Below are 109,144 nucleotides of genomic sequence, written 5' to 3'. Positions count from 1 at the left end.
TGGTGAAGATAGTTGGGGCCTTTGGAGCGAGGGTAACGAGCATCGAGAAGATGAACGGAAAGATTCTTGTAGCGACGAACACAACCCCAAACACCGGAGCGACCGAGGCCACACCCTTTGACACGGGAAATAGGGACATCGTGGTTCTCGACGAGAAGATACTACAGGAGAGGGCGCCGGCGGTGAGCTTTTCACTTCCGCTGGGTCTCCTCAGAAAGACCGGTAAAGAGATCTTCGGAGGCATCCCCCTTGACGGCTACAGGAGTGCCAGGGCAGTATTCTACGTGAAGGACGACGTGAAGCTGAAGGTTTACGAGTACGACCTCTCACTTCTCCCGGATAAGGCGGAGGAAGAAACCTTCGATCTGAAGGCTGGAAGAAACGTGGTTGATCTGAGGACTTTCTCAGGAATCGTCAGCTTTGAGCTGGAAAAAAGGGTAGACGGAAAAGTAAGGATAGAGCTCAGCTGATTTATGTTTTTCCTTTTCCAAATATCCTGTTCCAGCTCATGCTGTCCTCAATGAGCTCCTGGACGGTCAGGGTCTTTTCCGCCACTATCTCCGGCTTGAGTTCCTTGAGGGGCTTCAGGAGTTCTTCCCTCGGAAGGAGCTCTTCATCAAAGACGACGAAGCCGTTCTTGGCGTAGCCGTTGAGGAATACCCTCCACACCCTTTCGTCTTTCCCAAGCTCGTACTGCTTGATCGTGGCCTTCTCCCAGTTGATGTCGCCAAACTTGAGATCGAGCCTCGTGAGCCTCTTGTTAAAGACCCTCTCGGTCGTCATCGTCACCACCTCACTCCTTGTTCAGCCCGAAGTAGTCCTCAATGTCGATGTAGGTCTTCCTATAGAGCTCGCTGTTCTTCATCTTCTCAACGAACTCCTTGTTCCTAAAGTACTTGTCCTTCTTGTAGTCCCAGTCCGGATGGAGGGCCTTCCATTCCTCCCAGGTGTAGCTGAACTGAGCCTGAACCTTGTCCCTGTAGAGCTCCGGAATGACATTGAAGGTACAGAACGGGACGATCCTTCCGTCGGGCATCGCGTAGTGGATGACACAGCGCTCCACGCGCTCAACGTCGTAGTTGTACTCGTCCATGAAGTGCATCATGCCGAGGAAGAGGGCGTTCTCGTGGAACTTGCCGAGGGCGTCGTAGTTGCCGTGCATGAAGGCGTTCTTTATGAGGTCGAGAACCTTGAGGCCCTTTGGAGCGTACTTGTCGTCGTAGAAGCTCTTGAATTTGAGGAATATCTCCGCACCGAGCTTGAGCTTCTTGAGCTTGCCCATGGTCTTCCACTGTTCGATTTCTTCGGCTTTCTCCTCCAGGAAATTTACAAAGCCTTCAACGTCAAGGAATCTGCTTATTGGAACAACACGCTTGTTCTCCCTGTCAAGGAAGACGTAAGTTGCCGCACCGCAGGCAAAGTGGCTGGTCATGTAGTAGCGTGAGCCTGTGAAGGCCTCAAAGAATCTCGCTATGTGACCGGCTATCGGTATTGGATACCAGTCGTACCTGCCTATTGCACCGTTGGTCTGCTCCTCGATTCTCTTGATTGTTCCGGGGATTGTTATCCTGAACCTCTGGCGCTCCTTCTTTGGAACCCTTCCGACCTGGGAAATCGGCTGGAAGTTAACTCCTCTGACGATGTCGAGGTGGTTGAGGCCGAAGTTGATGATAGCGCCAAGCTCGTGGTCGTTGACGTTCCTTATCGTCGTCGGAACGAGAACTATCCCCGGTCCGCCGGCCTTTCTGACGTTCTCAAAGACAAGTGGAACCTCCCAGTGGTTCTTCCAGTTGGTCTGGGGGGTCATTCCGTCGTAGCTCATGTATAGGGTGTTGGTGCCTACCTCACGGATCTTTTTGACGAGTTCTGGGTCAAAGGCGAGCTTTATTCCGTCAGTGTTGAGCTGGACGTGGTCGTAGCCTTCTTCCTTCGCCATTTTGAGGATCTCGATGAGGTCTTCTCTGAGCGTTGGTTCCCCCCCTGTGAACTGGACTGCGTTGGCTCCAATTGGGTTCTCCTTCTTGGCGTTCCTGAGCATCATCCGTATCTGTTCGAGCGTCGGCTCGTAAATCGGCTGACCCTCCTTGGCATAGAAGAAGCAGTACCAGCACGCTAGGTTGCAGCGGTTGGTTAGAACTATGTTAAGGAGATTAGTGTGTGAGCGGTGCCTTGAGCACATGCCGCAGTCGAACGGGCAGTTGACACCTGTATTTTCAACGTTAGCACTGTAAATCTCTTTCTCCGTCCATATCCACTTGCGGTGGATATTGTAAATCTCAACATCTTCAGAGTAGAGGTCGGTTATCATGCCCTCGGGGCACTTCTTGGTTATCCAAACCTTACCACCCTTCTCCCAGACGAGGGCCGGGACGACCCTTCTCGTCTCGGGACAGAGGGAGTATGTCCTGTGGGGAAGGGGTTCCCCGTATCCTCTGCTTGCACTCTTAAGAAGCGCGTGAAATTCTTCCTCGCTTATTTCTGGGAATTCTACAATGTCTCTAATCCGCTTAGTGGACTCTGAAAATTCTTTTTCACCACTGGGGATTTCACCGATGCTCTCGGCCATCGGGCCTCACCTCTCCAACTTGAACTCTGGTGGGGGTTTAATCTTTGGGTATAAAAGCTTTTGCGTAAATATGAAGATTTCCTTTCATAGGTATGGGACAGATATGGGAAGTGGCGGAAATCATTAAAAGATGCCCGTCCAAAAGCGGGTAGGTGGTTGAAGTGTCGGCTAGAGACATGAGGATGGAGATGTTCCTGCGGGCCCTTCTGAGGAGGGACTTCAGTAAAGCAAAGGGGCACCTTGAGAAGCTTCAGAAGATGGCGGGCTCCGACGAATGGGGAAGGGGCTACACCAGGGCAATAAACGGGTTCCTGAGCACCCTGCAGGATAACGACCCGGATTCGTTTCTCTTTCAGGTTGTGTCAAATAACGACAGAGAGAGGGCGGAAGAGTTTTTGAAACGCTTTGAGGAGATAATCTCCCAGGAGTTTAGGGATGAGTATGAGAAGGGCTACTACACTGCCTGGGTGGAGCTCCTGCGGGCTTACTTAAACCAGAAATCCCTTGCGTGAGGGTCTCCTATGGCGGATTCCAGGAAAGAGAAGCTGATGCACGAGCTTGAGGAGAAAATCAGGAGCTGCCAGAAGTGCCCTCTTGGAAAGCTTAGGACGAACGCCGTCCCCGGTGCCGGAAGCTACGACGCGAGGGCTATGCTCGTGGGTGAGGCGCCGGGATACTGGGAAGACCAGAAGGGCTTCCCCTTCGTCGGTAGGGCTGGGAAGCTTCTCGATGGACTTTTGGCAGAAATCGGCCTGAGCAGGAAAGATGTTTACATCACCAACATCGTCAAGTGCCGCCCGCCTGAAAACCGCGACCCAACGGAGGAGGAAATCAAGGCGTGCTCTCCCTACCTTGACAGGCAGATAGACATAATCCAGCCGAAGGTCATCGTACCCCTAGGGAGACACTCGATGGGATACATCCTCCGGAAGTTCGGCTTTGAGCCCGAGCCAATAAGCAAAATCCACGGAAAGACCTTCGAGGCACATACGCTCTTCGGAAAAATCACGATAATGCCAATGTACCATCCGGCAGCCGCCCTCTACAAGCCGCCACTTAGGGAAGAGCTGAGAAAAGATTTCGTAAAGCTGAAAACAATCCTGGATGGGCTTAGATGACCAAAGCTGGCCTCTAGAAGGCAGAAACACTTTCAGTCCGTTGCGGGGCCATCTCAATCTCTTCTGGATTAACGGGTCGAGGGGACGCGTTCTACCCTTGACCTTTGGCTTTCTTTGATTTTTCTGCCCACTCTGTCGTCATTTTATTTTCAATACAGTACCTGGACGTCTCTGTAAGGCTCACCGGGTATATAAATGGGCATGACAATTGGCGAAGATTCTTGGAAAATTCGTCAATATATCTAAAATTTTCTGGGAAATTTTTTAAATACTAGAACAACCTTGGGAGAGAGCGCTTTGGAGGTGAAAATATGACGGACTTTAGCGTGCTATCCCTGCTACCGCCCCTGGTGGCGATTGTACTAGCGATATGGACGAAGAGGGTCATACTGGCCCTCTTTGCAGGGGTATGGACCGGTGGGGTAATGGTCGCAGGGGGAAACCCAATAACGGGTACAACCCAGACGATAGACTGGATCGTTAAAAACGCCATAGACGATTGGAACGTGAAGATCCTGCTCTTTGACTTCCTGATTGGGGCAGGAGTGGGGCTGATCTACAAGTCTGGAAGCGCTCACGCCATCGGGCGGGCGCTGGCAAGCAGGGTGAGGACGAGCAGGGGCGCGGCGGTTATGGGCTGGCTGCTGGGCGTTCTCATCTTTTTTGACGACTACACCAACACGATCATCGTAGGCAACACCATGAGGCCGATAACGGACAGGGCACGTGTCTCAAGGGAGATGCTGGCTTACATCGACGACTCCACCGCGGCACCGGTAGCCGGCCTCGCCGTTGTCTCAACGTGGATAGGTTACGAGGTCGGTCTTATTGGGGACGCCTTCAAGGACCTCAAAGTTGACTACGGCGCCTACGTCGCCTGGATGCACAGCGTTCCCTACAGGTTCTACTCGATTCTTGCGATAATCCTGGTGTTCATCGTGGCCTATACCCACAGGCACTACGGCCCGATGCTCCACGCCGAGTACCGCGCGAGGACAACGGGAAAAGTTCTCCGCGACGGGGCGAAGCCGCTGATGACGACTGAAGTCGACCTCGGAATGCCGAAGGAAGAGGGGAGCGTCCACATCTTCATCTGGCCCATACTGACGCTGATCTTCGTGACCCTCTACGGCATGTGGTACACCGGCGGGGGAAGCGAGGCCTACGCCAAAGGGGGTCTCATGGAGGTTCTTGGAAACTCCGACTCAGCGCTGTCCCTCCTGTGGGGAAGCTTCGCCATGGTCGTGGTTGCCTTCACGCTTGTACTTGCGATGAAGAAGATGACGATTGAAGAGGCAGAAGACGCACTAGTAAGGGGAATGAAGCAGATGATCATAGCGAACACGATACTCCTCCTCGCGTGGAGCATCAAGAGCGCCACCGACGCGGTTGGAACTGCTCCGTACGTGGTGAACCTGGCTAAGAGCGCAGGTGTCAGCGGAAACTGGATACCCCTGATAGTCTTTCTGATAGCAATGTTCATATCCTTTACCACTGGAACCAGCTGGGGAACCTTCAGCATCATGCTCCCGATAGCCATCCCCCTCGCCTACGGGGTCACCGGAAGGGTGGGGCCTGATGTCTTCGCCAGCATCGGTGCCGTCTTCGCTGGAGGTATCTTCGGAGACCACTGCTCTCCGATAAGCGATACAACGATAATGAGCTCCATGTTCAGCGGTTCAGACCACATAGACCACGTGACGACCCAGGTGCCTTACGCCGTGACTGCGGCTTCCGTTGGGGTAATCCTGTACCTCCTGTTCGCTGTGGGAGTCCGGAGCTGGCTAATCCTGCTGCTTATAGGCATAGTCCTCCTCGTGGCAGCATGGTACATCCTCAGCGAGTGGTACGGCAAGAAGTATGGCATACCGCGCGGAAAGGTGCCGATATACGTTGTTGAAGACTAGAGAAAAATGGAGGTCAATTTTTTCTTTTGAAGGCCCCCTTCTGGTGGAAGGGGCCCCCAATCTATTTTTCACTTTGAAGCCAAGGCTGAGATGAGGCCTATTGAGAACCCCACCCATGCCAGTACGTAACCCACCCCTACGGTGAGGCTGCCCCGTATTCCAGCCCCTGGGGAGTACACCATGGGCAGCGTGAGGAGCACCATCCCAAGCAGTCCTACTCCGTGACCAATTCTACCCTTGAACAGTCCTACAACTGCCCCCAGGATTACCAGGGGAATACCTATTATTGGAAGTATGGATTCAACGGATGAGACTGACTCTACCTGAAGGGTCTTTACAGCACTCTCCTTAATGGCCAGCGGGTTGGAGTAAACCTTTTCCGCGATGCTCCAGAGGCTGAGTTCTCCGTTATCCTGTTTCGATGCTGAAAGGACGCCCATCCCCTGGGTGTTATCTGCTGTGAACCACGGCATCGTCATTGCCACGAGCACCAGCAACGCTGCCAGGAACGGTATCGGTTTCATTCTATCCCCTATTAATCCCACCACAGACCTCTTTATGAGCCTTTCGGCCGAAATTAATCTCCTATAGTTTTTAGAAAACTACCATACCTCTTAGTCCTCGGAAACCCTTTTAACTTAGCCACCTATGAGCGGTTGGGTGAGAATCATCGAGGGCATTAGAACTGCCGTACTTGAGTTGCTCTCAAAGTTCAGCACAGAGGAAGGAGAAGATGGTCGCTTTCCTCTTCAGTTAACGGGAGTCATGGTGGCCCATGGGAACAGGGCAGGCTACAACTTCTCCCTCTTCGACGTTACTGAGGATGAGATACTCTTGTCCGTTCAAATGGGCTCGGTGATTGTTTACCTTGGTTTTGAGGGCGAAGAAGAGCTCGACGAGGAAGAATACCCCGAGCTCGTGGAGGCCCTCCTGAGAGCAGTTATGCCGGAGGTCCGGGCGCTGGCATCAGCCGTTGAGAAGAGCAGCCTTAAAGGGCCCGAGATACTCTACGATCGCATGAGCACGGAGATGAGGGAGTTCGTCTACGATATCATCATGCGCCATCTTGAGGGGAAATCAGTCTACGATCAGGTTGAGGCCGCTTGAATTGCCTTTGCCTTATTCCTTTGGAGCTACTAACAATCCAAATCCAATTAATGAATAAAGGATTAAGAGTTAGGAAGTGTACTTTCCAATGATTTTCCTTGGGTAAAAGTCCAGGCTCGCCTTCGCCTGGGGGGTATCCATCCCGATGTTTATCCCGAGACTCATCAAATCTCTTGGACTCCTGACGTCCCACTTTTTCTCCGCGGAGCTGGTCAGGAACCTCGGCGTTGAGTACTTTCTAACGAGCTCCCACGTTTTGCTCATAAAGCGTAGAATCTGGGCCCCATCGTAAGGCGTCGCATGTAAGAGTGGGGACAGGGAAAAACCTATCGCCACGTCCTTTCTGGCGGCCATCCTGGCCAGCACGTGGTCGATGCCTGGGTCTTTCCTCCCAAGCCAGGGGCTGATAACTGCGTCGGCCCCGTTCTCGATAGCCACCCTGTTCACCCGCAGGTCTCCTCCCTGGACGTAGAGAGGGAAGCTTGGGAACCTCTTCCTAACATCGCGAACAAGGCTGGGCTTTTTAGTAACGAGGAGGATTGCCACGCGCTTGTACTCCCTCCGCAGTTCCCGCAGTTCTTCCTTGAGTGGCCCCCACTCAGGTTCCTCGCGGAGGACCAGCTTCTTTGAGAAGACGACCTCGTCGAACCACTCCATTGCAGTTTCGTATGCCTCAGGGCTCCTAACATCCATCTCCACGTACTTAGCCCGTGAGAAGTGGAGTTCCTCCGTTTCCTCGACCGTCATTCCTCCAGCCACTCCCTAACGTCCTCCACAACGGCCTCCTTTTTCATCGGAAAAGCCTTGACCTTTATCCTTATCTGTACAACGTCTGCCCCCTCATCGAGCTTCACTTCGCTGAGATATGCTTTCTGCTTGTTGAATCGGAGGTAGAGCGTCCCCTCCTCATCAACCTTCTCGTCGAGGTGCTCTAGGATGTAGTTCCTGTCCTCATCGCTCAGGAGTTCCTTGAGGTTCTCCAAAAACACTCTAACGGCCCGGCTCCTCTTTATCTCAGCGTTGACGACCTTTATGGGGTTCCCGAAGTATCCCTTTGTCTCGTTGACATCGAGGTATATGTCATCTTCATCGATCTCATCCGGTATGAACGTGGCTATGGCGTCGAGAACCTTATCCTCGTCCTCGGTCGCCTGGATGAAGGTGGTTATCCTCACGTGGTGAGCCCTCATTTTTATCCCCACACTCGTTCAACCGAGCCTTTTAAAAACCATCGCCCGGAGGGGAGTTCATGCTGGCGGTTGTGCTCGCGTTTCCCGGCAGGTTCATACACCCCCTCACTCCTGTCAATGACGTTCCAATGGTCAAGATCGTCGAGGAGAGGCTCCTCCGAGCCAAGAGGATAGATGATGCCCTGACGGTGGTTCCGGTAGGGCAGGTGAAGAAGTACTCCCTCCACGTCCGCTCTCCTGTTGGTGTAAGGTCAAAGAACGACGTGGAGGTCCTTTTACGTGTCCTCCCCCCCGCGGGGGGTATCTTTCTGGCCAACGGCAGGATGCCACTGATAATGCCCTTCTTGGTGGACTACCTCTCCACCCTCTACCCGGAGAACGGCCCCGATGCGTTGATACCGCGCTGGGCGGACGGCAGTCTCGAAGTCACCCATGCCTTCTATGACGTGGATGCACTCTCCGATACCCTGGAAACGTGTATGGCAGAGGGGGAGAAGAGGCTTTCCTGCATCGGTGATTACATGGACTACGAGCCCGTGGATATAGAGCCCCTCTCCGCCAGGAACCCGAAGGTTGCGCTCAGCTTCCTGCGGGTTAGGAACTCCCTCGACCTGAGGTTCGCTGAGGAGAACCTTAGAAGGGGATTGTAGTCTTCCTCATCCTCATCGCTATTAACGCCGCCACGATAACTTTGATGGTGTCAATAGGGAGGAAAGGTATCACCCCCACCTCCAGCGCCTTTTCCGGGCTGTTGAGGAGGAGAACGAGCCTCCCCCACCCCAGGAGATACACTGCACCAATCGCGAGAAAGCCCGTTATTAAGTAGGCAGAGAGTCGTTTTTTACCCACTGAAAGTCCAGCAACGGCAGCAGCTATCGGAAAAGCTATGAGGTAACCTCCAGTTGGCCCGTAGAATGCGGATATTCCGCCGGTGAATTTGGCGAAGACCGGGAGACCGAGGGCTCCCGCGGAGAGGTAGACGACCTGGCTCAAGAACCCCCTCTTAACACCGAGGAGGAATCCGCTGAGAACTATGAAAAGGATCTGTAGTGTAATCGGCACCTGTCCTATCGGGACGCTTATCCATGCTCCTATCGCCGTTAACGCCCCAAAAACCGAGGCGTAGCTTATGTCATCCACGTCTATATTCAATCCCAAACCTCCCACCTGAAATCGGATGACGTTAACTTTTAAAATGTTTTAGGTTAACGAGTTTCATGAGGCCCCTGAAGGACAGTCCAGCAAAGAGGAGGATACTCAGTCTTCTCCGTGAAAGGGAAATTGTCAGTGGGGAGACCCTTGGGGAAGAGCTCGGAGTATCGAGAACCGCCGTGTGGAAGCACATCGAGGAGCTCAAAAGGCTCGAATACGGGATATCTTCTACACCCTCAGGCTACAAGCTCGTTCACGACCCCCGCATTCCTTATCCGTGGGAACTTGAGGTTGAGGCGCTCTATTACCGCGTTACTAAATCCACAATGGACGAGGCAAGAAAACTGGCGGAGAAAGGGGTCCCTTCTGGTCTCTTCGTGATAGCAGGCGAGCAGAGGAGCGGAAAGGGGCGGAGGGGAAGGAGCTGGCACTCCCCTCCAGGTGGTCTCTACTTCTCGCTGATACTTCGACCTGAGATACCAATGGATGAACTGTGGAAGGTTGAGGAGTCTTCCACGAGGGCTATAGTTGGGTTCCTTGGAACACTTGGAATCGAAGCAAAGGCCTCCGGGAGCGGTGTCTTTGTGAATAATAAAAAGATTGGAGGAATCCTCACCGAAGCCTACGGGGAGCTTGAGGCCGTTAACTTTGCAATCCTTGGGGTGGGTCTCAACGTTAACAATCCTGCTCCCCCGGGTGGGATATCTCTCTCCGCCGAACTCGGCCGGGAACTTGGACTTCTTGATGTAACTGAGGGACTCTTTGGAACACTCCTATCAGAGCTTTCCTGGGCGGTGAGAGGGTGATTGAGTTTATTGATGTCTGTTACCGTTATCCCAACGGAACTGTTGCTCTCCGCGATGTGTCCCTCAAGATTGGAAAGGGTGTAATGGCGATTGTGGGGCCCAACGGGAGTGGAAAAACCACCCTTGCTCTCCATATGAATGGAATTCTTAAACCGAGTAGCGGAAAGGTCCTCGTCGATGGAGTTGATACCAGGAATACGCCCGTGTCTAAGCTGAGCCAAATCGTCGGGTACGTCTTTCAAAACCCTGAGAGGATGTTCTTTGAGGATACCGTGTTCCGGGAGGTTGTCTTTGGGCCATCAAACCTCGGACTGCCTAAAGAGGAAGTTCAGAGAAGGGGAAAACGGGCCCTTGCCTCCGTTGGGCTTGAAGGCTATGAGGAGAGGAACCCACTCTCCTTAAGTGGTGGGGAGCAGAAAAGGCTGGCGATAGCCTCAATCCTTGCCATGGAGCCCGAATACATCGTGATGGACGAACCCATGGCGGGCCTTGATTGGTGGGGCAAACTCGATGTGGTCAAAACCCTCCAAGAGGTTGCGAGGGAGGGTAAGGGAGTTGTCATCTTAACCCATGATATGGAGCTTGTCATGAGGCTCGCGGAAAAGGTTGTTCTCATGGATGTGGGGAGGGTGGCCTTTGATGGAAACGTGGAGGATTTTCTAAACTTGAAGCTTGAAAAGTACGGTCTCCGGACCCCTGAAATCGTAAGGCTCTCCAGATGGTTTGGAGTTAGTCCTGTGAGAACCGTGGAGGAGCTGATAAATCTCATTGGTGATGGGGAGGATGAACGGGTTCCCAAGTAATCTCCATCCCGCCACGAAGCTGGTCTGTGCCTTAGCTGTATCCGCTGCCACCCCTCTTCTAGGGGTTAGGGGACTGCTCCTCATGCCCGGTGTCCTTATTTTCGCTTCTCTACTTGGCGATGTTGGCTTGGCTGGCTATCGGAGGGCTCTTCGGTCAATAATTTTTCTTCTAATGATGGCGGGAGCGGTGGGGCTCTTCGCGGAGGGTCTAAGCTACGAAGGTCTTTTGAATGCGCTGGTTTATTTTTTGAGGTTCTTTCTCCTTTTTCTGCCTTTCTGGATGTTAATGGAGACCACCGACACCGGTGAACTCAGGGACGCCCTCATGGGCCTGAATCTTCCCCACTGGCTGGTGGTTTCAATTTTCCTGTTGCTGAAGAACGTCCAGGAGGGCAGTAGGGTTCTTCGCGAGGTTAAAACCTCCCAGATATCGAGGGGGGCAAGCCTTGATAGAGGCAACTTCGTAACCCGACTCTGGAACTCACGGACACTGGTAGTGCCCTTGTTCGTTTGGGGGCTGGTGCGTTCGCAGAGGCTATCAATAGCCCTTCAGAGCAGGGGATTCTCCTTAGATACGAGACCTACCCAAATATCTAAAATGAAGCTCGGGAGAAACGATATTCTGGTAATAATACTGATGCTGCTCCTCCTTGTGATGGCTGTTAATCTTGGATAGAAAAGCGGAGAATTGAAAAGGAAGGGAATTCACTTGGTTTTCCCATTGTTGGCCCTTATGCTGGGCCTGACCTTCTCGGCACCCTTACCCTTGTTGAGCAGTCCCCTGCTCCTCTTTCCAGCGCTGGTCAGTCCACGGAAGACCCTACCCTTGTGGGCCTTTCCGGCTATCCAGGCTATCTTCGGGTCGTTCTTTATGGCCGGGTGGTGCGGGTCAACGAGAATGACCTCAAACCACTTGTACATACCGTCCTCGCCGACCCAGTAGGAGTTGAGAACCTCGAGGTTCGGGTACTTCCTGGCCGCCTTCTCCTCGGCTATCCACTGGAGGCTCTTCTTCGGGGAGTACTTGACCTGACCCATCTTGCTCGGCTTTCTTCCGCCTTTCCACCTGGGCCTCTTTCTTCCGCCCTTCCTAACGCGGACGCGGGCTATGACGTAGCCCTGCTTGGCCTGGTAGCCGAGTGAGCGGGCGCGATCGAGCCTCGTCGGCCTCTCAGCGCGCACTACAACCGGGTCCCTTCTCCACTGGACCAGTCTCCTCTTTATAAGTTCGCCAACGTAGCTCTTCTTTGGGCTTTTCCAGGCTTCTCTAATGTACTTGTACATGCTCATCCTGCTCACCTTCCTCGTTTGTGGTTCTCCCTTCCGGGAACATCCCGCGGGTCTGCCCCGCCACTCGCATCGGGTTCGGGGGTCAGTTTTTAAGGGTTATGGTCTGTGAATCCGAAAGATTCCTGTGTGGTTTGCCATTTTTTCTAGCTCTGTGAGGGAAATCAGCTTGTAGTCCTTCTCGGGGGAGGGCTGGATGAATACCATGGAGGCGTTGTTTGTGAACTGCCATGTCCCCAGGAGCTTGAAGTAGACGTCCCCCTTGTCCTCCGAGGTTGTTCCAATCCATATCGACACGGAGAGCATCTCCATTTTCTGGTTGAATTGGAGCTTCAGGGTTCCGGTTTCCATGCCCCCACTGCAGTTTGGTGGGACGTTTTTTCTGGTGAGGTACTGGTACGCCTTTGAGTCCAGTTCGTAGACATCCACCTGGCCGAGTTCGTTGGTCTGATACGTGAAAGCAACTGCACAGTCACTCAGTATGGGGCCCTCCACATAGTACGTCCCGTTTACCTCCGGCTCCTTTGAGAGGCCGCTGACGAACGTGATGTTCTCAAGCCGGGGAGGGGCGGGACTAGCCCTCTCAAGGATGTTCCCCATAAACACCCCCACGAAGGCCACGGCGATGAAAAACGCGAGCGCAATGGTAGCTACTTTTCTCTCCATCTCACCACCAGTTAAAATAATCCGCGTTTGGATTAAATATACTTTACGTTCTTTTCCTTGAGATCATCGCCCTTAAGGTGGGGAGGCCAAAGCCCCCAAAGGATTAAAAAGAACGCCGAATAACATTCCTAGGTGGTACCATGGACGTGCTAACATCGCTTATCTTCTTCGCTTACACGCCCGCGCTCATCCTGCTCTGGTACTTCTATCATGAGGATCGCCTTGAGCCCGAGCCCAAGCGCTACGTCATAGCGACGTTCCTTCTCGGGGCCACACTATCCGTGGGCGTCGCTTTCATCCTTGAGTGGCTTCTGACCCCGCGCTGGGGCTCGGTTCACTACTTCCTCCCGGGAACAATTTTCTACATGGCCCTCGTTGCTGGAGTGGTGGAGGAACCCTCAAAGGCCCTCGCGATTCTCTTCCCCTACCACGCCGGGCAGATGGATGGCATAATGGATGGCGTCGTCTACGGCGTCGCAGCCGGCCTCGGCTTTGCCGCCACCGAGAACTTCCTCTACGGGCTGGGCTACGGTGTGAACGTTACCATAATGAGGGCTTTTCTGACCCCGTTCGCCCACGGCACGTGGAGCGCCATAGTCGGCGTTGGTTACGGTCTAACCTCCGAGGGCAAGGCGGACTCCGCTGGCAGCTTCCTTGTCACAGCCATGTTCCTCCACTTCCTCTGGGATTACTTCGCCTTCCTCAGCAGTACAATTCCGGCATACAACATCATCCTCATCCTCCTGCTCTTCGTCAACGTGGCCATACTCCGCTACCTCCTCATTCTTGGGAAGGCCGAGGACGAGAGCAAGAGGTGGTACTATGCCCTTAAGAACACGTGGAGGTGGTGATGATGGAGGACATAAAGAGACTCATTGAGGACGCTCTTTTCGATGTTAGGCCCTACGTGGAGTACTACGATGAACTCCGGAAACTCGTCGAGTCTCTCCTCGGAGAATGCCCCGACGTTGAATCTCTCATGGAGAAGCTTGAGGAGAAGGCGGCGACGGAGGGTGAGCCCTTCAAGACCGACATCAAGATACTCCTCCAACGTCTTGAGGCCTCTTTCTGACTTCTCCGTTTTCATTGTCTGTTTTCTTGTCCCCAAATTACTTTTTCTTAGAAGCCCCTGAAAAGGAACATGAAAGCAATCGCGAGAATTGGAAAATGAGGAGAAGCTGGGACGTTACTCTATCTTTGCCCCGCAGACCGGGCAGAACTTCGCCCCTTCAGGAACTATGTGGCCGTTCGGACAGCGCTTTATCTCGTGACCGCAGTAGGGGCAGAACTTCGCTCCCGGTGGAATGGGCTTGCCGCAGTAGGGGCATATCTCCTGTTGCTGGGCTTGGGGTTGGGCTTGCTGCTGTGTCTGAGCAGGCTGGGTCCCCTGCGCCGCTGGTGACCCACCGTAACCTGCCGGAGGAACACCACCACCCGCGTATGGCTGAGCGGGCTGGGCAGGAGGCTGCATCAACTGTGGGATGAGAACCATTCCAGTACCGACAGAGGCGCTTCCGCTCTTTCCGAGCTCAGCCGCCACCTGTTTGGCAGTATCCATCTGCATGACGGTTTGAGCATTGCCCGTCTGCATTATCCAGAAGAGCCTCTGGCGCCACTCGTCAGTCGTGTTCACTCCCTCTATCTTTACATCGACGAGCTCGAGGCCCAGCCTCCTGAAGTCCTCCATGAGCTTGACCTTGACCTGCGTGCTTACCATGTCGAGGTTCTGGAAGAGGTCGACGATAGAGTAGGAGCTGAGGTGCTTCATCATTCCCTCATTGAAGTAGGCGCGGATGAACTTGGTGACGTCGCTCGTGTCGTAGAGGCTCTGGCCGCCTACGACCTCGGTCATGAACTGAACGGGGTCAGCCGCTTTGAACCAGTAGACGCCATAGTATTTTATGGGAGCGAGCTCCCTCGTCTGTGTCTCGCCTCCGTACCTTCCCTGGAACTCCTTCATGCTGACGAAGATCACCGTCGCTTTAAACGGACTGTTGCTCCCGCCAACGAGCTTGTAGAGAAGTGGGAGGTTCTGGGTTGTCAGCGTGTGCCTGCCCGGCCCAAAGACGTCGTAGACTTTGCCGTCGCGCATGAAGACCGCTACCTCGTACTCGTGAACTATGAGCTGGGCGCCCCACTTTATGACCTCGTTCGGGTACCTCCAGATTATCTCGTCCTCCCCTGGATTGACCCACTCAATAACCTGCACCATATCACTCACCTCTCAGTATTGCGCTCCTTCCTTCGAGGACTTCCTCAAGGTTCCTCAGCACCTCGTCGAGGGCGAAGACCTCCCCTCCGAGCCTCGAAGGATCGGCGACGGCTCCGGAGATTGCCCCTGCCTTCTCCCTGATCCCCTCGGCCAGCTCTATCATCTTCGCGTCGTACTCGATGAGCTTCTCAAGCTCCTTCTCCTTTATCTTCACCCGGTCAAAGTAGCCAGCGTAGCCAGCTTCAGCGTGCTTGATCTTCCCCTCGAGCATAACGAGCCTCTTCCTCATGTCCTCTATCCCCATGAGCATGTTGCAGTTTACCATTGCGCACCTCTGGAGTGCCCTTTCAAGCTCCCTCCTCGCCCCTGCGAGTATCTCAGCGGCCTTCGCCCTCACGAGCCTGTCGTCCTCCCTCATCAGCTCCTTCTTTTTGTAGCCGTGGAAGCCGGGAACGACGAGCTCAAGCTTTTCCCATATCGAAGTTTCCTTCCCCATAATATCACCTCAAACGGGCATGAAGTAAGTGTTGCCCTTCTTTATCCCCATAACCTCACTAACAACCCTCTTGCCGACCGAACCTTTTGAGAAGACCCCTGCGGCTCCGGCCCCTCCACCGACGAGGCCGCCGATGAGTCCCCAAACTGTTCCGGCGTAGGCGGAGGCTATCAGTCCAAGCACAGCTCCTACACCTATCAGCCCGATGCCGAGGAGCGTCGCCCTCTTCCTCGCCTCGCTCATTAGAGGATACTCAGCCCTTATCACCCTTCCATCGGTTCCATCGACGAAGTTGATGAAGTTCCCCCCGTTGTATTCGTAGTGGACCTCCCAGACGGGGTAGTGTACAAGACCCTGAAAGACAACTTCGAGCTCAAATTCACCTGTTCTGGCACTTTCCTCCCTTGCCTCCTGCTGTAAAGCCGTAGTTATGTGGGAGCGCGCTATCTCCTCCGCCCCCTCCCTCGGCATCTCCGGCTCGTAGTACTTCCCCTTCTTCACTATGGCCTCGTCAAAGAACCTCTTGCCCCTGACTGGGAACGGGTAGTTCATCAGGAGGGTCTTAAAGGGCGAACCGGCTGGAATTCCGAGGAAGCGGACTTCTTCAACGGTCTCCTTGTACTTGTCCTTCCCGTGGAGGTAGAAGAAGTAAACCGGAACCCAGTGGAGCTCTTTCTTCGTTACTCTCACGTCCACTATGTCGGCTGGGGCACCGTACTGCCTTGAGAGGAACTTGAGGAGCTTCCCAGCGGGGTCTTCCCTCATCGGCGGGAAGAAGAAGTGCTCCCCAACTTTCTCGCCACTCCCGACCTTGAAAGTAGCGCCGCAGTAGGGGCAGGTCGCGACCGTGACAGTGTTGGGAACCTTGAAAGTAGCTGAGCAGACAGGGCATGTTACCTCCATCAGATCACCCCCAGGGAGCCTTCCCTCTCGACCCTCTGCCCTTTGAGGGCCTTACCTCCTGCGACCCAGCCGAGGGCAGCTCCGCCCACCATCGCAAGTATCCCAAAGATGGGCGACACTGAAATAAAAGCCCCGCCGAAGGCAGCTATCAATGCCCCAACTCCTGTCCCGGCCAGGTACTCCGCCCTCCTGAAGAGGTTCATTGGTTCTGTCGAAGCGACTGCCTTGCCGTCCCAGCCCGCGAAGACCGTCTGGAATATTGAGTTCCCGTACTTGTAGTAGACCACCCACATCGGAAGGAGGAGGAGCCTGACATCCTCCGGTTCCGAGGCGTGTATGTCAAAGCGCTCTATCCTGTCGGATTTCGCCAGAAAGCGGTTCCTTATCACGTCCACAGCGTCTTCCCTCATCATGAGCTTCGCGTGCAGTTCGTCCATCTCCGTGTTGAGGATTTCGAGCTTGATTTTGCCCCATCTCTCCTCATCGAGGTTGAGGAGTTTGGTCTCCTCCGGCCTGCTCTTCGAGAAGTGCTTTATCGTATCCTCAACGCCGAGGCTCTTGATCTGCCTTCTCGCCGAGCCGAGGAGCGATAGGTTCTCGTTCACCCCCTCCGTGTAGTGCCTCTCAACGGTGTGGCAGTGGGTGTTGCCCTTTGAATCGGTGTGGCACTCCTCCTCGCGCTTCATGTACTTCACCGTCCCCTCGACGTGCACTTTTCCCGCCCAGTAGGGAGCGTAGTGTCCCTCGATATCGACTATCTCGATATCGTCCTTTATCCTCCTCAGATCGAAGTCCTTCTCGACCCTCTTCCAGAATGATTGAGCTATCGCGTTCTTGTCTAGGGAGGGGATTATATGGATGTTCTCCGTCTTTATGTTGCCGCTTATGTGGTTCGGAAAGCCGCAGTAGGGACAGACCGCTATTATCGTCTCGGGAGAAACCTCAAGCGGTGCCCCACAGCGCTCACACCTAAATGTAGACTCCTCCATGTTAACCACTCCTATGGTTAGTAAAGAACTTTGAAGTTTTTAAGGGTTATTTGAGAGAAAAACTGAGACGTTAAGGTGGACATTAAAATATCAGATAAGGCTCTTGACAAGTTCCACAAGCTCCCGCAGGGTCTTCACGTAGTAGTCCGCTCCATCCGCCTTTCCAAACCTGAGCACGTTTACGGCCTTTACCCCCGCCCCGTGGGCAGCTATGATATCGTTTGAGCTGTCTCCCACAACGAGAGCCTCATCCGGTCGAAGATTGAGCCTTTCAAGGGCCTTCTGGATTAAATAGGGGCTGGGCTTCACGCCGTCCAGATTCGAGTAGTCCTTCCCGAGGATAATATCGAAGTACTTATCGAGCTCAAAAGCCCTCAGAACGAGAAGGGTGTTCTCAAGGGAAGCGTTGCTCACTGCCGCGAGCTTCAGGTTCAGCTTTTTGAGCTCTCCGAGCGCTGAAACGTCTGGAAAGGCCTTTATCTTCCCTTCGGCGAGCATCTTCTTTCTGTACCTATTGTTCACCGCGTCAATGATTTTCCACAGCTCCACCGGGTTTATTCCGACTTTTCTCACGTAAGTCCTTGGAAGCTCCAGGCGGGCGGTTTTGGAGTAGAGCCCGTAGTCCAGGCTTATGCCGTGTCTCTCAAGCTCCGGTCTTACCCACTCCTCGAACCACCTCTTCGGGTCGTAGCCCTCGTAATAAACGAGGGTCTCATCAACGTCGAAGATAACTCCCCTCAACATTCCAGCTCACCGAGCTTGTCCCTGATCTCAACAGGGAGGCTCTCATAGACCTCTTCAGGGCCCTTATTAAATCTTTCAGCTCTTTGGCAGTCAGCGTCGTGGTCTTTGGGCCAATTTCAAGGATGAGGGCGTCGTACTCCTCGGGGGAGATCTCCTTAAGCTCGTCCAAGTGCTCACCTTTCCTTGGTATGACGTTGACTTCGCCTATCATCCTGCCCCTCCTTATGTGGGCCTCTTTCTCCTCTATTGGAACTTCCTTGGGACAGTCGTAGCGCTCAACGAATATCTTGATGTCTATCACTGGGGTTCCATCAATGGCATCAATCCAGTCTATGTAGAGCCTGTTGCCTTTTATCCCATGTATCCGAACGGTGTAGAGGGCTATCGGGTTTGGTCTGTAGGGGGAACGCGTCGCGAAGACCCCGGTTAACGGGTTCTCTGGGTTGCCGTAGGGGTGGACCTTGAGAACCTTTCTCCTAGCTGGGGTGTCACTCTCGTGGAACCAGAGGACGAGCTTTACCCAATCCCCCTCATGTAGGCCGTCCATGGCCTCCCTGAACTCCGGGAAGATTTCAATGAACGTTTCGTGGAGTTCTTCGTCCTTTCTCACGTAGCCGACTGGAACCAGTTTAAGGGCTTCAAACTCCATGTTCAATCCCCCGATAAATGTGTACCGCAAAACTTTAAAACTTCTTCTGGGACTACACTCGGACAATTTCAAATCGTAACTGGTGATGGGGATGGATGTTGAAGACATAGCAACTCTATCCAATCGTGTGGCTGATGCCATCTCCAAAGTTTATATCGGGAACCGTGATGTGGTCAAAAAGACACTCGCCGCGGCCCTTGTTAATGGCAACGTTCTCTTTGAGGATCACCCTGGCCTTGGGAAGACGCTCTTGGCCAAAGCCTTTTCGAGGGTTTTAGGTCTTAGCTATGGTCGTGTTCAGTTTACTCCGGATCTTCTTCCGGCGGATATAACTGGGACGAAGGTCTAGCGCCAGAACCTCGGAAAGTTCGAGCTCGTTAAGGGGCCGATCTTCACGAACGTCCTCTTGGCGGACGAGATAAACCGCGCTCCGCCGAAGACTCAGGCGGCCCTTCTTGAGGCCATGGAAGAGAGACAGGTGACTATTGAGGGTGAGACCCTCGTCCTTGAGAGGCCCTTCTTTGTAATGGCCACGCAGAACCCGATAGAGTACGAGGGTACTTATCCCCTCCCAGAGGCTCAGCTCGACCGCTTTGCCCTCAGAATGAGCGTCGGCTATCCCAAGTCCGTTGAGGATGAAGTTTTAATCTTAAAGGCACGCATTGGTTGGGGAAAAGACGATCCGACTGGGGACATTAAACCTGTCGTCGATAGGGAGACGTTCCTGAAAATGCAGGCCACTGTGGAGGGAACCATTTATGTTGATGATTCAATCCTCCTGTATATATCTGAGCTGGTCAGGAACGCCAGAGCTGACAAGAGGGTTGAGGCCGGACCGAGCCCCAGGGGAGCACTTGCCCTTATGAAGGTCGCCAAAGCAAACGCCGCCATGGAGGGAAGGGACTTTGTTATCCCGGATGACGTAAAGAGATTTGCACTCGATGCCCTCTCGCACAGGATTGTGGTGAAAGCTGAACACTCGTTTGAGGGTGTAACCGGGGAGATGATTGCCAAAAGGGCCCTTGAGATAACGAAGGTTCCTAAAGGGAGTGAGGGCTGATGGATCGGAGAAGGGTATCTCTCCTTGTGTTTCTGCTTTCTGCCCTTATGGTGCTGTCCCTGAGCTACGCGATGATACCTAGCGGAGGGCTCGTCCATCTAAAGTCCCCTCCCAAAAGCGAAGCGCACAAAGCACCCAGTCGCCTCAGGCATAGTGAGAGTCCCCCTTTGACGAAAGGAGATATTCCCATCAGCTCAAGATTTGTTTTCAAGGAGGTCAACTTCAGTATCTCCTGTCCGGTGGCAATACTTCCGAATAATCCAATGCTTGTTTGCACAGATGCCCCGGCGAAAGGGGTTCCACTCCCCAATGATCTCTCCTGGAAGATGTATGTGAGGTATCGGGGTACTTACTACATCCCCATCAGGGGGGAGGGCATCCCAAGTGGGGTCAACGGAGAAGGATACCTCAAAGTCGACAGGCCCCTAATAACTGTCCCCGTGGGAGGGAACTTTTCACTGTCATTGACCCCCCTCTACAGTGGGAACGTGACCCTTAGGAGCTCTAAGTATTTCCACATCATCAATGTATCCAAGCTTCCATTCAATGTAACCCTGGCGTTCCATGTCTCCGAGAACGCTCCCCCAGGTTATTACCCGCTGTTTTTTTCATTGAGATGGGACAATAGAGTCAACGTCCTTTTGATGTGGGTGCACGTCCTTCCTCGGGCGGTTGTTAGAATAACCTCAATGCCCTCTCTCCTGAAGGGAAACGGAGAGCTTGAGATGAAGGTCTCCGGAACTGTGGAATACTCCAACGGAACCCCCATACGCAATGGGACGGTAACGGTTACCGTAAATCGAACAAAGAGAGAGAAGGGAGTCATTGTTGGAACTGGAAAAGTTGAAAACGGAAAGTTCAATGTAAAATGTCAAATTCCATCAGGTGTGCCCGCTGGGTCCTATGAGGTGGTAGCTCACTACACAGGGAAGGACATTTATCCAGGCAATAGTGACCCAGAACTCATCATAAAGAGGCTTCCCGAGATCGATGCTAACCTCACATCCTCCCCCACTGGGACTGTAATCCGAGGGTTTGTCCACTACAGGGAACTCCCCATCAATGGTAGTGTGACGCTCAGATTGGACACTGAAAATGGAACATTAACTATTCCGCTGAATCTCTCAGATGGAAGGTTCACTCTAAAGATAAACCAAACGCTTAGATCCGCTGACATCTCCTACCCCGGCGACAAATTCTACCTTCCTTCAGACAAGAAGATTCGAGTTGGAGATGGCTTTAACAACCTTCTCTCGTTTGGCCTTGAAGTGAGAGGCGAAAAGCTCGCTCTGATTTCTTCTTCGGTCATTATCCTGGGCCTTGTATTCATGTTGTTGAGAAAACAACCTGTTCTCAATCAAGATTTGTCTCCAAAATCTCCTACGGGGAATGATAAGCCCAGCAACGGTTTTTTCCTTTCAAGATGCGTTTTCATTCCATCGGAGGAGATTCACCTGGATATCCCTGAGGATTGCGAGACTTACCTGGACGGAAAACCGCTAAACTCCCCCAACCTCTCAGGGTTGGGACTTGGGAGGCACACAATAGAGGCATGTGGAAACTCTGTGGATTTCTGGGTCCTGCCTGCGAAAGAAGCCGTTGTGAAGCTTTACGAGCTGCATTTTCTTCCCTTTGCCGGCTCCAGGGTTTCAATCCATAACAAGACCCCTTATGAGATAGCCAACTCCCTTCTTAGTGGTGGGCTTTCCAGTTCCGTATCTGCTGTGGCCGACGTGTTCACAGTATCCCGCTACTCCCTAAGGCCGGTAGGTGAAGCCGATTTCCATAAAATCGTTGCATCAATGGAGTCACTGGGGGTGTTTGAATGAGGGAGGCTCTGGAGAGGTACTTACGTGCGTTTATGGTGTGGGGATTCGCGGCCCTTGTATTCAGGGATAACCTCGGCAACGTTGCCTTCATTGCTTCGCTCTTTTTAGCCCTGGGAGGAATTGCGGGCTTTTATGGCGAACCTCGTGGTTACCTCGTAAAGGCGCTTGCGTTTTTGCCGTCTTCCCTGCTCTTCCTTCTCTGGCCTGAGAACAGGTGGGGGGATGCCGCTTTGGGCACTCTGCTCCTCTTCGTGGGTTCTGCGTATCTCGTTTCGTATCCCCTTTATGCGGGGGGAAATAACTTCTTACCGAGGAATATGCTGGGTGTGGCCCTCGTGGGAGGGATCGTTGGACTTCTCGCCTTTTATCCTTTCTCTTCACGAGATTTTACTTATGTAGCGGACGCTCTCGTTCTTCTCGCGCTTTTGTGGGTCTCATCTTCCGTTGGTAAATACGCCTCTATGCGCTTTCACTCCGGGGAAATAACGGCAATTGAATATCCCCTAAAGAACATTGGTGAAAGAGATTTTTTCCTGCGTGATGCAGAGCGTGCTGTCTCTATGTTCGTGGACAAGGGCGTTAAATCCCCGCTTGCGGTCTTTGTGGCTAGGAACGCTCCGGAGGAAATCTCAGACGGCATGGTTGAAACAGCACTTAGATCCATAATCGAGTATCAGCCTGAGGATGAGGGAGGTTTCTTGACACCACCCTGGTTGATGGAGCTCTACAGGGAGCGTGAAAAAGAACGCCGTTCTAAGCTCGTCAGGGAGCTTCTTGAGACAGTATCAAGGTGGTGATTTCAAATGAACTGGATGCGCTGGTTTTTAATCTTCACTTTTCTTCCCGTTGCCCTTGCCATTTTGACGGGGATAATTGGCATAGCTTATTTATCCCTACTACCAGCGTCCGTTTTGGCTTTTTCTCTCATCTTTGAGGCACCCTCAGACTTTTCAGTGGAGAGGAGCGTTGAAAAAACCTCCATGCGGGTCGGTGATATAAGCACGGTAAACGTAAAACTCTTTGTTGGGAGGGGAGCCGGTCTTATCCTGATAGGGGATGTTCTTCCACCCTCTTTTGAGCTGTTGGAAGGTAATAACAGGCATGTTTTCTTCAAGAGGCCCGGACGGGGGCTTCTGGTGAATTACTCCTACAAAGTCCGTGCCCTGAAGCGGGGAGAACACGTCATCTCTCCGATTGAGGTGGAGGGGCGGCACTTCTTTGAGCTGGAGGAGCCTCATTATGTTGTCCTTGGCAATGATATCCCAGTCACAGTTTCCCCAAGGATTGTATCACCGCGCAGGGTAGTCACGAGAAAGAAGGCTGGTATTCCCGGTCTCCCCCCCGTTAGGAGGGCCAAAGCTGATATTTCTTCCACGGACTTTAAGGAGCTCAGGGAGTACCACCCAGGAGATCCGCTGAGAGCCGTCAATTGGAAGGCCACGGCCAGGCTGAGCAAGCCCTTTGTCAACGAGTACGAGAGGGAGGGACAGCTAACAATTATGTTCTACATTGATGCCTCAGAGTCTATGCGGCTTGGAGGATTTCAAGAAAACGCCCTTGAAACCGCCATCGGCCTTTTGATTCCGGTTGTTTCGTACCTTCTCAGGCAGAATTATCGGGTGGGTCTTTACGTACTTGGCAGGAGGGAGCTCGTGTCCCCCATTTCGGGCTCTTCCGCGTTGTCAATGTTTACCCGCATCCTTCAGAACCTTGGAATAAGCCCCCATGATGAATCCTTATCCCTGGCCGCTGAGAGGACGAGAAGGGTTCTATCGGGCTCTACTTTCCCGGTTGTCCTAACGAATTTAACGGACCACAATTACAACTCCGTTGAATCTGGCCTTAAGCATCTTGTAAAAATCACCGGAAGGCGCCCCCTGCTGGTCGATGTAGACCTTTACGAACGCTTCGAAGCTGGAACTTTAATCTCTCTCCGCAAGAAATCCCTCAGAAACAAGTTGGGTTTTCCAGCTTTGAGACTATCCGACTCAACTTTGAAAGATGCTTTAAAACTCCTGGAGGCGATTGAATGAAGACTCATGAAGCGCTCTCCCTGCTTATAATAAGCACTGCATCCCTCTCACCGGCCCTTTCAATGGCCCGTTATTTCGGCGACCTATCCCGCTCCATACTGAACGAGGCTGGACTCTACGTTCCCCCGGCGCTTCTGGCATTCCTGGTGTTTTTTGCTCTCTCCATCTACCTTCACTGGGTTAGAAAGCTCTCACTCCCTGTTACGGCGGTGGCGCTGGCTGTATTTTATGTTCTACCATACCTTGGCGGTATTCCTCTGAGCGAGGTGAAGCTTGCAACCCTCACAGCCATCCCGTTAAGCGTTGTCATACCCCTTGTTCCCTATGCTCATCATCTTAAAATCAGAAACCGCTCTCTTAACGTGGGATATCCACAAGGAGAGCTGGAATCCATTCCATGGACTGAGCTGGAGTTCATAGGGGTGGGGATGTTGCCCGGTGCGCTGGTTCTGGCGGCGTTTCTGTATCTAACGGATGCTGGAGAGAGCCCGCTTGGATTGTTTCCTATCTATGGGGTTCTTGTGTTCTCTCTTCTAATCGGTCTGGCCCTCTCTCTGATTGATGAATATGAAGACCATTACGAAAGGACTGTACTTGTGCTGAGGGCTCATATGAAAGTTGGGGACACTTTCACCGTCTCAAAGGGAACAGTCTGGGAGAATGGCTTTGAACTCAAACTTGATGGGGGAAACCCCGTTGAGAGAACGGTCCTCATCAAGGTTCCTGTGAATAACATCCCTGGCTATGTGGTTCTAAGCTCTCCGTGGGAGAAGAAGTTCCTTGTAAAAAAGAGGGAAACTGTTGATGGGAGCACTCGCTACGTCCTTTTCCTCCAATCTAAGTCCCATGCTCCCAGCTGGAGAGATAACGCCTCTGCCCCTCGGTGAGCTCCCCAATCTCAATTCCCATCGAGGCCAGCTTTATCCTCGTAACCATCTCGTCTATCTCCCTCGGGAGGACGTAGACCTTCGACTCAAGCTTTCCATGGTTCTCCATGATGTATTCAGCCGCCTTCGCCTGGAGAGCGAAGCTCATGTCCATTATCTCCGCAGGGTGACCGTCTGCCGCTGCCAGGTTCACAAGTCTGCCCTCGGCGAGGAGATAGAGTCTTCTGCCGTCTGCCATCTTGTACTCGGTGATGTTCGGCCTCGGCTCGCTTATCTCAACCGAGAGGGCCTCAAGGTCGGGCTTAGAAATCTCCACGTCGAAGTGGCCGGCGTTGGCCAGTATAACCCCGTCCTTCATGACCTCGAAGTGCTCTCTCCTTATGCAGTTGATGTCGCCGGTTGAGGTCACAAAGATGTCACCTATTTTGGCAGCCTCCATCATGTTCGTGACGATGAACCCGTCCATCCTTGCCTCCAGAGCCCTTATCGGGTCGACCTCGACGACGATAACAGTTGCTCCGAGCCCCCTCGCGCGCATGGCTATACCCCTCCCGCACCAGCCGTAACCGACGACTACGACGTTTTTACCAGCCACCAGGAGGTTTGTGGTCCTTATTATGCCGTCCCACGTGGACTGGCCGGTTCCGTAGCGGTTGTCGAAGAGGTATTTTGTGTATGAATCGTTCACCGCTATGATGGGAAACTTCAGAACGCCGTCCTTCTCCATGGCGCGGAGCCTTATGACGCCGGTTGTGGTCTCTTCGCTCGCGCCCCAGAGATCTGGGATGAGCTCCCCCCTCTCCTTTAAAACTGTGCTCACCATGTCGGCACCGTCGTCTATGATGATGTTGGGTTTGATGTCGAGGGCTTTGTGCATGAACTCGTAGTACTGCTCCCTCTCCTCTCCCCTTATCGCGTAGACCTTGACACCCGCCTTTGCCAACGCGGCAACAACGTCGTCCTGGGTAGAGAGGGGGTTGCTGGCTGCCGCCGAAACCTCCGCTCCGGCCGCTTTGAGTGTCAGAAGGAGGAAGGCGGTCTTCATCTCAAGGTGGAGGGTAGTGGCTATCCTAACTCCCTTGAAAGGCTTCCTCTTCTCAAAATCGGCCCTGATGCTCTGGAGAACGGGCATGAAGCGGGACACCCAGTCTATCTTCTTCTCCCCGCTCGGTGCTAACGATATGTCCTTAACGCAGTAATCCTCTGTGCAGTTCATACCATCACCGTTTACCCATCGGGCTTTTCTCTTAAAAGGTCTCCGAAAGGCTTTTGCGTTAGGAGGGCCTAACATTCTCTGTGGCAAAGGTCGACTATCTCTGCGTGAAGAAGGGTTCTTTTTGTTCGGGTTGAAACTGGGGACATTGACCTTACGATAGAAAGGGTCATCCAGCGCTTTCCAAACAGAAAGTACCTCACCGGTTTGCTCCGCGATGAGGACAACCTTTATATGGATGAATGACACCATTAGAGCGGTGAGCCCATGCTAGTGGACCTTTCGGTTCCCCTCTCCGAGGAGACCCCCATTTATCCGGACGACCCCCCGGTCAGCATCAAACCCTGGGCCTTTATAGGCAGGGACGGCTACTACATGAACGTTCTCAAAATGGGTGAGCACACTGGAACTCACGTGGACGCACCGGCGCACTTCATTCCCGGCGGGAAAACCATCGACGAGATGCCCCTTGAGAGCTTCATTGGGGAGGGAATCGTCCTGGACCTCCGAGGCGGCGAGGGCCTGATTTCCCTTGGGGAACTTCCGGAAGGAGGGTTTATGCACAGAATCGTTCTCCTCCTCACGGAGGGGAGGGAGCTGTCTCCGGAGGCGGCGCTTTTCCTTGTGGCGGAAGGAGCTAAGGCCGTTGGAACGGACGGGATGAGCATAGGTGACGATGCGGTTCACAGAATCCTTTTGAGCGAGGAGATCCCTATCTTCGAGAACCTTGCAAACCTGGAGGAACTGCTGGGTAGGGAGTTCACATTCATAGCGTTCCCGCTCAAAATAGAGGGGGGTTCTGGAAGCCCGGTTAGGGCGGTTGCCATTGTAAAAGAGTGATCACTCCTCTTCGCTCTCCTCGCTGCGCCCTATTAGCATCTTCAGAGCCTTTGACAGTTTCTCGTTCTTCTCGCGAAGGGACTTATTCTCCTCTTCAAGCTCCTGAACCCTCTCGTTCAGGCGCTTCATCTCCGAGAGAAGCTGTGAGACCTTGGACTTGGGCACGTACTCGCTCTTCATCCTTTTGATGACTTCGAGTGCCTCCTCGGCGCTCCTGGTCCCCATGAGCTTCATGAGATCCTTCTCCACTGGGGACGGTGCACCTGCGCGCTTCTCGTACTCCTGGACGCGCTTCTGGAGCTCCTCTATCCTGCGGTTCATCTCCCTGCATCCGGTCAGCTCCGCCCTAAGTTTCTCCAGCTCCTTCTCCTTGGAGAGGAGGCTACTGCGCAGGGACTTTACTTCGTTCCTTAGGGTGTAGTTCTCCACCACGAGTTTTTCGTGCTTCTCCTGTATATCCTTAAGAGACTTGGCGAGGTCGACGCTTACGCCTAGGACGGAGGCTTTAAGCTCGTCTTCAACCTCTTTGAGCTTTCTCTCGATGAGTTCGTTTACCCTCTCCTCGATTAGTTTTGAGTACCGCTTTTCCATGCGGGTTATCATCTCTGCCTGTCCCGTCTCCAGCTTCTCCTCAAGTTCGTTGATCCTGGGTATAAGGTTTCCAATGCCCTCAACGAAGAGGAGCTTCCTCTGGGTATCCTCAACCGAGCCTTCTAAGGTCTTTACCCTCTTTTCCAGGGCTTCGTCCCGCTCCCTCATCTCGGTACGGGTGTCGTCGAGTTTTTCACTCAGTGCATTTATCCTCTCGTTGATATTTGTCTTCTCAGTGTGAAACTCCCTGGTTAGGGAAGCGAGGGCCTGGAGGGCGAGAATGGAATAGTCGTTGAGGTTCTCCGCCTCCGGGACGATAGACTTCACTTTATCCCACTCATGGAGTGTTTTAAGCTCCGAAATTATCTCGACGTGCCTCTCCCGGAGGTAGTCCCAGTTGAGTCCCTGCTTCCCCTTGTCGAACATAGCCATCGATGAAGAAATGTTCGTCAAAATTTATATAGGTTTTGTGTAGGTCCCTACAAGCTTTCGAAGTAACTCATGAGAACGAGGTAGAAACTAGTGGCCGGCGGCGTTCCCGGTTTCCCGCCCCCTCTCGGAGGGCAGTACTGCCGGGATCGCTGGCGGGCTTAACTTCCGGGGTCGAAACGAGACCGGGTGTGGCCCCGCCGCCCTGACCGCCGTACCGATACATACCTGCCGTTGAGGGTTTATAAATCTTTCGGTCAGGTTAAGCTTTTTATCCTCCGTTTCAGAGGGAGGAACATGAACGACCCCTACGTGGAGCTGATGGAGCTGGTTCGGTGGGAGCGAAAACCCTCCCTAACCCCAGAACTCAGGGTTAAGGAGTTCCAGGAATCCCTTCAGAGAGCCAAAAACGGGGACGAGGTTTCTCTGCGGGGGTTCGTCATCCTAAGGAAGCCCCCATGGGCCCCAAAGGATGCGGCGTACTATCTTTTTTCCCCGCTCTCCCCTGGAGAACTCCGCGAGCTGAAGGAGAATGTGCCCAGACCGTACGTTGTCCTCCGGATTGACGAGGGAACGGTTATCAACGGAAGGCTCTCATCTGGCTCCTACGTTGAGGTTAAGGGGGTTCTTGACTCTTTTCCCTGGGGCACACTCAGGATGATCCGGGTTCTCGGGATGTCGGCCGTCGATTACTCCGACTACTGGAAGGACTACTCGTGGATGGCCCTGAGCAGGCGTGAGGTGGAGGAGCTCATAGAGAGCACGATTTACGCCGGGAGGAACTTTCAGCTCGGCCTCACCTACGCCCTCTACGGCAGTCCAAGGCTCCTTGAATCTCCCCGTTCATGGGGCGAGGGCTCAGAGTTCTCAGTTCTTGGGTACGAAGGCAGGGAAGCCGGTATTTTATCCCTGTGGCATATACTCCGCTTTATCCACTCCCTCCTTCCGTGGGAGCTCCAATTCCGTAAAGAACGGAGAACCTCCTACGTTGACCCGTTCCTGGACATCGATTTCACCCTCTTCAACCCCAATGGTTCGGGTGTTTCCTATTACACTCCCCGTTCCCCCGGTAAGGTCTCTAACTACGCCAGAAAGTTCCTCCTGTCCAAGTCCATAACCGCCCTCCTCCCACTCCCCAGGAAGGCACGCCCAAGAGATGAACTGGCTGGAAAAGCTGAAATTCCCTTCGTTTTCATACCCTCCGAAGATGAGAGACCCTACCTTGAGAAAAACAGCGAGTTCATGAGGCTCTTCCCCAACCTCCTTGCAACGATTTTCATGGAGAGGGAGAGAGTTGGCGTTGTTTCCGCCTCGGATTCTCTCGGCCAGCGTTTCAGGAGGAAGTTCGAGGACTGGATTATCGACAAAAGGAACGAATACGGGTGGAGGTTTGACGTTCTGACTGTTCCCGGCGGCGTCCTCGACGTTGGTACGCGCTACGAGCTCAGCTTCCGCCTTCTGGGCTCCATGGGGCGGCTTGAGGGGGCCATACGAAAGTCCCTCATCAGGAACGTTGAGAATATCAACGACGAGATAGTGAACGACTGGATGACTATAGTTAGCTCGATGCCCCAGAGCGAGCTGGATAAATTAATAAAGGAGTATCATGAGTACATCCCCTCCGACAGGAGGGCCGCGAGGGCCCTTGAGGTCTTCAGGGACATTGCATCCACAAGCTTGACGGGAGATGTGGGCAGGGACGAGTTCAGGGATGCCCTCGTCAGGGCGGGCTTTGGAGGGGGAAGCACAGAAAAGATAATCGAGTCCCTCATAAGGGAAGGCTACATCTACGAGCCTCTAGCAGGGAAGCTCAGATTGGTCAGGTGAGATTAATGGGGGCAAAGAGGAGAATAAGGGAGAAGGAACAGCGCGAGAAGCGACAGATTGCCGTTGAGAGGGTAGACACACTCTTCACCCTTGCGGGGAGGGTTTTCCCCTACGATAAAGAGCTCGCCAACCGCTACGTTTCCATAGCCCTCTCCGTCCAGCAGAAAGCTAGGATAAGGATGCCGAGGCGGTGGAAAAGGCGGTACTGCAAGAAGTGCCACTCCTTCCTTGTCCCTGGAGTGAACGCCAGGGTAAGGCTCCGGAACGGCCACGTGGTGGTCAAGTGCCTTGAATGCGGCCACATAACGAGGTATCCGTATTTGAAGGAGAAAAAAGAACGAAGGAAGAGTTCCTCAGAATAATCAGCTTTCTTCCCCCTCTCCTTCGGATTCTCCCTTCTCCGCGGCCTCCGCCAGGGAGATTTTCATGAGGCCTTCCTGGACGTTCTTCATGACGAGTTCGCTCCTATCATCCAGCTCGCTCAGCTTTGCCTTTATTATCTTCCTGAACCTTTTGTTGTTCGCAGCTATCTCCGCCAGGCTCTCAACGACGCTGGCCCTTACGAGCTCGTTCTTGTCGTAGAGAAGCGTCAGAAGCCGGGGGAGGAACGGAGTAACGTACTTGCCGCTGTTCTCGCCAAGGGCCGCGATGAAGTTTAAGGCCGCGAGCCTGTCCATCTCGTTTGGTGAACTGAGCATGCTGGCTATCTCTCTGACTATATTTCCAAGGAGCGCAGGATTCTCCCTCATTATCTCTTCGATTACGTAGGCCATGTTTATCTTTATCTTTGGGTCCCCTATACGGTAGTTCGCGAATATAATCGGAGCGGCCCCCTCGAGCCCATAGCAAGAGACCCATACATCGAAGATATCCATATTATAGGTGCGAACTACGTGGCCCTCGTTCACAAGATATTTGAATCGATGCCGACCAACATAACCTTCGGCGACAACGTTAAGCTGGCCGACTACTTCAAGAACATCGCCGAGCGCATAGGAAGGCCCCTCAGTGACAGGAACCCGATAGTCGACGGTGCCCTCCCAGATGGCTCGCGTATCAACATAATCTACTCCCCAGATATCTCGCTCAAGGGGCCGAGCGCGACCATCCGTAAATTCTCAGCGACGCCGATAAGCATTGTTCAGCTAATTGGTTGGGGAACTCTCAGCGCAGAGGTCGCGGCATACCTCTGGATCGCCCTCGAGTACGGGATGAGCGTTTTCGTCTGTGGAGAGACTGCATCGGGTAAGACAACACTCCTCAACTCACTCATTCCCTTTATCAAGCCCGGTTCAAAGATCTACACCGCCGAGGACACTCCTGAGGTCCAGGTGCCCCACCCAACGTGGCAGAGGCTCATAACGAGGGAGCGCGGCCCGGAGGAGAGCAGGGTTACGCTGTTTGACCTCCTTAAGGCTGCCCTGCGTTCGAGGCCGAACTACATCATCGTCGGTGAGATCCGTGGTGCCGAGGGTGCCATAGCCTTCCAGGCAATGCAGACCGGCCACCCGGTTATGAGCACGTTCCACGCCGGTGATATAAAGAAGATGATACAGCGTTTCACCGGTTCTCCGATAAACGTCCCGATAACCTTCATCGACAACCTTAACATAGCCGTCTTCCAGCAGGCGGTCTACGTCACGGGCAAGTTCCTCAGGAGGACTATTAGCGTCGTTGAGATAGAGGGCTACTACGAGGAGCTCGGCGGTGTCGCTACTAGGAACGTCTTTGAGTGGGACCCTGTGGCTGACAAGCACATATTCCGCGGTTTCAACAACTCCTACATCCTTGAGAACAAGATTGCGGAGGTAGCCGGCTACGAGGATCCCAAGGAGATTTACAACGAGCTCTTCCTCAGGGCCAGAATCCTTCAGAGGATGGTGGAGCTGGGCATAACCAACTACTGGGATGTCTACCGCGAGATCAAGGCCTTCTACCAGCGCGGAATTGAGGGTCTGAGCTTCAGAATCTGAGGTGAGACCATGAGCGACGGGAAGATCAGCGTGTTCACCAAGGCAGACCTCGATATGAAAACCTACATAAACAAGGTTCTTCTGCCGTACTTAGCCCTTTCCATAGTTCTCTTCATATTCACCGCCCTTTTCACACGTCTGCTCGGCCTCTCAATGGCGCTGGCAGGTTTGATGTATGCGATACCCCTCATCTTGCTTATCTATGCAGCGGTTTATCCTTATATAAAGGCCGACTCCAAGAAAATCTCGATAACCTCCCGCATCCCGTACTTTATCACATACTTTGCCGTTTTATCAACCAGTGAGATGGGCAGGGCAGACCTCGTGAAGGTCCTTGCCAAAGATCCAAAGCTAGGAGCCATTGCGACGGAACTCCGGAAAGTGTACGTCATAGTTCACAAGCTCCACCGCTCCCTTCCAGAGGCGTTCCGTTTCCTGGCCAGGAGAACCCCGAGTAAAGTCTTTTCAGATTTCCTCGACAGGCTGGCCTACTCCCTCGACAGCGGCGTTGACCTGAAGGAGTACCTCTTCCAGGAACAGCAGACCGTTATGGACGACTACCAGACGTTTTATGAGGGTGCCCTCTATGACCTTGATGTCTTCAAGGAGATATACGAATCCATAATCATCTCCGTCGTTTTCATGGCGAGCTTCATTATCATCGGGCCGATCATAACAGGTCAGGACATAGGCAAACTCGCCCTCTACACCCTTGCAATGGTGCTTGCGGCTGAGATAGGCGTTTTTCTCGTCATTAAGTTTAGGATGCCTGACGACCCGATATGGGCAGAAAACCGCGGTATAGTTACGGAGCGTGATAAGAGGCTTAGGAGGACCCTCCAGATTTCGCTGCTGGGCATCGTGATCGTAGCCCTCCTCTACTACACTCTCCTGAGGAAGTGGTTTGATATCCCCGAACCATTTGTGGTTGCCATGATCCTGAGCCCCCTTTACTACGTGGGAAGAATGGCGGGGAAGGAAGAAGAGTCGATATTCAGAAAGGATGAAAACTTCGGTGCGTTCATCAGGAGCATGAGCTCATCACTGGCCGCAAGCGGAAGCTCCCTCGTTCTCGTCCTCAAGTACCTCAGCGCCCACGACTTCGGTTCTCTGACAGAGGATATCCGGGCTCTCTACCGCCGCCTGGCGATGAGGGTTGACCGGGAGAGGGCCTGGGACTTCTTCATAGCAGGTACTGGGAGCTGGCTGATAGGAATATTCTCCGAGATATTCAGGGAAGCCATTAGGATGGGTGCTGAACCGGATTACGTTGGTCTCGTCATAAGCAGGAACTTCGAGAGACTTGTCAGGCTCAGGAGGAAGAGACAGCAGAGCATGGGCAGCTTCGTTGGTATAATCTACGGTCTCACCGCCGCTTTTGCGTTCTCCCTGGCGGCTTCGTTTCAGGTGGCGGACTCCATAAACACGCTCTTCGGCCAGCTCAACATCCCAACCGAGTACATAGGTGACATAATCCACGTTATCCCCCCCGCGGGAATGTCTTTCGTCATGTACATCATGCTGACGATAATGATCATCCACTCCCTTCTCTCGGCCCTCTCCATAAAGACCGCCGACGGAGGAAGCCTCTACGTTTCCCTCCGCTACTTCGTCATTCTGCTGTGGATATTCGCGGTGGGTATGTATGCTGGAATAATTCTCATGAAGAAGATGATGGGAATGGGAGGTGGTGGTCAGGCGGCCACCCAGCTCCTAACCATCCTCCTTGGAAGTCTGTGAGCGAAACCGTTAAGCAAACATACCCTCCACTTTTTTGTGGGGAATAAAATGTCTGAGGTCTCTGAAGTGGAGCTCTGGGGGAGGCTCATTAAACCCCTTGAAAGGGAAGGTATCTTATATGATGGGCGGGTCAGGGAGGCCATGCTCCGCGTCCCCAGGTACCTCTTCGTTCCGAAGGAATACAAGAAGTACGCCCACGTTGATGAGCCCCTCCCCATCCCCGCGGGCCAGACTGTGAGCGCTCCCCACATGGTGGCCATAATGCTTCAGCTGGCCGATTTAAGGCCCGGAATGAACGTTCTGGAGATTGGAACCGGGAGTGGCTGGAACGCGGCTTTGATAGCGGAGCTCGTGAAGACCGACGTCTACACTATCGAGCGAATCTCCGAGCTGGTCGAGTTCGCGAGGAGGAACCTTGAAAGGGCCGGATATTCTGACAGGGTCCACGTTATTCCCGGTGACGGCACAAAGGGCTTTCCACCAAAGGCCCCATATGACAGAATCCTGGTCACTGCGGGAGCCCCTGACATTCCAAAGCCTCTCGTTGAGCAGCTGAAACCCGGCGGAAAGCTGTTGATCCCCGTTGGGAGCTACCACCTCTGGCAGGACCTTTTGGAGGTCTTCAAGCTTCCCGATGGTTTGGTGAAGGTCAAAAACCACGGTGGCGTTGCCTTTGTCCCCCTCATAGGGGAGTACGGGTGGAAGGGATAAGACTGTTTGGGGGAACCCTTAAATTCCCGTACCCCAACTACCCAAGGCGATGATGAGATTGGCCTTTGGGGTGAATGATGCCCGGGATCGACGGCCTGAGCCAAAAACCTTAAAACTCTCAATTCTACTTCTTCCTGGTGGTAATAATCGAAGTCCTCAAGTGCGAACACTGCGGTGCCTCTCTTGAAGTAACACCTGAGGATATAATCGTCGTTTGTCCATACTGCGGTTACCCCAACGCCTATGATAAAATCTTTGCCGAAGAGAACGTCTTTTTTGTCGATGGTTTGCCCAAGAAAGAGATTCTCCACTCCTTTAATGAGAGGGTGAGACGGGATAAGGACTTTAGAGGTATTCGGGGAAAGATCCACGTGGTCAAAGTAGAAGGTGTCTACGTTCCCCTCTGGTTTGGCAGGGTTTCTGGTAGGGGCTACATTAGGTTTGTGGTTTACGAGAAAAAAGGAGATAAGAAAAGACTGGTGACAAAACATCAGGAGTTCAAAGATGAGAGCATCGTGTGCATCTCTGGAAGAAGGGGTGTTTACGACATCGCCGTGGAAACCCTCGCGGAGAAGTTCGTCAGGACCTACTTTGGCTTCAAGAACCTGAAGGACAACCTGCGCTACATGATCAACCCGCTGTCCATACGAAGCCTCACCCCCGAAAAGTGGGAGGAGCTCGAGCTGGAGTTCCTCAACACGGATTTTAAGGCTGAGGAGGCGAAGCTTGCCCTCCTCGACATGGCATCAGACCTCGCGAAGAAGAAGCACGTTCCTAGCGACGGTGAGGTAAAGGGCTTTCGCTTTGAAGGGGAGGTTGAGGAGACCGCAATCGTCTTCTATCCCCTGTGGAAGGTTTACTACGAATTCGATGGTGGGACGTATTTCGTGGCCTACGACGGCCGTACTGGAAAAGAGATACTGGCCGTTGAACCCGTCAGAATCTGGAGAAAAATGGCTTATCTTCTGTGGGTTCTAGCCGGAATATTAATCTCTACCCTCTCGCTTACGGCCTATGGAAACTTTTCATACTGGAGGTTTGTTGGGGAGCTGAAACGGAGCGGTGCGTTCTTTCTCGTGCTTCCCGCATTGGGTGCATACCTTGGTTTTGAGCTTGCAAAGGGTTACGGGAAAAAGATGGCGCGGGACGTGAGGGTTGAGAGATGAGGATAAAATGTCCTAACTGCGGTGCGGAATTCGAGACTGAGGTTAAGGGTGTGGTTACCTGTCCCTACTGTGGCTTTCAGATAGTTGTTGGGGAGTCCGAGGTTTTTACCTACCCTCTGAAGGTGGAAGACCCCTGGAAGCCGCTCGTCTCGTTTATACAACTCCAGAGGCTTTCGCCTAACAACATTGGTTGGAAGGCCAGGCTCGTTGAGAGGAAGCTCCTCTGGGTGCCGTTTTATGTGTTCTTTGTCAAGGCCCGCGGCTCGGCGCATAAGAAGGGAGTGTTCTCAGAAGATGGTGCTGGGCTTGTGGAGTTCTTCAACTACGTCAGCGTTCCCGCGGCGGAGGGCTTTAGTGAGCTTGTGAACTACCCATTGCCGACAAAGGGAAGACAGTACTTCGACGGAAGAGTCACAGGTGAGCTTGTTGAGAAAACCCTCGACGTTGAAGAGGCAGAGGGCATTCTCAGGAGGGAGATAAGGTCCCTTCTAGAGAACGAAGCCAAGAAGTACTATCGCTGGAGCAGGGTTGCAGTGGGCATGCCTACCTTTGAGATCAAACCTGAGGGTCTGGTATATTACCCCGTATGGGGAATCTCCTATAAATACGGCCTATTCACGTATCGAGCCTATGTTGACGGTGTTGATGGAAGGGTACCCTACGTAGAGTTCCCAATTTCGGAAGGGAAACGCATGATTGGCTTGGTTTTAAGCTTCCTCATCCTTGCATCTGGTCTCTTCCTTGGGAAGCTTCTGTATCCTTACGGAATAACGGCGCCGTTTGCAGCTTTAACCACTTCCACAGTTGCCGCTTACCCGTCCCTGAGGCGGGCCCTGGTCATTAGGGGACGGGCCAGTGAGCACCGGCTCATTGGAGAAGCTGCTGAGGACTACAAGCCAGAAGAGAAAGCCTTTGGGGTAATAGAACACTTCTTTCGGGAGTATATGTAGCGTCAAATTTTTAAATCCCCTTTTTTAGTAACCCATGGAAAGATTAAGGGGGTGAGGACATGCCAGTTATCGAGGAGGTAACCGCCCCAAGAAGCTTCGAGAGGATTGGAATGCACTCCCACATAAAGGGACTCGGCCTCAAGGACGGGAAGGCTGAGTTCATCGCCGATGGGATGGTCGGACAGACTGAAGCCAGAGAAGCCGCTGGAATAGCCGTTGAGCTCATAAAGCGCGGCAAGCTCGCGGGCAAGGGGATTCTCCTCGTCGGGCCGACGGGGAGCGGTAAGACCGCCATAGCAATGGGCATAGCGAGGGAGCTCGGCGAGGATGTACCCTTCGTCCAGATAGCGGGGAGCGAGATATACTCCAGCGAGGTCAACAAGACGGAGTTCCTCAAGCAGGCCATGCGGAGGGCCATCGGCGTCAGGATAAGCGAGGAGAAGAAGGTCTACGAGGGGGAACTCAAGAAGATAGAGGTGAACAAGACGAGGCACCCTTTCAATCCCTACGTCGAGGTTCCCGAGAGCGTCATGATAACCCTCCGCACCAAGGACGACGAGAAGACGGTAAGGGCCGGAAGGGAGATAGCGTACCAGCTCATGGACATGAACGTTGAGGAAGGCGACGTCATCCAGATCGACGCTGAAACAGGCAGGATATCAAAGATTGGAACCGTTAGGGAGGAGGAAGGCCTCTTCCTCAAGAGGAAGGTCAACCTTCCGAGCGGCCCGGTGCTCAAGATCAAGGAGTTCACCTACACGGTCACCCTGCACGACCTCGACGTTGCCAACGCCCGCGGCAACATCTTCGGCCTCCTATTCAGCTCCGGGGCTGAGATAAGCGATGAGATCAGGAGCAGGGTTGACGAGACCGTCAAGAAGTGGATAGAAGAGGGAAGGGCCACCCTGGTTCCGGGGGTTCTCTTCATCGACGAGTGCCACATGCTGGACATAGAGGCCTTCTCCTTCCTCGCCAGGGCAATGGAAGGCGAGCTCGCGCCGATACTGATCCTGGCGACGAACAGGGGCATGACGACGATAAGGGGAACCGACATAAAAGCCCCGCACGGGATTCCGATAGACATGCTCGACAGGCTCCTCATAATCAACACCCGTCCCTACAAGAAGGAGGAAGTCAGGGAGATAGTCAAAATCCGCGCCAAGGAGGAAAAGGTTGAGATAAGCGAGGAGGCCATTGAATACCTTGCGGAGCTCGGAGAGAAGACCAGCCTGCGCTATGCCGTCCAGCTGCTTTCCCCAGCCAGCGTACTGGCCGGCGGCGGACGGGTCGAGAAAGAACACGTCGAGAGAGCCAAGAACTACTTCGCGGACATAAAGAGGAGCATCCAGTTCGTTGAGAAGCTTGAGGGCATGCTGCAGTGAGTTTTCATTTTCTTTGCTTCTCCCTTTCCTTTCTCCGCTGTGTTTGTAGCTCCTCTGTGGAGAAAAGGGGATTAAATCCACGGCAGGTGACCAGTTTTCGCAAGCAAGCACAGGAGGTCGAAGAACGCAGATCCAATCCAGTGCACGAGAAAGCTGGGAACGAAGCTCTCCCCCTCTATGTCGGCCCAGCCGAAGACTATCCCCGCCAGAAGAGAGTATGGGATCTCAATTCCTGGCTTTCCTATGTGAACCAGCGCGTAGGGAACGTCCTGGGCAATTATCGCCCCCCACCTGTTTTTTCTGGCGAGCGGAAAGAGCAGAAAGCCCCTGAAGAAAGCCTCGTGGGCGAGCATTATTGTCCCCATTATCAGTTCCCCCCTCAGAAAACCCCACCAGCCATCGAAAGCGAACCTGGGGTAGTAGGCCACCATTGAGGGAACAAGAGTTCCTTCCACGCTTAGAAATGCAGCGAAAATCAGTAGAATAAGAGTAATCCTGAGCCCCTTCTTATTAGGTGACTTTATCCCGACTTCTCTCAAACTGAACCCAAGGGCCTTTGAAGCAACGAGGGGAACCGCGAGATAAACCACCAGCAACCATGCCGCCCATGCCCCCAATCCTTCCCCAAAAGGAGAGTACCTTGCGAGAATGACCAGCGGGAGCAAGGTGAAAAAGAGAATGGAGGCTCTTTCCATGGGCTCACACCATGAAGCTGAGGGTTACCGTGTTGGGGTATCTCCTTATGAGAATTCCCCTGTTTGTGAACGCTATGCCTATTTCCAGCGGCCTGTTTGGGTTTGAGCGCCTCACGACCCTGATGCCGACTTCGTCGCCGAGCCTGTCCCTGTTTATTCTTGAAACCTGGGTGTATAAGAGCTGGATGAAGTTGCGGTAGTCGTGCATGTCCTCAAGGAAGCTCCGCTGCTCCGGATTCAAGCGGGGCATAACGTAGCGGTGGAAGAACCAGTCAAAGGTTCCTGCTGTTTCAGAGGCGTATATGAAAAGGAGCTTGTAGAAGTCGGCGTTCTTGTTCCCGAAGGTCGAGTCCATATATGGAATGGCCTTTCCGAGCAGCCTGCTTGCCTCGCTGGGCTTCAGGTTCACGAACCGTATCGTCAGGTCGCTCCCTCTAAGCTCGAGGTTGATGAAGCGGTTGTTTCCGAAGTCCATGTAGATGTGGTTGTAGAAGAGGACGAAGCTCCTCGGCCTGAAGCTCATCTGCTCCAGTATTCTGCGGAGCGCGTCCCTCAGGCGCGATAGGGTTCCGGGCTCCCCTATGAAGAGGGTTTCGACGCCCCCAACGTGCTCGATGAAAACCACGTCCCTGTCGAGGCGGAACTCCACGCTCCTCCTCCATCCGGGCATGTTGTACCTGTTCAGCACCTTGAGTTCCAGGAGGGATACCATGGCTTCCTTTTCAACGTTGCCAAAGCGCCTTTTGAACACGACAACCGGATGGTAACGTGAGGATGGTGCTATGTATGCTATCGGAATCTCCATGACTCTCCTCATGGCGAGGAGGGCGTCTTTTATCTTCTTCTCGTCCTCCCGTGAGAACCTGTGGGTGAGGTCCATCACGAGCCTGTTAAGCCTCTCCCTCTGAAGCGAGTCCATCATCCCACCTTAAACAACTGGAAAAGAAAAGACTATAAAAGTTTGGGCTCACTCGCCCGCGCTTTCCTCATGGTTCTCGGAGGTTTCTTCAGCCGGGCCCTCTTCAGCCTTTTCTTCCTCGGGGGATGGGGCTTCCTCTCCGGTCTCTTCCTCTCCAGAAGTCTTCTCCTGGCCCTTAGAGGCCTCGGCGGATTCTCCTTCCCCTTCGCCTTCTCTGGATGTTTCCTGGGTTCCCTCAGCGGTTTTCCCCGATTCGGAGGCTTTCTCTTCTACTTCCGCTGTCTCTTCTGCGGCTTCCTCTTCGGCCTCTTCCTCCGGCGGCTTGAGGAGCTCCTCAACGTTCGGCTTGAACTTGGCCTCTTCGTAGCCTATGAACTTCAGGTCGCTCTCAAGAACTATCTCGCTGAGAACTAGGGTGTTCTTGTCGATCTGGTCGAGGACCCTGTGGAAGTCGATGGTGACGTCCTTCTCGCCGACCTCGATCATGACCTTGTCGCGGTCAACCTTGGGCATGCGGAGCTCTATGAGGGCTTTGACCTTCTCTATCGGGTCATCTATCTTCTCGATTATCTCAACCTCGTAGACGAGGTGCTTGCCGGCGTAGGGGTGGTTGAAGTCTATCCTGACCCTTCCACCGCTGACTGTCATTACCCTCCCCTTGATTTTCTTGCCCTCGCTCGTCTCAAGCTCTATCGGCATCCCGGGGATGGGGTAAATACCGGCCCTCCTGAGCTGGCCGAGGGTGAACACCTTTATCAGCTTGGGGTCGCGCTTCCCAAAGCCCTTCTCGGGCGGAACGATTATCTTGTACTTCTTTCCAACCTCAAGGCCGTCGAGCTGCTCATCCAGGCCCTGGAGAACGTGGCCCGCTCCAACCGCTATCGGGACCGGGCCGTAGATGCCCTTCTCGCTGTAAATCCCAGCTTCTTTTGCGACTTCCTCATAAGTCGTGTCGAATATCTCGCCGGTTTCCTTGACTTTTCCCGTGTATTGGAGCCTTACAACGTCTCCCTTCTGAACCTTCGTCATAAGCATAACCTCCTCCTTTCTTCTACCCCCACTTGGGTGGGTGGTTTTTAAGCTTTCCCGCAACGATAAGCTAATAAAAAGCCACTCCCAAAAGCGCCCGGTGGTGAAAATGGGGATCAAAATCTACAACACCCTGACGAGGCAGAAGGAGGAGTTCAAACCCCTGCGAGATGGCGAGGTCAGGATGTACGTCTGCGGGCCAACGGTTTACGATTACACCCACATCGGCCACGCGAGGACTTACATCGCCTTCGACGTGATAAGGCGCTACCTTGAGCACAAAGGCTACACAGTCCTCATGGTCATGAACTTCACGGACATAGACGATAAAATCATCAAGCGCGCAAATGAAACTGGGGGAGACCCCAAGGAGCTCGCGGAGAACTTCCTCAAATATTTCCTAGAAGATATGAACGCCCTAAAGGTTAAGCCTGCTGACATTTATCCCCGTGTCACTGAGCACATCCAGGACATCATTAACTTTGTAAGGAAGCTCCAGGAGAAGGGCTACGCCTACGAAGGCAGCGATGGAGTCTACTTTGAAGTCAGGAAGTTCAAGGACTATGGAAAGCTGAGTAAGATAAAGGTCGAGGAGCTCGTTAAGGGGGCCCGCGTTGAGCCCGGTGAGGGCAAGAAGAATCCAGAAGACTTCGCCCTCTGGAAGAAGGCCAAGCCCGGAGAGCCCAAGTGGGAGAGCCCGTGGGGAGAGGGAAGGCCCGGATGGCACATCGAGTGCTCCACGATGAGCACGAAGTATTTGGGAGAGAGCTTTGACATCCACGGCGGAGGAAACGACCTTATCTTCCCGCACCACGAGAACGAGATAGCCCAGACGGAAGCGTGCACCGGCCACGAGTGGGTCCGCTACTGGATGCACACGGGCTTCCTCATGGTGAACGGCGAGAAGATGAGCAAGAGCCTCGGCAACTTCGTGACGATAAGGGAAGCCCTCCAGCGCTACGACCCGGAGGTGATAAGGCTCTTCGTCCTGCAGAGGCACTACAGGTCACCCCTCGACTACACTGAGGAGGGTCTTGAGCACGCCAAGAACAACCTTGAGCGCCTTTATAACACCCTCGAGAACATCCGCGTGGCGATGGAAAGGGCCGAGATATCCTTCAAGTGGGGGGAGGAAGAGTTCAAAGCTTATGAGGCCATCAGAAACGCGAGGGAGAAGTTCTACGAGGCTATGGATGACGACTTCAACACAGCTGAGGCCCTCAAACCGGTCTTCGAGGTGAGCAACGCCGTCAACCGCTACCTGACACAGGTCGAGAAGCCGAAGGAGAGCATTCTGAGGAAGGCCTGGGAGTTCTTCAAGATGGTGAGCGAGGTTTTCGGAATCTTCGAGGACTACTTCAAGGAACAGAAGGCCGGAGAAGAAGAGGCCCTGATAAAGCTCCTCATAGAGGTTCGCTCTCAGCTTAGGAAGGAGAGGAACTTCGCGCTGGCGGACAAGATAAGGGCGGAGCTGAGGGAGCTCGGAATCCAGCTCGAGGACACGCCACAGGGCACTGTGTGGAAGAGGATTAGGGGTTAAAACCGCTGTTTGCTTTTCTGTTTTTATTCGTTTTTATCCCCGGAATCTTTATAATTTTCTAGGTTCACCCCCAAGGTGGTGGCGATCATGGATGAAGTGGCGGTCCTTCGCTCTGACCTTGAAGAACTTGTTCTTATGGAGAAGATCCCCCTATCTGAGCTCGAATCGGTCAAGACGAACCCGGGAACTGGGCCCACTTTTACAGTGCCCTCGCCTCGGTTCTCGGCTTTACCCCCTGGCAGGAAACCGGACTTAAAATAGGGGTAACCCAGTACGATTACAGCCAGATAGACGAGGACATCCTTGGGAAGGCCTACGAAACCTACCTCGCCGAGAAGAGAAAGGAGAAAGGAATCTATTACACCCCCAAGTACGTCACACAGTTCATAGTTGAGGAAGATAAGGGAAATCCTATCCAAAGAAAAGGCCGTGAGGCTCATCATAGACTTCGGCGGCAGGCAGGTCTTCAAGGGTGCAACGACATACACGGTGATACTCGTCCTGAGGAAGGAGGAAAACGAAGACCCTCGAGATATCCTAAGCAAAACGGAAGTTCCGACCGTTGAAGGGGATCCTGAAGAGACGAGAAGGATAGCGATAACCGTCAAAGAAAGGGGCCAACGTGCGCCATCTCACCTCTTTCCTCAACCTTGTCAGGGACAACGAAGCTAACCTTGATGCCCTCGTCTTCAAATTGTACGGGCTCACAAAAGACGAGGCAAGAACTGTCCTCAGAAGCCTCGAAAAGAGCCAAGATTATATAGATAAGGTGGTGGGGTACATCCCCACCCCTTAATCCCCGAGCCATACTAAGGGACCTGGAAAATCCTGATGGTGTTTGTTCCCACGGTCTTTCCGACCGGGGCGCCCTTTGTCAGAAGGACCGTATCCTCCTCCTTTGCCAGCCCCAGCCCTTTGATCATCCGGACTATCTCGCACTCATTGTCGCTCTCCACCACGAAGGGATAGACTCCGTAGCTGAACATCAGCCCGTTCGCCACCCTCTCGTCCTTGGTGAAGGCCAGTATCCACTGCCTGGGCTTGAAGCGCGATATGAGCCTGGCCGTGTAGCCGCTGTTGGTGGGGGTTAGTATGTAGCGGGCGTCCACTATCTGAAGGACCTCTATTATGCCCCTCGTAACCGCGTCTTTTATTGTTCCCTTCCTCGGTATCTTCTCCTTCCACTCAAGCATCCTCACGTTTCCAAAGCTCTCCCTATAGGCCTCCGTTGCCCTTGCTATCCTCGCCATCATCCTCACGGTATCCACAGGGTATTTGCCCACCGCGGTCTCCTCGGAGAGCATAACGGCGTCGGCACCGTCGAGGATGGCGTTGGCGACGTCTGTAACCTCGGCCCTCGTGGGCAGCTTTTCCACGGTCATGCTCTCCAGCATCTGCGTTGCAACGATGGCGGGTTTCCCTGCAGTAACGGCCTTCTCTATGAGCTTCTTCTGGAGTATCGGGAGTTTTTCGATCGGCATCTCCACACCGAGGTCACCCCTGGCTATCATCACTCCGTCCGCAGCAGAGAGTATCTCGTCAAAGTTTCTAATCGCATCCGGCCTTTCTATCTTGGCTATGATAAAGAGGTTGCCCTCCTTTTCACTCACGAAGTGCCTAACTTTTAGGATATCGTAGGCAGAGCCCACGAAGCTTATTCCTGCCGCGTCAACGCCGTTCTCTATCATGAATTCCAGTATATCAAGGTCCCTCTTTGTTATTGCCTCCAGGGGTATCCTAGCGTTCGGGACGTTTATCCCCTTGTGTGAGTACAGTACCCCTCCGACGAGAACCTTACACACTACGTCAGTTTCGGTTACCCTGACCACTTTGAGAACTATGAAGCCGTCGCTGAGGTATATGGTGTCTCCAGGGGATACGAGCCGGGAAAACTCCTTGAACTCTACTGGAATTATCCCCTCCATACCCTCAACGTCCTTTGTGGTAAGGGTTACTGTCTGGTTTCTTCTCAGTTCGACTTTTCCTCCCACAATATTTCCTACCCGGATCTTGACTCCGGGGAGGTCTCCTAGTATGGCAACACGCCTGCCAAGCTTGGCTGAGACTTCCCTTATCCTCTTGATTGTCTCCCTGTGCTCTTCAAAGGTCCCGTGGGAGAAGTTTATCCTCGCAACGCTCATTCCGGCTTTTATCAGCGACTCCAGAGTCTTTCTATCCCTTGATGCTGGACCTATCGTGGCCACTATCTTCGTCTTGTGAGATGGCAACCTCATCACCTTCACCTTCCATGAGGGTACTCCCTCATTGTTTTAATACTAATCGGTCACCGGATGGCCTCGCTGTGGGATATTCTTGTAAATTTTTTAAAATTTTGTGTTTTTACTCTCACCCGTCCCGTTCGCTCATGTCATGAATTTTTCGGTGATTTGTTACGTTTTAATAACATTCTATTAATAATATTTTAAATTGTTTTTTAAACATTTATGAAATCATCTAAATTTATACTTTTTATAATTTTAAATTTTGAAAGTTTTAATAATAGTTATTTAAGTTAGATTGAGAAATATTAAAAAATAGCAGTTTTATACGTATATCAAACTTAAAGTCTTACCTGCATAAAAATAAAGAAGTTTTAACTCGATGTCCCCTGGTACCGTAGTTTGACACCATAGATAGACCCACTGAGAATAATGGGATTTCTCGATTAAGGCCCTCTTACATCACCCGTTTTTGATTACGAGCGAAGATAGTTATTGGATTGATCAGGCGTGCTGCGTTAGCAACTGGATTTAGAATAACGCGCACGGAGCCGCTCTGAGAGCTTACCTCCCACTCGTTCGAGCTCGGGCTGGCTTATGACGATGGCTATAACCATACCATTCCTCGTACGGACGGGCTTTTTTGGAAACCCCATAGATTCCAGCACGCACTTTTCAAGTTTAGAGAGGGATGTAACGGGCATCACCAGTTCCAGCTTCCTTGTCTTTTGGTTCACTCTGATAAACGGCCGGGAGTCAGTACGGGTTGTGCAGGCTTCCTCAACTTTGCCTTTCAGTATTTCTGCTGCAAGTGAGATAAGTGAAGGGTACCCAGCGGCAATTTCAGGCGGGTTAATACCTGTTTCTGGCTTCATTGTAGTCCTCCCCTACGTTTGAGAATACCTCATCAAGATCGGTACGGTACAGTATGTATTTTGTCTCGTTCTCTGCGCTGAGGAGGGAGAGCTTTTTCCAAGAAACGTTCTCCCCGACTATCATGTAGATGTCCTTGTCGTTCTCGATGTACTCTCGATAGTTCACTGAATAACCCCAGACGTACTTCACTTCGATCTTTAGATCATTTAAAGGCAGGTAAATGTCGTATCGCTTGTTTTTCGAGCTCCATTCTGTTAAAGCTGTGGTGTGCTTTGAGAGCATTTTTGAAATGTGAGTCTTAATCAGCCAGTGAGGGAGCTTTGACCTTGTGTTCTCTATCTGAAGCCCATCAAGTTTAGGCAGTGCTTTTTTCAGTCCTTCAAAGATAGCTTTGTATATTGTTTCAGGATGCCCAGAGGCGGGCGTAAACTGAAGGTTTCTGATCAGCGTTTCAGCATCGATGCCCTTTTTCCATGAAGAAACGGCCTGCAAACTGGTTATCTTAGACCTTAAGGTCTGACTGAGGTACAAGGCTGTTGTATATGTATCCGCGCCAGTTTCGGCCCTTGTTAATAATATCGCGGCTCTTCTCGGATTTAGACCTTTAATACTTAGACGTCTCGAGTAATACCTCCTGAAAGGCCTTAGGATTTCGCTCTTTTCCCAGGGAGTCAGTTTTAGAAAGAGTTCCGGGTTTTTGATTAAATTGCATGCCCTCACCTAGCGCACCCATGCACTTTATCGTGGCCTTCTTTTAAAGTTTGTTATTGATACCACTATATAAAATTATCATATAAGGTACATTATATGACAAATCTTAGTATAGAAATGTTCATTCTCTGCTTAATCATTCTAAGCAACTTGGGTCTCGGATCTTAACGGACGATTTGAGCTAAAGCGTATTAGACAACTCAATCAATAGAAGACCAGGTCCACTGGCTTTGTTTAAAGTGACTGCAATGCCTTGCCCACAGCCTTCGGACGGAGGGTTCTTCATTGGGATTTCCATAATGAGCTTTGCAGGAGAACCTTCTCCGATGAGACGACGTTTATCGCGGGCCTCCTCTTTTATGACGGCACTCTATCGCGTGGGGACACTCTATAACTCGCTTTCTCTCTGTATTCCTATGGAAGCCCCATATATCGACTAGCATCTTCGGGGTTATAACTATCTTTAATTGTAACTAGAAACTGGTTGTGTAATAGCCGGCTCCCAACATAAATAATCGGCTTTTTTGTATTCCATTGTTTTTGTGAATCAAAACGCTCGCTTTTGTTCATTTAACGTTGTTGGGTAGTGTAAACTTATTATTTTTTACTATTGATAAAAGGTCTTAACAAACGTTAATATTATTTAGAATATTGGATAATTATTAAACTTAATAAATATTAAATTTTTTAAAGTAATATTCGGGTATTATTATTAAATAAATGAAAATAAACTAAGCTAAATAATTAAATATAAAAATACAAAAAGTAACAATTCACCGAAAAATCCGAGAGATAAATTGCAGTGAATGTGCTGGGGAGGTGCCTAAAGAAAAAGGCAGTAGAAAGACGTAAAAGAAAATTACTGGTATTTAAAGGCTTTTTACCGCTCTTTCTCCTCTATAAAAGCTGTTACGTTGTCCACTATCTGCGGGGCAAGCCCGATGTAGTTCTCAGGCTTCAGGGACTCTAGGTCATCTTCGCTAAGATACTTCATGGCCTCTTCGCTTTTTCTAACAACCTCAAGCAGGTCTCCCTTTTCGTAGAACGCCTTCATGGCAAGCTGTCTAACGAGTTCGTGCGCTTCCTGCCTTCCCATGCCCTTCTCCGTCAGCTTCAGCATCAACGGCTCGGCTATTATGAGGTTGTTTGTCAAATAGAGGTTCCTCTTAATGTTCTCGGGGAAGAACTCAAGGCCCGAGAGCACCTTTATCGTGGTCTTCAACATCTCGTCGAGAAGGACAAAGCTCTCGGGGAGGATTACGCGCTCGACCGAGGAGTTTGTGAGGTCCCTCTCATGCCAGAGGGGGTTGTTCAGCAGAGCCGGAACCACGTTGGAGTAGAGAACCCTCGCTAAGCCACTTACCTTCTCACTCCCTATGGGGTTCCTCTTATGAGGCATCGTTGACGAGCCCACCTGCTTCTTACCAAAGGGCTCGCTGACCTCAAGGATTTCCGTCCTCTGGAGGTTTCTAATCTCCAGGGCGACCTTGTCGAGGGTCGAGGCTATTAAGGCAAGAACCATCATGAGCTCTGCATAAACGTCCCTCTGTATTATCTGGTTGCTTATTCTCACCGGTTTGAGGCCAAGGTCTTCCATGACTAACTTCTGTATTTCAAGTCCCTTCTCCCCGAAGCTCGCCATTGTTCCAACCGCTCCGCTCATCTGGCCAACGAGAACCCTTTCCTTGAGCTGGTTGAGCCTGTCTATGTGCCTCTGCACCTCGTCCAGCCATATCGCAAACTTCATGCCGTAGGTTGTTGGTACCGCGTGCTGACCGTGCGTCCTCCCGATGCAGACGGTGTACTTGTGCTCCTTCGCGAGCTTCTTGAGGACTGAGCGGAGCTCCTTAAGGTCTCTCTCGACTATCGCAAGACTCTCCCTTATGAGGAGCGCGTTAGCGGTGTCTATAATGTCGTTTGATGTTGCACCGAGGTGAACGTACTTCCCGTGCTCGCCGCAGACCTCGCTTAACGCCTTGACTACGGCCATTATGTCGTGGTGTATCTCCGCCTCGATCTCCTTGACCCTCTCAAGCTTCACCCACTTCGTGTTCGCTTTCTCTGAGATTACGCGCGCACTCTGCTTGGGGATGTTGCCGACCTTCGCGTGCGCCCTAGCCAGGGCCGCCTCAACGTCGAGGAGTTTCTGAAGTTTGTTCTCTTCGTCCCATATCCGACGCATCTCCTCGCTCCCGTAGCGGTAGTCGATCGGATGAACGGCCATTTTATCACCATGTATATGGCAATTTAACGACATTAAAAGCTTTTGCTTAACATTAATATGTAGGTACATGTTTGGATATTAGATTCTGGCGTTGGAGCCACAGGAGTGTCCAATAACGCTACCGAACTACCGAAAAGTATTTAACCCCCTCCCGGCGATAGCCTAACGACAAAACTTCGGAGGTGCCAGAAATGGCTGAGGAGCACGTTGTCTACATTGGAAAGAAGCCGGTTATGAACTACGTCCTGGCCGTTATCACCCAGTTCAACGAGGGTGCCAAGGAGGTCACCGTGAAGGCTCGCGGTAGGGCTATCAGCAGGGCCGTTGACGTCGCTGAGATCGTCAGGAACAGGTTCCTCCCAGAGGTCAGGGTTAAGGAGATCAAGATCGGCACCGAGGAGCTTCCGACTGCCGACGGAAGAACCGCCAACACCTCGACCATTGAGATACTCCTTGAGAAGCCGTGAATAAGAGGGGTTTAATCCCTTTCCTTTTACTCTCATTTGAGCCCCCGTTTTCCGTTCACTGCAATTCTCTTTGAAGCTTTGGAAACTTTTAATAGGATGCTCTCTTACTTCCCTTAGGTGGGATTCTTGGGGGAGAAGCGGGTCATTGACATAAACGACGAAACTGCCAGGGTGCTTGCTCAGATTATAACCAACGATAAAGCCCTGGCTATCCTCCATGCCCTTGAGGATGGGCCCAAGTCAATAAGCGAGCTTTCCATGGAGCTGGGATTCCCTCTCTCAACGGTTAGCTATCACATCGAGAGGATGCTCCGGGTGGGGCTCGTTGAGGTCGCCGGTGTCAAGTACGGCAAGAGGCTCCAGGAGGTAAAACTCTACCGGGCGTCTAACAGGCCGATCCTCCTCGTCCCCAGGCGGCAGGCGGTAAAGGTTACTAAAAAACTCCCCGCCATCGAGAAGCTCCACGTGATAAGCCTGAGCGTTGCCGCGTTCATCTCGGCGCTTGTATACGAGGCATCCAAAAAGCTTCTCTTTCCGGGTCCCTTTGTGCGCAACATCGGTGGAGTCTCCAATGTTTCGAACGTTGGGCATTCTCCCACTCCTGACATGAATTCCACCCTATACGTGACTACAGGTTCGGAATCCGCCACCTCCCGGATTATCGCGGGGAATTCAACAGCGATTAAAACTATCAACACTTCGGTAGTTTCAACTGGTGGTGCTCCCCACACATCGAGCAGTACCCCAATCCCCGTCACCAGCAGCCCGGGCAACTACACTGGTAGTTCTGTTTCTCCATCGGGGGAAGGTCATGGGTGGGTTCCGCTTCTTCTGGCGTTTGTGGCGTTTGTAGCAGTGTTCCTGGTCTCTTACTACCTTTTGAAGAGGAGAATTCCAAAACGTTTTTAAGTTTCCTCCCCAACTCCCGCTGAAGGGGTGGTAGCATGGCAGAGATCACCGTGGGCCAGATAGTCAAGAGAAAGGCAGTACTCGTAAGGCCGGAGGATACCGTTCACAGGGCGGCCAGAATCCTAGCCCGCAATAAGGTAGGGAGTGCCGTCGTGGTGGACAAGAATAAGGAAGTTGTAGGGATAATAACCGACCGTGACATCCTCGACAAGGTCGTTGCCAGGGGTAAGGATCCCAAGAAAGTCCTTGTGAATGACGTCATGACAGAGAACCCCATAACCATAGAGGATGACTACACGATCCAGGACGCTATCGACAGGATGATGGACAAGGGCATAAGGAGACTACTCGTAACCAGGCTTGGAAAACCCATCGGCTTTGTTACAGCGGCTGACCTTCTCTCGGCCCTCAACAACATGAACAGCGAGGAAGAGGAAGAGACCGAGGAGGAAACAGAGGTTTACGGTATCTGTGAGATATGCGGCCAGTACGGGCCCCTCTACAAGGTCTACATCGAGGGTCAGGAAAAGTGGGTCTGCGAGAGCTGTAAGGACTCCCTCAACCTCTGAGACCCTTCAGCTCTTTCATTGCCTTGTCCAGGATTATCCCGAACTCCGCGTTCCTGTTCTCAAAGCTCAGCGTATGGACTTCTCCGAGCGGCCTGAACCTGTCGACGAACTTCCTGTGGACGACCGCGAGGAGGGGCTTCTCTGACTTCAGAACTTCCCCGACGGCTTTGGCAAACTCGTCACTCTCGTATTCCATCGGGCCGATTTCGTCGATAACTATTAAGTCGGCCTCAACGAGCGCCCTCCTTATCGCCGGAACGGCGATCCTTTCAATCTCATCGACGTGGACGACGTACTTTCCAAATGGAACGCCCGGCAGATATGAAGTGCCCCTTATGCTGGCGAGGGTTCCCTCTTCCCCAGTGTCGAGGGCAGTTATCTTGAACCCCACACGTCTACCTCCCCTGCGCACTTCCTGGGTTATTATCCCGCCGACGATATATCCCCAGCGGTCAGCTTCCCTCGCGACTCTCTCGACGAGCGTAGTCTTACCGACTCCGGCCGGCCCCGTTACGAATATTCTCGTCACCATTTCACTCACCGAAGGAGCTTTAAGTTCCTCCCTTAAACCCTTTGGGGTGGTTGGAATGGAGATCAGGTACAAGCCGGAGGAACTCACGAGGCTCCCGAGGAGCGTTAGGTACGAGCCTGGAAAGGTCATTATGATAGATCAGACACTTCTCCCGAGTGAGTTCAAGGAGATAGAGCTCAGAACCGTCGATGAGGTCGCTGAGGCCATCATCACCATGAAGATTCGCGGTGCGCCGGCGATAGGAGCTGCCGCTGCCTTCGGCCTGGCTCTCTTCGTCGATACCTCCAAGGCAAAGACCAAGGAAGAGTTCATGGAGGGCTTTGAAAAGGCCTACGAGGGGCTCAAGAACACAAGACCCACAGCAGTGAACCTCTTCTGGGCGCTCAACAGGGTGAAGAACCTCGTCGAGGAGCACATGGAAGACCCGCTCGACGAGATAAAGGGGCTCATTGTTTCAGAGGCTCAGAAGATAGCGGACGAGGACGTCGAGGCCAACCTGAGGATGGGACACTACGGTGCCGAGGTTCTCCCAGATGGGAACGTACTCACCCACTGTAACGCGGGTAGCTTAGCCACAGTTCAGCTTGGCACGGTTGGCGCTGTGCTTAGGGTTATGCACCGCGATGGAACGCTGAAGCTTCTCTGGGTTGATGAGACGAGGCCTGTCCTCCAGGGTGCCAGGCTTTCCGCATGGGAGTACCACTACGACGGCATTTCCCTTAAGCTTATAACAGACAACATGGCGGGCTTCGTCATGCAGCAGGGCAAGGTTGACGCCATCATCGTTGGAGCAGATAGGATAGTTGCCAACGGGGATTTCGCCAACAAGATAGGGACGTACACTCTAGCTGTTCTAGCTAAGGAGCACGGGATACCGTTCTTTACCGTTGCACCGCTCTCAACGATAGACATGAACCTGAAGAGCGGGAGGGAGATACCCATAGAGGAGCGCAAGCCGGAGGAAGTCCTCACTTGCGGCGGCTGTAAGATTGCTCCGGATGTAGACGTCTACAATCCAGCGTTCGATGTTACACCGCACAAGTATCTAACTGGGATAATCACTGATAAAGGCGTCGTGTGGCCTCCTTTTGAGAGGAATCTGAAGAGGCTGTTCAAGAAGGAGTGAGTGGCCTTTGCGCCTTTCACTTAATTTTTTCTATAGAGATAATCTCCACTCCGCCGGGATGAATAACAGATAATCGGCGTAGGATATAGAAGACCTCAGAAATAGAAACCTCAACCGGGTAGGGGTTTCTCCATAATAACGGCCCTTTCAGTGTAACCCCTCCTCTTGTACCACCCCACCGCGGGGTTATCGATATCCACACGGAGTAAGACCTTCAGCGCTCCCCTCTCCTTCGCCCACTCCTCGGCCTTCTTGAGGAGTTCTGAGCCTATCCCCCACCCCCTGGCCTCCTCAACAGTCTCGATGTCGTAGATGTATGCAACGGGGATGAAATCGACCGTATCTTCCGTGATGCAGACCCATACGTGTCCGAGGTAGCGGTTGTAAGGGTCTAAGGCCACAAAGAACTTGTGCTCGCCGTGGGAGAGGAGCTCGTTTACCACCGTCCAGTAAGCTTCCACATATTCCTCCCGTGAGATCCTAGCCCTGACAAAACCCCAGCTTATCTCAAGGTCTTTTCGAAAGATTTCGTCCATGAAGTCCTCTCCGTCAGTTATATGATATTCCACAGCGGTCTCAATTATGGGTGGAAGGGGATTCTCACTTGGCCGTTTTCCCTTCCTCGGATTCTTCCGGGACTCCATTCAGGGCATCCTCCCGAGTTATTCTCACCCATCTCTCACCCTTCAGGTAGACACAGCCCTTCGTGTACTTCTCATAGATCCTGTAAAGCCCTTCCCTGAACTCCGGCGGGATGTTGTCGAAGTGAGAGTTTCTGTCGTCGAAGTGAAGCATCTCCACGTGCCAGTGCGGCTTTCCTTCGAGCGGAAAGTCGGGGTTTCTCCGCTTTATAAGATAGATGGAGTGCTCAAGCTCGTCCCTGTCCAGCCGGATTTTTCCTTCATTTATGCGCCTGGCGAGGTCTTCAACGTGCTCTGGCTTGTACCGGATGAGTGTCGGGTCTATGCCGTTCGCGAGAAGGAACGTCAGGATACCATTGCACTTGAAGCACTTCCCGCAGGGGACGTAGTCCTCCCCCTCCTTGTGAACCGAGTGACAGCTTCTCTGGAGTTTAAAGAGCTCGGGATAGCGGTTATAGAGAACGCGCTCCACGATGAGGCCGGTTATCGGCCTAACAGCCGACCACTGTCTTATCCCGAGCCCCCTCTCCGCGAACCAGGAAGTCATGTACCTCTCGAAGTCCTGGCTCTGGTCGTAGGTCGCGTAGTAGTGTCCTATGCCCATGTATTCGTAGGTCAGCCCGCGCGGGTCGTCGTACTCGTTGCCGAAGAGGACGTTCCCGATTCCGTACTTATGGATGAGCGGGAGGAAGGCGAAGGAGTAGCCCGCGAAGAAGAAAAGCCTTATAGGGTAGACCTCCGCCTTTGGCTTCCCAACGTTCTGGAGGATCTTCATGTTCTTCTCTATGAAGGTGTAGAGCCTGTCGGCGTTGCTCCAGACCCTTTTCGTCTTCGGCTCGTTCTCCTTGAACCAGCGGTAGGCGGGGATGGCGACGTGCCAGTGGGCCCCTGACTCGTTGTAGAAGAAGGGATAGACCTCACAACCGAGCTCCTTCATCAGGCCGTAGGTCAGGAGACTCTCCTTTCCGCCGGAGAGCATCACGGCGCATTTGCCGTAGTCTGGCTCGAAATCGATGGGTTCCTCCTCAACGCCTTCTGGAACCAGCTCCGCCATTGGCTCGGCCATCCCGGGGTGGACTTCCCTAGGCACAAACTCCGGCCTTATGAACTCCGTTGGATTGGCTATTCTGTTGACGAAGATGTCTCTGGCGGTGACCTCCATCATGTCACGGAAGAACTCCAAGTCCCTCGGGTCGAGGGAGAAGTCAAAGCGTATCTCCTTCGTGAAGAGGCCGTAGTTAATCGCCGGGATTATACTAACCAGCTTGGCGAAGGCTTCCACCTTGGGTATTCTCTCTCCATAGCGGTGGATGAGGGTGTAGGTTAGCTCCTCGTCGTCGATGCCGGGGATGTAGCGTGCTGAAACGCGCCTTGTCGAGACCTCCGGGCGCTCGATGAGGATGTAGTCAAAGCACTTCAGCTCCAGCGGGCTCACTGGCCCTCACCTCCCCAAGCTCCTTCGCTTTGCTCGCTATCAGCCTGGCTATATCCTCGACGCCCTGGTAGAACGGGACGCGCGTCAGGATTCCGGTCTTGCTCTCTATCCTCTCGGCCCATTCGAGGGCCTCCTTCTTCGTGAGGTTCTCCGTGTTTACTGTTATCGCCACCGGCCTCTTTCCAGAGAGGAGCTCTATGAGCTGGATGTAGTTCTCAAGAGGGGGTATCGCATACTGCGGGAAGTCATCGAAGACCCCTCTCCCCGGCGCATGCTGAAGGACGATGAAGTCGGGTCTACCGGCACCGATGAGCTCAAAACCACCTGGAAACGCCGGGTGAAGGAGCGAGCCCTCACCGTGGGTTACTATGACGTCCGGTCTTTCCTCGACCCAGGCACGGTAGAAGACGTCCTCAATCGCCCCAGGGACGAAGTCGTTTATTATCGAGTCCATCACTATGCAGTACTTGAAGCCCTGCATCCATCCGGTCTGGCCCATCGCTATGAACTCGCTCTTGAGGCCGAGGTTCTTGAAGGCCTCGTGGAGGAGTATTGCAGTTGTCCTCTTGCCTATAGCAGCGTCAGTCCCGAGGACGGCGACCTTTACGGCCTTCACTTCCTCTATCTTGCCGGTGAAGGGTATCCTCATGTTGTAGAATATCTTCCTGACGTCGATTATCTCGACGCCGTGTCTCTTGGCAAGCCTCTTCAGGTAGAAGTCATCGCTAAGGAAGTGGTGGAGGCCGTTCACTATTCCAAGACCGTTCTTTATTGCCCTGATGACTATCTTGCGGTAGCTCTCGGGAAGGAAGCCTCCGGGTGTTGCTACGCCAATGATGAGCCACTTCGCGTCCGGGTGTTCCCTAAGGGCTTCCTCCAGCGTGCCGTATATCGGGATGTTCCGTCTTTTGCCGTCGAGCACCTCACCTGCGTCCTTGCCGGCGAGGGTCGAGTCTATGAGTCCAGCTATCTCAAACCTTTTCGAGTAGCGCACAAGCCCGTGCGCGGTTTTCCCATCTGACGTAAGATAGCGCCCCTCCGTAAGCACCAAGGCCTTCTCCACCGTGGACACCTCCAGTTATCACCAACACGAAGTTTCCCCTCCACATCCCAAACTTCCGGGCGAACTTCACCAGGCCGGCAAGAGTTAAGGCTGACGCCGGCAGGGCCGAGATTCCCTCAGTTTTCTCAAGTAGGGCTGAGTAATTGACCGTGTCGTCATCCGCAAAGCCGAAGACGTAGCCGTTGGACTCGTTGACTGCCCTCAGTGCCTCAATTGCATCAAAGGATATCATCGAGACGAGCGGCTCGTTCACCGGTGTTTCAACGAACTCGTTCGTTTCAACCCCGTAGAACTGCCAGAGTATCTGGTTGCCGAGGCCCGTCGTTACACCAACCATCTTCGGGTTCTCGCCCCGCTTCCTGAAGCCGTGCCATATCCCCGCTAGGGTCGTCCCGTTTCCAACGGGCACGAAGACGGCATCTGGCCTTACATCCCGCAGGATGTCGCCCGCTATCGTGGAGTAACCTTCATAGTCTATCTCAGGGTTGCTTCCGGGGTTTGCATCGTAGATGCCGTTCTCCACCGCGAACTTTCTGCTCTCTAGAACGACCTTTTCATAGGGGCCGCCTATTGGAATGACCTCTGCACCGTAAGCCAGCATCTCGCCGGCCCTTTCGAGGGTATAACCTGCCGGGACGAAGATGTACGCTTTTAGGCCGTAGACCTTTGCGTAATACGCCACCGCCACACCGTAGTTCCCGCAGGTGCCCACGGTGATGGCAGAATAACCCTCTTCCGCGGCCCTCTTGGCATGTGCTTCGGCGATTCTGTCCTTATGGGTTCCCGTCGGGTTCCTTCCTTCAAAATCGAGATAGATTCTTTTTATGCCCAGAGCTCTTTCAAGGTTTCTGGCCCTTATGAGCGGGCCGTCATCATCGTCGGAGTCGTTTGGAACCTCCATTTCCGACCACCAGAGGTCCTATTTTCGCAATATCAGGACTTTATTGGGTTTTCATTTCTGCTCCCCTGTCGAGCTCTTTGTTTTTCAGCAGGGGAGCAATGTGGAGTACTGCACGAGTATATAAATCTTTCTCCCAGGTGAGGCCGTTATTCCTACCTAACATTTGTTTCAGCCCCTAAAATTGTTAGGAACCGGCTGTGCTAGTGCTAATCTGGACAGAAAAGTTTTTAAGCTCAGTATACGCTCAATGAACGCCCCTCAAAAGGGGGGAGGTGGTCGATATGTACTACCCGCCCAAGAAGAAGGTCCAGCCCAAGAAGGTTGAGGAAGAAGGGGAAGAGGAGTTTGAGCCCCTCGACACAGTAGAGGAAGCCTACGAGGACTGGGACGAAGAGGAGGAAGAGTGGGAAGACGTCGATGAAGATGAGGATTGGGATGAGGACGAAGACTGGGACGAGGAAGACGAAGATTATTAAACCCTCTTCCTCCTCTTCTTTTTGAGGTGCTCCTATGAAGGCCCGGCCGGTCAAAAGGCAGAAGACCACCCTCAAAAGTCTTGAAAAGCGCCGTCAGATGCGGCACCGGCCGGATCCAAGCAGGTGGTTCTATTCCTTTATCCCGTTCAAGGTCGCCACAGGAGGCGCCGCTCCGCTCATTCCCCTCCTCACGATGAACGTCGGCGGCGGCCCAGCCGATGTCGGCATCGTCAACGCTATAGGAAGTACTTTCTCGATGCTTGGAGGGCTTTTCTGGGGGAAACTCAGCGACAGGCTCAACAGGAGGAAGGCCTTCCTTATGGCGGGCTTTCTGGGAACTGCAATAACCACGATGGTTTTTGCCCTTGCACACAGTGTTCACCAAGTAATGGCGATAAACGCGGTCTACACCTTCTCCATTGCGGCAACGATACCCATTCCCGTCCTCATAATAACCAAGGCCTTTCGCCTTGAAGACTGGGACTACGCCATAGGCAGGTTCAACGAGATAAGCGGCTGGGCGTGGGTGCTGGGTCTAGTGGTTGGGCTCCTGCTAACGCCACTGCTCGGTATAAGGATGACCTTCGTTGCCCTCGGCCTCATTGGGCTGCTCTCGTCCCCATGGGGAGAACGGACGATAAGGGAGGTTCCCCTTCACGTTGACAGAAGGATCCTTGGTGTCTACGCAGGCTACGTGGTTGAGAAGTTCAGATACATCCCGAACATGATAACCCATCTGCCCAGGTTCTCAACGAAGGGTTTTGGCAGGCTGTACCTCTCATCCCTCCTATTTTGGATTGGGGCAATGCTCTACTTCACCCAGTTTCCCGTTCTCCTCAAGGCACATGGCTTTGGAGCAACCCCCCTCTATATTATGAGTATAGGAAACTCGGCGGTTTCGGCGTTTATGTACACTAGGGTGGGTTTAAAGTTACGGAAAAGCGGCGGTTACAACGCCCTTATCTCTGGATTATCCCTTAGAGCCCTCGCGTTTGGTCTTCTAGCGTTTACCGCACGGTTAGGGGGAACTCCTTTCGTCGTTCTTGCCTTCCTCTCCTATTTCCTGGCAGGCTACACCTGGGCCTACATCGGAATCTCGACCACTTCTATTATCTCCCGCTTTGCACCGCCCAAAGAGAGGGGAGCGCTGATAGGGACGTATAATATGGTGAGCTCCCTTGGTGCGATAGCCGGTAACTTCCTGAGCGGCGTTCTAACGGAAGAATTTGGCTTTACGGTGGACTTCATTCTGGCTACTCTTTTGATAGGCGTCTCAATACTCCCCCTCTTGGGCGAGAGGGTTAAAAGCTCTAGTACCAATTAACTTCGGTGGTGTCCCATGTTCTGGCTCAAGACCAGGATAATAGAGGGGGAGGGTTCGCTGGAGAACCTTAAGAACGAGGTCAATGGCTACGAGCGCGTCCTCATCCTCTCCTCAGGCTCGATGAAGAGGCACGGCTTCCTGAATGAGGCCAGGGACTACGTGAAGGAAGCCGGTGCGGAGGTCATGAGTATAGCCGGCCTCCCATCGGAACCGAGTGTTGAGGTGATAGAGGAGTTCCTACCGAAGGTGAGGGAGTTTTCGCCGGATTTGTTCATAGCGCTCGGCGGCGGGAGCATCATAGACACGACAAAGGCCTTGAAAGTATTCTACGACGCTCCCGAGCTCCTCTTTGAGGAGATAGCCTTCATCGATCGCTTCTCAAAGCCTAAGCCAATCCCGAAGCTCCGGACACCGCTCATTGCAATACCATCAACGAGCGGAGCGGGGAGTGAGGTCTCAGCGGCGAGCGTCCTGAAAAAGAATGGGATAAAGTACAACATAGTAACGCCGGAGATAGCACCCGACGTTGCTATCCTCGACCCGAGGCTCCCGAGAACAATGCCGAGGGAAGTCGCCAGGAACTCCGGTCTCGACGTCCTCGTCCACGGGATAGAAGCTTACACGACGAAAGTTGCGGGGCCCTTCAGCGACGCGATGGCGATTCGGGCGATAAAGACCGTCTTCGAGTGGCTACCGAGGTCAGTTGAGGGCGACCCTGAAGCGAGGGCAAGGATGCACTACGCGGCTACGATGGCAGGCATAGCCTTCCTCAACGCGAGGCTTGGCCTGGCACACGCCATGAGCCACAAGGCGGCCTGGATAGGGCCCCACGGACTCCTCAACGCAATATTGATTCCCTACGTGATGGAGTTCAACGCAGAGAGGAGCGAGTATGCGAGGAGGCGCTATGATGATATAGCATATGAACTTGGACTGAAAGATTCAGAAGATCTGATAAAAGCTGTTAAGGAGCTCAATGAGCGCCTTGGAGTTCCAACGCTGAGCGAGCTGGTTGATGAGGAGACTTTTACGGCAAAGCTTGAGGAGATGGCGGAGAAGGCCTACCGCGACGGACTGGTGGCGTTCAACCCCGTGGAACCGAAGCCCGAGGAGATAAGGGAGCTTTATTTGAAGGCGTTCTATGGAGAATAAACGAAAAAATAGTAGGGGAAGGGCGTTACTCAACTACCACTTCCTTTTCTTCTCCTTCCTCGACCTCACGTATCTTTCCGCCCTTCATGACCTCAACGATGGCGAGGGCCAGCAGGGCAAGGAGGAGGTAAACCACCGAAGCCCCCCCAAAGAGCACCTCGTAGGCCTTCTCCGTTGGGATTCTGATCTGGACGAAGGCCGGCGCTCCGGGCGGGTGGAAGAGGGCATAGTAGGTGCTCATCACCGTTCCAGCTATTGCCGGTCCCCAGGTCGAGCCAAAGTTCCTAAAGAGGCTGTTGGAGCCCGTGGCAACTCCCATCATCCTCGGCGGGACCGAGAAGACCAGCACGTTGATGAGGGAGATGTTCATGAGGTTTATCCCCACTCCAACGATGACCATCATCGTCACGAACTGCCATAGTGACATCTCCGTTGCGTAGAGGGACATTACCGCGAGGGCGCCGCTTCCGATGAGTGCACCTGCTATCGCTATCGGCTTCGCCCCAATCTTCGGCATGAACTTTCCGGCGAGCGGGGCGACGATGAGCATGACAAGGGCCATTGGGGTCATGAGGAGGCCGCTCTGGAGTATCGTCTTTCCGAAGCCGTAGGGTTCTGGCATCTGGAGGAGGTAGGTGTTTACCTGGCTCATCATTGAGAGCCCGAAGGCGGCAAGCATTATGCCCAGGTTGGCTATGGCGGGGTTCCTTGAGGATATTATCTTAAGGGGCAGCAGCGGGTTTTCCACTCTCCTCTCCCAGAGGACGAGCAATAGGGTACCAATGACACCAACCGCAAATAGCACGAGGGTTTCTTTAGCGGTCCAGCCGACGTTTGGTGCCCTCGTGACGGCCACGAGGATAGGCACTACGAAGACCGTAAGGAGAACCGCCCCGATCCAGTCAACCTTTCCGGGGTTTACGTAGCGGCTCTCCCGGAGTATCTTCCAAGCCAAGAAGAACATCAGCACGGCGAATGGTGCCGCCGAGTGGTAGGTCCAGCGCCACCCGTAGTTCTCCGTAACCCACGCGCCGAGGGGAAGTGCTATGACCATACCGACTCCAAACATGGCGCTTATCATTCCCTGAACCTGCGGCACCATGCTCGGCGGGAACTCCTCCCGAACGAGGGAGAAGGCCAGAGGGAAGATCGCCATTCCAAAGCCCTGGATTGCCCTCGTCACGAGCAACCACTTGAAGCTCGGCGCGAAGCCGTTGAGGATGACGCCGAGGGTGTAGAAGGCGAGCGCTATGAGGAACATCTTCTTTTTTCCGTACATGTCGCCGAGCTTTCCGAAGAGGGCCACACTGACGGTTCCAACGAGGAGGTAAATGGTCAGAACCCAGCTGACGTCGTTGGGGTTTATCGCGAACTCCTTCTGGATCGTCGGCAGAGCTGGCGTCAGCATCGCCTCGGTGTACATAACGAGGAGCGGGAGAAGAACGACCACAATAACCGCTTTCTTTGCGTAGGCTAAGTCATATGTCTCACCCTTCTCGACCACCTGCATTTTCACCACCGACCTATCGAACGATATATCACTTATAAAGTTAGTGGTCGGCGAGGTCGTTAAGCTCGCTTTGCCCAATTCCCTGCGTAATAACCGCGGTTATGATAAGGGGGATTATCAAAGCATTCTCCCCACCTCGAAATCCTTAAATAGTTTACTTATGAGTAAATTACTGGTGGGTAAACAAAATGTTCATGGACAGGGAGGAAGAGCTGGCCCTCCTTGAGGAGAGGCTGAAGAGCGGGAAGGCCCAGTTCATCGTGATATACGGCAGGAGGAGGGTTGGCAAGACCGCTCTCATTTTGGAGTTCCTCAGGAGGCACAGCGGCGTTTATCTCCTTGCGAGGGAGACGAGCGAAGCTAAGCACCTCGAGCGCTTCTCCCTTCGCCTCGCTGAGTATTTCAACGACCCGCTCCTCAAAAAGAACCCACTGCGGAGCTGGGACGCCTTCTTCGAGTATCTCTCCACTAAGGCCGAAAAGCCTCTAATCATTGCTATAGACGAGTTCCCATACCTTGTGAAGGACAACAAAGCCCTACCCTCGATCCTTCAGGAATACTGGGAAATGAAGCTCTCGAAAGGGAAGGTCTTCCTAATAATCTCCGGCTCAAGCGTTTCCATGATGGAGAGGCTTTTGGGCTACAAGAGCCCGCTCTACGGCAGGAGGACGGCACAGCTCAAGCTCAAACCCCTCGACTTCTTCAGCGCGCGGGAGTTCCTTCCAAGATACTCGCCCGAGGACTTCGTGAGGGTCTACGGAATCCTCGGTGGGACGCCAGCTTATCTCCTTGAGTTCAGCGACGAGAAAAGTCTTGAGGAGAACTTTAAGGGTTATTTCCGCGTGGATTCCTTCCTCTACGGCGACGCCCTCTTCGTTCTCCGCGAGGAGCTTGACGAACCGCGGAACTACTTCGCCATAATGGAGGCGATAGCGAGGGGAAAGACAACCCTTGGCGAGATAACCAACGATACGGGGCTTGAGCGGGCCACCGTTGGAAAGTACCTCAGCGTTCTCATCGACCTTGACCTCGTGAAGAGGGAGCTACCGGTAACCGCCAGCAGGAAGAGCAGGAAGGGGAGGTACTACATAACGGACAACTACTTCGCTTTCTGGTTCCGCTACGTTTACCCAAACGCCGATCTGATCGAGAGCGGCAACGGAGAGCTTCTCGTTGATGCCGTCATGGCCGATATAGACCACTACCTCGGGGGAATCTTTGAAGGAGTGGCTAAGGAGTTCCTTCTGAGGCTGAAAAAGCACGGAGAGCTTCCGTTTAAGTTCACCAGGATTGGAAGGTGGTGGCATAAGGGCGAGGAGATTGATCTTGTTGCTTTGAACGAGCGCGAGAAGAAGGCGCTGTTTGTTGAAGTGGAGTGGAAGGATTTGAGCGAGAGGGAAGCGCGTGGGATTTTGAAGGACTTACGGAGGAAGGCGGAGCTCGTTGGACTGGACGGGTGGGAGAAATATCATGGACTGGTTGCCAGAAAGATCGAAGAAAAGGATACTCTCAGAGAAGAGGGTTTTTTTGGCCTGGGACTTGAGGGATTTTGAAGCCTCTAAAGGCAATCAAGAGTAGGATCAATGCCCTCGTCACTTTCGATATGGACTACAGCAAAGTTCAAGAACCCAAGACCGTTCCCTAAACCATGCACCCTCTACTCAAGAAGGTCATCAAAGAGCGCTTTGGGAGGCTCAACAGACTCCAGCAGGATGCTTTCCGAGAGGTTAGCTCTGGGAAGAGCGTTCTAATCATAGCCCCCACCGGTTCCGGAAAGACTGAGGCCGCTGTCATTCCAGTCTTCAACGAAATCCTTGAGAATGGGTTAAAGCCGATTTCCGTGCTCTACATTGCGCCGCTCAAGGCCCTCAACAGGGATCTCCTTGAGAGGCTCGAATGGTGGGGAGAGAAGCTCGGAATAACCGTCGAGGTGCGCCACGGGGACACCTCGGCTTACAGGAAGGCGAAGCAGACAAAGAACCCACCGCAGATGCTCATCATAACCCCAGAGACCCTCGGCGTGATTTTGACAGTTAAATCACTCCGAAAACACTTGGTCAATGTCAAGTTCGTTATTGTGGATGAGATAGCCGAGCTCGTTGATAACAAGCGCGGTGCCCAGCTCCTCCTTGGTCTCGAGAGGCTAGCCGAGATAGCGGATTTTCGAAGAATCGGGATGACAGCGACAGTAGGCAACGAGGAGGAAGTGAGGGAGTGGCTAAAGGCGGACGTCATAGTCAAGCCAAACTGGAGGAAGGTCTACCGCTTCCACGTGCTTTATCCAACCCCCACAGAGGAGGACGAAAAGCTCGGCCAGGAGCTGAGCCTCTCGCCGGAGATAGCGGCGCGTCTGAGGCTCCTCTGGGAAATAGTCGAGAGGCACGGAAAGGCCCTCATCTTCACAAACACGAGGCAGTTCGCCGAAATCCTCGCCCACAGGCTCAAGGCCTGGGGTAAACCAGTTGAAGTCCACCACGGCTCGCTCTCCAAGGAGGCGCGCATTAAAGCGGAGAAAGGCCTGAAAGAGGGCAGAATAAGGGCGCTGATCTGCACCTCATCGATGGAGCTCGGCATAGACATCGGCGACGTCGACGTTGTTGTCCAGTACATGAGCCCGAGGCAGGTTAACAGGCTCGTCCAGAGGGCCGGAAGGGCAAAGCACCACATTGGGGAAGTCAGCGAGGCCTACGTGATAACCTCCAACGTTGAGGACTATCTGCAGAGTTTAGTCATAGCCAAGCACGCTCTCGAAGGCCGCTTTGAGGCGGTGGAACCGATCGGCGGGCTGGACGTTCTGGCCCACTTCGTCGTTGGTCTGCTCGTTGAGTACAAGCGACTTCCGAGGGAGAGGCCCTACGAGATAGCGAGAAGGGCCTACGTTTACAGGGATTTGAGCTGGGAAGACTACCTGGACACGCTCAAGGTGCTCGAAGACGCCCGGATAATAGGCTACGACGAGGAAACCGACCTGCTCTACATGCGCAGGGGTGCTTTCCAGTACTACTACGAGAACCTCTCAACGATACCCGACGAGGTCTCCTGGAGGGTTTTCGATGCCCGGAGCGGCCACATAATCGGAAGGCTGGACGAGAGGTTCGTCATGGATCTGGAAGAAGGGATGGACTTCGTCATGAACGGACGGAGCTGGGTGGTTCTGGAGATAGACGACGAGTCGAAGCTCCTCAAGGTTCGCGAGAGCCCGAGCATCGAGAGCGCCATACCGAGCTGGGAGGGAGAGATGATACCCGTTCCCTTCAGCGTTGCCTTCGCCGTCGGCAGGCTGAAGAGGGAGCTGAGCTTTGACTTCAAAAACGCGCTCTCCCTCCTTGAGGGAGTGGAGTTCAGTGAGGAGGAGCTGAAAAGGGCGTTTGAGGAGATAAAGAGCGAGCCTTTCTCGACCGACAGGGACATCTTTGTGGAGAGCACTCCGAAAACGCTCGTCATCCACGCTGACTTCGGCAACAGGGCGAACGAAGCACTCGGAAGAATAGTTCATTCCCTTTTAATCCTCCGCTATGGGCGAGTGTTCTCGGTCAGGGTGCAGGCCCACGCGATAGTCTTCAAGACTCCTTTCCAGCTTAACCCCGATGAGGTCAAGCGCTACCTCTACCAGGAGCCGGAGAGCGTTGAGTTCATCGTGGCGAGGGCTTTGAGGGACTCTCACGCCTACCGCTGGAGGATGCTGAACGTTGCGAAGCGCTTCGGGGCCCTGAGGGGGGATGCGAAGATAAGGAGGGTGGAGAGGCTCTTCGAGGGGACTGTCATTGAGAGAGAAACGCTGAACGAGCTGTACCACGATAAGGTTGATGTGAAGAAGGCCGAGCTTGTTCTTGAGATGCTGAAGAGCGGCCCACTTAGGGTGAAGACAGTTTTGAAGAGGGAGCCCTCGACCCTTGCCCGGCTGAACATGACCGTTGGCGGAGAGTTCCTTCTGAGCGGGACCCTTGAGAGGGATGAAGTCCTCGAGCTGTTCAAGAACAGGCTCCTCGACCATGAGGTCGTCCTGGTCTGCACTAACTGCGGCTGGCACTCGAAGACGAAGGTCGCCCGCCTGAGGAGCATAAGGGAAAGGAAGTGCCCGCGCTGCGGCTCGAAGATGCTTGCTGTTGCCCACCCTATAGACGCTGAGGAGTTCCTGCCGGTTCTGGAGAAGGTCAGGCACGGGAAGCCGCTTGAGAGGAAGGAGGAACGGGTTTACGGGAAGCTTTTGAAGGCCGCGGACCTAGTGGATTCCTACGGCTTCGATGCCGTTCTGGCCCTGGCGAGCTACGGAACCGGGCCGGACACCGCCGCGAGGATTCTGAGCCAGTACAGAGAGGACGCCCTTCTGGTCGCCCTAATGGAGCGCGAGAGGCAGTTTATAAGAACGAGGCGGTTCTGGGTTGATAAGAAAAGTGAAGATGATAAAGAAGCGAATACAGACCAATCCTGATAGAACCTCCAACGAATGGGAAGGACAACGCTTGAATATCATGACCTCCTCCATACAGTATGTGAGGGGTCATGTTGTTTGGAATGGTAAAGAAATCTCGGAAGGGTATGTTTGATAGGGAGTACGAGTTTAACCAGCTTGTAGGAACCATTGAGGACGGCGTTCCACTGATTGTCCTTACCGGAATTCGTAGAATCGGAAAAACCGCCCTAGCAAAGGTTCTTCTTAATGAAATTGATTTTCCCGGCGCCTATGTCGACGTGAGAAAACTTTGGAGCCTCAGGAACTCCGTAACCCCTGACGACCTCAAGGGAGAGATAATAAAAAGTCTCGTGTCCCGAAAGAGATATACTCCGGTTCTAGAACTCCTTAAATCCCTGGGGGGTGTGAGAGTTGGAAGTGTCGGAATTGAATTTCGAGAGCGAGAGAGCACGCTCATGGACCTTCTCGACGATCTGGAGAAATCGGGAAAGAAAACGGTGCTGGTATTTGATGAAGCCCAGTACCTAAGGTACTCCAAACATGATTACACATCTCTCCTGGCATCTCTCAATGATAACTACGAGAACCTCATCGTCATTCTGACGGGTTCTGAAATCCAGATACTGGAAGAGTTTTTGGGCTTCAACAACCGCTATTCCCCTCTCTACAAAAGAGAACACGAAATAGTGCACCTAGAGCGCTTCAGCAGGGATGAGAGCCTTTCTTACCTGCGGACGGGGTTTAAGGAAGTCGGGATGGATGTTCCTGATAAAGAACTGGAAGATGCAGTGGAAACCCTCGATGGCATAGTGGGGTGGCTGAGGGAGTACGGATGGATGAGATACCGCGGAAAAAGTCACCCCATTGCGATAGAGGAGGTTTTCCAGAGGGCAAAAAGGGATATAATAGACGAGCTCTCGAGGTATTCACCAAGATACCTAAGGGTTATGCTGGCCGTTGCTGAGGGCTACCACTCATGGAGGGCGGTGAAAGGATACGTGGAAGTGATGGAGGGCAGGGAGGTAAACAAAGGGACGCTGTACACGGAAATAAAGAACTTAATCCGCTATGGATACCTGGAGAAAAGGGGAAATGAATACCACATAGTGGACCCGGTCATCGAAAGGGCGCTGAGGCACCCAACCTAAAGCGTTACCCCCCACCAGTAACTGGTGGGGGGTCAGGCCTAATACGGGTTGCCTTCACTCGTTACCATAAACTTCGTTGAGCACCTTGAGGAACTCGCTCGCCGCAACGACGTCCCTAACGTCTATGTGCTCGTTCTTCGTGTGGGATATGTCGAGGTTTCCCGGGCCAAAAACTATCGTCTTTGTCCCGTTGTACATGAAGTTTATCGCGTCTGTCCAGCTCCTCATTCCGCCGAACTCGTCCACATCGGTCTTCTCCATCGCCTTCTTCGCCAGCTGAACTATCTTCTCGTCTTCGTCGAGCTCGTAGCCGTCCCATATCTCGGTGTACTCGTACTTCAGAGTGTACTCATCGAATATCGGATCTAGGAGGTCAAGTATGTCCTCAACCTCCTGGTTTGGAAGGAGGCGCGCCTCAAGCCTCCCTCTGCAGAGGGCTGGGATGAGGTAGACCGGGTTCTCGCAGACGAGCTCCTGGATGCCTATGTGCGGGTCGAAGTACTTCCCCTTCTGCTTGAAGGGTTCGAGCTTCTTCATCTCCTCCAGCATCTTGTAGGTCTCCTCTATCGCGTTGACACCGCTCTCGGGGCAGGCACCATGCGCCTCTTTCCCATCGACCTCGAAGTAGGCCTCGATGTTGCCGGCGTGGGCGATGTGGACTTCCAGATCCGTCGGCTCAAGAACGACCGCCATCTTGGGCTTGTAGCGCTCCATGAAGAGGGCGCTTCCCCTTCCTCCCATTTCCTCGTCGCTGACGAAAACCACTCCAACGTTGAGGTCCTTTCCTTCCTTCTTCAGGTTCTCCATCATCAGGAGAATCGCGGCCGCGCCGCCCTTTATGTCGCTCGAACCTGTTCCGTAGACGATGTTCCCCCTCACGAAGGGCTCTGCCCTAACGGGTATCGTATCAACGTGGACTTCGTAGAAGAGGTCTGCATTGGGGTTCACAACGAGGTCTATTATCTCGCCGTCGCTCTCTATGTGGACGTCGTAGTCCAGCCTGTGGAGGAGCTCCATGATGTGAAGCATCACCCTGTCCTCGTGGCCCGAGGGGGAGGGTATTCTCAAAAGCCGAAGGAGTATCTCCTTCGCCCGTTCAGTCTTCATTTGGTTCACCTAATTAGTCTTCGCGGTTGAGTTTATAAACCTCCCTGCGTAATTTGGTAAGGGCGATGAAGAGATTCACCCCTCCCGACTGAAGATGGGGGGTAGTACTCCCTTGAGGCCCCTTGGGGGGTGGAAGGGTGAAGATAAGCTCCACCGAGGAGTTTCCGAGGGATATCGTTCCAATTGAGGTTCCCCCTCACGTTGTCATGCTCCGCGGGATAGGGTGGGACTCCAACATCTATTTAGTCACGGATGGGGGAGAAGCCCTCATAATCGACACTGGGACGGGTGTGAACTGGCATGTTTACACAGAAATCTGGGAGCGGGAGAATTATTTAGAGGGCGTGAGAAAAGTCATTATCTTTAACACCCACGAGCACTTCGACCATGTTGGCGGGAACGCGGTTTTGAAGGGCTGGCTCGAGAAAAGGGGAATCAGTGTTCTCTTTGCCGCCCACAGGGTAACGGCAGATGCCCTTGAGAGGGGAAACGACTACGTAATCCTTGCATGCCACTACGGGAGGAGGTTCGAGCCCCAGCCCGTCGACCTCAAGCTGGAAGAGGGGGACAAACTAAAAGTCGGCTCACTGGAGCTTGAACTCCTCCACACGCCCGGCCACACCGCCGGAAGCTCCTGTTTGTATCTCGACGACGGGAGGCATAAGCTCATGTTCACGGGAGATACAATCTTCAAGGGCACGGTTGGAAGGACTGACTTTCCAACAGGCAATGGCTGGGAGCTGAGGGAGAGCCTTGAGAGGCTCCTCCAGTCCGACGTTGACTTCGGCCTTCCAGGACACGGTGGGGTTATTAAGGTCTGGAAGAAGAACCTGATTGAGGTTCTGGGGTGGCTCCCATGAGGAATGGCTCCGTCAAGGAAGTGCTGGCGAAGATAAAGTACGACCCTCGGGAGAATGAGGAGGATTACTACATCCTCATCGAGCACAGGGGAGATTACGGTAGCGTCAAGAAAATCCCCATGGGATTAATAGAGCTCGGCCACGGGTACTTCTTCGTGGGCGAAGCCCAGATACCGTACCACAGGATTCTGAAGGTCGTTAGAAAGGATGGAAGGGTCATCTGGGAAACGAGAAAGGATAAGAGGGGAGTTACTCGATGAAGGTTAGCTCCGACTTCAACAGTTCCCATTCCTTTGCCTCCAAGGCATCTTCCTTCGCGTGGACGATGAGGTAGGAGCCAGCGCTTATAGCTATGTCACGGAGCTTGGAGATGCATTCGAATACCTCATTGAAGCCGGATATCGCGATAAGTCCTTCAAGGTTCTCAAGGAGAACCACGGTTTTTTCGTTTTCAAGGAGCTGACAGAGAGCGCTCTCAGAATCTACTAGCATTTTGGGTGGTATCCTTCCCTTTCCAGGAACGTTTGTTATCCAGATTACTTCTACGTCCTCACGTTTGAACCATTCTTTTGCCTTCTCGGGATGCTCCCTTGTGAAGACGTATCCCGTTCTGTTCTTAGTTATGAGGTCGAGGGAGAGGTACCTCGCCTTAGTGCGGTCGTCGAATATATAGCCGCCGGGCTCGATTTCCTCCGGGAGGATTTTCCTCTTCCTAAATCTAGCCAGAAGGTCATACAGCTTTTTAATGCGCCTGTAGTGGTCTGTCTCCATTTGGGCCAGCTGGGAGAACAAGACCTTTGACTCCTCGTTTAGGGCTTTAAGGGCCAGGATTTCATAGGTTTCCTTGGCAAATAGTTCGCTTTGCATACAGTACTCTAGAGCCTCGATGTAGTCATCGACAGTCTCAAATTTGGGATAAAAAGGAGCCACTTCCACGGGCGGGGCGTCTATTTTAACGGGTTCTTCATCAGGATAAAGCTCCTTGAACAGCTTGTAGAGCCTGTCGTGGTGCTCTTGGCTCTCGTCCGCCATCTGTATGAAAAGAACCTTAACGCTCTCCCTCCTCGCGTGTTCCGCGAGCTTGCGGTAGTATTCAACCTCGTCCGCCTCGTTGAAGATGGCATAACTCAATATCTCTTTTGGGGAGAGGTATTTGAGAGTATCGATAACCTTTTTCATATAAGCTTTAAGCTCGGATTTTGAATAGGCTACCATTTTTACCACTAGTCAGCACTACGGTTCAAAGCCAGAAAAACTTTTCTACTTACTGCTTTTCACTATATTGAGGGAGAACATGATAGACGCCCACTGCCACATCGAGATGTTCAAGAGCACTGCTGGAGAGGTAGCTGAGGAGAGCAGGAGGCACCTCAAGGCCGTAGTGGACTCAATAACCGAATACCGCAAGTTCCACGTCTGGAAGAGCTGGGAGCTTTTAAAGCCCCACTTCGGCTTCGTCTTTCCAACACTCGGCTACGCGCCGAACGAGGCGAGGAGGGGAAACTGGGAAAAAGTCAAGCGGGTGGAGGAGTTCATAAGGGAGCACGCCGACGAGATAGTGGCCGTTGGCGAGATAGGCCTGGACTTCTACTACGCCAAAACCGAGGAAGAAAGGAGGAATCAGCGGGAGATTTTCAACCACTTCCTAAATCTTGCCGTCGAGCTCGACAAGCCGGTCGTTCTCCATGCGCGCGACGCCGAGAGGGAGGTTTTCGAGGCCATTCAGAAAGCTGGAGTTAAAGCCTACTTCCACTCCTACAGCGGGCCGGCGGAGCTGGCACTGGAGATAACAGAGAACGGCCACATCATCGGGATAAACACAGGCATAGACTTTATCCCAGAGGTGAGGAAGGCCGCTGAAGTGCTTCCCCTTGAAAGCATCGTCGTTGAGACGGACGCTCCGTACATGAGCCCGTACAAGGGCGAGAAGAACTACCCATGGAACGTGGAGTACGCGGTAAGGAGGATAGCAGAGATAAAGGGGCTGGAGTTCGGAGAGGTTGAGAGAACAACGGAGAGGAACGCGGTTGAGTTCTTTAGGCTGAGATTGAAGGATTAGGAGGGAAGTGATATGGCCGTTGATGTTCCTGAGGTTGAGGAAGTCAGAGAGCTGCTCGAAGGGCTTGGGGAGAAAGAGCTTATCAAAAGGCTCGACTCATTCGTAGCGCTCAACGAAGGGCTGGAGAGCAAGAGGGGCAAGGACTTTATCAGAGTGTCGGTTCTGGGCTTCCTTGAGGGCCTTCTTGTAAGCCTGAGGAAGAAGTATTCTGGCGACACAAGAATTGAGAGTCTCTACGAGAAGGTGAGCGCGAGGAGACGGGAGCTGGACGAGCTCTTCAGGAAACCGGCGATGCAGAACCTTCAATGAATAGGTGGGGAAACAAGTAAGTCAAAGAATATAAAAGAAATGGGGGCTGGATTTCACCCCTCAAGCGCCGGGAAGTAGTCCGGCTCGTAGTCCTGGAGCTTTCCATCGAGGTAGTCTTCATAACCGCCGAGGTCGAGGAAGCCGTGTCCACTGAGGTTGAAGAGGATGACCTCCTCCCTGCCCTCTTTCTTTGCCTCTAGGGCGCGGTCTATAACTCCCTTGATTGCGTGGGCGCTCTCCGGAGCCGGGATTACCCCTTCCGTTTTAGCGAAGAGCTCCGCTGCCTGGAAGACCTCGTTCTGGTGATATGCTACGGGCTTCACTACCCCATGGTTTATCAGAACGCTCAGCGTTGGAGCTAAACCGTGGTAGCGCAAACCACCAGCGTGTATTGGTGGGACGTAGTAGGTGTGGCCGAGGGTGTGCATCTTCATCTTAGGTGTGTAGCCGCCTGAATCTCCGTAGTCGTACTTGTAAATTCCCCTCGTCATTGATGGAGCCGCTCTCGGCTCGACCGCTATGAACTCGTAGTCGGCTTTTCCGTTCAGGACGTCCCTTACGAAGGGGTAAGTCAGACCCGCGAAGTTGCTGCCGCCGCCGACGCAGCCGATTATTACGTCAGGCCCCTCAAACTCCCTCATCTGTTCCATCGCTTCAAGGCCTATCACCGTCTGGTGCATGAGCACATGATTTAGAACGCTTCCCAAGGCGTAGCGAGCCTTCTCGTCGCGAAGAACGTCCTCAACAGCCTCGCTTATCGCTATTCCAAGGCCTCCTGGGTGGTTTGGGTTCTCAGCCAGAAACTTCCGTCCAACTTCCGTCCTGTCGCTTGGACTCGGATAGATTTCGGCCCCGTAGAGGCGCATTATGGTCTTCCTGTAGGGCTTCTGCTGGTAGCTTGCCCTCGCCATGTAGACCCTCACCTTGAGGCCGAGAAGGGCTCCGGCAAGGCTCAAAGCGGTTCCCCACTGACCGGCTCCCGTCTCGGTGACGAGTCTCTCAACGCCCTGCTCCTTTGCATAGTAGGCCTGTGCCAATGCAGTGTTTATCTTGTGGCTCCCCGTTACGGTTGCCCCCTCATATTTGAAGTAAATCCTCGCCGGCGTACCAAGGGCTTTCTCAAGGTTTGTGGCGCGGAAGAGCGGGGTTGGGCGACCTATCTTTGCGTAGAGCTCACGGACTTTCTTCGGGATTTCGATGTACCTTTCGGTGCTCATTTCCTGCTTTACCAGCTCCCCAGCGAAAATCCTGAGGAGCTTCTCCGGCTCCATTGGCTCGTCGGTTTCCGGATCGAGCGGCGGTGCCAGCTGCTCCGGAAGGTCGGGCAGTATGTTGTACCACCTCTTTGGTATCTTCGAATCCGGCAGAACGGCTTTCATTCTAACACCTCCTTTGATACAAGCTTAAAATCTCCTCTAAGCTTCGATAGAAGTCCCAAAAGTGAGGGAATAACGAGCATGATGCCTGAATCCGAACTGGATTGATTTATCAGGACCAGGCCAGTTGTCAAATCACTAACGCAACAGCGGCCAAAAACGAGCCCCCCTTTCAATTATGCCAAAAACGATCCCGCCCTAAAATTGATGAACTAACCACACTATTCACGGAACTACCACAGAGGCCAAAAACACTCACTCCTGACTATCATTGGGCATCACTGTATGAGCGGCCCCGGCCCTTAAAGATTTTTCGGACGATTTTTCGTAGAAGTGACGAATTTCCGACTGATACCGGGGTGAGGTTTGTCATACTTTCTCCGTTTTGGTGTCCATGTAGAACTCCCCGAAAAGCTGGACCTCCTGGGTGTAGCTCCTCCTCAGCTTTAGAGCCGTATAAGCCCTCTCAAGCTCCCGGCCTAGGTAAAAGGCGTGCCTTGGACTTATCTCGAAGCGCTCAAGAATCGTGTCGATTATCGCGTTAGGCTCATCGCCGACTATCGTGAGAACCGTTTCAGTGCTCCTGTGGACATTTACCCATATCCTCCCGCCTTCCAGCCAGATGCGGAAGTAGACCGGCTCAAGCTCGACGGGCCTTTCTCGCGCCTTAACAACCTCTCCGGCTGGTTCGAAGCGCCACTCTGTCTCCCTCTTCTCCTTGAGGATTAGCAGGCCAAAACCAAGATCCTTGGGCAGGTCAAAGAGGTTCATGTCTATGGCTCTTCTAAGTTCTCTCACTGAGCCTTTAGCCTTAGCGCTGACCTCGGTTGTGAGGAGGAGGTTTATGGAGAGTTCCTTCGCAATTCCCGCGAGGAGGGCGTTCATCCCGGCGCTGTCGGCGTCGTAAAGCTCGACCACGTTCCCGACTCCTGCCAAAAGCACGTCATCCGGGTTTCTCTCGCGGTAGAGCTGGAAGGCCGTTACTGAGCGCGCTAAGTGGGGCACGTGTTCGAGAATAAGGTCGGGGATTACCCTCCTGTATCCGAGGTCGAGGGCTTTCTCTTTCAGTCTTCCAAGGAACTCGACCCTTTTGGCAGGCTTAGTGGGGAAGTAGCCCTCTCGCTGGTTTGTTGGTATCAAAACGACAGGTTTTTCCGTTACGAGGGCATTAAGGTTGCTCTCATCCACACTCAAAAAGAGGTCGGCATAGTCAAGTGCCCTCTCGATTTCGGACGTGTTTAGCGAGTCGAAGCTGATTGGGACGTCGAAACCAGCTTCCCCAATCCGCTCGCGGATTTCGGGAATCTCCTCGATAAAACCGAGGTTGGTCTCGCCGGCGACCATACCGATATCGATTATGTCGGCACCTTCATGAAGGTAGTAGAGAGCTTTCTCCACAGTCTTCTCAACGCCGAGCTTGGGAGCGTCCACGACCTCACCCAGAATCCTAGCCGGGAAGTCCCTTCCCGCTGGAAGGTCCCCAATGAGGACGTTCCAGGGCTTCTTCAGGGCTTCCTCAATGTAGTTCCTGTTCCTCGTCCTGTTCCTGATGTCCTCCACCCTCTTGAGCGCATCGAAGGAGAATAGGTCGTCCGCTGGAACTTCCCTGCTGAGCTTGAAGCCCTCCCCAAGGGCCTTCAAGACCTGTGGTAAATCCATCGCGTTCCTCGGGCCTTTGAAGGCAGGAATATCAAGCTCGTCCTCAATGAGTTGAGCAGAGCCCCTAACAAGGCCAGGAATCAGAATGAGGTCATAATCCTCGCTTTTTACTCCAGCTTTCTCCAGGTATCTCACGATTAGCTCTGGGGTGAGAAAAGCCGCAACGCTAACGGGGGTTACAAGGACGTCGCAGCCCTCACCGTACTTCCTCACGAGGGGTTCGGCGAGCCTGCCGGTTACGAGGAGAATTCTTCTGGGGTTCTCCATGGACGAAGGTTTGGGGGAACGGCTTTTAGGGGTTGCGGTTTGAGGCGAAAGGTTTTTGTTCCACCAGGGGAAATCAACTAAAGGTGGTAATATGGAGGCAGACGCCGTTGGAATCGTGTTCGGTGAATCCAGCACCGACCACTTCACGTTCATAGTGAACCCGAGGAACGAGCTCCCGCGCTTTGGGGAGTTCCTGATAGTCAAAAACAGGGACGGAGACGAGGTTCTGGCGCTTCTGAAGTCGATAAGAAACGTAAACTGGCTCATGGACGCCGGAAGGGGAAGCTACGACTACGTTGAGAAGACCGTTAACGTGTTCTCCAAGGGAGTTCTCGACAAGAGCGAGGAGATACTGGCTACTGCCAAGGTTCTCGGTGTGCTGAGGAGGCACGACGGCGAGTTTCTGCCGAAGCCGGCCCCCAATCGCGTCCCGATAAAACCTGGAGAAAAGGTCTACCTCGCGAGGGACGAGGATCTGGCGAGAATTTTCTCCAACGGGCACATAAGGCTTGGCAGGCTCATAGCGAGGAAGGACATCGAGGTAAAGCTCGACGCCAACAGGCTGGTTTCGAGGCACTTCGCGGTTCTGGCAGTTACTGGCGCCGGAAAGTCCAACACAATAGCAGTTCTCTCGAAGGAGATGGTGAGCAACGTCAACGCGACGGTCGTCCTTCTCGACCCGCACGGTGAGTACCAGAGGCTCAGCTGGCCTGGGGCGCGCGTGAACCCGATAAAGGCCACCATCGACCCGGGAAGGATAAGGCTGAGCGAGTTCGCGGCGCTCCTCGGGATAGCGGAGAACGCCAGCCTGCAGAGACGTTTCCTTGGACTGGTTTACCGGACGGTCAGAGAGGAGATGAGGAGGAACGGTAAGGTCATCGGGGGAATGGAGTTCATCCACGCCATGGAGGACAAGATAGAGGAGTGGATACGCGTTTACGAGAACACCGACGAGAAGGTGATTTATTATTACGACGAGAAAGGTGTAGAAGTGCCGAGGAAGATACAGGCAAAGGATCTCGACTCTCTGATAAGGCTGAAGGACTACCTGAGCGAGCTTAGGGCCAACTTCGGCGAGTTCATAAGCCCGATCGACGTTCTCGGCGAGATAAGGCCTGGAATGGTGAACGTGATCGACCTGAGTGGCATGGAAGAGGAGCAGATGATAACCTTGGCGAGCTTCGTTCTCAGGGGAATCCTCAAGAACAGGATAGACTACGTGAAGGGAGTGAGGACCAACGACAGAAACCTCGTCAGGGAAGTCGCCGAGGGGTATCCCACCCTCACAAGGCCGGTTCTGGTTATAGTTGAGGAGGCCCACATATTTGCGCCGCGCGGAGAGAAGAACCCGGCGACGCTCTGGCTCGGCAAGATAGCGCGCGAGGGAAGGAAGTTCGGCGTTGGCCTTGGTATAGTCTCCCAGAGGCCGAAGAAGCTCGACGACGACATACTGAGCCAGACGAACACAAAGATAATCCTCAAACTGGTTGAGCCCAACGACCAGCGCTACGTGCAGCAGGCGAGCGAGCAGATAAGCGAGGATCTGCTGGGCGACATTGCCTCACTCGGCGTGGGCGAAGCGGTCATAGTCGGCTACGCGATAACGATTCCAGCGATGGTGAAGATATACAGCTTCGAGAAGGACATGAACGGTCACTACGGCGGCGGGGATATCGACATCGTCGGAGAATGGCTCGAGGGGAGAGAGGACGAGGAAGATGTAACAGAGGAGGAGGCCATAGCGGAGCTCCCGCTGTGAGGTGTCTCTATGAAGTTCGCCCATATAGCCGATGTTCACCTTGGCAGGGAGCAGTTCAACCAGCCCTTCAGGTATTACGACTACCTCAAAGTCTTCCGTGAGGCGATTGAGAGGGCGGTAAAGGAGAGGGTTGACTTCATACTCATCGCCGGAGACCTCTTTCACGTGAGCAGACCCTCGCCGAAGACGATACGTGACGCGATAGAGGTTCTGGAGCTCCCGAAGAAGAGGGGCATCCCCGTCTTCGCGATAGAGGGCAACCACGACAAGACCATTAGGGAAACCTCCGTCTTCGACCTGCTCGAACACCTTGGGCTCCTCCACACCGTTGGCCTGAGAAAGGAGCCGGGTAAAGGAGAGTTCATCAGGAGCAAGAAGCTGTCCGAAAACCGTTACCTCGTCTGGGGCCAGGTTGGAGACCTTGAGATACACGGGCTGAGGCACCACACGCGCTGGCAGCTCATAAGGAACGATGGAGCCGTAAATGTCCTCAAGGCGCTCTTCAAGGGCAGGAAGGGGATCCTGATGCTCCACCAGGCGGTTGACTACCTCGCCAAGGATACCCCCTACCAGGACGCCTTCGACCTGAAGCTGAGCGAGCTCCCCGATGGTTTCTCATACTACGCCCTCGGCCACATCCACGTCCGCAGAATCGCCGACCCTTCCCAGACGGGCTTGAGCGGGCCGATAGTCTACCCTGGCTCACTGGAGAGGACGGAGGTTAGAGAGGCTAGTCATATAATTCGCTACTCACTCAGGGACAAAAAGCCCAAGGTCACAGCCAACCGCGATGGCCCGAAGGGCTTCTACATCGTGGAGGACTTCCAGCCGGAGTTCGTTGAGGTCGATGCGAGGCCTTTCTACTCCGTCAGGGTCGAGGGAGAGAGCAAGGCCGAGCTCAGGAAAAAGGTCGAGGAAGCTGCTTCCCTCATCCCGAAGGACGCCATAGCGGTCATAACGCTCGAAGGGACGATAAAAGGCGGAATTGCTCTGGCGGAGTTCAATGACCTCCTGAAGGACTCTGGATTAAGGTACTACACTTTCAGGAGCAGGGTCGTTGGAGCGGCCGTTGTATCCAGGGAGAGACTGAGCGAGGAAGAGCTCTTCACCGACTGGGAGCGGGAGCTTCTCCTGCACCTCCGCGTTCCTCCTAAGGAGTTCTCGGAAAGTCTTACAGAGTTCATCTCCTGGCTGATGGAGAGGTACGAGAAGGACATCCCGGAGGGCACCCCAAAGAAAGCTCAAGAGCTTCATAAGGGAGAGAAAAAAGGAGAACCTGAAAAGAGCAGGGAGGAAGGAGCCGAAAGGCCAAAGACCAAGGAGAAGCCTGCAAAGGGGGAGAAACCCAGGAAAACGGAGAAGGAAAAACCTAAACCCACTGCGGGAAAAGAGCCCAAAAAGCCCAAATCGATTCCCAAACCCAGGAACCCGTCGAGCCTCGACGCCTGGCTTAGGAGGGGTAGGCCGTGAGGATAAGGAGGTTGAAGATTAGAAACTTCAGGGCGCACGAGAAGAGCGAGGTCGAGTTCAGCGACGGCATAAACCTGCTGATAGGTCAGAACGGGGCTGGAAAGAGCTCGATCCTCGAGGCGATATTCGCGGCGCTCTATATGGGGCACCCGAGCTTTCCGAGGGGCTACCTCCAGGCGAACACGCGCGTCGGCGCGAAGGGCGGCATGGGGTTGACCCTTGAGTTCGAGCACGACGGGAAGAGCTACAAAATCCACAGGGACGACAAGAAAAGCGAGCTGATTGAAGATGGAGCTTTGATAGTGGAGAAGAGCTCGGACATAGCGCGCTGGGTGGAGAGAAACGTCTACCCTATACAGGTCTTCACGAATGCCCTCTACATAAGGCAGGGTGAGATAGAGGGCATAATCACGAACCGCGAGATAATGGAGAAGGTCCTGAGGAAGGTCCTAGGCATAGAGGACTACGAGAACGCTGAGAAGAACGCCGCCGATGTAATAAGGGAACTGAAGAGAAAGAAGGACTACCTCAAAAAGCTTATCGAGAGGAAGGCCGAGGTCGAGGAGAGCCTCCGCGAGGCCGAGAAGCGCTTCTCCGAGACGCTGAGGAGGATAAGCGAGCTGCGCGAGAGGGAGAGAAAGCTCCAGGAAGAGTTTGAGGAGGCCGAGAAGGAGTACTCAAAGCTCAAGGGCCTGAAAGAGGAGCTGGACAACCGTGAGAAGGAGAAGGCAGTCATCGAGCAGAGGATAAAGGCAGAGAAGGGGAGGATAGAAGATTACGAAACCCAGATTGGGGAAGTGAAGAAGGAGATAACTGAGCTCGAAGAGAAAGCAGAACGGCTTAAGGAGCTCGAACCCGTTGAGAAGGAGTACTTAAAGCTGAAATCCCTCCTCTCGCTCAAGGACGAGCTCTCGAAGCTCAGCCTCTCAGAGGCGAAGCTGGTCGAGAAGAAGCGTTCCCTTGAGGAGAAGACTACCAGGATCGCTGAAATCTTAGAAAAGATTAGAAAACTGGAAAGGGAAGAGAAAGCCCTCAGAGAGACCTACGAGGAGCTTAAGAGGAAAAACGGCCTCTACCAGCGTGCCCTCCAGCTGAAGGCCGAGGCGGGGAGGTACAGGAGCGAGCTTGAAAAGGGCGGAACCACGCCGGAAGAGCTTGAGAAGGAGCTTGAAGCTGTTGAGAGCGCGAAGGAGAGACTTGAAGACCTCCGCGAGGAGACTACGAGGATAAGGGAAGAGATAGCGAGCTTAACGGGGCAGAAGGAGAGCCTCCTGGAGAACCTCTCGAAGCTCGAGGGTGCCAAGGTCTGCCCGCTCTGCAAGAGGCCCATCGAGGAGCACGAGGAAGGGGAGATAAAGGCGGAGTACGATGCCGAGATAGGCTCCATCGAGAAAAAGCTGGAAAAGCTCTCAAAGAAACTCGAGAGGCTTAGGAAGGAGGAGCTCAAGCTCAAGGAGGTTATCAAGAAAGAGCCGAAGCTCATAAGGCTGAAGAAGACGGCCGACCTCCTGAGGGAGGTCGAGGAGAAGCTGGGCAAGTACGACGTGGAAGAGCTTGAGAAAGCCGCCGAAGAGTTCGAGAACACGAAAGCCAGGCTCATCGAGATAAAGAGGGAGCTGAGGCACCTCGGGGAAGAGCTGGAGGAGCTTGAGAAGGCTAAGGGAGAACTGGAAAGGGTGGAAAAGAGGCTCGCGGAGATCGAGAGGGAAAAGATGGAAATTGAGAAGAAGGTCCAGGCTGAGGGCTTCGGCTCCTTTGAGGATGTCGAGGGCAGGATTAAGGAGCTTGAGCCCGCCTATCGGGAGTACCTCTCGCTCAAGAACGTTCCTTCCCAGCTCGAACGGGCGAGAAAGAGGCTGGCCAGCTTGGAGGAGAAGCGTCAGGAATCCCTTGATAGCGTTAAGAGAATGGAAGCCGAGCTTGAGAACCTGCTGAAGAGAATAACGAAGCTCTCTGAAGAGTTCTCCCCGGAGGCTTACAATGAAGCGGAGAAGTGGTACATGGAGAGCGCCAGGGAGCTCGAGAAAGCTAAAGCGGAACTGAAAGGAGTGGAGGAGCTGAGAGACGAGGTTATGAAGCTTCTGGACGAGCTTAAGGCCAAGAAGAAGGAGATAGAGGAAGCGGAGAAAGAAATAGAGACCGTCGAGAAGACCATAGCGGACATGACTGCCTTCAAAGAGAAGGTCGCCAGGCTCAAGGCGGAGGAGGAGCTGAGGGGCCTTGAAGAGGTGCAGAAGCTCGCCGGCGAGACCTTCTCGGAGATGACGGAGGGCAAATACCAGGGGGTAAAGCTCAAGCGGGAGAAGAAGTACGGGAAGGAGAGGATAGATCTGAAGGTGCTCTACGCGGGCAGCGAGGTTGGCCTGGAGTTCCTCAGCGGCGGCGAGAGGATAGCCCTAGGTTTAGCTTTCCGCCTGGCGCTCTCGTTGTATAAAGTGAGAAACCTCGAGCTGCTCATCCTGGACGAGCCGACGCCGTTCCTCGACGAGGAGCGCAGGAAGAAGCTCGTTGAGATAATATCGAGCCAGTTGAGGAAGATACCGCAGGTTATCATAGTTTCGCACGACGAGGAGCTGAAGGACGCGGCAGATTACGTGATAAGGGTGGAGAACGTAGGTGGAAAGAGCAGGATAGAGGTGGAGAGCCTTGGAGCGTATTAGCGATGTCCACGTCAGGGAGATCAGGGACTTCCTGCTGAAGAGCCTTAAGGACGTTGAGAGGCTCAGAAAAGCGGTGGGAAAGTACTTCTCCTGGAAGCCGCTTCCCGCTCCCAGGAAGGCGAGCGTTTACGCCGTCGATGGCAGCAGGATGACGAAGAGACTCAGCGGGGCGATAGTCTACGCAGTCTCCGCTTCGGCCATAGGGGAGAGACTCTACTACTGGAACGACATCGGCATGGTCTTTCCGTACAAGAGCGTAGATGATAGGGTTGCCCTCCACATGGACATCCTAGAGAAGAGGATGGGCACGATGGCCCTTGAGCTCGGCGCCGATTTGGTTCTCATGGACGGCACGATAAGCAGCGCCATAATCACGCCGCCAACTTACGTAACATCGACGACGAGAGAACTCTACAGCAGGCACGGGGACAAACTGCTTAACGCGGCGCTGGAGTTTCTGGACTTCCTCGACGAGCAATGGGTCGAGTGGAGGGAGAAACTCAAGGAGGAAGGGGTTCTCAACGGCTTTTCACTCCCCTCCAGGGGCTGGAACGGGGAGGAGATATTCTCGATGCTGATGAAGCGGGGGGCAAAGAGCATAAAGGGCAGCTTCTGGTGGGTCAACGACAAGGAAGACCTGATAGTTCTCTTCGAGTATCTCGAATACCTCCACGCACTGGACAGGCTTCTCGGCGGAAGGGTCGCGGCGATAGCGAAGACCTTCTACAAGTCGGACATCGTAAAGACAGTCAAAGCGAGGGAGGGGGAGAAACTCAAAGGCACACCAATGATAATCGACACTCCCGTCGTTGCTTCCCTCTCCGGGGAGAGCGGCTATTTGCCTTTTAGTTACGTCAAAAGTCCAAAGGGAGGCTTCCCAAGGCTGGTGGCTGAACTGATGGTCCGCGGAAGGTTCCAGAACCTTCGGAAAACCCTAATAATGGATGGCGGTCAGATAGTCGGGGCAAGGATACGGCCTGCTTATGTTCGTTTTGCCGAGGGCGGACTGATATACCTCCTTGAGGTTCCCGAAAAGCAGGACTTCGAGAGAACCCTCGCGGAGATTCTGTCGGTTGCGGAGGACGAATACGTTGTCCCGCTCGAGTACGCCCACCACTCGGTTGTGATAAAGAAGAAGGAGTTCGACGCCTACGTCAACGCGGTGCTGAGCGCACTGGTTGGGGAGGACGAGCGCTTTATAGACTTCCTGCGCTACGGGAGGGAGCCGCTGGAGTGAGGGCGATGATAGCGGTCGGAACCTGCGGCTTCTGCGAGGGGCACGCGAAGTATTACCGGGACTTCGACGCGATAGAAGTACAGGGGACGTTTTACCGCCTTATTCAGGAGAAGACCCTGAGGAGATGGAGGGAAGAGGCCCCCGAGGGATTCACCTTTTCAATAAAAGCCTTCCAAGGGGTAACGCATCCCCCGAACAGCCCCACCTGGCGGAGGAGCAACGTCAGGCCGCCGAGGGATGTGGGCCTTCTTAGGCCGAACGCTGACGTGTTTCACTTCTGGAGGCTGACACTGAAGGAAGCTGAGATTCTGAAGGCTCGCTTCATACTCATCCAGCTGCCCAGGAGCTTTAAAGAGAGCGAGGAGAGCTTCGCCGATGCGGAGAAGTTCTTTGAGCTGATCGACAGAGGCGACTTCGAGATAGCCGTCGAGCTGAGGGGCTGGAGCGAGAAAGGCGTTAGACGCTTCGTTCGGGAGTTCGACGTGATAGATGTTACAGACCCGCTGGTCAGGATTCCGCTGCATAACGGCAGCACTAACTACTACCGCCTTCACGGGAGATACGAGAACGCAAGGATAGTTTACAACCACACCTACAGCGATGAGGAGCTTGAAAAGATCAGGAAGAGGGTTCTCGGCTGGAACAGGGAGGAAAGCTTCGTCTTCTTCAACAACTCGGCCATGTGCAATGATGCGAAGAGGTTCAAAATCCTCCTACAAAGTTAGCATTGCTTTCATAGCATTACAATAAATCTTGCTGCAATGCAGAGAAGAGTAGAAAAGAAAAAATCAGTACTTGAGGTTCCTCTTCTTCTTCCACTTGTGGGACCAGCTGTACTTTCTCATGCGCTTGCTCCTGCCGAACCCACAGGCGGCACAGTAGCCCTTCTCGACGTTAAAGGCGCGCCTTCCGCAACGCCTGCACCTGATGTGGGTCGGGGTGTGGTTCCTCCTGCCCTTTGGCTCTGTTCCGGCTCCCATGCTATCACCCCGCTGCTTCACTCAATCTCGACCGGCGAGATGGCGAGGACGTTGTCCCCACGGACAACGATTTTACCGTAGCTCTTCACGACCTCGTTGTCCTGAATGAGGTCTGCATCGGCGAGGACAACGTTCAGGTGGATATCATAACCGATGAGCTTGCCCCTTATCTCCCCTCCCCTCTTGAGGAGTACGAGGACATCCTTCTCAAGGGACTTGTGGATAACATCGAGTGGTCTTTCCGCCATTTTCACGCACCTCCAAATAATCAAAGCTCATAGCCTACACGGGGGAAACGGTTTATAACTCTTTCTCTATTCATCGGCAGGGAGAATAAAAATTGCGAAGTCTTTTCTCAGAATGCCTTAATCAACCCCATCTTTATTAACTGAAAATAATGAGATCCGCCCCGGGGCTGAGAAAAGTAGGTTTTCCACTTTTTATTTCTTCTCTTTTTAGTGATTTTAATTCAATGTATATCTTTCCAATTGTTAATCTAAGGAGACAAAAAGCTTAAATACTATGGGTGCACTAATTACATTGACAACCCTATTGGGGGGGGCAGATGCGACAAAAAATGGTGTGGTTCATACTTGGAGTCCTGATTGGAAGCCTGTTCTTAGTAGCGGCGTATCCCCAGGGAAGCAGTCCTAAGAAGTATACACCTCCTTTCCAAAAGATTGACAACAGCATCCCAGTTTACTACATCGGCAATGAAACTCCAAAGTATTTTGTAAGGGCAGTAAGAGTCACAGAATTCAAAAAGATCAACAAACCCCACATTTTAGTGATCGAAGGTCTGAAAGTGAAGGATACTCCACAGTTCAGAAGATTCCTTAAGGAAGAAGTTCTCTCAGACACTCCTGTGATAGTAAATGGCAATACTGATCTTATTAAGGGAATTTTCAAGGGACAGTTGAATGCGAGGATCGTAGGAGGGCGGAATCCAGACGGAACCACTCCCAAGGAGCAGGTGTATGGGTATATAGCTTACCGGCTTCCGGATGGCACACTGAGATCCAAAGTCTTCATTTCGATTGACTCTAGTCCAGAGGCAATGAAAGATGCTTATTATTGGGTTGCTAAGAACTTTCAACCAGAAGCAACATCTCCTTCCATTGAGTCATTGTCACCTGGATATCCTGGTAGTGAGGACTCTACTCCCTATTGGAGCCAAATAGGTCAACTAGACATCTCAACTGGAGATAATTGGAAGCCATATGGTAGGCTTAACCTCAGAACTCTATACTACCAACTTGTGAACGACGGCTCCTTAGACTATAATTGGTTCGATATTCATGTAAGGCAACAGTCTGTTCCAGGAAAGGAACTAGGATGGTCCGACTGGAGAACTGCAGATATGTTTACTTGGATTGATGCCGATTACTACGAGGCAGATGGCTTTCTCTCTGATTACTCCCCAACTACAACATCTGGGTCTAAAACATCAACTGTTACAATAGGTGTTTCTGCAGGTGATAAAGGGGCCCAAGTTAGCGCCTCTCAGTCCTGGAGCTATACCATTTCAGATGTTGTAATTAAAGATCAAAGTGATTTCTCTCAAGAACTCGCAAAATGGTGGCATGATATTGCAGAAGATAAAGCAGTTGGTGAAAACACCTATATGGTAGAGCCTGGAGCGACTCTAAGGTTTCCAGAATCAGAATCCAGGGAATGGAGAGAGCACTATGGGGTCAGATACGAACATCCCCCTGAATGGTGGGAGCCTGGGTGGTATTGGCATTCCTTCGAGGGTTGGGTCGAGTTTTACATTGGATTTATCCTAACCGGATGATTTAAAGGCTTTATTTTTTATTGTTCTCCTTTCTTCTGAATGAAATTATCATCCATTTAATTTGTTTGACACACTGCTAAGGAACACCCCAAAAGCTTTTTATGAAAATCCCCGACCCACTCTCCAGGTGGTGAGCGATGGGAGAAAAGCCCGATAAGTACGAGGTTCTTCAGGACTTGATGAGGAGGAGAGGCTTTGCCTGGGGCAGCTTTGAAATCTATGGCGGCTCACGAGGATTCTACGACTACGGCCCGCTCGGAGCGACCATTAAGCGTAAAATCGAGCGGAAGATAAGGAAGGCCTTCCAGAGGGAGGGCTTCTTCGAGCTTGAAACTCCCAACATAACGCCGGAGAAGGTCTTCATAGCGAGCGGCCACGTTGAGAAGTTCGTCGACCCGCTGGTGGAGTGCAAGAAGTGCGGCGCTCGCTTTAGGGCAGACCACCTCGTCGAGGAGGCCCTTGGGATAGACACCGAGGGAATGAGCGCCGAACACCTCACAGAACTCATAAAGGAGCACGATATTCGTTGCCCTGAGTGCGGCGGCGAGCTCGGCGAGGTCTGGTACTTCAACCTCATGTTCGAGACGAAGATCGGGCCCTACGGCGACCAGAAGGGCTATTTAAGGCCTGAGACGGCCCAGGGCATCTTCGTGAACTTCAGGAGGTTGAACGCCTTCGCGAGGAACAGGCTCCCCTTCGGTGTCTTCCAGATAGGGAAGGCCTACCGCAACGAGATTTCGCCGAGGCAGGGCATGCTCCGCCTCAGGGAGTTCACACAGGCTGAAGCGGAGATATTCTTCAACCCCAAGGAAACCGAGCACCCGCACTTTGACGAAGTTAAGGACGAGGTTCTCAGGCTCTACCCGATAGAGCACCAGCTCAAGAACCTCGGAATGGTTGAGATGACAGCTGAGGAGGGCGTTGAGAAGGGCTACGTAATGAACACCTTCTTCGCCTACTACATGGTCATGGTCAAGAGGACTCTCCTTGACATTGGCATTCCCGAGGGCAAAATCCGCTTCAGGCAGCAACTCCCAGAGGAGAGGGCCCACTACTCGCGCGACACATGGGACGCTGAAATACACAGCGAGCGCTTCGGCTGGGTGGAGTGCGTTGGAGTGGCGAGCAGGGGCGACTACGACCTGAGCAAGCACCTGAAGATGAGTGGTGCAGACTTGACCGTCCTCATCCACTACGACGAGCCCAAGATAGTTAAGCACCTCAAAGTGAGCCTCAACATGAAGCGCGTCGGGCCGAAGCTCAAGAAGGATGCCAAGAGGATAAACGATATCGTACAGGACTGGGACGAGAAGAAGAAGCGCGAGCTGGTTGAGCTCCTTGAAAAGGACGGGATGGTTACAGTCGAGGGCTACGAGCTCGAGAAGGACGACTTCATAATCAAAGAGGTTGAGGAGAAGATAATGGGCGAGAAGATAGTGCCTCATGTCCTCGAGCCGAGCTTTGGTATAGACAGGCCGTTCTACCTCCTCCTTGAGAACTCATTGGTTATCGATGAGGACAGGACGTACCTTAAGATAAAGAAGGACATGGCGCCGATAGAGGTGGCGGTGCTTCCCCTCGTGGCCAAAGAACCCCTCACGGACATAGCCTACGATATCTTCAGAACCCTTCAGAAGACAGGTTTCATAGTCGTCTACGACGAGAAGGACACCGTCGGGAAGAGATACCTCCGCTACGACGAGATTGGGACTCCCTACTGCGTAACCGTTGACAACCAGACGCCTGAGGACGGTACTGTGACCATCAGAGACCGCGACACGAGGGAGCAGATGAGGGTGAAGATCGAGGAGTTGCCGGAGAAGCTGAGGGAGCTGATTTTCGAAGGTTAGCATTCCTGTAGGAGTACCTGTTCTATCTCTTCTTTTAGTTCCTCAACTTGAGAGCTGACGATAACCCACACCACAGAGAGGTCAACACCAAAATAGTGATGAACAACAACGTTTCTCAGGCCCACAACCCTTCTCCAGGGAATGGACGAATACTTTTCCCGGATATCCTCCGGCACGTTTTTCGCGGCCTCTCCAATAATTTCAAGGTTTCTTAGAACTGCGTCAACGGTTTTTCTATCCTTTACGAAGGTTTCAAAGTCATGGCCCTCGATGTATTCTTCGATTCTTTCGATGGCTTTCAGGATATCATTGAGAAAGAGACACGGATCGCGCTTAGACATACACCAGCTCACCCTTTATGTGCTCCCAAAACCTTTTCCGGCTCATTGCGGCGTTCTTTGTGACGAGGTCTATCTCTACTCCCAACAGGAACTCAAGGTAGTCCTTTAGGTCCACTATCTCCCAACCTACTGGTCTCTCAAATTCAACGAGGATATCAAGGTCACTAAGCTCGCCCTCCTCGCCCCGCGCGTAGGAGCCGAATATGGCCATAGTCCTAACCCCAAAGCGTGCGCGGAGCTCATGTTTGTGTTCTTCCAAAATCCTCTTGATATCCTCCAATTTCCGCGTCATCAATACATAGTATAACCTCAAAAAAATAAAAATGCTTTGGTAACTCGTCCATATCACAGGCCGTCAAAACCACCTTATCAACACCGATTTAAGGACTTCCACCAACTCAGACACGTGCAGACCGTACCCCTCTCCATCATCTCCCTCTCATCCGGCTTCATCGGTTCCCTCATGAGCGGCGGGAGCATCGTGATATTCTCCCTGCTGACCTTCCTCGGGATTCCCGTGCAGAGTGCCGTTGGGACGTTAAAGGTGGCCATAGCGGCGCTGACCATCGTCTCGGCAATAACTTACTACCGCGGCGGTGCCGTTGAGGTGAGAACCGCTCCGTATCTGACCACCTTCTCCGTCCTCGGGGCCCTGTGGGGCAGCTACTTCTTCTCATCTCTCCCCGAGGGGTCGGCCGGTGCCCTGTCGCTGGTTCTGCTTCTCATGGGATTGTACTTCTCGATCCGGCCTGGCTCGGAGATGAGTGGAGCGAGAGTGAAGAAGGCCAGTTCCGCCTGGATCTCCGGGGTGGGGCTCCTCATCGGTGCCTACATCGGAATCCGGGGGATAGCGTCAACGCTCATAGTAATAGCCGCATTGAGGGCCTTTTTTGGAATGGACATGCTGAAGGCCAACGGCACGGCGAAGGCCCTCATCTTCTTCAACAACCTTGTCGCGGCCGGGGTGTACGGGCTCGGCGGGCAGATAGAATACTCCCTGCTTCTTCCGGTCGTCGTTCCGGTCTGCGTTGGGGCGTGGCTCGGTGTGAAGGCCGGTTTGAAACTGGGAAGCGAGGGGCTCAGGTGGTTTTACATTCTTATAGGTGCCGCAACTGCCTTAAAGCTTCTGAGCGAGCTGGTATGGGGGACAAGATGAAGAGAATCCACTTAATCTACAAACGCATTCCGAACAGGGTTCTTGAGAGGGAAGACGAGGTAGTTGCGGATTTAGGGGACGTTATAGTTGCCAAAGCCCGCTTCTCCGGCATGCTGGCCCCGCTCAAAGTTAACGGCGTTAAGGTTATAGACAACGGTTACAACATGCTCTACTTCGCCTTCACCGGAGAGAACTGCGACATCCTCAAGGTCTACGACGAAGAGGGGAACTTTAAAGGGCTCTACATCGACGTTCTGGCCTACACGAAGCGTGATGGAGATAATCTTGAGATGCTTGACCTGTTTCTGGATGTTTTTGTCTTCCCCAACGGGGAAGCCTTTCTCCTCGATGAAGACGAGCTTGAGATGGCTCTCAACTATGGATTTATAGATAAGAAAACCTTCGACTTCGCCTATTCGGTAGCGAGAGAGATACTCGAAAAGCTTAAGCGGAAGGAGTTCCCGCCGGAGATCGTGTGGAAGTACGACTGGGGGGATTGAGATGAAGTTCCTTAAGGAGACCAAGGACGGTGTTCTACTCTTCATCCACGTCCAGCCCAAAGCGAAGAAGAACGCGATTGAAGGGGTGGATGAGTGGCGTGGAAGGCTGAAAGTCAGGGTATCGGCACCGCCCGTTGAAGGCAAAGCGAACAAGGAGGTCGTCATGTTCTTCTCAAAGCTCCTTGGAGCTGAAGTCAGTATTCTTCGCGGAGAAACGGGCAGGGAGAAGGACATTCTGGTGAAGGGGCTGAGCGCGGAGGAAGTGAAGAAAAAGCTGGGGATTTAGCCTTTCTTGGCCCTCAGCTTTCCCTTAAGGCGGGGGTACTCCTCCCTCGACAGTGGAAAGCTCTTCGACGACTTGAGGAGGGAGTTGATGAGCTTAACCTGCTCTCTGAAAACCTCGTCCGGGTTCTGCTTAAGCCTGGAGACGTAGAAGCGAATGAAATCTAGCCTCTCTTTTAGATCACGCTTTGAAGGGAATGCTGACGCCCATTCTTCTGGCGTACTCATGCTGCTCCCCTTTGCTCTCTTCGTGGCTTTAGTATTTATTGTTTTCCCGGGCAGGCAACTATGAGAGAACAGCACAAAAATCAAGAAAATGAATGCTCATTACTCCAGAATCCTCAGGCTCTTATTTGTCTTCCTCATATTCCCTTTTGGGATGTTAAACGTTGGTGCCAATATTGTGAGAGAAACCATGTTCTTATCAAAAACCATCGTTGTAACTAATTACTACGGCTCTTCTATGGTTTTATATAAGTCAAGTATCTTTAGTACTAATATAAAGAGAAAAGCTTATAAGTTTAATGCACAATAACTCCATGCCCATCCACTGTAATGGGGGGGGCAAATGAGAAGATATGGAAAATACTTGGCAGGATTGTTTGTTGGGCTTGCCGTACTGGGGCTTTTGAGCCCGGCAGTCTCTGCAGGGACCCCCGGAAGTGTGACTCTGAAGATACAGCAGAAAACATGGTATGCTGAGGCGGATGTGTACGCTACCATATACTACACAGTCCAGACTGAACCCTATGGATTTATCGAATTTTCTCCTTTAGGAGAACCATACAACTATATCCACTTTGGGAGCCATTCAGGAACCAGTAGCAATGCATACTGGAAGTCAATGGATTCATCCACCTCAGAATATAAGCATCATGCATCGGGCTGGTGGCATTTAGACACATTGTGGGATTCCACAGACGGAACAATGGACATGTGGCTTTATATAGAGTACTCAGGCTCGTCTTTTATGAGTACAAAGAATATCCATGTGAACTCTATTGGAACACCTTACATTATGGTGAGGTATAACGTTGATGACAGTGGAGGCAATACTATAGCAGATAAGGCATATGACATTGCAGTGGGTGCAGTTGTTGACTATGTAGTTTCAGCTTAAAGTGATTAAGAATTTTTTATTTTTAAATTTTCTAGCGTAATCAAGGAGGTGGAAAGATGAATAAAAGAAAGGTTTACACCTTAACTGCCCTCATCTTCATTCTGCTAGCTACTGTGATTGTGGCGTACCCTGTAGTTGGGTATTACTTCGGCCAATACCGTGGCTCAAATCACAATCCCTATAAGCCCGGTTCCAGTTTTACATACGTTGGAGAACTTGTTACACGCACGTATGTTTATCACTTTGAGGTACTCCAAAATGGGAGCTACAACTTCACGGCGATACTTTACAGAGGAACCCCAAGTTATGGATACAGCTCAACTAAGAACCCTCCAAAGGACTGGAGATGGCCGTTTTTCACAACCAGGAGTAATGGTGAAATCAGAAAAATCTGTCAGGTCAACATGGTTCTGTCAAGAAATGACTCTCTTGTCAGGCTCTTCTTCCCCAGGGAAAATGTTTACATCCTCAACAAAACTCGCCCCATTGTGAAGCTTCCACCTCTGGGGGATAATGGGTATATAAACTGGTATTTCCTACCGCATTATGTGGGTTTTCCGAGGCTTTATGCTCCCTTAGGGCTTGAGCGTTTCAACAAGAGCCTCGCTATTAAGCTCAATTCATCTTTTTACTTCCCGATTGTGAGATATTTAAAAGGTGATGGGGGATATTATGCTCTCGGAGTCAGGCCTAGGGTTCCGCAGACGTTTGAACTCCTCCAGATAGGTAGAGTCTTTGGAAACTGCATAAACACTACCCCCCTTATATGGATGTACAAGGGGGATTTTCCGAATGTTCTCTTGGTCCGCACTAACGTTCAGCCGCTCTCCCAAGACTGGGTGAAGGCCTTTAAGTACAGCTTCACAAGCTATGTGGCCCCGGTGGACTACGTGCTTCTCCTTGCCGGCATAGTTCTCCTCATCCTCGCCGGGAGGGCGAAAGGATGAAGGTGGAAGTGGAGAACCTTGGGGTGAACTATGGGCCGGTTTGGGGTATAAGGGGCGTCAGCTTCAACGTGGAAGCGGACAGGCTCGCCATTGTCGGGCACAACGGGAGCGGCAAAACGACGCTCCTCTCCATTCTTTCCGGCTTGAGGAAGCCGACCGAGGGAAAGGCAACGATAAACGGCACTGAGCCCTACCTTCGGAAGGACAAATGGGTCGTCATCCGCTATTCCTTCGAAAAGCCCCAGTTCTCAATACCTGTGAGGGTTAGGGACCTCGTTGAGACGCTCATGGTTAACAGCAGGTGCCCCCACGTTGGCGACCTTGTTGATGCCCTGGGGATCGGCGAGTTCATGGATCACCGCCTTGATGGCCTCTCCAGCGGCCAAGCACAGCTTTGCAACCTTCTAATGGCCCTCTCCTGTGATGCCGATGTGGTGGTCCTCGACGAGCCCACTGCGCACCTCGACTCTTACAGGGCTGGCATCATCGATGACCTGCTCTCTAAGAGGAAGGGCCTTATACTGGCAACCCACGACCCGGAGGAGGGGGAGGCGGTGGCTGATCACTTCATCATTATGAAGGAGGGGAAACTTGTGTGGCAGGGAGACAGGAAGGACCTGTTCGCGGAGGGAATCTACGAGATAACGTTAACTGAGAAAGAGCTGGGGCTTCCTAAGGGTATACAAGTGGTTCACAGCTTTGGGGCAATAGTTGTTGCCAGAGCCGATGAGGAGCTTTTGAACGACCTCTTTAGAAAAGGAGTGATCGCGGGGTTTAAAAGGGCGGGGTTGCGCTATGCTTACGCGGAAAGCCGTTAGATGGTATATACGGGGCCTCTTCCCCCCTGCCGCGACGACTGTTCTTCTGCTCCTAATGTTCTTGGCTGCGGATTCATCGCTGAAGGCCATAAAGACGGACGGTATGGGTCAGTTCATAGCCCTTATGGAGTACATATTCCTTCCCATCTACGCCATCCTAATTGGTTCCCACGTGTTCAGGGATTCTAGAACCACGGTCTTTGAGCTCTCCATCTTCAACGGACCCCAGAGAGTCTTCCTTGGGCGCCTAGTTGTTGCCACCCTCGGTCTTCTCCCTGGAATCGTTGGCGTGGCCCTCCTAACTTGGTGGAGGGGTTACCCTCAGTTCCTCTCTCCCCTGCTCCTTAAGATCCCGGTCTACGTAGCCTTTATAGTGATCCTCATGGCTTATCTGGATTCCCTCGCTGGAACGCTGACTCTTTTCGTCCTCACGTCTGCCATACCAATGTCCTTCAGTGTCCTCCTAGGAAAACCCGGCGGTGGCAGTATTGATGCCCTGATGAGTAGCTTTGCCTATCTCTTTGCCACACTGACAACGGTAAAATACAGGGGTGCCCTCTCCATTGGGAGCATCACGGGCTACAGCCTGACCCTAGCAGTCTCAACGTTGCTTATATTGTGGGGATATTTCGCTTTCTCAAGGAAGGAGTTCGCGCCCTGAGCTTTTCTTTTTATAACTTCAAAAGGCGAACTCATCTGTACTTCAGAAAGGCCATGTAGAAGAAGGCCCCACCAGCGAGGGCAAGCCCGCCGGCGAAAACGTAGAGAAAAGCCTGCCCCTTATATCTGATTTTGACGTTGTAGCACCCGCTGTCAGGCAAATACGAGTAATCAAGGGGGATCCTGCGCAGGATAACGTTCTTACCGTAGGCAACGAAGGCATCGCCGCCCTCCCCAGAAACCCGGAGGAAACCGTCAGAGACGCTGACGTAGTAGTCGCCCAGCTTTCCGTGGGACCCCTCGCAGAATTTCCCACTGAGTGTCTGCCCGGGATAAACGAGGGCAAGAACCGCCAGCGCCAGTCCAAGCAGGAGAAGGTACTCTTCAGCTTCCATCTTCTATCAAAAAAGAAATTGGAAATGGGTTTAAAGACGTTTCTGAACTCACTTCAGAATCCCAAGGCTCCTGTTCGTCTTCCTTATGCTCTCCCACTTGTCGGCGAGCTCGAACATGGCCCTTATTGCGTCGACGTTCTCCGGAACGACATCGCTCTCCTGGTGGACGGCCTGGATGTAGAAGAGCCTGTTGCCCTTCACGCTTACGCTCTCCTTCCAGACAGCTATCTCGTAGAGGTTGTTCCACTCGCGGTGGAGGTCGCGGGCGAACTCTATGAGCTGGGCCGTGCTCTCGAAGCCCTTTTCCTTTTCGAAGAGGAGAACTCTGGTGGTGTTCTCGAAGATATCTATCACGTCTTCTCTCGTTATCGGCTTCTTGAGCTCGATCATAATGCTGTGGACGTGCATGAGGGTGGTGGGCACAGTGAAGGCCATCGTCTCGATGTTTATCGGGATAACCGTCTGCACGTCAGGCCCATGGTGGGAGGGAACGGTTACGCTGGGCGTTATAGCGTTGACCGGGCCGCGTTTGGAGTCGTTTGGGTCTGCGGCCCTTCTAATCATTACGGCGTAGACGTAGTCGATGTACTCCTGAAGGGCAGAGAGCGTCCTAGTCAAACCTGTCGTGTTGCAGGAAACCACCCTCACGTAGTCCTTTCCCAGGGCCTTTTCGTAGTTGGCCTGGGCCACGAAGGAGACCTCTGCCGTTGAAGCCTTCTCCCCACCCTCAAAAACCGCCTTAACGCCGGCTTTTTCGTAGAGGGCCTTGTTTTTGGCCCCCATTCCTCCAGGGGTGGCGTCAACGATGACGTCGACCTTCTCTAAGAGGTCATTAAGCGTTCCGGCCACTTCGAAGCCGGTCTTTTCAAAACGCGGGAGGAACTCCTCGCTCGCGGCGTAGACTGGAATTCCGAGCTCCTTAGCTCGGTAAGCCTCGAAGTCAGGTTTCGTCTTTGTTACCCCGATGAGCTCCATATCGTCCTGCCTTGAGACCGCGTAGGCCACGCGCTTTCCAATCGTGCCATAACCGTTGACACCGACCTTGACCTTCATGGAATCACCGGGAATTTTACAGCGATAAAATACTTAAGCCTTGTTTTCACTGAGGGTGAAAAAGGGAAGGTTTTTATGAAGTTTGCCCTAAATATAAAATGGGGGTGAAGCCCGTGAAGAAAAAGAGGTATCTCACCCGCCCCCTGATTCTGCCCGGTGAGGTAGTGTCCCAGCTGGATCCTTTCAACAGGCAGTTCTTCGAGTGGGATGAGCTTAAGAAGGTCCGGAAGAGGGGCCTGAAGTCTTCTCTGTGACCGTCATCTTCTCATCTGTTGACCGCGAAAGCTTCCCTTGTTTCAGTCAGTCCGGATGCTCGTGCTGACGTGGCGAAAGAGTGATAAAGGGGAGCCATCTTGGATTATTGGGCTCTAATTAAGGTGTGTGGTGTTGGTCATGCTTCCACGGGAAGTCCTTTCGGTACTAGAGGAGATGCGCTCAGAGCGCATAAGGGGAGCGAGCTGGCTCGCAATGAAAGGCGCGGAGGCGTACATAGCCCTCGCGGAGACTTTTGAAGGAGAGGAGCTGGAAGAGGCAGTCAAGGAGATGAAAACAGAGGTTCCCTCTGTTAACAGGACGATGGCCTCCCTCTACAACCTCGCTCGATTTATCCCGGTAACCGGAGACCCTGCGGTGGTGCGGGCGAAGGCGGAGGAGTTCATAAAACTGGCCGAGGAGGCCAAAAGGGAAATCGGAAACATTGGAAGCGAGCTCATAGACGAAAACGAGGTAGTGATAACCCACTCCTTCTCCTCGGCCGTTCTTGAGGTCTTTAAATCCGCCCGGAGGAATGGAAAGAGGTTCAGAGTCATCCTAACCGAGAGTGCTCCCGACTATGAGGGGATAGCCCTGGCAAACGAGCTCCACTCCCTGGGCATACCCCACGAGGTCATCACAGACGCTCAGCTCGGTCTCTTTGCCAAAAATGCAACCCTAGCCCTCGTTGGGGCCGATAATATAGCCCGAGATGGGGCTATCTTTAACAAGGCGGGAACGTACCCTCTAGCCCTCGCCTGTCACGACGTCGGGGTACCTTTCTATGCCGCCGCGGAGAGCTTCAAACTTCACCCTGAGCTCACGAGTGATGAGGTTGAGATAGTTGAGAGGCCGTACACGAGGCAGGGTTACAAGATAAGGAACTTCATCTTCGACGTGACTCCTTGGAGGTACGTCCGCGGGATAATCACGGAGTTTGGAGTGCTCGTCCCACCCAAGGAGATTTGACCGGTTTGCAGTACTTGTCTGCTTCACTTCATGTCGAGAGAGCCCATCTTAGGAAACCAATTGGAGAAATTAAGAGAAACCTAGAATAAAGTCGAGCCTCATTCCGCAGCGAGTTCGATGAGCTTCCTCATGTGGATCGCGGCAGTGTCAAAGACCTCAACTGAGACATCTCCAGGCTTGATAGCAAGCGGTAGCTCTGTGCAGCCGAGGATGACTCCCTCTATCCCATTCTCCCTCGCATACTTCTCAACGAGTTCTACGAGGTAGGGCTTACTCTCCAGGTTCTCAAAGGAAAGCTCGCTGAAGATGATTCCGTCAACCCTTTCAATCTCTTCCTCGTTCGGAACGATGACCTCAAAGCCCGCCTCTTTGAGGGCATTCTTGTAAAAGTCGGCGGTCATGGTCGTCTTGGTTCCAAGGAGAAGAACCTTCTTAACACCTCTGTGCCTCATCTCCTCGATCAGGGCGTCGATTATACTCACCATCTGCACGTTTACAGCTTTCTGGACCTGGGGGAAGACTATATGCGGTGTGTTGGCGGACATGGCTATTAGCTCTGCCCCAGCTCTCTCAAGGGCCTTTGCCGCGTTTATGAGGATTTCCGTTCTGCCCTCCCAGCCGCGCGGGTTGTTCTGGAACTCCTTGAAGTTAATTGAGTATATTATCAGCTCCGGGAACGTGAAGGGACCGAACTTCTCCCTGCTGATCTTGATGTAGTTCTGATAGTAGTAGCAGGTGGATTCCGGGGTGGTTCCGCCGATTATTCCTATCTTCTTCACAGAGAATCACCGAAGGTTGATAAACCCCGGAAATTATGAAGCTTTCGGAAATTTGAAATTTAAAGGTAAGAACGGTTCACGATAGAAGTGGGATTATCTCATCCCACAATCGTTCGGCCAGCTCTCTTTTCTCCATCCTTGGGAGTTTTTTCACAGAAGCCCTGCCCACGAGCATAACCTCGTTCTCCTCGCTTCCAAAGGCACTAAGAGTGTTGGCGACTACCAAATCGCTCCCGGCGCGCTCTATCTGCTTCCTGGCCGCTTTGAGAAGCTCCTCCTCGCTCAGCCCGGTCTCTGCCTTGAAGCCAACGAGGAAGACGGCGGGCTGGAGAGCCTTCACGCGGTCAATTATCTTCGGGGTCGGCTCGAGCTCGAGGGTTAACGGCTTTCCGCTCTTTATCTTGGCGGCTGCCTTATCCTTAACGCGGAAGTCACTGACGGCAGCCGCTAGGATAACGATATCGTATTTTTTGCTTTTCAGTTCGTTCTCTATCGCTTCCAGCATCTCCTCGACGGTCTCGACTTCAATCTGGTTCTCCACAAGGCTCGGCACGCTTCCCTTAGTTTTGATGAGGGTTACCTCTGCCCCTCTGAGTTCGGCCTCCTCAGCTATGGCAACGCCCATCTTCCCGCTGCTTGCGTTGGTTATGTAGCGTATCGGGTCTATGTACTCTCTTGTTGCGCCGGCCGTGACGAGAATGTGCTTCCCGGCAAGGTCCTTCTTGTGGAGCTTCCGTATAACATGGTAGGTTATCTCCTCGATTGAGGCCACTTTTGCCTTGCCCTCCTCAAATCTCGGCTGGATGAACTCTACACCCAGTTTCTTCAGCTTCTCAATGTTCTCTTTCACAATAGGGTGGTCGTACATCGTTGAATGCATCGCTGGGGCTATCATTATTGGAGTGTGAGCGAAGGCTGTCGTAACAACGGTTGTAACTGGCGTATCGTCGATTCCACAGGCGATTTTTGAGATGGTGTTTGCCGTCGCTGGGCAGACTAGGACGAGGTCAGCTTTGTTCTCGTGCTCTCCCGCGAGCTCGACGTGTTCGATGAAGCCCGTGATTTCTGTAACGATGGGGTTTCCGGTGGCGAACTCCATAGCGTACGGATGGATTATCTTTTGTGCGTTCTCGCTCATCACCGCGTGAACCTCGGCACCGTGCCGTATCAACTCCCTCGCGAGCTTGACGCATTCGACCGCGGCTATACTTCCAGGAATGGCTAGAACGATTTTTTTGCCAACGAGCTTCCTGCTTTTGGTCGCGTAGATGAGTTTAACGTGGTGGAGCATGATATCACCAGAAGAGAATAGTGTAAAAAGATTTTAAGGTTACCTAAAAGGTCATTCTAAAGTCGCTTAGACTGCAGTGGTCAGCATTATCTTTGTCATTTTGTTGCTCTGGAGGATTTTCGTCTTCATAGGGTCTCTGAAATCAAAGGGGCCGAGCTTTGTGTGCAATATTGCGCTGATTACTTCCTCAGGGCAGTCCTTTTCGGTTATAAGCTCTATTCTGGAAGGAACATGGGCGTTGAAATCGAACTCCATTATGAGGGCTAATGGGTAAACGACACCATCTACATTTATAACGTTGATGAAGGCCTGATCCACCTTTATCTCCGCAAGACCGTCTTTTACGATGCTTATTTCAAGCGGTCCCCTGACTACTTCTGCAATATCCAGAATGACCTGCTCCATCTCAAAGTCCGGGACCACGACGCGGAGGGCTACAGTACCCCTGTCCTCATTGTAGAGGACCCACTTTGTGAATAATTCCGCGGACATGAATCTCTCCATCACACCATTGAGTTCCTTTAAAGGTAACTCGAAGTCGAGCTCGACCATCGAGATCACCGCATTTTGCACGCTTATTCACTCATCTAGAAACAGATTTGCATATCAGTCTTATTAGGTTTTCGGCATGGTTTCAATTGGGTACGGGTCAAGTTAAAAATAAAACTGCAAACAATTTGAGGGGTTATTCCATCCCGGAGGGTCGGTGATTACAGCTCTGATTCTATCCCTTATTGTACAACCGGGGTGCCGCCCGCTTGTTATATTCTAGGCCCCTCATGATATATAAACTTTTCGCAAAAAATTGTGGTTGATACAATAGAATACTGGAAAATCTATATCTAAATAGAAAATTTACAACAAAATCATTCCTCCTCCCTGACGGCGTCTTCCTCGAACTTCTTGACCTCCTCCTGCGTTCCGACCCACACCACGATGACGGGCTCAACCGTGATGAGTCCGTCTCTTATCATAGGTTTTATCTCACAGATGGCTTTCTCTATCTTGTAGCCCCTATCAACGACCTCTATCACAACAGGCAGGTCTGTGGAGAGCCTCATCACATCGCTGGAGTGAACACGGCTCTTCTTCCCGAAGCCGTAGATGCCACGGTAAACGGTCACTCCGGCCATTCCTATCTCACGGAGCTTTTCAACTATCGCCTTGTAAAGGGGCTTTCCATCACAGCGGTCGTTCTCGCCGATGTATATTTTCAGCCGGAGCGTGTTCCAGTGCTCGACCTCAACCATGGTTTCACCTCCGGGCCAGCATGAAGCCCGCGAATACTAGGAGGATCGTGATTATAACGTTTGCTAGGATGTTAAGGGTGGCCATCAGATACTCCCTCTCGAGGAGGAGAGAGAAAGTTTCATAGGAGAAAGTTGAAAACGTGCTCAAAGCGCCACAGAATCCCGTCCCGAAAAAGGCCCTCCAGTCTGGGGGAACGTCAAAGCCCCAGAAGAGGAGGCCGTAGATGTAGCCCAGGATTAGGCTGGCTATACTGTTCACCATTAAAGTTCCAACAGGGAATTCACCGTAGACCGGAAGCAGGCCGGAGATATAAAATCTAAAAAGGGCCCCCAATGCACCGCCCAGTGCTATTGCGAGTGCTATCCTGCCGTTCACCCTACCACCATCGGAGCCCGGTTTGTTTTCTTTTTAATCCTTGCCCTCGAATGATAAGTAGTAATGGATGAGCCGCTCAATTTCGGAGAAGTCCCTCTCTGGCTTTCCAAGCATTTTTCTCAAGCGTTTGTTCTCGGCGATCATCCCCGAAAGCTGGATTGCGAGGTTCTGGTTGTCCATCGCGAGGTAGTATGTTGTGAATTTCAATGGCGACCACTTTCCTTCGAGTTCGTAGAGCTCCCGTTCCAGCGCGGATATTTCTTCCTCAAGTTCCTTGAATTCCTCCGCGCTTTCCTCTCTTTTCTCGATGTAACCGTGGAGGAGGATTATCCTGAGAGTTTCATCAACTCTAAACCCATAGCGCTTTGATAGCTCTTCGATTCTCTCGAACGTTTCGTCTGGTATTTTGAACGTTACTTTCCTCCAACTCCCCTTTGACCTGAGGGTTATTTTCATATCCTGTCCCCCAGCTCTTTTCTTAGCTTCCGATTCTCCTCGCTTAGCTCTTTTCTAAAGACCATCAGAAGTTCCTTGTCACGTCTGGCCTTTCTCTCGAACTCGGTCATCTCCTCGTACAGCTTCCTCATTTCCTCTAGCTTCTTCTTCAGTCTGTCCCTGTGCTCCCGCAGGTATTCGAGCTTGAGCTCCTTTAAAGTCCTCTCTAGTCCTTTCAGGTCGTTGAACCTCCTCTCGATTTCGCGCTTATTCCTCTTCACTGCTTCAAGATCCTCCGGCGACAGAGTTATCTCCACGGTAAGAACCCCCTCTTTTTCTCCTGGTGCTCCCGAATGGTTGCCCCAGTTTCAAGGCCTTTCAGGGCTTCTACCGTCAGGGGTAGGGAGGATGCCTCTTCCTTCGTTGGCTCCTTCTCTGCCCTGTAATCGAACTTGTTTATGAAGGAATTTATCCGTTTCTGGAGGCCTTTTAGTTTTTCTATTTGGATTTTCCGGAGTCTGTCCGCGGTTTCTGGGTCTCTCTGGCCGACCTCCCGGAGAAGCATCTCGTAGTGCCTCTTACAGAGGATTGAGCTCGATTTCTCGTACTCTGGGAGCAGCTCTTCAATCCTCTCCGCAAACGCCTCTACCGTGTCCTTCTCCTTCTGCTGAACGAGGTCGCAGAGGAAACACTCTCCCTCGTCCAGGGGCTTTCTCTCCTCCAGGGAGGTGATGTAGCGTGAGAGGATGCTCTCGTAGATTATCGCTACCCCAAGGGGTCCGAGGAGGGGCTCCGAGTACGCTTTTTTGAGCGTCTTCCAGGCGTGGTACGTGCAGAGGCCCAGGCTCTCCTGGAATTTTTTCCTGACCTCCGGGTCGTTCACGTGCTCGTAGAGGATGGTGTCTATCTGCGATTCCTCGTAGGAGCGCAGGATCCTGCACACCGGGCATCCTTCGTTCATGGCTTCCTTCAAATAGATTCCTATTAAGTCCATAGGGATCACTCAGAGGTGCCTCATCATTGATTCAATCACTGCGAGTGCCCTATACGTGTTCTGGAAGTTGGATATTCCCAGCTCAAGGCTCCTCCTGAAACCGCCGTTTGAGTTCTGAAGCTGGCGGATGAACCAGATGTGCCTTTTCGGGCAGGTTGGCCTCTCATCCTGAAGTTCAAGCCCCCTGGTAGCGTAGAAGGTCGGCTCAAGATACGGCGGGAGGCTGTATGGAACTTCCGTGAAGCCGCCCCAGTCGCCGCAGAGCTCGCAGTTCCTGAAGTGGGGGCTCTTGGGTGGACGGTAACCGAGCGTGTGGAGCGTGAAAAGTGCCTGGTACGTCATAGTGGTCGTTGGGTGTTTTACACCGTATCCGGTTCCCATCCTGAACTTCATAACGAAGGCTCGTATTTTCTCCTTCTCTTCTTCACTTATCGGCTGGCCGATGGCCTTGAACGCCTTGACGACCCAGTATGTGGCCTCCAGCGGTGTTGCAGTGCCGAACTCCTCGCTCCCCCCGAGGCCGACTGCGAACTTGCCCTCAAGGGGGTTGTACTTTGTGTAGACTATGTCCACGTGCTCCCTGGCAACGTCATCTGCCCCCAGTATTGCAAGGGCCTCAAGGGCCATCGCTATTGCAACAACGGCTGTCTGTGGCTGAATTGTTCCTTCGAGGAACTCTATTGTCTTCTCCTTCTCAGGAACTTCGAGCCCCAAGAGGTCGTGGATTTTGACGGCGTAGTAGGTGTCGTTAACGTTGGTGTCATCCAAAACACTGACGAAGCAGTATCCACCGTCCTCGTGGCGGCGCTTCTCAACGTAATCGAGAACCCTATCTATATTCACAAAGCGTCCGAACTCTCCAAGCTTCGAGCCCATTCTACCGCCTCCATCAGCTGTAGAACAGGCGTCATCAGCCATTAAGGCGATTTGGCCGGAGCCAGGCGGACGCCATCGCCCTTTTTAGTTGATTGGTCTGCTTTAAAAATATTCCCGTTCAAAAAGTTCCATCGATGCTCAGCCCCATAAGGATTTTAAAATCCCTCAACTATGACATTCCGGTGATAAAATGGTAACTCTCATCCCGTTCGGCGAGAAACCAAACCGCGAGGGTGTCCACTACGCCAGAAAGCTGCTTGAAAAGGAAGGGCTTTTAGGGGAGGACGTTAATATAGTGGATGCTAGGAACCCTGAGACCCTCAGTAGACTGGTCCCCTCTGACTGCTGCTACGTAATCGGGGAACATCTGGCTACATACTCCATAGTCGGAAAGCTCCGGCCCGCGTCCCTCATCAGCGTTGATGCTCACACGGATTTGATGCACGACTACCTCGATCACGGCTCGTGGCTTGCCTACTCACTTGAGGAGCACAGGGTTGAAAGGGCGGCAGTCATTGCCCCCGTCCTCATGATACCCACCACGAAGAGGACGGAGCTCTGGACGAGACGAGTGCGTATTTATCCCGCCCTCCCAAGAACAAGGAAGACCCCTCGCGGATGGAAATCTTATCTCAACCTTGCCAATCACGGCGTTGACGGCGTCGTTGAGGATGCGAGGGAATACCTTGGAGGGGATGTGTACCTGACTGTTGACCTGGACGTTCTCAGGCCGGAGTACAGGATTGCTAGGTTTCAGCACGGTGAATTGACCCTTGATGAACTTTTGGAGCTCCTTGAGAGGGTTACGAAAGCGTTCAACGTGGTGGCCTTCGATGTGGCGGAGGTTTCGGACAGGATAAAGCGCTCCAGACTTGGGAAGGAAGCGCTGATTGAGGTTTTCCGGCTTCTGATGGAGGGATGAACGTGAAAGGGCCCACCGACGAGGAGATAAGGAACGTCATAACGCCCCTAATGCTCTCCGGAGCCAAGATGCTGGACAGGCACTGCCCTGTATGCGGCTCACCCCTCTTCGAAAAGGACGGGAAGGTTTTCTGCCCAGTCTGCGAGTACAGGGCCAAGAATAAGCGCGACTCCATTGCAGATAGGAACGTTGATGTAGAGGCAGCCCTCTGGGCGAAACTGGCGGAGCTGGCATCGGCCCTTCCGAGTGATGTGAATGCCCTTGAGAAACACTTAAGTGCAATGGAGAAGATAATAGAACTGATATTGAAGTATCGGGCATTGGAGGGAGGAGAATGAAGAACGTCAAGGTTTTGGAGGCACTTGAGGATGGGGAGAAGACCATTGAGGAGATAGCTGAAAAGACAGGGATCGACCCCATGGAAGTCAGGAGGTACCTGCTCCGTTTCTCCGAGCAGGGAAAGGTGGAGAGCTTTGAAAAAGAGGACAAAATCTACTGGAAGATAAAGGAGAAGAAGCCAGAGGAAGACGAGTTCAAGTACGTCTGATTTCTTCCCTTTGAATTTTCTATGCTTTTGTTCGTAATGGTCAAAGCTCGCGGGGTTCTAATTGCCGTTAAAGATGTTAAATTGGTTCGAGGAACCAATAAGCGCTTTGAAGCCTTTCGGAAGAATTTTGTAGAACGGAATGGAAAACAGAAGGGACAACAAAAAGAGAAGGTCAGAGCTTCTTGGCCTTCTCCCAGTACTCATTGAACTTGCCCTCAAAGAGGTTCCTGACCCTGAAGTCCCTTATCCATATCTGGGTCTCGTAGTTGAAGTAGCGAGCGGCCATGTCCTCGAGGGCAAAGAATACCTCGTCGTCGCAAATGAGCATCGGAAGCTCGAACTTGTCGAGAACCTTGAGCTCGATCTTGCCCTTCTTGCCGTAGTCGATGAGCTTCGAGGTCTTTATCCTCGGAAGGAGGTTCTCGGCCACTATTATCTTAACGGCGACGCCCCTGTCGGCGGCTGAGATTATCTCCTTCTCCAGGTTAGCTGCTATGTAACCATCGTCGGCGAGGAGTATCTTCTCCTTGACGTCTTCGAACATCTCCCTGGTCTTGAGAGTGGCGTTCCTTATTCCGCGGACGACCCATACCCTCTCGACACCGTACTTCGGAATCTCGGTCTCGATGAGCGGGTTCATGAGCTCAAGGAGCTCTTCCTTGGCCTTCTTCTTGAGTTCAAGCTCTTCCTTGATGCGCTCCTGCCACTCCTCGATGAACTTCTCGAGGATGTTCTCCGGGTGGACGGGCCTGTACTTGTTGACCTTACCGGGCTGGCTAATGGCGAATCCTTTCTTCTCGAGGCTCCTGAGAACGTCGTAGGTTCTCGGCGCCGGAACCTCAGAGACGCTGGCCAGTTCTGCCGGTGTCAGAACTCCGAACCCCACGAGTGCCACGTACGCCCTTGCCTCGTAGAGGTTCAACTCAAAGTGCTCCTGGAGGAGCTCCACCATCCTATCCTTCACCATATTACCACCACCATGTCCTTCTTACTATCTTATCTGCTAAAGGGCATATAAGTTTTTTCCTTCAGACGAAGGGTGTGTCTCCCGACACGTGCACAATAAATTCAATAACTTCTGAACCTCCTACTGGAAGTGCATGTGTATACAACACCCTTACCACCAGCTGAATTTTAAACCTTTCGATGGATGTTAAAACCGCCCGTCCATATCCACAAATACCTATGTAAGGTGGTGATAGGAGTAACTGGGAGTTGCTCAATACGCGGGCATATCCGCTAACGTCGCTTCCCTGCGAAATCGAAGGTAAACAAGCATGTAGAAATGGGGTCAGGAGGGGCCGCCGAACTCCTTCTTGAGCTCGGCGTAGAGTTCCCTCAGAACCTCCGTGTAGTCCAGTTTCCCGTTCTCTATGAGGTCCATCTTCTCCTCAAGCTCTCTTGTCTTTTCTTCACTCACCATATCACGGTATTTGCTCATCAGGTAGTGGTAGACCCTTATACCCTTCTCCGTCGGGAACAGCTTCTTTCTTCCCCTGCTCTCCATGACGTAGAAGCGCTGCAGGAGGGTCTGAACTATCTTGGAGTAGGTTGACGGTCTTCCTATCTTCCTCTCCTTCATCAGAGAGATTATGTCGCCCTGGGTGTAGAGGGAAACCTTCGGCGCCTTCCACTTCTTAGTATCGACAACCCTGAGTTTTGCCCCCTCTTCAAGGCGCGGGAGCTGCCTCATGGGTGGGGAGCGCAGCCTCGTCCATCCATCCTTGAGGATTTCCACGTAACCCTCTATCTCCGTGGACGCGACGATCGCATCTATCACTGCCCTCTCGTAGAGCACCTCCGCAGGTGGCATCTGACTCGTCATGAACCTGCGGAATATCATGTCGTACAGACGGTAGTGGTTCCTGGTCAAGTTCTTGGAGAGCTGGATTACTCCATCCCTGACCAGCTGCATGAGCCTTCCAGTATCTATCGGCCTTGTCGGCCTTATGGCCTCGTGGGCGCCTTCCTCTCCCCAGGGGCGGGGTTTGAAGTACTCCTCCCCAATCTCCTGGGTGATGTACTCCTTGGCGACCTCGATTCCCGTGTTGCTGACGTGAGTCGAATCGGTGCGGTGGTATGAGATCAGGCCCATTTCGAAGAGGTCTTGGGCTAATCTCATCGTTTCCGGTGCCGAAAGCTTCAGGAACGTGGAAGCGTCCCGCAGCATAGTGTCCGTTGTGTACGGCGGGTTCGGCTTGAGCTCCCTTTCCTCAAGGGAGACTTCCTTCACCACAACGTACTCTGGGGGCTCCACTTTTTTGCCGTCCTTCCCTACATCGAGCGTTACCCTGAGGTCGTTCTCAAGCGTCAGGCCGAGGTAGTAGGTCTCGCTGTCCACGAACTCCTGATAGCGCTGGATTATCCACCCCAGAACCGGCGTTTGGACCCTGCCAGCTGAGAAGTTCCTATCCTCAAAAACGCGCTGGAGTTCCTGGCTGAGTTCGAAGCCTATCCAGCGGTCTTCTATCCTTCTCACAATTTGGGCGTCTACCCTGCCCTCGTTTATGTCCCTCGCTTCCCTTATGGCCTTCATTATCGCGGGCCTCGTGACCTCGTGGAACTCTATCCTCTTGATGTTGGGGGTGTACGGTGAGAGGACGTTCCTTATGTCCCAGGCTATCTTTTCACCCTCCGTGTCCGGGTCGGTGGCTATTAGAATCTCGTCGACCTCCTGGGCCAGCTCGCGCATCGCCCTGACGTTGTCTATGGCGTCGCGGACGTTCGTGCTTCCGCAGCGCGGGCAGACACCTTTATTCTCCCAGTCAACAAACTGATGTCCGCAGTCCCTGCACCTCTTTATCGTGCCGTATATCGGGATGAACCTTATTGAACTGTCCTCTTCCTCGACTTTCACACCGTGATAGCCCTCACTGGTCACCAGGTCGAACATGTGTCCGCCGCTCGCCAGAATCGTCAACATCCTGTCTCCAACGCTCACCTCGTACGCCACCAGCTCCCCTATTCTCGTCTTGCTTGGCTGGCCGAAGAAGTTGGCTATCGTCCTTGCCTTGTTCGGACTCTCGACTATCATGAGGGCAGATTTGACGAGGTCTTTGACCTTCGCGCTTATCTTGCCCTCCATGACGAGGCGAACCTTCTCCCTGTCCTCATCTATCCCCCTCAGGAGCTTCTCAAGGTCGAGTTCATCGAATGGAATCATCTTAAACTCTTGGAAGCGCCAGCGCATCTGCCTGACGAGGCCGTTGAAGACCTTCTCGTTGTCCACCATCAGGACGCTGAGGCCCTTTGTTATTCCGCCCGCGAAGAGCCTGCTCGTTCTCCCCGTTGCCTGGATGTACGTCCTCACGTCGGGGATTTCTATGTACCACTTCCCTTCCTCTTCCTTCAGGCTGATGAAGGGGTCTTCCGCGAGTTTCTTGAGGACTTCCTCATCCTTGAGGGAGCTGCGCAGGAACTCCACGAGCTCGCGGAAGACGTCCAGAACGTGGTTGTGGAACTCGTTCTCTATTGGAAGGCCCTCAGCGAGGGCTTCCTCTATCTTCATGAGCTCGAACTGGGGTATGTTCCGGATAAGCCTCCTCAACCTTGCGTGGAGCTTTTCGGCCTTCTTCCTGTCCTCGTCGCTCAGGAAGTCCATTATCTCGCTCAACAATCCAAGAGCGCGGTAGATAGTGGGTCTCTCAAGGTCTATAGAAAACCTGAACTTTGGAACGCCTGTGAAGACGGCGTAGCGTATCAAATGTGGCATGTCAAGCCCCCTGACAAGGGAGCCGTAGTACGTGGCAGAGCCGATGAGGTAGTCTGCTTCACCGCTCTCAAACCTCTCAAAGGACTTCTTGTTCTTTGAACTTACGAGTTCAATCCTAAAACCGCGCTCGCGGAGATAGTTTGCGAGCTCCTCGGCGAACGCCAGCCCTTGGTCTATTGGGGTGAATATTATTCCTCCCTTTCCAAGTTTGAGGAGCAGGGACTCAAGGGTTTCTTTTATGTCTCCTTCGAGCTTTACGTAGCTGTCAACCACGTTTCTCAGGGCGTTTCTACCGCTCCCAACCTCAAAGCCGAGTAACTCGCGGTAGAGCTTTATCCTGTCGCCCCTCGCGCTCCCGGTTGCGGAGGCTATGATCATGATTCCAAGGTCGTTCTCGCGCTTGAACTTCTCTATCTCGCGCTGGAGCTCCGCTATCTTGACGTTGAGCTCCTTCAGCTTCTCGTCCCTGTCCTGGGCGCGGCCGTTCAGATAGCGCGACATCTCACGCTTGAGCTTGATTATCTCCCAGGCCTTGCCTATTACCTCATCGTTGAAGCCCAGGAGGTAGAGCGAGCGGTCTATGTTCTTACTCGCCTTGAGGAACGCATCAACGTCGTCAACGAATATGAAATCGAAGTGCTTCCCCTTCAGCTTCTCCTCAAAGTTCCGAGCCATCCACTGGGCGCTGGTTACCAGCATTGAGTAGTCGCTGGAGTCGATTTTGGCGAGCATCTCCTCCTTCTCCTTCTTCCGGAGGTTTCCATGGTAGTAGGCCAGGTTTATCTCGATGCCAGCCCTCTCAGCCAGCTTCTGGATTTTCTTAACTGTCTGGATAACGAGCTGGGTCGTTGGGACAACGAGGTAGCTCTTCTTCCCGTTGAGGGCGTGCCAGACGGCCATAAATGCTCCAAACGTGCTCTTTCCCATTCCAGTGGGGGCTATGATAGAAAAGCTCCTCCCTTTTAGAAGCCTTTTTACCCACGTTCTCTGGGCACTCCAGAACCTGAAGCCGGTCGCCTCCTCAAAAAACTCCTCGACGTCCCTCAAGCCTTTCTCTATCGAATATAATCTCTCCCACTCCTTTAACCTGCCCTCCCTCTTCAGGGCTTCCCTCACCGCAGAAACGAGCTCAAAATAGCCGTCCATGATGACCGGTTCCTTCAGACAGTCATCGCAGGGATTCTTCATATAGAGCCTCTCATCGGGTACCCTTTCGCCGCAGTTGGGACACATCTCCAGGTAGATTGCCTTCATCCCGCTCACCCTTCCTCTCTAGAGCGTTTATTTAGAAGGAGGTTAATTCTTGATTTAAGCCTTTCCGTGAGGTTGTAATCAGGAAAGAGAGAGGAGTATTCTTCCATTGCGTCCTCTAGAACGGGGATTTTTCTCCAGGATTTGGTCCGCTCCACGAGGTCGGTGGCTCGTAGCAAGAGCATGGCCGCGGTGCTCCCGCTCTCGTCAGTTTCCAGAGCGTGTCTAAGCTCCTTCAGGGTAACTTCCAGCCCCAGCTCCGGGACTTCGTTGAGCATAGAAAGCGCACACGCCTCCGGAAACATCCCGCCATCGGGACAGTCGAAGTAAAAACCGCGCTCGTATGCGAGCTTTGTAGCTTTTACATGTTCGCAGTTGCCCCCCGAAGGGCAGGTGCAGATGTTTTCACCGGTTTTGAGGTTAATCCGAACGTAATATGGATAATCGTTCAGAACCTTGGCGTGGAGTTCTTCCCCGCTCTTAACCACCCAGAGAACCCTTCCAGAAAGGTAAAGGGCTTCGCCGTCCATCTTATCCACGGTCCCGCCGGCTAATGAACATGAAAAGGAAAATGCTCAGAGCTCAAGGCTGAGCTTCCTAACGACGGGATCCTGGGCATCTTCTGGCTTTATCTCCTCGATGCTCTCAATCCAGACCTTGGTTCTTGGAACCCTGTGCTTGCTCCCGACTTCCGAGTAAACGAGCTCCTTCACGTGCTCCTCCTTGAGAGCGCGGTACTCTTTGGTGAACTTCTCAACCTTGCCGTTCCTCTCGAAAGTTCCCTTGACGCGGAAAACCTTAACCTCCATGCCTCACACCTCCTCAGTCTAGGAATCCAAGTGCCTCCTCAATCTTGACGATTTCGGGACCTGTTGTCAGGTGTCCAACAACAACTCCATTTGAGTTCGCGAGCATGCACGAACCCACGAAGGGCACACCCATGTTGGCGGTTCCAACGTAGACGTCCACCTTAAAAAGGTCGCGGAGCCATTCGAGCTCCTCATCGCTTGCCTCCGGGTGAACGAGCCCGCCTCTGTTCGTCACTACGCCGGCGCTCCCAACTGCGTGGTAGTCCCCTATCATACCCCTCTCGACCTCCACGCCGAGCGCGTCCTCGATGGCCTTCACGTCCTCCCTCTTGAACTTGGCGCTCACAAGGGCGGCCTTATCGTTGGCCAGTATGAGGTTGCCGAGGGCGGTCAGTGTGTTCCTGAAGGGGATAACTTCCATGTCTACTCCCTGCTCTTTAAGGGAGGCGTTTATGTGGTCCAGCTCCGAGTCCCAGATGTACCAGGGGACCAGGATGGCGTTGGAGTTGCCGGCGGCGAATATCCCGACTATCCGGGACTTCATAATGCTGGTCTCTATCAGGGGGACCTTCAGAACGTCCCGGAGAACCTCAAGCTTTTTCTCCCCGAGACCCTCCCTAACTAGGACTACCCTGTCCGTGGCGAGACCATAAACGCCGAGGTACGGTGAGTTCTCAAAATCGAGTCTCTCTATGTGCATACCAATCCCTCGCGGTAAAAGTAAAGGTGTCAAGCGAGGGAGACCTTGGCGGTCCTCTTGCCGTCCTCTTCCTCAACGACGACCTTAACGCGGAGCTTGCTCGGCGGCTTCTTGATTCCCCTCTCCCAGATCTTCTCGTTGACGTCGGTGCCGATGATGACCTCGTCTGCCTTGGCATGCCTAGCTATCCACTCGCGGACGAAGCGAGCGGCCCTGGGGGCCCTCTTCCAGCGCGGAACCCTCTTCTTAATCTTGTTTATCGGAACGACGAATATAACTTCCTCTCCAGCTTTAATCGGCATTTACCTCACCCCTCTCACTCCTTAAGTTTGGTCCTTCTCCACATTCTCCTCTTTGGATGGGTCATGACCTTCCTGTTGGTTTTGACGATGACCCATACGGGAATGCGCCTGTTCTGTTTGGCGGCCTTGGCAAGCCTGAGCTTCTTCGCAAGCGGTTTGTTCCTCGCCATAACTACACCTCCCAATTATCGTGAATGCCTAACCTTCCTTCCGCCACCCGTTTTTAAGCTTTTTTGTAAGTACCGCTGCATGGATTTTGTGGCGTGTGCTCACAACGCTAACTATCAGGAATTCTATGTATCATGTGGTATTCACATGATGATGTTATTATCCTTTGAGTCATGCCTTTATTAGTATCATCTTTGTCCTCTTACCGTTTTAGTACGATTATATTGTTAATTATTAATTAAAATAATTTGATATAAAATTTAAATTATATAGAAAATTTTATAAATAAACTATCATGTATAGGTAGCGGTGATGTCTTATGAAAGGCTCGCCATTAAGAATTAGCATAGTGGCAATATTAATGGCCATAGCAGTAGTTAAGATAGCAGGTGCTGCAATAGCAGCCTCTTCGACCACAGTAGGGTTTAATGCAATAGGTACCGACGTGGGATGGGAAAGAAATGATATCGGTGGATTTTCAGCGACTGCTAAATATCTCCCAGGGTTTGCTTACCATGATCCCGCAGGCTACTATACTTCAACCGTCTCTAATTTGATGTACTTTAGTCTTGGGAGTCCAGATAGTCTGAACAATATTCCCCTTAAGAACTACACAGTCTATCTTTGGTACAGTTACCGTCTCAACAGCCATACAACACCCCTATACAATTTACTTCAGTTATATGGCACTCTTCCTGAGTCTGGTCCTGTTGATACTGGAAGAGTCTATTCGGCTTCTATTAGTCGTACTGTATCTTCAGAAATATCATTTGGGACAGAAGAACTTGGGTTAAAAGCTGGTCAAAGTGTTACTGTGGAGGCGGGTGTTTCAGATCCTGCGAGAGTTCTTGTATCTGTATATCAATCAGTAGATCAACCTTCAGTTACTGCAAGTGACATAAATAATCTGCAGAGCATGATGCTCACCAGTAGAAAAATATCTGATGTGTTGTCCATAGATACCAAAGGATCTAATGCTATTACCCTAGCTCCAGATAGTAACTGGAAGTTCCGCTATCTGGGTAAAATAACAGTAACTCCTTACACGGATAGAGTCCCTAGATTTATGGACTTGGGAGCTCTTATAGCATCAGGTGATGATGAAGCAAATTATGTTGATAACACACTACACGATGGAGTTTATGTAGTCGCGGTGGTTGTTGCTAACTACTACAAAGCAGAAACATCTTGGGATCATGGATGGAGATGGCCCCCAATATATCGCCATACAACCTTGAATGAGCCAAAGAATATGATCACATTTATTTTTGGAGATAATAGCCAGAGAATCGGGGACGACGGTTACCTGTGGTTTTACAAGGTAATAAATTGAAGCAAAGAGGGATAACCAATGAAATTCCTTAAATGGTATCTAAAGGTTTTTGCTTCTTTCCTTTTCCTCCTCCTTTTGATTTCGACACTTCCGGTAGCCACGGTTTCCGTTCTCACCCACATGAATGAGCGAACTTTGGGCAAATCCACGGCCAGTTACGTCTATGTTACGTTTTATACTCGCCCCGTTAAGGCCCCCGTCGTGTACCTCAACAGCCCTGACCTTCCGTATGGATATGGTGGAATTAAATCGTATCTAGGTGAGAGCTACTCGTATTGGTACAAACCCGAGTTTCTGATGAAGGATGCGGAAAGGGCACTGGCAAGGGCAGAGTACAACGGCTCCATATATGTTCCCGTTGAAGTGGGTTCTCTTGGTGGGGTTCTCCTTCCCGTCAACGGGAGCCCCCTTG

Annotated in this window: 116 protein-coding genes, 1 rRNA gene, 4 pseudogenes and 1 riboswitch (2 of these 122 only partly in view); of the genes and pseudogenes, 63 read left to right on the top strand and 58 right to left on the bottom strand. The window is 52.7% G+C overall.

Annotation, left to right across the window (positions count from 1 at the left end):
* Positions 1-470 carry the 3' end of a DUF2139 domain-containing protein gene (locus tag E3E29_RS04610; protein ID WP_167909654.1) on the top strand. It extends 985 nt beyond the left edge of the window, so 470 of the gene's 1,455 nt are visible here — the last part of the coding sequence; its start codon lies off the left edge, out of view; it ends in the stop codon at positions 468-470.
* Between the two features lies 1 nt (position 471).
* Here E3E29_RS04610 and E3E29_RS04605 read toward each other — a convergent pair whose 3' ends face one another.
* Complete coding sequence (locus tag E3E29_RS04605; protein ID WP_167909916.1) at positions 472-783, bottom strand: DUF3213 domain-containing protein; 312 nt, start codon at positions 781-783, stop codon at positions 472-474.
* Positions 784-793: 10 nt separating this feature from the next.
* The gene (gene tes, locus E3E29_RS04600) at positions 794-2,566 is read right to left on the bottom strand and encodes a tetraether lipid synthase Tes (protein WP_167909653.1); all 1,773 of its coding nucleotides are present in this window, start codon (positions 2,564-2,566) and stop codon (positions 794-796) included.
* A gap of 161 nt (positions 2,567-2,727) precedes the next feature.
* Between tes and E3E29_RS04595 the strand changes: the two genes are divergently transcribed.
* From E3E29_RS04595 to E3E29_RS04585, 3 genes are all read left to right on the top strand, one after another.
* On the top strand, positions 2,728-3,078 hold the full coding sequence (locus E3E29_RS04595) for a hypothetical protein (protein WP_167909915.1): 351 nt from the start codon (positions 2,728-2,730) through the stop codon (positions 3,076-3,078).
* 9 nt (positions 3,079-3,087) lie between these two features.
* The gene (udg, locus tag E3E29_RS04590; RefSeq protein WP_277346684.1) at positions 3,088-3,684 is read left to right on the top strand and encodes a type-4 uracil-DNA glycosylase; all 597 of its coding nucleotides are present in this window, start codon (positions 3,088-3,090) and stop codon (positions 3,682-3,684) included.
* Between the two features lie 311 nt (positions 3,685-3,995).
* The gene (locus tag E3E29_RS04585) at positions 3,996-5,591 is read left to right on the top strand and encodes a Na+/H+ antiporter NhaC family protein (RefSeq protein WP_167909652.1); all 1,596 of its coding nucleotides are present in this window, start codon (positions 3,996-3,998) and stop codon (positions 5,589-5,591) included.
* Positions 5,592-5,659: 68 nt separating this feature from the next.
* Here the strand turns inward: E3E29_RS04585 and E3E29_RS04580 are convergent, their stop codons facing one another.
* Positions 5,660-6,115 (bottom strand): LuxR family transcriptional regulator, encoded by a 456-nt coding sequence (locus E3E29_RS04580; RefSeq protein ID WP_167909651.1) that lies wholly within the window; start codon positions 6,113-6,115, stop codon positions 5,660-5,662.
* Positions 6,116-6,251: 136 nt separating this feature from the next.
* Between E3E29_RS04580 and E3E29_RS04575 the strand changes: the two genes are divergently transcribed.
* Positions 6,252-6,698 (top strand): hypothetical protein, encoded by a 447-nt coding sequence (locus tag E3E29_RS04575; protein WP_342764663.1) that lies wholly within the window; start codon positions 6,252-6,254, stop codon positions 6,696-6,698.
* Positions 6,699-6,767: 69 nt separating this feature from the next.
* On the opposite strand, the gene E3E29_RS04570 is transcribed toward E3E29_RS04575, so the two are convergent.
* Positions 6,768-7,445, bottom strand: a complete 678-nt coding sequence (locus E3E29_RS04570; RefSeq protein WP_167909912.1) for a Ribonuclease P protein component 3 — start codon at positions 7,443-7,445, stop codon at positions 6,768-6,770.
* Positions 7,442-7,888 (bottom strand): RNA-binding protein, encoded by a 447-nt coding sequence (locus E3E29_RS04565; RefSeq protein WP_167909650.1) that lies wholly within the window; start codon positions 7,886-7,888, stop codon positions 7,442-7,444. The genes E3E29_RS04570 and E3E29_RS04565 overlap by 4 nt, the downstream gene beginning before the upstream one ends.
* 59 nt (positions 7,889-7,947) lie before the next feature.
* Between E3E29_RS04565 and E3E29_RS04560 the strand changes: the two genes are divergently transcribed.
* On the top strand, positions 7,948-8,538 hold the full coding sequence (locus E3E29_RS04560) for a molybdenum cofactor guanylyltransferase (RefSeq protein WP_167909649.1): 591 nt from the start codon (positions 7,948-7,950) through the stop codon (positions 8,536-8,538).
* Here E3E29_RS04560 and E3E29_RS04555 read toward each other — a convergent pair.
* On the bottom strand, positions 8,522-9,055 hold the full coding sequence (locus tag E3E29_RS04555; protein WP_342764662.1) for a biotin transporter BioY: 534 nt from the start codon (positions 9,053-9,055) through the stop codon (positions 8,522-8,524). The two genes, E3E29_RS04560 and E3E29_RS04555, sit on opposite strands and share 17 nt — an antisense overlap.
* A gap of 50 nt (positions 9,056-9,105) precedes the next feature.
* On the opposite strand from E3E29_RS04555, the gene E3E29_RS04550 reads away from it, so the two are divergent.
* The 3 genes from E3E29_RS04550 to E3E29_RS04540 are packed head-to-tail and all read left to right on the top strand — an operon-like array spanning position 9,106 to position 11,325.
* On the top strand, positions 9,106-9,846 hold the full coding sequence (locus E3E29_RS04550) for a biotin--[acetyl-CoA-carboxylase] ligase (RefSeq protein ID WP_167909648.1): 741 nt from the start codon (positions 9,106-9,108) through the stop codon (positions 9,844-9,846).
* Entirely contained in the window at positions 9,843-10,649 is an 807-nt protein-coding gene (locus tag E3E29_RS04545) for an ABC transporter ATP-binding protein (protein ID WP_167909647.1), read from the top strand. Before E3E29_RS04550 ends, E3E29_RS04545 begins: the two co-directional genes overlap by 4 nt.
* A complete protein-coding gene (locus E3E29_RS04540; protein ID WP_167909646.1) occupies positions 10,621-11,325 on the top strand; it encodes an energy-coupling factor transporter transmembrane protein EcfT in 705 nt (234 codons plus the stop codon). The genes E3E29_RS04545 and E3E29_RS04540 overlap by 29 nt, the downstream gene beginning before the upstream one ends.
* 29 nt (positions 11,326-11,354) lie before the next feature.
* Here the strand turns inward: E3E29_RS04540 and E3E29_RS04535 are convergent, their stop codons facing one another.
* Positions 11,355-11,939, bottom strand: a complete 585-nt coding sequence (locus E3E29_RS04535; RefSeq protein WP_167909645.1) for a 50S ribosomal protein L15e — start codon at positions 11,937-11,939, stop codon at positions 11,355-11,357.
* Between the two features lie 96 nt (positions 11,940-12,035).
* Positions 12,036-12,602 (bottom strand): hypothetical protein, encoded by a 567-nt coding sequence (locus E3E29_RS04530; RefSeq protein WP_167909644.1) that lies wholly within the window; start codon positions 12,600-12,602, stop codon positions 12,036-12,038.
* Between the two features lie 140 nt (positions 12,603-12,742).
* Between E3E29_RS04530 and E3E29_RS04525 the strand changes: the two genes are divergently transcribed.
* On the top strand, positions 12,743-13,453 hold the full coding sequence (locus E3E29_RS04525) for a PrsW family intramembrane metalloprotease (RefSeq protein WP_167909643.1): 711 nt from the start codon (positions 12,743-12,745) through the stop codon (positions 13,451-13,453).
* A complete protein-coding gene (locus E3E29_RS04520; RefSeq protein WP_240922779.1) occupies positions 13,453-13,674 on the top strand; it encodes a hypothetical protein in 222 nt (73 codons plus the stop codon). The genes E3E29_RS04525 and E3E29_RS04520 overlap by 1 nt, the downstream gene beginning before the upstream one ends.
* Positions 13,675-13,788: 114 nt before the next feature.
* Here E3E29_RS04520 and E3E29_RS04515 read toward each other — a convergent pair whose 3' ends face one another.
* The 6 genes and pseudogenes from E3E29_RS04515 to tsaA form a co-directional block, all read right to left on the bottom strand.
* Entirely contained in the window at positions 13,789-14,814 is a 1,026-nt protein-coding gene (locus tag E3E29_RS04515) for an SPFH domain-containing protein (protein ID WP_167909642.1), read from the bottom strand.
* A 1-nt stretch (position 14,815) separates the two neighbouring features.
* Positions 14,816-15,310, bottom strand: a complete 495-nt coding sequence (locus tag E3E29_RS04510) for a hypothetical protein (RefSeq protein ID WP_167909641.1) — start codon at positions 15,308-15,310, stop codon at positions 14,816-14,818.
* 9 nt (positions 15,311-15,319) lie between these two features.
* A complete protein-coding gene (locus E3E29_RS04505) occupies positions 15,320-16,213 on the bottom strand; it encodes a hypothetical protein (protein WP_167909640.1) in 894 nt (297 codons plus the stop codon).
* The gene (locus tag E3E29_RS04500; protein ID WP_167909909.1) at positions 16,213-17,202 is read right to left on the bottom strand and encodes a hypothetical protein; all 990 of its coding nucleotides are present in this window, start codon (positions 17,200-17,202) and stop codon (positions 16,213-16,215) included. The genes E3E29_RS04505 and E3E29_RS04500 overlap by 1 nt, the downstream gene beginning before the upstream one ends.
* 90 nt (positions 17,203-17,292) lie before the next feature.
* Positions 17,293-17,946 carry an HAD family phosphatase gene (locus E3E29_RS04495; protein WP_167909639.1) on the bottom strand — a complete coding sequence of 218 codons (654 nt, stop codon included), beginning with the start codon at positions 17,944-17,946 and terminating at the stop codon, positions 17,293-17,295.
* Positions 17,940-18,595: pseudogene (tsaA, locus tag E3E29_RS04490) on the bottom strand (tRNA (N6-threonylcarbamoyladenosine(37)-N6)-methyltransferase TrmO). Before tsaA ends, E3E29_RS04495 begins: the two are co-directional and overlap by 7 nt.
* A 91-nt stretch (positions 18,596-18,686) precedes the next feature.
* Between tsaA and E3E29_RS04485 the strand changes: the two are divergent.
* The 5 genes and pseudogenes from E3E29_RS04485 (at position 18,687) to E3E29_RS04465 (ending at position 24,404) form a co-directional block, all read left to right on the top strand.
* Positions 18,687-19,655, top strand: a pseudogene (locus E3E29_RS04485) (AAA family ATPase).
* Entirely contained in the window at positions 19,655-21,484 is a 1,830-nt protein-coding gene (locus E3E29_RS04480) for a carboxypeptidase-like regulatory domain-containing protein (protein ID WP_167909638.1), read from the top strand. The pseudogene E3E29_RS04485 and the gene E3E29_RS04480 overlap by 1 nt, the downstream one beginning before the upstream one ends.
* Positions 21,481-22,281, top strand: a complete 801-nt coding sequence (locus E3E29_RS04475) for a hypothetical protein (protein WP_167909637.1) — start codon at positions 21,481-21,483, stop codon at positions 22,279-22,281. Before E3E29_RS04480 ends, E3E29_RS04475 begins: the two co-directional genes overlap by 4 nt.
* Positions 22,282-22,287: 6 nt before the next feature.
* Positions 22,288-23,517, top strand: coding sequence for a DUF58 domain-containing protein (locus E3E29_RS04470; protein WP_167909636.1), 1,230 nt, complete (start codon positions 22,288-22,290; stop codon positions 23,515-23,517).
* Positions 23,514-24,404: a hypothetical protein gene (locus tag E3E29_RS04465; protein WP_167909635.1), complete on the top strand. Its 891-nt coding sequence runs from the start codon at positions 23,514-23,516 to the stop codon at positions 24,402-24,404. The genes E3E29_RS04470 and E3E29_RS04465 overlap by 4 nt, the downstream gene beginning before the upstream one ends.
* Here the strand turns inward: E3E29_RS04465 and E3E29_RS04460 are convergent.
* Positions 24,355-25,620, bottom strand: a complete 1,266-nt coding sequence (locus E3E29_RS04460) for an adenosylhomocysteinase (RefSeq protein ID WP_167909634.1) — start codon at positions 25,618-25,620, stop codon at positions 24,355-24,357. The genes E3E29_RS04465 and E3E29_RS04460 overlap by 50 nt on opposite strands.
* 264 nt (positions 25,621-25,884) lie before the next feature.
* On the opposite strand from E3E29_RS04460, the gene E3E29_RS04455 reads away from it, so the two are divergent.
* Positions 25,885-26,457: a cyclase family protein gene (locus E3E29_RS04455; protein WP_167909633.1), complete on the top strand. Its 573-nt coding sequence runs from the start codon at positions 25,885-25,887 to the stop codon at positions 26,455-26,457.
* Here the strand turns inward: E3E29_RS04455 and E3E29_RS04450 are convergent, their stop codons facing one another.
* Entirely contained in the window at positions 26,458-27,480 is a 1,023-nt protein-coding gene (locus E3E29_RS04450) for a hypothetical protein (RefSeq protein ID WP_167909632.1), read from the bottom strand.
* Between the two features lie 92 nt (positions 27,481-27,572).
* Positions 27,573-27,694 (bottom strand): 5S ribosomal RNA (gene rrf, locus E3E29_RS04445).
* Between the two features lie 80 nt (positions 27,695-27,774).
* On the opposite strand from rrf, the gene E3E29_RS04440 reads away from it, so the two are divergent.
* On the top strand, positions 27,775-29,304 hold the full coding sequence (locus tag E3E29_RS04440) for a hypothetical protein (RefSeq protein WP_167909631.1): 1,530 nt from the start codon (positions 27,775-27,777) through the stop codon (positions 29,302-29,304).
* 5 nt (positions 29,305-29,309) lie between these two features.
* A complete protein-coding gene (locus tag E3E29_RS04435) occupies positions 29,310-29,666 on the top strand; it encodes a ribonuclease P protein component 4 (RefSeq protein ID WP_167909630.1) in 357 nt (118 codons plus the stop codon).
* On the opposite strand, the gene E3E29_RS11775 is transcribed toward E3E29_RS04435, so the two are convergent.
* Positions 29,667-29,981 (bottom strand): HEAT repeat domain-containing protein, encoded by a 315-nt coding sequence (locus E3E29_RS11775; protein ID WP_240922778.1) that lies wholly within the window; start codon positions 29,979-29,981, stop codon positions 29,667-29,669.
* Between the two features lie 147 nt (positions 29,982-30,128).
* Between E3E29_RS11775 and E3E29_RS04425 the strand changes: the two are divergent.
* The 6 genes and pseudogenes from E3E29_RS04425 to E3E29_RS04400 form a co-directional block, all read left to right on the top strand.
* A pseudogene (locus E3E29_RS04425) lies at positions 30,129-31,277 on the top strand (type II/IV secretion system ATPase subunit); the annotation flags it as partial.
* Between the two features lie 9 nt (positions 31,278-31,286).
* Positions 31,287-33,017 carry an archaellar assembly protein FlaJ gene (gene flaJ, locus E3E29_RS04420; RefSeq protein WP_167909629.1) on the top strand — a complete coding sequence of 577 codons (1,731 nt, stop codon included), beginning with the start codon at positions 31,287-31,289 and terminating at the stop codon, positions 33,015-33,017.
* 48 nt (positions 33,018-33,065) lie between these two features.
* Positions 33,066-33,728 (top strand): protein-L-isoaspartate(D-aspartate) O-methyltransferase, encoded by a 663-nt coding sequence (locus E3E29_RS04415; RefSeq protein WP_167909628.1) that lies wholly within the window; start codon positions 33,066-33,068, stop codon positions 33,726-33,728.
* A 137-nt stretch (positions 33,729-33,865) separates the two neighbouring features.
* Positions 33,866-34,894: a hypothetical protein gene (locus E3E29_RS04410; RefSeq protein ID WP_167909627.1), complete on the top strand. Its 1,029-nt coding sequence runs from the start codon at positions 33,866-33,868 to the stop codon at positions 34,892-34,894.
* Positions 34,891-35,844, top strand: coding sequence for a hypothetical protein (locus E3E29_RS04405; protein ID WP_167909626.1), 954 nt, complete (start codon positions 34,891-34,893; stop codon positions 35,842-35,844). The genes E3E29_RS04410 and E3E29_RS04405 overlap by 4 nt, the downstream gene beginning before the upstream one ends.
* Before the next feature lie 59 nt (positions 35,845-35,903).
* Positions 35,904-37,226, top strand: coding sequence for a RuvB-like helicase (locus E3E29_RS04400; protein ID WP_167909625.1), 1,323 nt, complete (start codon positions 35,904-35,906; stop codon positions 37,224-37,226).
* A 71-nt stretch (positions 37,227-37,297) separates the two neighbouring features.
* Here the strand turns inward: E3E29_RS04400 and mrtA are convergent, their stop codons facing one another.
* From mrtA to E3E29_RS04385, 3 genes are read right to left on the bottom strand one after another with little or no spacing between them, the layout of a single operon-like run.
* Positions 37,298-37,921, bottom strand: coding sequence for a CPBP family archaeomyxosortase MrtA (gene mrtA / locus E3E29_RS04395; RefSeq protein ID WP_167909624.1), 624 nt, complete (start codon positions 37,919-37,921; stop codon positions 37,298-37,300).
* A gap of 4 nt (positions 37,922-37,925) precedes the next feature.
* A complete protein-coding gene (locus tag E3E29_RS04390) occupies positions 37,926-38,840 on the bottom strand; it encodes a hypothetical protein (RefSeq protein ID WP_167909623.1) in 915 nt (304 codons plus the stop codon).
* 48 nt (positions 38,841-38,888) lie between these two features.
* On the bottom strand, positions 38,889-39,875 hold the full coding sequence (locus E3E29_RS04385; protein ID WP_394352968.1) for a peptidylprolyl isomerase: 987 nt from the start codon (positions 39,873-39,875) through the stop codon (positions 38,889-38,891).
* A gap of 103 nt (positions 39,876-39,978) precedes the next feature.
* Here E3E29_RS04385 and cysS point away from each other — a divergent pair, with 103 nt between their 5' ends.
* The 3 genes from cysS (at position 39,979) to E3E29_RS04370 (ending at position 42,081) form a co-directional block, all read left to right on the top strand.
* On the top strand, positions 39,979-41,409 hold the full coding sequence (cysS, locus tag E3E29_RS04380) for a cysteine--tRNA ligase (protein ID WP_167909906.1): 1,431 nt from the start codon (positions 39,979-39,981) through the stop codon (positions 41,407-41,409).
* A 78-nt stretch (positions 41,410-41,487) separates the two neighbouring features.
* Positions 41,488-41,670 (top strand): hypothetical protein, encoded by a 183-nt coding sequence (locus tag E3E29_RS04375; RefSeq protein WP_167909622.1) that lies wholly within the window; start codon positions 41,488-41,490, stop codon positions 41,668-41,670.
* 129 nt (positions 41,671-41,799) lie between these two features.
* The gene (locus tag E3E29_RS04370) at positions 41,800-42,081 is read left to right on the top strand and encodes a hypothetical protein (RefSeq protein WP_167909621.1); all 282 of its coding nucleotides are present in this window, start codon (positions 41,800-41,802) and stop codon (positions 42,079-42,081) included.
* Between the two features lie 137 nt (positions 42,082-42,218).
* Here the strand turns inward: E3E29_RS04370 and pyk are convergent, their stop codons facing one another.
* The 4 genes from pyk to purB all read right to left on the bottom strand — a co-directional run bounded on the left by pyk (position 42,219) and on the right by purB (position 47,439).
* Entirely contained in the window at positions 42,219-43,643 is a 1,425-nt protein-coding gene (pyk, locus tag E3E29_RS04365; protein WP_167909620.1) for a pyruvate kinase, read from the bottom strand.
* 503 nt (positions 43,644-44,146) lie between these two features.
* A complete protein-coding gene (locus E3E29_RS04360) occupies positions 44,147-44,503 on the bottom strand; it encodes a hypothetical protein (RefSeq protein ID WP_167909619.1) in 357 nt (118 codons plus the stop codon).
* The gene (locus tag E3E29_RS04355; protein WP_167909618.1) at positions 44,481-45,224 is read right to left on the bottom strand and encodes a hypothetical protein; all 744 of its coding nucleotides are present in this window, start codon (positions 45,222-45,224) and stop codon (positions 44,481-44,483) included. Before E3E29_RS04355 ends, E3E29_RS04360 begins: the two co-directional genes overlap by 23 nt.
* Positions 45,225-46,095: 871 nt before the next feature.
* Positions 46,096-47,439 carry an adenylosuccinate lyase gene (gene purB / locus E3E29_RS04350; protein WP_167909617.1) on the bottom strand — a complete coding sequence of 448 codons (1,344 nt, stop codon included), beginning with the start codon at positions 47,437-47,439 and terminating at the stop codon, positions 46,096-46,098.
* 191 nt (positions 47,440-47,630) lie between these two features.
* Between purB and albA the strand changes: the two genes are divergently transcribed.
* The 3 genes from albA (at position 47,631) to E3E29_RS04335 (ending at position 49,384) form a co-directional block, all read left to right on the top strand.
* Entirely contained in the window at positions 47,631-47,906 is a 276-nt protein-coding gene (albA, locus tag E3E29_RS04345) for a DNA-binding protein Alba (protein WP_167909616.1), read from the top strand.
* A 117-nt stretch (positions 47,907-48,023) separates the two neighbouring features.
* Positions 48,024-48,815, top strand: coding sequence for a winged helix-turn-helix domain-containing protein (locus E3E29_RS04340; RefSeq protein WP_342764661.1), 792 nt, complete (start codon positions 48,024-48,026; stop codon positions 48,813-48,815).
* A gap of 35 nt (positions 48,816-48,850) precedes the next feature.
* Positions 48,851-49,384: a cyclic nucleotide-binding/CBS domain-containing protein gene (locus tag E3E29_RS04335; protein ID WP_167909615.1), complete on the top strand. Its 534-nt coding sequence runs from the start codon at positions 48,851-48,853 to the stop codon at positions 49,382-49,384.
* Here E3E29_RS04335 and E3E29_RS04330 read toward each other — a convergent pair.
* Entirely contained in the window at positions 49,374-49,916 is a 543-nt protein-coding gene (locus E3E29_RS04330; RefSeq protein ID WP_167909904.1) for an NTPase, read from the bottom strand. The two genes, E3E29_RS04335 and E3E29_RS04330, sit on opposite strands and share 11 nt — an antisense overlap.
* 55 nt (positions 49,917-49,971) lie before the next feature.
* Here E3E29_RS04330 and mtnA point away from each other — a divergent pair, with 55 nt between their 5' ends.
* Positions 49,972-51,042, top strand: a complete 1,071-nt coding sequence (gene mtnA / locus E3E29_RS04325; RefSeq protein WP_167909614.1) for an S-methyl-5-thioribose-1-phosphate isomerase — start codon at positions 49,972-49,974, stop codon at positions 51,040-51,042.
* A 110-nt stretch (positions 51,043-51,152) separates the two neighbouring features.
* Here the strand turns inward: mtnA and E3E29_RS04320 are convergent, their stop codons facing one another.
* From E3E29_RS04320 to E3E29_RS04305, 4 genes are read right to left on the bottom strand one after another with little or no spacing between them, the layout of a single operon-like run.
* A complete protein-coding gene (locus E3E29_RS04320; protein WP_206205757.1) occupies positions 51,153-51,686 on the bottom strand; it encodes an N-acetyltransferase in 534 nt (177 codons plus the stop codon).
* The gene (locus E3E29_RS04315) at positions 51,643-53,118 is read right to left on the bottom strand and encodes a hypothetical protein (RefSeq protein ID WP_342764660.1); all 1,476 of its coding nucleotides are present in this window, start codon (positions 53,116-53,118) and stop codon (positions 51,643-51,645) included. The genes E3E29_RS04320 and E3E29_RS04315 overlap by 44 nt, the downstream gene beginning before the upstream one ends.
* Positions 53,090-54,181, bottom strand: coding sequence for a DUF1611 domain-containing protein (locus tag E3E29_RS04310; RefSeq protein ID WP_167909613.1), 1,092 nt, complete (start codon positions 54,179-54,181; stop codon positions 53,090-53,092). Before E3E29_RS04310 ends, E3E29_RS04315 begins: the two co-directional genes overlap by 29 nt.
* Positions 54,090-55,082 carry a pyridoxal-phosphate dependent enzyme gene (locus E3E29_RS04305; RefSeq protein ID WP_167909612.1) on the bottom strand — a complete coding sequence of 331 codons (993 nt, stop codon included), beginning with the start codon at positions 55,080-55,082 and terminating at the stop codon, positions 54,090-54,092. Before E3E29_RS04305 ends, E3E29_RS04310 begins: the two co-directional genes overlap by 92 nt.
* Positions 55,083-55,363: 281 nt before the next feature.
* On the opposite strand from E3E29_RS04305, the gene E3E29_RS04300 reads away from it, so the two are divergent.
* Genes E3E29_RS04300 through E3E29_RS04290 form a run of 3 tightly spaced genes read left to right on the top strand, consistent with a single transcriptional unit; the run spans position 55,364 to position 58,034 of the window.
* The gene (locus E3E29_RS04300) at positions 55,364-55,558 is read left to right on the top strand and encodes a hypothetical protein (RefSeq protein WP_167909611.1); all 195 of its coding nucleotides are present in this window, start codon (positions 55,364-55,366) and stop codon (positions 55,556-55,558) included.
* A 34-nt stretch (positions 55,559-55,592) separates the two neighbouring features.
* Entirely contained in the window at positions 55,593-56,882 is a 1,290-nt protein-coding gene (locus tag E3E29_RS04295; protein WP_167909610.1) for an MFS transporter, read from the top strand.
* 15 nt (positions 56,883-56,897) lie between these two features.
* Positions 56,898-58,034 (top strand): iron-containing alcohol dehydrogenase, encoded by a 1,137-nt coding sequence (locus E3E29_RS04290; protein ID WP_167909609.1) that lies wholly within the window; start codon positions 56,898-56,900, stop codon positions 58,032-58,034.
* Between the two features lie 25 nt (positions 58,035-58,059).
* Here E3E29_RS04290 and E3E29_RS04285 read toward each other — a convergent pair whose 3' ends face one another.
* Entirely contained in the window at positions 58,060-59,544 is a 1,485-nt protein-coding gene (locus tag E3E29_RS04285; RefSeq protein WP_167909901.1) for an MFS transporter, read from the bottom strand.
* A 188-nt stretch (positions 59,545-59,732) separates the two neighbouring features.
* On the opposite strand from E3E29_RS04285, the pseudogene E3E29_RS04280 reads away from it, so the two are divergent.
* From E3E29_RS04280 to E3E29_RS04270, 3 genes and pseudogenes are all read left to right on the top strand, one after another.
* A pseudogene (locus E3E29_RS04280) lies at positions 59,733-61,122 on the top strand (ATP-binding protein).
* A gap of 70 nt (positions 61,123-61,192) precedes the next feature.
* Positions 61,193-63,976, top strand: coding sequence for a DEAD/DEAH box helicase (locus tag E3E29_RS04275; protein WP_167909607.1), 2,784 nt, complete (start codon positions 61,193-61,195; stop codon positions 63,974-63,976).
* Between the two features lie 83 nt (positions 63,977-64,059).
* The gene (locus E3E29_RS04270) at positions 64,060-65,106 is read left to right on the top strand and encodes an ATP-binding protein (RefSeq protein WP_240922775.1); all 1,047 of its coding nucleotides are present in this window, start codon (positions 64,060-64,062) and stop codon (positions 65,104-65,106) included.
* Positions 65,107-65,160: 54 nt separating this feature from the next.
* On the opposite strand, the gene E3E29_RS04265 is transcribed toward E3E29_RS04270, so the two are convergent.
* Positions 65,161-66,213, bottom strand: a complete 1,053-nt coding sequence (locus tag E3E29_RS04265; RefSeq protein ID WP_167909900.1) for a M20/M25/M40 family metallo-hydrolase — start codon at positions 66,211-66,213, stop codon at positions 65,161-65,163.
* Between the two features lie 137 nt (positions 66,214-66,350).
* Between E3E29_RS04265 and E3E29_RS04260 the strand changes: the two genes are divergently transcribed.
* Positions 66,351-67,073 (top strand): MBL fold metallo-hydrolase, encoded by a 723-nt coding sequence (locus E3E29_RS04260; protein WP_167909605.1) that lies wholly within the window; start codon positions 66,351-66,353, stop codon positions 67,071-67,073.
* A complete protein-coding gene (locus E3E29_RS04255; protein WP_167909604.1) occupies positions 67,070-67,333 on the top strand; it encodes a DUF504 domain-containing protein in 264 nt (87 codons plus the stop codon). Before E3E29_RS04260 ends, E3E29_RS04255 begins: the two co-directional genes overlap by 4 nt.
* Here the strand turns inward: E3E29_RS04255 and E3E29_RS04250 are convergent.
* Positions 67,323-68,288 (bottom strand): DUF835 domain-containing protein, encoded by a 966-nt coding sequence (locus tag E3E29_RS04250; protein WP_167909899.1) that lies wholly within the window; start codon positions 68,286-68,288, stop codon positions 67,323-67,325. The two genes, E3E29_RS04255 and E3E29_RS04250, sit on opposite strands and share 11 nt — an antisense overlap.
* Positions 68,289-68,367: 79 nt before the next feature.
* Between E3E29_RS04250 and E3E29_RS04245 the strand changes: the two genes are divergently transcribed.
* The gene (locus tag E3E29_RS04245) at positions 68,368-69,132 is read left to right on the top strand and encodes a YchF/TatD family DNA exonuclease (protein WP_167909898.1); all 765 of its coding nucleotides are present in this window, start codon (positions 68,368-68,370) and stop codon (positions 69,130-69,132) included.
* Between the two features lie 12 nt (positions 69,133-69,144).
* Complete coding sequence (locus E3E29_RS04240; protein WP_167909603.1) at positions 69,145-69,441, top strand: DUF3216 domain-containing protein; 297 nt, start codon at positions 69,145-69,147, stop codon at positions 69,439-69,441.
* Between the two features lie 53 nt (positions 69,442-69,494).
* Here the strand turns inward: E3E29_RS04240 and E3E29_RS04235 are convergent, their stop codons facing one another.
* Positions 69,495-70,820, bottom strand: coding sequence for a TrpB-like pyridoxal phosphate-dependent enzyme (locus E3E29_RS04235; protein ID WP_167909602.1), 1,326 nt, complete (start codon positions 70,818-70,820; stop codon positions 69,495-69,497).
* A gap of 366 nt (positions 70,821-71,186) precedes the next feature.
* A complete protein-coding gene (locus tag E3E29_RS04230) occupies positions 71,187-72,743 on the bottom strand; it encodes a dihydropteroate synthase-like protein (protein WP_167909601.1) in 1,557 nt (518 codons plus the stop codon).
* Between the two features lie 91 nt (positions 72,744-72,834).
* Here E3E29_RS04230 and E3E29_RS04225 point away from each other — a divergent pair, with 91 nt between their 5' ends.
* From E3E29_RS04225 to E3E29_RS04205, 5 genes are read left to right on the top strand one after another with little or no spacing between them, the layout of a single operon-like run.
* Positions 72,835-74,502: an ATP-binding protein gene (locus tag E3E29_RS04225; RefSeq protein WP_167909600.1), complete on the top strand. Its 1,668-nt coding sequence runs from the start codon at positions 72,835-72,837 to the stop codon at positions 74,500-74,502.
* A 9-nt stretch (positions 74,503-74,511) separates the two neighbouring features.
* Entirely contained in the window at positions 74,512-75,972 is a 1,461-nt protein-coding gene (locus tag E3E29_RS04220; protein ID WP_167909599.1) for an exonuclease SbcCD subunit D, read from the top strand.
* The gene (rad50, locus tag E3E29_RS04215) at positions 75,969-78,632 is read left to right on the top strand and encodes a DNA double-strand break repair ATPase Rad50 (RefSeq protein ID WP_167909598.1); all 2,664 of its coding nucleotides are present in this window, start codon (positions 75,969-75,971) and stop codon (positions 78,630-78,632) included. Before E3E29_RS04220 ends, rad50 begins: the two co-directional genes overlap by 4 nt.
* Positions 78,619-79,869 carry a DNA double-strand break repair nuclease NurA gene (locus E3E29_RS04210; RefSeq protein ID WP_167909597.1) on the top strand — a complete coding sequence of 417 codons (1,251 nt, stop codon included), beginning with the start codon at positions 78,619-78,621 and terminating at the stop codon, positions 79,867-79,869. The genes rad50 and E3E29_RS04210 overlap by 14 nt, the downstream gene beginning before the upstream one ends.
* Before the next feature lie 5 nt (positions 79,870-79,874).
* Positions 79,875-80,594 carry a DUF72 domain-containing protein gene (locus E3E29_RS04205; protein ID WP_167909596.1) on the top strand — a complete coding sequence of 240 codons (720 nt, stop codon included), beginning with the start codon at positions 79,875-79,877 and terminating at the stop codon, positions 80,592-80,594.
* Positions 80,595-80,657: 63 nt separating this feature from the next.
* On the opposite strand, the gene E3E29_RS04200 is transcribed toward E3E29_RS04205, so the two are convergent.
* Positions 80,658-80,849, bottom strand: coding sequence for a 50S ribosomal protein L37e (locus E3E29_RS04200; RefSeq protein WP_167909595.1), 192 nt, complete (start codon positions 80,847-80,849; stop codon positions 80,658-80,660).
* 17 nt (positions 80,850-80,866) lie between these two features.
* Positions 80,867-81,097 carry an LSM domain-containing protein gene (locus tag E3E29_RS04195; RefSeq protein WP_167909594.1) on the bottom strand — a complete coding sequence of 77 codons (231 nt, stop codon included), beginning with the start codon at positions 81,095-81,097 and terminating at the stop codon, positions 80,867-80,869.
* Positions 81,098-81,426: 329 nt separating this feature from the next.
* Here E3E29_RS04195 and E3E29_RS04190 point away from each other — a divergent pair, with 329 nt between their 5' ends.
* Positions 81,427-82,644: a hypothetical protein gene (locus tag E3E29_RS04190; protein WP_167909593.1), complete on the top strand. Its 1,218-nt coding sequence runs from the start codon at positions 81,427-81,429 to the stop codon at positions 82,642-82,644.
* Positions 82,645-82,781: 137 nt separating this feature from the next.
* The gene (glyS, locus tag E3E29_RS04185) at positions 82,782-84,494 is read left to right on the top strand and encodes a glycine--tRNA ligase (RefSeq protein WP_167909592.1); all 1,713 of its coding nucleotides are present in this window, start codon (positions 82,782-82,784) and stop codon (positions 84,492-84,494) included.
* On the opposite strand, the gene E3E29_RS04180 is transcribed toward glyS, so the two are convergent.
* Positions 84,491-84,835 carry a DUF86 domain-containing protein gene (locus E3E29_RS04180; protein ID WP_167909591.1) on the bottom strand — a complete coding sequence of 115 codons (345 nt, stop codon included), beginning with the start codon at positions 84,833-84,835 and terminating at the stop codon, positions 84,491-84,493. The two genes, glyS and E3E29_RS04180, sit on opposite strands and share 4 nt — an antisense overlap.
* Complete coding sequence (locus E3E29_RS04175; RefSeq protein WP_167909590.1) at positions 84,828-85,127, bottom strand: nucleotidyltransferase family protein; 300 nt, start codon at positions 85,125-85,127, stop codon at positions 84,828-84,830. The genes E3E29_RS04180 and E3E29_RS04175 overlap by 8 nt, the downstream gene beginning before the upstream one ends.
* A gap of 114 nt (positions 85,128-85,241) precedes the next feature.
* On the opposite strand from E3E29_RS04175, the gene E3E29_RS04170 reads away from it, so the two are divergent.
* The 3 genes from E3E29_RS04170 to E3E29_RS04160 are packed head-to-tail and all read left to right on the top strand — an operon-like array spanning position 85,242 to position 86,777.
* On the top strand, positions 85,242-85,991 hold the full coding sequence (locus E3E29_RS04170) for a sulfite exporter TauE/SafE family protein (protein WP_167909589.1): 750 nt from the start codon (positions 85,242-85,244) through the stop codon (positions 85,989-85,991).
* Positions 85,988-86,491: a DUF402 domain-containing protein gene (locus tag E3E29_RS04165; RefSeq protein WP_167909588.1), complete on the top strand. Its 504-nt coding sequence runs from the start codon at positions 85,988-85,990 to the stop codon at positions 86,489-86,491. Before E3E29_RS04170 ends, E3E29_RS04165 begins: the two co-directional genes overlap by 4 nt.
* A gap of 1 nt (position 86,492) precedes the next feature.
* The gene (locus E3E29_RS04160; RefSeq protein WP_167909587.1) at positions 86,493-86,777 is read left to right on the top strand and encodes a DUF167 domain-containing protein; all 285 of its coding nucleotides are present in this window, start codon (positions 86,493-86,495) and stop codon (positions 86,775-86,777) included.
* On the opposite strand, the gene E3E29_RS04155 is transcribed toward E3E29_RS04160, so the two are convergent.
* Positions 86,774-87,001, bottom strand: a complete 228-nt coding sequence (locus E3E29_RS04155; RefSeq protein WP_167909586.1) for a hypothetical protein — start codon at positions 86,999-87,001, stop codon at positions 86,774-86,776. The two genes, E3E29_RS04160 and E3E29_RS04155, sit on opposite strands and share 4 nt — an antisense overlap.
* Before the next feature lie 340 nt (positions 87,002-87,341).
* On the opposite strand from E3E29_RS04155, the gene E3E29_RS04150 reads away from it, so the two are divergent.
* Genes E3E29_RS04150 through E3E29_RS04135 form a run of 4 tightly spaced genes read left to right on the top strand, consistent with a single transcriptional unit; the run spans position 87,342 to position 90,319 of the window.
* Positions 87,342-87,893, top strand: a complete 552-nt coding sequence (locus E3E29_RS04150; protein ID WP_167909585.1) for a hypothetical protein — start codon at positions 87,342-87,344, stop codon at positions 87,891-87,893.
* 56 nt (positions 87,894-87,949) lie between these two features.
* Positions 87,950-88,840: a hypothetical protein gene (locus tag E3E29_RS04145; RefSeq protein ID WP_167909584.1), complete on the top strand. Its 891-nt coding sequence runs from the start codon at positions 87,950-87,952 to the stop codon at positions 88,838-88,840.
* Complete coding sequence (locus E3E29_RS04140; RefSeq protein WP_167909583.1) at positions 88,837-89,658, top strand: ATP-binding cassette domain-containing protein; 822 nt, start codon at positions 88,837-88,839, stop codon at positions 89,656-89,658. The genes E3E29_RS04145 and E3E29_RS04140 overlap by 4 nt, the downstream gene beginning before the upstream one ends.
* The gene (locus E3E29_RS04135; protein ID WP_167909582.1) at positions 89,636-90,319 is read left to right on the top strand and encodes a hypothetical protein; all 684 of its coding nucleotides are present in this window, start codon (positions 89,636-89,638) and stop codon (positions 90,317-90,319) included. Before E3E29_RS04140 ends, E3E29_RS04135 begins: the two co-directional genes overlap by 23 nt.
* Positions 90,320-90,350: 31 nt before the next feature.
* Here E3E29_RS04135 and E3E29_RS04130 read toward each other — a convergent pair whose 3' ends face one another.
* The gene (locus E3E29_RS04130; protein ID WP_167909581.1) at positions 90,351-90,713 is read right to left on the bottom strand and encodes a hypothetical protein; all 363 of its coding nucleotides are present in this window, start codon (positions 90,711-90,713) and stop codon (positions 90,351-90,353) included.
* A gap of 48 nt (positions 90,714-90,761) precedes the next feature.
* The gene (locus tag E3E29_RS04125; protein WP_167909580.1) at positions 90,762-91,766 is read right to left on the bottom strand and encodes a phosphorylating glyceraldehyde-3-phosphate dehydrogenase; all 1,005 of its coding nucleotides are present in this window, start codon (positions 91,764-91,766) and stop codon (positions 90,762-90,764) included.
* 98 nt (positions 91,767-91,864) lie between these two features.
* Between E3E29_RS04125 and E3E29_RS04120 the strand changes: the two genes are divergently transcribed.
* The gene (locus E3E29_RS04120) at positions 91,865-92,020 is read left to right on the top strand and encodes a hypothetical protein (RefSeq protein WP_167909579.1); all 156 of its coding nucleotides are present in this window, start codon (positions 91,865-91,867) and stop codon (positions 92,018-92,020) included.
* 139 nt (positions 92,021-92,159) lie between these two features.
* Entirely contained in the window at positions 92,160-92,987 is an 828-nt protein-coding gene (locus tag E3E29_RS04115; protein WP_167909897.1) for a translation initiation factor IF-2B subunit alpha, read from the top strand.
* 98 nt (positions 92,988-93,085) lie between these two features.
* Here E3E29_RS04115 and E3E29_RS04110 read toward each other — a convergent pair whose 3' ends face one another.
* From E3E29_RS04110 to E3E29_RS04070, 9 genes are all read right to left on the bottom strand, one after another.
* Positions 93,086-93,766, bottom strand: a complete 681-nt coding sequence (locus E3E29_RS04110) for an aspartate/glutamate racemase family protein (RefSeq protein WP_167909578.1) — start codon at positions 93,764-93,766, stop codon at positions 93,086-93,088.
* Between the two features lie 76 nt (positions 93,767-93,842).
* The gene (gene coaBC, locus E3E29_RS04105; RefSeq protein ID WP_167909577.1) at positions 93,843-95,057 is read right to left on the bottom strand and encodes a bifunctional phosphopantothenoylcysteine decarboxylase/phosphopantothenate--cysteine ligase CoaBC; all 1,215 of its coding nucleotides are present in this window, start codon (positions 95,055-95,057) and stop codon (positions 93,843-93,845) included.
* Between the two features lie 66 nt (positions 95,058-95,123).
* Positions 95,124-95,609: a hypothetical protein gene (locus E3E29_RS04100; protein ID WP_167909576.1), complete on the bottom strand. Its 486-nt coding sequence runs from the start codon at positions 95,607-95,609 to the stop codon at positions 95,124-95,126.
* Between the two features lie 314 nt (positions 95,610-95,923).
* On the bottom strand, positions 95,924-96,307 hold the full coding sequence (locus E3E29_RS04095; protein WP_167909575.1) for a DUF190 domain-containing protein: 384 nt from the start codon (positions 96,305-96,307) through the stop codon (positions 95,924-95,926).
* 4 nt (positions 96,308-96,311) lie between these two features.
* Positions 96,312-96,683, bottom strand: a complete 372-nt coding sequence (gene crcB / locus E3E29_RS04090) for a fluoride efflux transporter CrcB (RefSeq protein WP_167909574.1) — start codon at positions 96,681-96,683, stop codon at positions 96,312-96,314.
* 33 nt (positions 96,684-96,716) lie between these two features.
* Complete coding sequence (locus E3E29_RS04085; protein WP_167909573.1) at positions 96,717-97,139, bottom strand: hypothetical protein; 423 nt, start codon at positions 97,137-97,139, stop codon at positions 96,717-96,719.
* On the bottom strand, positions 97,136-97,435 hold the full coding sequence (locus E3E29_RS04080) for a hypothetical protein (protein ID WP_167909572.1): 300 nt from the start codon (positions 97,433-97,435) through the stop codon (positions 97,136-97,138). Before E3E29_RS04080 ends, E3E29_RS04085 begins: the two co-directional genes overlap by 4 nt.
* Entirely contained in the window at positions 97,426-98,112 is a 687-nt protein-coding gene (locus E3E29_RS04075; protein ID WP_167909896.1) for a DUF6062 family protein, read from the bottom strand. The genes E3E29_RS04080 and E3E29_RS04075 overlap by 10 nt, the downstream gene beginning before the upstream one ends.
* A gap of 9 nt (positions 98,113-98,121) precedes the next feature.
* Positions 98,122-98,988: a hypothetical protein gene (locus E3E29_RS04070; protein WP_167909571.1), complete on the bottom strand. Its 867-nt coding sequence runs from the start codon at positions 98,986-98,988 to the stop codon at positions 98,122-98,124.
* Between the two features lie 18 nt (positions 98,989-99,006).
* A riboswitch (Fluoride riboswitch) is annotated at positions 99,007-99,077 on the bottom strand.
* 101 nt (positions 99,078-99,178) lie between these two features.
* On the opposite strand from E3E29_RS04070, the gene E3E29_RS04065 reads away from it, so the two are divergent.
* Genes E3E29_RS04065 through E3E29_RS04055 form a run of 3 tightly spaced genes read left to right on the top strand, consistent with a single transcriptional unit; the run spans position 99,179 to position 100,457 of the window.
* A complete protein-coding gene (locus E3E29_RS04065; protein ID WP_167909570.1) occupies positions 99,179-99,910 on the top strand; it encodes an arginase family protein in 732 nt (243 codons plus the stop codon).
* A complete protein-coding gene (locus tag E3E29_RS04060) occupies positions 99,907-100,248 on the top strand; it encodes an Sjogren's syndrome/scleroderma autoantigen 1 family protein (protein WP_167909569.1) in 342 nt (113 codons plus the stop codon). The genes E3E29_RS04065 and E3E29_RS04060 overlap by 4 nt, the downstream gene beginning before the upstream one ends.
* Positions 100,245-100,457, top strand: a complete 213-nt coding sequence (locus E3E29_RS04055; RefSeq protein ID WP_167909568.1) for a helix-turn-helix domain-containing protein — start codon at positions 100,245-100,247, stop codon at positions 100,455-100,457. The genes E3E29_RS04060 and E3E29_RS04055 overlap by 4 nt, the downstream gene beginning before the upstream one ends.
* A gap of 172 nt (positions 100,458-100,629) precedes the next feature.
* Here E3E29_RS04055 and trmBL2 read toward each other — a convergent pair whose 3' ends face one another.
* From trmBL2 to E3E29_RS04020, 7 genes are all read right to left on the bottom strand, one after another.
* Positions 100,630-101,424: an HTH-type transcriptional regulator TrmBL2 gene (trmBL2, locus tag E3E29_RS04050; protein WP_167909567.1), complete on the bottom strand. Its 795-nt coding sequence runs from the start codon at positions 101,422-101,424 to the stop codon at positions 100,630-100,632.
* Positions 101,425-101,748: 324 nt separating this feature from the next.
* Positions 101,749-105,423: a reverse gyrase gene (rgy, locus tag E3E29_RS04045; RefSeq protein WP_167909566.1), complete on the bottom strand. Its 3,675-nt coding sequence runs from the start codon at positions 105,421-105,423 to the stop codon at positions 101,749-101,751.
* A gap of 5 nt (positions 105,424-105,428) precedes the next feature.
* Complete coding sequence (locus tag E3E29_RS04040) at positions 105,429-105,950, bottom strand: SWIM zinc finger domain-containing protein (RefSeq protein WP_167909895.1); 522 nt, start codon at positions 105,948-105,950, stop codon at positions 105,429-105,431.
* A gap of 45 nt (positions 105,951-105,995) precedes the next feature.
* Positions 105,996-106,229 carry a 50S ribosomal protein L18Ae gene (gene rpl18a, locus E3E29_RS04035; RefSeq protein WP_167909565.1) on the bottom strand — a complete coding sequence of 78 codons (234 nt, stop codon included), beginning with the start codon at positions 106,227-106,229 and terminating at the stop codon, positions 105,996-105,998.
* 13 nt (positions 106,230-106,242) lie between these two features.
* Entirely contained in the window at positions 106,243-106,929 is a 687-nt protein-coding gene (locus E3E29_RS04030; RefSeq protein WP_167909564.1) for a translation initiation factor IF-6, read from the bottom strand.
* 29 nt (positions 106,930-106,958) lie between these two features.
* The gene (locus E3E29_RS04025) at positions 106,959-107,231 is read right to left on the bottom strand and encodes a 50S ribosomal protein L31e (RefSeq protein WP_167909563.1); all 273 of its coding nucleotides are present in this window, start codon (positions 107,229-107,231) and stop codon (positions 106,959-106,961) included.
* A gap of 14 nt (positions 107,232-107,245) precedes the next feature.
* Positions 107,246-107,401 (bottom strand): 50S ribosomal protein L39e, encoded by a 156-nt coding sequence (locus E3E29_RS04020; protein WP_014013574.1) that lies wholly within the window; start codon positions 107,399-107,401, stop codon positions 107,246-107,248.
* 317 nt (positions 107,402-107,718) lie between these two features.
* Between E3E29_RS04020 and E3E29_RS04015 the strand changes: the two genes are divergently transcribed.
* Positions 107,719-108,732: a hypothetical protein gene (locus E3E29_RS04015; protein ID WP_167909562.1), complete on the top strand. Its 1,014-nt coding sequence runs from the start codon at positions 107,719-107,721 to the stop codon at positions 108,730-108,732.
* Between the two features lie 18 nt (positions 108,733-108,750).
* Positions 108,751-109,144, top strand: partial view of a hypothetical protein gene (locus E3E29_RS04010; RefSeq protein ID WP_167909561.1) — the start only. It continues 2,081 nt past the right edge of the window; the window shows 394 of its 2,475 coding nt (coding positions 1-394); the start codon lies at positions 108,751-108,753; its stop codon lies beyond the right edge, outside the window.

The organism is Thermococcus sp. Bubb.Bath (assembly GCF_012027595.1).
In the GTDB taxonomy this organism is placed as follows: domain Archaea; phylum Methanobacteriota_B; class Thermococci; order Thermococcales; family Thermococcaceae; genus Thermococcus.
Note: the sequence above shows the minus strand (reverse complement) of the source record. Positions and strands in the feature narration are given on the sequence as shown.

What these genes read in the sequence shown, in the direction of transcription:
- E3E29_RS04435 (WP_167909630.1), top strand. Translation starts at nt 29,310, where the DNA reads ATGGGGGCAAAGAGGAGAATAAGGGAGAAGGAACAGCGCGAGAAGCGA.
- udg (WP_277346684.1), top strand. Translation starts at nt 3,088, where the DNA reads ATGGCGGATTCCAGGAAAGAGAAGCTGATGCACGAGCTTGAGGAGAAA.
- E3E29_RS04470 (WP_167909636.1), top strand. Translation starts at nt 22,288, where the DNA reads ATGAACTGGATGCGCTGGTTTTTAATCTTCACTTTTCTTCCCGTTGCC.
- E3E29_RS04100 (WP_167909576.1), bottom strand. Translation starts at nt 95,609, where the DNA reads ATGGTCGAGCTCGACTTCGAGTTACCTTTAAAGGAACTCAATGGTGTG.
- E3E29_RS04175 (WP_167909590.1), bottom strand. Translation starts at nt 85,127, where the DNA reads ATGACGCGGAAATTGGAGGATATCAAGAGGATTTTGGAAGAACACAAA.
- E3E29_RS04385 (WP_394352968.1), bottom strand. Translation starts at nt 39,875, where the DNA reads ATGCTTATGACGAAGGTTCAGAAGGGAGACGTTGTAAGGCTCCAATAC.
- E3E29_RS04335 (WP_167909615.1), top strand. Translation starts at nt 48,851, where the DNA reads ATGGCAGAGATCACCGTGGGCCAGATAGTCAAGAGAAAGGCAGTACTC.
- coaBC (WP_167909577.1), bottom strand. Translation starts at nt 95,057, where the DNA reads ATGCTCCACCACGTTAAACTCATCTACGCGACCAAAAGCAGGAAGCTC.
- E3E29_RS04275 (WP_167909607.1), top strand. Translation starts at nt 61,193, where the DNA reads ATGCACCCTCTACTCAAGAAGGTCATCAAAGAGCGCTTTGGGAGGCTC.
- E3E29_RS04270 (WP_240922775.1), top strand. Translation starts at nt 64,060, where the DNA reads ATGGTAAAGAAATCTCGGAAGGGTATGTTTGATAGGGAGTACGAGTTT.
- E3E29_RS04205 (WP_167909596.1), top strand. Translation starts at nt 79,875, where the DNA reads ATGATAGCGGTCGGAACCTGCGGCTTCTGCGAGGGGCACGCGAAGTAT.
- E3E29_RS04290 (WP_167909609.1), top strand. Translation starts at nt 56,898, where the DNA reads ATGTTCTGGCTCAAGACCAGGATAATAGAGGGGGAGGGTTCGCTGGAG.
- E3E29_RS04550 (WP_167909648.1), top strand. Translation starts at nt 9,106, where the DNA reads ATGAGGCCCCTGAAGGACAGTCCAGCAAAGAGGAGGATACTCAGTCTT.
- E3E29_RS04605 (WP_167909916.1), bottom strand. Translation starts at nt 783, where the DNA reads ATGACGACCGAGAGGGTCTTTAACAAGAGGCTCACGAGGCTCGATCTC.
- E3E29_RS04160 (WP_167909587.1), top strand. Translation starts at nt 86,493, where the DNA reads ATGAAGTTCCTTAAGGAGACCAAGGACGGTGTTCTACTCTTCATCCAC.
- E3E29_RS04300 (WP_167909611.1), top strand. Translation starts at nt 55,364, where the DNA reads ATGTACTACCCGCCCAAGAAGAAGGTCCAGCCCAAGAAGGTTGAGGAA.
- E3E29_RS04075 (WP_167909896.1), bottom strand. Translation starts at nt 98,112, where the DNA reads ATGGACTTAATAGGAATCTATTTGAAGGAAGCCATGAACGAAGGATGC.
- E3E29_RS04285 (WP_167909901.1), bottom strand. Translation starts at nt 59,544, where the DNA reads ATGCAGGTGGTCGAGAAGGGTGAGACATATGACTTAGCCTACGCAAAG.
- E3E29_RS04135 (WP_167909582.1), top strand. Translation starts at nt 89,636, where the DNA reads ATGCTTACGCGGAAAGCCGTTAGATGGTATATACGGGGCCTCTTCCCC.
- E3E29_RS04150 (WP_167909585.1), top strand. Translation starts at nt 87,342, where the DNA reads ATGAGAAGATATGGAAAATACTTGGCAGGATTGTTTGTTGGGCTTGCC.
- E3E29_RS04030 (WP_167909564.1), bottom strand. Translation starts at nt 106,929, where the DNA reads ATGCACATAGAGAGACTCGATTTTGAGAACTCACCGTACCTCGGCGTT.
- E3E29_RS04025 (WP_167909563.1), bottom strand. Translation starts at nt 107,231, where the DNA reads ATGCCGATTAAAGCTGGAGAGGAAGTTATATTCGTCGTTCCGATAAAC.
- rgy (WP_167909566.1), bottom strand. Translation starts at nt 105,423, where the DNA reads ATGAAGGCAATCTACCTGGAGATGTGTCCCAACTGCGGCGAAAGGGTA.
- mrtA (WP_167909624.1), bottom strand. Translation starts at nt 37,921, where the DNA reads ATGGAAAGAGCCTCCATTCTCTTTTTCACCTTGCTCCCGCTGGTCATT.
- E3E29_RS04585 (WP_167909652.1), top strand. Translation starts at nt 3,996, where the DNA reads ATGACGGACTTTAGCGTGCTATCCCTGCTACCGCCCCTGGTGGCGATT.
- E3E29_RS04455 (WP_167909633.1), top strand. Translation starts at nt 25,885, where the DNA reads ATGCTAGTGGACCTTTCGGTTCCCCTCTCCGAGGAGACCCCCATTTAT.
- albA (WP_167909616.1), top strand. Translation starts at nt 47,631, where the DNA reads ATGGCTGAGGAGCACGTTGTCTACATTGGAAAGAAGCCGGTTATGAAC.
- E3E29_RS04145 (WP_167909584.1), top strand. Translation starts at nt 87,950, where the DNA reads ATGAATAAAAGAAAGGTTTACACCTTAACTGCCCTCATCTTCATTCTG.
- E3E29_RS04250 (WP_167909899.1), bottom strand. Translation starts at nt 68,288, where the DNA reads ATGGTAGCCTATTCAAAATCCGAGCTTAAAGCTTATATGAAAAAGGTT.
- flaJ (WP_167909629.1), top strand. Translation starts at nt 31,287, where the DNA reads ATGAGCGACGGGAAGATCAGCGTGTTCACCAAGGCAGACCTCGATATG.
- E3E29_RS04515 (WP_167909642.1), bottom strand. Translation starts at nt 14,814, where the DNA reads ATGGTGCAGGTTATTGAGTGGGTCAATCCAGGGGAGGACGAGATAATC.
- E3E29_RS04225 (WP_167909600.1), top strand. Translation starts at nt 72,835, where the DNA reads ATGGAGGCAGACGCCGTTGGAATCGTGTTCGGTGAATCCAGCACCGAC.
- E3E29_RS04115 (WP_167909897.1), top strand. Translation starts at nt 92,160, where the DNA reads ATGCTTCCACGGGAAGTCCTTTCGGTACTAGAGGAGATGCGCTCAGAG.
- E3E29_RS04480 (WP_167909638.1), top strand. Translation starts at nt 19,655, where the DNA reads ATGGATCGGAGAAGGGTATCTCTCCTTGTGTTTCTGCTTTCTGCCCTT.
- E3E29_RS04500 (WP_167909909.1), bottom strand. Translation starts at nt 17,202, where the DNA reads ATGGAGGAGTCTACATTTAGGTGTGAGCGCTGTGGGGCACCGCTTGAG.
- E3E29_RS04330 (WP_167909904.1), bottom strand. Translation starts at nt 49,916, where the DNA reads ATGGTGACGAGAATATTCGTAACGGGGCCGGCCGGAGTCGGTAAGACT.
- purB (WP_167909617.1), bottom strand. Translation starts at nt 47,439, where the DNA reads ATGGCCGTTCATCCGATCGACTACCGCTACGGGAGCGAGGAGATGCGT.
- E3E29_RS04535 (WP_167909645.1), bottom strand. Translation starts at nt 11,939, where the DNA reads ATGAGCATGTACAAGTACATTAGAGAAGCCTGGAAAAGCCCAAAGAAG.
- E3E29_RS04015 (WP_167909562.1), top strand. Translation starts at nt 107,719, where the DNA reads ATGAAAGGCTCGCCATTAAGAATTAGCATAGTGGCAATATTAATGGCC.
- E3E29_RS04200 (WP_167909595.1), bottom strand. Translation starts at nt 80,849, where the DNA reads ATGGGAGCCGGAACAGAGCCAAAGGGCAGGAGGAACCACACCCCGACC.
- E3E29_RS04415 (WP_167909628.1), top strand. Translation starts at nt 33,066, where the DNA reads ATGTCTGAGGTCTCTGAAGTGGAGCTCTGGGGGAGGCTCATTAAACCC.
- E3E29_RS04125 (WP_167909580.1), bottom strand. Translation starts at nt 91,766, where the DNA reads ATGAAGGTCAAGGTCGGTGTCAACGGTTATGGCACGATTGGAAAGCGC.
- E3E29_RS04140 (WP_167909583.1), top strand. Translation starts at nt 88,837, where the DNA reads ATGAAGGTGGAAGTGGAGAACCTTGGGGTGAACTATGGGCCGGTTTGG.
- E3E29_RS04495 (WP_167909639.1), bottom strand. Translation starts at nt 17,946, where the DNA reads ATGTTGAGGGGAGTTATCTTCGACGTTGATGAGACCCTCGTTTATTAC.
- E3E29_RS04360 (WP_167909619.1), bottom strand. Translation starts at nt 44,503, where the DNA reads ATGAAGCCAGAAACAGGTATTAACCCGCCTGAAATTGCCGCTGGGTAC.
- E3E29_RS04570 (WP_167909912.1), bottom strand. Translation starts at nt 7,445, where the DNA reads ATGACGGTCGAGGAAACGGAGGAACTCCACTTCTCACGGGCTAAGTAC.
- E3E29_RS04235 (WP_167909602.1), bottom strand. Translation starts at nt 70,820, where the DNA reads ATGAAAGCCGTTCTGCCGGATTCGAAGATACCAAAGAGGTGGTACAAC.
- mtnA (WP_167909614.1), top strand. Translation starts at nt 49,972, where the DNA reads ATGGAGATCAGGTACAAGCCGGAGGAACTCACGAGGCTCCCGAGGAGC.
- E3E29_RS04405 (WP_167909626.1), top strand. Translation starts at nt 34,891, where the DNA reads ATGAGGATAAAATGTCCTAACTGCGGTGCGGAATTCGAGACTGAGGTT.
- E3E29_RS04560 (WP_167909649.1), top strand. Translation starts at nt 7,948, where the DNA reads ATGCTGGCGGTTGTGCTCGCGTTTCCCGGCAGGTTCATACACCCCCTC.
- E3E29_RS04390 (WP_167909623.1), bottom strand. Translation starts at nt 38,840, where the DNA reads ATGGACTCGCTTCAGAGGGAGAGGCTTAACAGGCTCGTGATGGACCTC.
- E3E29_RS04055 (WP_167909568.1), top strand. Translation starts at nt 100,245, where the DNA reads ATGAAGAACGTCAAGGTTTTGGAGGCACTTGAGGATGGGGAGAAGACC.
- E3E29_RS04220 (WP_167909599.1), top strand. Translation starts at nt 74,512, where the DNA reads ATGAAGTTCGCCCATATAGCCGATGTTCACCTTGGCAGGGAGCAGTTC.
- E3E29_RS04240 (WP_167909603.1), top strand. Translation starts at nt 69,145, where the DNA reads ATGGCCGTTGATGTTCCTGAGGTTGAGGAAGTCAGAGAGCTGCTCGAA.
- E3E29_RS04295 (WP_167909610.1), top strand. Translation starts at nt 55,593, where the DNA reads ATGAAGGCCCGGCCGGTCAAAAGGCAGAAGACCACCCTCAAAAGTCTT.
- E3E29_RS04085 (WP_167909573.1), bottom strand. Translation starts at nt 97,139, where the DNA reads ATGAAAATAACCCTCAGGTCAAAGGGGAGTTGGAGGAAAGTAACGTTC.
- glyS (WP_167909592.1), top strand. Translation starts at nt 82,782, where the DNA reads ATGGGAGAAAAGCCCGATAAGTACGAGGTTCTTCAGGACTTGATGAGG.
- E3E29_RS04320 (WP_206205757.1), bottom strand. Translation starts at nt 51,686, where the DNA reads ATGGAGTCCCGGAAGAATCCGAGGAAGGGAAAACGGCCAAGTGAGAAT.
- E3E29_RS04305 (WP_167909612.1), bottom strand. Translation starts at nt 55,082, where the DNA reads ATGGAGGTTCCAAACGACTCCGACGATGATGACGGCCCGCTCATAAGG.
- E3E29_RS04565 (WP_167909650.1), bottom strand. Translation starts at nt 7,888, where the DNA reads ATGAGGGCTCACCACGTGAGGATAACCACCTTCATCCAGGCGACCGAG.
- E3E29_RS04265 (WP_167909900.1), bottom strand. Translation starts at nt 66,213, where the DNA reads ATGAAGACTGAACGGGCGAAGGAGATACTCCTTCGGCTTTTGAGAATA.
- E3E29_RS04095 (WP_167909575.1), bottom strand. Translation starts at nt 96,307, where the DNA reads ATGGTTGAGGTCGAGCACTGGAACACGCTCCGGCTGAAAATATACATC.
- E3E29_RS04130 (WP_167909581.1), bottom strand. Translation starts at nt 90,713, where the DNA reads ATGGAAGCTGAAGAGTACCTTCTCCTGCTTGGACTGGCGCTGGCGGTT.
- E3E29_RS04530 (WP_167909644.1), bottom strand. Translation starts at nt 12,602, where the DNA reads ATGGAGAGAAAAGTAGCTACCATTGCGCTCGCGTTTTTCATCGCCGTG.
- E3E29_RS04040 (WP_167909895.1), bottom strand. Translation starts at nt 105,950, where the DNA reads ATGGACGGCGAAGCCCTTTACCTTTCTGGAAGGGTTCTCTGGGTGGTT.
- E3E29_RS04540 (WP_167909646.1), top strand. Translation starts at nt 10,621, where the DNA reads ATGGGGAGGATGAACGGGTTCCCAAGTAATCTCCATCCCGCCACGAAG.
- E3E29_RS04155 (WP_167909586.1), bottom strand. Translation starts at nt 87,001, where the DNA reads ATGAGTACGCCAGAAGAATGGGCGTCAGCATTCCCTTCAAAGCGTGAT.
- E3E29_RS04190 (WP_167909593.1), top strand. Translation starts at nt 81,427, where the DNA reads ATGGTGTGGTTCATACTTGGAGTCCTGATTGGAAGCCTGTTCTTAGTA.
- E3E29_RS04520 (WP_240922779.1), top strand. Translation starts at nt 13,453, where the DNA reads ATGATGGAGGACATAAAGAGACTCATTGAGGACGCTCTTTTCGATGTT.
- E3E29_RS04510 (WP_167909641.1), bottom strand. Translation starts at nt 15,310, where the DNA reads ATGGGGAAGGAAACTTCGATATGGGAAAAGCTTGAGCTCGTCGTTCCC.
- E3E29_RS04245 (WP_167909898.1), top strand. Translation starts at nt 68,368, where the DNA reads ATGATAGACGCCCACTGCCACATCGAGATGTTCAAGAGCACTGCTGGA.
- E3E29_RS04180 (WP_167909591.1), bottom strand. Translation starts at nt 84,835, where the DNA reads ATGTCTAAGCGCGATCCGTGTCTCTTTCTCAATGATATCCTGAAAGCC.
- E3E29_RS04195 (WP_167909594.1), bottom strand. Translation starts at nt 81,097, where the DNA reads ATGGCGGAAAGACCACTCGATGTTATCCACAAGTCCCTTGAGAAGGAT.
- E3E29_RS11775 (WP_240922778.1), bottom strand. Translation starts at nt 29,981, where the DNA reads ATGGACAGGCTCGCGGCCTTAAACTTCATCGCGGCCCTTGGCGAGAAC.
- E3E29_RS04060 (WP_167909569.1), top strand. Translation starts at nt 99,907, where the DNA reads ATGAACGTGAAAGGGCCCACCGACGAGGAGATAAGGAACGTCATAACG.
- trmBL2 (WP_167909567.1), bottom strand. Translation starts at nt 101,424, where the DNA reads ATGGTGAAGGATAGGATGGTGGAGCTCCTCCAGGAGCACTTTGAGTTG.
- tes (WP_167909653.1), bottom strand. Translation starts at nt 2,566, where the DNA reads ATGGCCGAGAGCATCGGTGAAATCCCCAGTGGTGAAAAAGAATTTTCA.
- E3E29_RS04165 (WP_167909588.1), top strand. Translation starts at nt 85,988, where the DNA reads ATGAAGAGAATCCACTTAATCTACAAACGCATTCCGAACAGGGTTCTT.
- E3E29_RS04070 (WP_167909571.1), bottom strand. Translation starts at nt 98,988, where the DNA reads ATGGGCTCGAAGCTTGGAGAGTTCGGACGCTTTGTGAATATAGATAGG.
- E3E29_RS04120 (WP_167909579.1), top strand. Translation starts at nt 91,865, where the DNA reads ATGGGGGTGAAGCCCGTGAAGAAAAAGAGGTATCTCACCCGCCCCCTG.
- E3E29_RS04065 (WP_167909570.1), top strand. Translation starts at nt 99,179, where the DNA reads ATGGTAACTCTCATCCCGTTCGGCGAGAAACCAAACCGCGAGGGTGTC.
- E3E29_RS04580 (WP_167909651.1), bottom strand. Translation starts at nt 6,115, where the DNA reads ATGAAACCGATACCGTTCCTGGCAGCGTTGCTGGTGCTCGTGGCAATG.
- cysS (WP_167909906.1), top strand. Translation starts at nt 39,979, where the DNA reads ATGGGGATCAAAATCTACAACACCCTGACGAGGCAGAAGGAGGAGTTC.
- E3E29_RS04525 (WP_167909643.1), top strand. Translation starts at nt 12,743, where the DNA reads ATGGACGTGCTAACATCGCTTATCTTCTTCGCTTACACGCCCGCGCTC.
- E3E29_RS04505 (WP_167909640.1), bottom strand. Translation starts at nt 16,213, where the DNA reads ATGGAGGTAACATGCCCTGTCTGCTCAGCTACTTTCAAGGTTCCCAAC.
- E3E29_RS04450 (WP_167909632.1), bottom strand. Translation starts at nt 27,480, where the DNA reads ATGGCTATGTTCGACAAGGGGAAGCAGGGACTCAACTGGGACTACCTC.
- E3E29_RS04475 (WP_167909637.1), top strand. Translation starts at nt 21,481, where the DNA reads ATGAGGGAGGCTCTGGAGAGGTACTTACGTGCGTTTATGGTGTGGGGA.
- E3E29_RS04465 (WP_167909635.1), top strand. Translation starts at nt 23,514, where the DNA reads ATGAAGACTCATGAAGCGCTCTCCCTGCTTATAATAAGCACTGCATCC.
- pyk (WP_167909620.1), bottom strand. Translation starts at nt 43,643, where the DNA reads ATGAGGTTGCCATCTCACAAGACGAAGATAGTGGCCACGATAGGTCCA.
- E3E29_RS04255 (WP_167909604.1), top strand. Translation starts at nt 67,070, where the DNA reads ATGAGGAATGGCTCCGTCAAGGAAGTGCTGGCGAAGATAAAGTACGAC.
- E3E29_RS04020 (WP_014013574.1), bottom strand. Translation starts at nt 107,401, where the DNA reads ATGGCGAGGAACAAACCGCTTGCGAAGAAGCTCAGGCTTGCCAAGGCC.
- E3E29_RS04230 (WP_167909601.1), bottom strand. Translation starts at nt 72,743, where the DNA reads ATGGAGAACCCCAGAAGAATTCTCCTCGTAACCGGCAGGCTCGCCGAA.
- E3E29_RS04440 (WP_167909631.1), top strand. Translation starts at nt 27,775, where the DNA reads ATGAACGACCCCTACGTGGAGCTGATGGAGCTGGTTCGGTGGGAGCGA.
- E3E29_RS04400 (WP_167909625.1), top strand. Translation starts at nt 35,904, where the DNA reads ATGCCAGTTATCGAGGAGGTAACCGCCCCAAGAAGCTTCGAGAGGATT.
- rpl18a (WP_167909565.1), bottom strand. Translation starts at nt 106,229, where the DNA reads ATGGAGGTTAAGGTTTTCCGCGTCAAGGGAACTTTCGAGAGGAACGGC.
- E3E29_RS04460 (WP_167909634.1), bottom strand. Translation starts at nt 25,620, where the DNA reads ATGAACTGCACAGAGGATTACTGCGTTAAGGACATATCGTTAGCACCG.